Raw genomic sequence first — 115,343 nt, forward strand, 5'->3', positions numbered from 1 at the left:
TCGGGCCGAATTGGAAGGGGTGAGCGCCGAGCGAGCGCCGCAGATCGTGGCGGGTGCTCTAGTGGCGGAAGCGAGCATGCGAGCGCTGTCAATCGAAACGGTGGAGATTTGCCCGTGGGCGCTGCGGGAGGGCTTGATCCTGCGCAGACTCGACAGTGAAGCCGACGGTGTCACCCTGTTCGGATCCCCAGCGGCGGACATGGCCGCGGCGCGGTCAAAGGGAGGGCACCGATGAGTGGATCCAAGCCTGACCCCCGCGACGTCGAGACGCGACCCATCTCGGTTGCCGAACTACTCGCCAAGAACGGCACCATCGGTTCCCCGCCGGTCACCGGGCGACGCCGGCGCCGGCGCGGCAATGCCGACGCCGTCACCGTCGCTGAACTGACCGGGGAGATCCCGATCATCCGCGACGAAGCTCCTCCCGAACCCGACGTCCCGGCCCCGCCGTCGGTAAGTGCCGACAGTGAGCCAAGTGGTGCGCTGCCTATCGGCCCGGCGCCCGGCTTCATCGAGGAGGACCGGCCTGCGACCGGGCCGCGTCCCGTGCAGCGGGTCGAGCCCGCCAAGCGGCCGGTACCCGAGCCGCGCTGGCCCAAGTCTCCACCGCCGGCACCACGTGACAGCGGGCCCGAGCAAAGTGCCTACCCCCGTCCGATGCGTCGGTCCGAGCCGCCCGTCGCAGAGAACGGTCAGCCGGCCGAAACGCGGTCGACGGGCTCGGGTGCCGAACGGATGCGTCCGGATCCGGTTGATATCTATACCGATATCGCCGTCGACGTCATGGAGGCCGACGTTCGCGACGTCGACCTGCCGACCGGGGATTCCGCATTCGTGCGGTCATTCCTGACCAAGGGTCGATCCGCCGGACGTGCGGGCGGGTCAGCCCTGGTTGCCGACGCTGGCGCCGATGCGGAGATTGCCGGCGCCGACAGTGCTGAGGCGGCCGCCGACGCCGAGCCGGCCGACCAGTACGTCGGCCACCCAGGTGTGGTGGGCGGCTTGCTGGTGGTGCTGCAGTCGATCCTGGCGGTGGCGTTCGGTGGCGGCTTGTTCATCGTTTTCGACCAGCTGTGGCGGTGGAACAGCATCGTGGCCCTGGTACTCACGGTCCTGGTCACACTCGGTCTGGTGGCTGCTGTGCAGGCAGTCCGTAAGACCGTCGACATCGTCAGTACGTTGATCGCAGTCGCGGTCGGTTTGCTGGTTACCTTGGGGCCGCTGGCGTTGCACGCCAATTAGCCGTTCACTATTACTTCGTGCGCCCTGCCATCAAGGTCGGATTGTCGACTGCTTCGGTCTACCCGCTGCGGGCCGAGGCTGCTTTCGAGTACGCGGCCCGGCTCGGCTACGACGGCGTCGAACTGATGGTGTGGGGGGAGTCGGTCAGCCAGGACGTCGGTGCTGTCCGGCGGTTGTCGCGCAAGTACCGGGTGCCGGTGCTGTCGGTACACGCACCGTGTCTGTTGATCTCGCAGCGGGTGTGGGGCTCCAACCCGATCTCCAAGCTGGAGCGCAGCGTCCGGACCGCGGAGCAGCTGGAGGCCCAGACCGTGGTGGTGCATCCGCCGTTTCGCTGGCAACGGCGCTACGCCGAGGGTTTCAGCGATCAAGTCGCCGAATTGGAGGCCGCCAGCGATGTGGCGGTAGCGGTGGAGAACATGTTCCCGTTCCGCGCCGACCGGTTCTTCGGCGCCGATCAGTCCCGCGAGCGGATGCGTCGCCGCGGAGGCGGTCCGGGAGCGGGAATTTCGGCGTTCGCACCGTCCCACGACCCACTCGACGGCAACCATGCGCACTACACCTTGGACCTGTCGCACACCGCGACCGCCGGTACCGACGGCTTGGAGATGGCTCGCCGGATGGGCTCGGGGCTGACACACCTGCACTTGTGTGACGGCACCGGGCTGCCGGCCGATGAGCATCTGGTGCCTGGCCGCGGTGACCAGCCCACCGCCGAGGTGTGCCAGTTGCTGGCTTCCAGCGACTTCACCGGTCATGTGGTGCTGGAAGTGACCACCTCGCAGGCGCGTTCGCCCCATGAGCGCGAGGCACTGCTGACCGAATCGCTGCAGTTCGCCCGGACGCATCTGCTGCGCTGACCGCCCGATCGCTGAGACGCAAGGAGCCCACGCGTGACCTCATCCACGCTGTTCACCGACGCCATGGCCCTGGCACGTATCGACGGTGACGATGACGTCGCGTCGTTTGCCGGTGAACTCAACGAGCATTGGACCATCGGCCCGAAGGTGCACGGTGGGGCCATGCTGGCGTTGTGCGCCAACGCCGCCCGCTTGGCGTGTGGCGCCCCTTCGGATGCGCTACAGCCGGTCGCGGTGTCCGCCAGCTACCTGTGGGCACCCGACCCCGGCCCGATGCAGCTGGTCACCAGGATCCGCAAGCGTGGCCGCCGGGTCAGCCTGGTCGACGTCGAACTCAACCAGGGCGAGCGCACCGCGGTGCGCGCCGTCATTACCCTCAGTGAGCCAGAACACCACGCGCCGCCACTGCTGTCGTTCAACCCGGTGGTGCCGCTGATGACGCCGGAGCCTCCGCCCGGCTTGGAGCCGATCGGTCCGGGCCACCCGATGGAACACATCGTGCACCTGGCCCACGGCTGCGACATCCGGCCGGCGCTGACCACGCTCGGCCCGCGCTCGGATGGCGGTCCGCCGGTGATCGAGATGTGGGTTCGGCCCAAAGGCGCTGCACCCGACGTGCTGTTTGCGCTGCTGTGTGGCGATGTGTCGGCGCCGGTGACTTTCGCCGTCAACCGCAACGGCTGGGCGCCCACCGTGCAGCTCACCGCCTATCTGAGGGCCATCCCGGCCGACGGCTGGCTGCGGGTGATCTGCAGCTGCGTGCAGATCGGCCAGGACTGGTTCGACGAGGACCACACCGTGGTCGACTGCGAGGGCCGAATCGTGGTGCAGTCCCGCCAGCTGGCGATGGTGCCGGTGCAGTAGCGGGCGACCCGCTGCGCCCGGCTGGCGCCGCGCTTGCGATCGCCCGGTGCAGTAGCGGGCGACCCGCCTGCGCACCGGGCTTCGCCGCACTGGCGCGGTGGGTCTGAAATGCTGTCGCCATGACCAGAATCGCGATCATCGGTGGCGGCAACATGGGCGAAGCGTTGCTGGCGGGGCTGCTGGCTGCCGGCCACCCGGTCAAGGACCTGGTGGTCGCCGAGCGGTATGGCGAGCGGGCCCGGCAGCTGTCCGAGAAGTACTCGGTCCTGGTGACCTCGGTCGCCGACGCGATCGAGAACGCCTCCGTGGTGATCGTCGCGGTGAAGCCGCAGGATGTCGACGCTGTGGTCGAGGAGTTCGCCAAGAGCGTCACCGCCGCGTCCGAGGACAGTGCCGAGCAGGTGCTGGTCACGATCGTGGCTGGTCTCACCACCGGATACGTGGAATCCAAGCTCCCCGCCGGCGCTGCGGTGGTGCGCGTGATGCCCAACACCCCGGTCAAGGTCGGCGCCGGCGCCAGCGCACTGGCAAAGGGCCGCTTTCCCAGCAACGAACAGGTCAGCGAGGTCGCTGCGCTGTTCGAGTGCGTCGGGACGGTGGCGATCGTTCCGGAAGAACAGATGGACGCGGTCACCGCGGTATCGGGATCGGGGCCGGCTTACTTCTTCTTGGTGGTCGAGGCGCTGGTGGACGCCGGGGTTGCGGCCGGCTTGAGCCGGCAGGCGGCCACCGACTTGGCGGTGCAGACGATGGCCGGCTCGGCGCAGATGCTGCTGGAGGGGCGCGCTGAGGGCGAGGGGGCGCCGAATGGGGGCATCGACACCGCCCCGACCCACCTGAGAGCAATGGTGACTTCGCCTGGGGGGACCACTGCGGCCGCGCTGCGTGAATTGGAGGCCGGTGGCCTGCGGACCTCGATCGATCGGGCGGTGCAGGCCGCAAAAACACGCTCTGAGCAGCTAAAAATTACATCAGAGTAGTTCACTTATTTTTCACATATTGGCTCTCACTAGTCGCAGGAACCCCATCTGTCCCGCTATTCTCCTCTATGTCTGTGCGTGTGGGCGCAGCGGAGGGGAAGCCGCTGAGACTGCACGTGCCTGATTGAAATGGGTAACGATGACGTCTGCGAACGGGCCTTCGGCGCGTGACACGACACAATTTCTCACCGTGGCCGAGGTGGCTGCTTTGATGCGGGTCAGCAAGATGACGGTGTACCGCCTGGTGCACAACGGCGAGCTACCCGCGGTACGAGTGGGACGGTCTTTCCGGGTGCACGCCAAGGCGGTGCACGACCTGCTGGAGACCTCCTTCTTCGACGCGGGCTAAAGAGCCGGTCGACAGGTAAGCGCCCCCCGGGCGTCGCCGTACGGCGACGCCCGGGGTCGGCTGTCTGGTGACCGGTCAGGTGCGGTTTTCCGGTCCGTGCCTGCCTACGGGTAAAGTAACCGGGTCGATCAAGTTCAGCAGCGCCCACTCGTCGGCGCGGGCAGAAGCAGATAGCGGAGTTCATGGGTTCAGTCATCAAGAAGCGGCGCAAGCGCATGTCGAAGAAGAAGCACCGCAAGCTGCTTCGCCGTACCCGCGTGCAGCGCAGAAAACTCGGTAAGTAACTCCACCCAGGCCCGTCCAGGTCCCCGCGCCGCGGCCGATCGCCGGTACTGCTTTTCCGGCGCGGCCGTTAGGCTGACGGGGTGGACGAGGCCGGACCCCCGAGCGACGGCACGCGCAGTGACGCCCGGCATTACCCCAAGGTTGTGTTGGTCACCGGTGCGTGCCGGTTTCTGGGTGGATTTCTCACCGCAAGGCTCACGCAGAACCCGTTGATCAACCGGGTGATTGCCGTGGACGCGGTCATGCCGAGCAAGGACATGCTGCGCCGGATGGGGCGCGCCGAGTTTGTCCGCGCCGACATCCGTAACCCCTTTATCGCCAAGGTGATTCGAAACAGCGAAGTTGACACCGTCGTGCACGCGGCGGCGGCGTCGTACGTGCCAAGGTCCGGCGGTGGAGCGGCGCTCAAAGAGTTCAACGTGATGGGCGCGATGCAGTTGTTCGCCGCCTGCCAGAAGGCGCCTTCGGTGCGGCGGGTGGTGCTCAAGTCGACCTCGGAGGTCTACGGGTCGTGCTCGCGTGACCCGGTGTTGTTCTCCGAGGACAGCACCAGTCGCCGTCCTCCGACGCAGGGGTTCCCCCGCGACAGCATTGACATCGAGGGCTATGCCCGCGGGTTGGGTCGTCGCCGGCCCGACATCGCGGTCACCATCCTGCGGATGGCCAACATGATCGGCCCGGCGATGGACACCGCGCTGTCGCGCTACCTCGCCGGCCCGCTGGTCCCGATGGTGGTGGGCCGAGACGCGCGGCTGCAGCTGCTGCACGAGCAGGACGCGCTGGGTGCCCTGGAACGGGCCACCATGGCCGGCAAGGCCGGCACCTTCAACATCGGTGCCGACGGGATCATCATGATGTCGCAGGCGATCCGCAGGTCAGGCCGCATTCCGGTGCCGCTGCCGGGCGTTGGGCTGTGGGTCATGGATTCGCTGCGCCGGGCCAACAACTACACCGAGATCAACCGGGAACAGCTAAATTATCTGAGCTTTGGTCGGGTGATGGACACGGCTAGAATGCGAACCGAACTCGGGTACAACGCCAAGTGGACCACCGCCGAGGCTTTCGACGACTACGTGCGGGGCCGGGGGCTGAACCCGATCGTCGATCCCAAGTGGGTCCGTTCGGTGGAGCGGAGAACAGTGAGCGCAGCGCAGCGCCTGGGGGATATCAGCTTCAATAGGGTGCGGGGAGGTTAGCGCTATGGCTGATGATTCGAGGGCAAAAGTCATTCCGCTGCACAAACACTCGAGTTCTTTGCGTAGGCATCCGTCGACGCTGGCCGGTCCGACCGAACAGGCCTCGGCCAAGCAGGCGGCCGCCGTCGTGCGTGAACTCGGCGAGCGTCGCGGCACCGTGGGGGCCATCGGTGCCGCCGCTCCCACCCCGAGCGAATTCACCCGCCGGGTGAGCGCGGTCGCCGCGTTCCTGCGGGAGCGGATCACCGGGGACTACCAGGTCGACGAATTCGGCTTCGACCCGCACTTCAACGAGGCTGTGGTGCTGCCGTTGCTGCGGGTGTTCTTCAACGACTGGTTCCGAGTCGAGGTCAGCGGCATCGAGAACCTGCCGATCGATGGGCCCGCGCTGGTCGTGGCCAACCATGCCGGGGTGTTGCCGATGGACGCGCTGATGCTCTCGGTGGCGGTGCGCGACCATCACCCCGAACAGCGGAACCTGCGGATGCTCGCCGCCGACCTGGTATTCGACCTGCCGATGATCGGTCCGACCGCCCGCAAGGCCGGCCACACCATGGCGTGCACCTCCGACGCCAACCGGTTGCTGGAGGCCGGTGAGCTGACCGCAGTATTCCCGGAGGGCTACAAGGGCCTGGGTAAGCGGTTCAAGGACCGCTACAAGCTGCAGCGGTTCGGTCGCGGCGGCTTCGTCTCGGCGGCACTGCGCACCAAGGCGCCGATCGTACCGTGCTCCATCGTCGGCTCCGAGGAGATCTACCCGATGATCGCCGACGTCAAGCTGTTGGCCCGGTTGCTCGGCGTGCCCTATTTCCCGATCACGCCGCTGTTTCCGCTGGCCGGTCCCGCCGGCCTGGTGCCGATGCCGTCGAAGTGGCATATCGCCTTCGGCGAACCGATTGCGACCACCGACTACGAGGCCGGCGCCGCTGACGACCCGATGGTCACCTTCGAGCTCACCGATCAGGTGCGCGAGACCATTCAGCAGACGCTGTACCGGCTGCTCGCCGGCCGCCGCAACATGTTCTTCGGCTGAGCTGCCCCGCTCTTCTCCGCGAGTGGGCGTGTTTGCACACGACATGTCGCGCGGGCGTCCAACTGCGCACGCTCGCCGGAATGGCGGGCCTACTTCTTGCCCAGTGCCCGATCGCGCATCGCCTCGAGGGCGGCGATGGTCTTGGCCTCGGTGTCGGCGTCCTGGTTGACCGACTCGCCGAGCATGGTGACCACGCTGGTCACCACCGGCTCGCCCTTCTCGTCGGTGACCTCGCTCCGGACCTCACTGACCACCGTGCCGTGCGACTCGATCACCGAGTCCAGGTAGGTGTCGAAGTACAGCTTGTCACCGGCCACGATCGGCCGGTGGAAGGTGAACTTCTGGTCGCGGTGCAGCACCCGGGCGATGTTGATCGGGAGGTCGAACTTCTCGAAGATCTCCAGCTGCACCTGTCGGCCGGCGACCGCCAGAAACGTCAGCGATGCCACCAGCCCCGGATGCCCGGCTTCGGCGGCAGCGGCCTCGTCGAAATGGGCCGGGTGGTCGTCCTTGACGGAGCGGGCGAACTCCCGGATCTTCTCCCGGCCGACCTCGAAGTAGTCCGGGAACCGGTAGTGGGCTCCGATCATCCGCTGCGACTCGGTGTGTACTGACATGCCGGTTTACCCCTCCGCTCGCCGTGGTGCTCGGCGGCGGAAGCCTATCAGCGAGCAGGTCAGCCGCGCTCGTTCCGGTGCGCCACGGCGCTTGATGCGGTCGACGACGGCCCCCAGTGCCAGCGCCGACGGCACGCCGATCCGCGCCGCGCGCCGTGCGGTACGGAAGTCGCGGATCTCCCAGCCCCGCTTACGGGCAGTCTCCCGCAACGCGGCGTCGGGGTTGATCGCCACCGCGGTGCCGACCAGCGAGAGCATCGGCACGTCGTTGAAGCTGTCGGAGTAGGCCGTGCAACGCCGCAGGTTCAGCCCCTCACGGATCGCCAGTGACCGCACCGCGTGGGCCTTGCCGGGCCCGTGCAGGATCTCGCCGACCAGCCGGCCGGTGAACACCCCGTCGACCGACTCCGCGACGGTGCCCAGCGCGCCGGTCAACCCGAGCCGACGAGCGATGGTCTCGGCCAGCTCATAGGGGGTCGCGGTGACCAACCACACCTGCTGGCCGGCGTCGAGGTGCATCTGGGCCAACTCGCGGGTGCCGGGCCAGATCTTGTCGGAGATGATCTCGTCGTAGATCTCCTCGCCCAGATCGACCAACTCGGAGACCGGCCGGCCTTCGATGAACGCCAGCGCTTTGCGCCGGCCGGCCGCGACGTCGTCGCTGTTCTCCTTGCCGGTCAGCTGAAATTTGGCCTGGGCGTAGACGAACCCGATGACATCGCGATAGGTGAAGTAGTTTCGGGCGGCCAGCCCACGGCCGAAGTGCACCATCGAGGAGCCCTGGACCAGGGTGTTGTCGACGTCGAAGAACGCGGCGGCGGTCAGGTCGACGGGCGCGGGAGTGTCGGCGTCGCCCCTATCGTCACCCATATCGGCGAGTGCCCGCTCGGCGCTGGCGTCGTCGGACAGCGATGTCACATCGGCTGCCGATGCCCGGTCGGACGGGCCCGGTGATGCCATCACCCGACTCCTTCCACGTCTGGGCGGTAGGGCCGGTGCTCCGGCCGCCATCAACCCTATCCGGCTGCCGGGCCGATGACCCCCAGGTGATCGCGTAGATCACCTTTGAGGTCGAACATCGAGTAGTCGCGGAAACTGAACCGCCAGACGTCGTCGACCCGCTCGAACGTGTCGTGATAGCGGCCGGCGGCGATCACCTGCAGCGCCACCGCATCGGTCTGCTGCAGCACCGTGTAATAGGACCGGCAGGAAGCGGTCCCGGCGACCTCGTCGATGTCGAGGATCGGGTTGGTGATCACGTGCTTGGTGCGCGGCGTGCCGTCGGCGTGGATGGTGACGAGCCCGCGCCACAGCTGCAGGATGCCGGCGTTGTCCAGGATGACCGTGCCCTCGGGGTCGACCTTGATTCGGGCGTGGGTAAACAGCGCCGCGGCGCCGTCCAGGTCGCCGGAGTCCATCAACTCCGCATAGCGGTACAGCATGTTCGTGATCGACACGGCGCTGGAATTCATGGCTTGCTCTGTCCGCCCGGGGGGTGAAGGGAATGCCGGCTCGTGGCCGGTCACACCGTAATTCAATTCGCAGTGCGACGTCGCGACAATCCAGCGAACCCGGCGGCCTCGGCCCGGGCCGGCGATACCCCTGCAACACTGGAGGCATGACCCGCCACCAGGTACAGCTGCTCACTCGGGAGGGCTGCCCGGTCTGTGTGCAGGTGCACGACCAGCTGACCGCGCTGGCGGCCGAACTCGCGTTCGATCTGCACACGGTCGACGTCGACGCCGCTGCCGCAGCCGGTGACACCGGCCCGCGCGCCGAGTTCGGCGACCGGTTGCCGGTGGTGCTCCTGGACGGACGAGAGCACAGCTACTGGGAGGTTGACGAGCCCCGGCTACGTGCTGATTTGGCCGAATTTGGTAGGCCAGCGCTTTAGCCTTTACCGTGGAGAGAAGTTCTGTTCACAGGTGAGCAAGGAGCGGGCCAGGTGATGTTGCCGTGAGTGTCCTGCTCTTCGGGGTCTCGCACCGCAGCGCCCCCGTATCAGTGCTCGAGCAGCTCAGCACCGCTGAATCCGATCAGGTCAAGATCGTCGAGCAGGTGCTGCAATCGCCGCTGGTCACCGAGGCGATGATCCTGTCGACCTGCAACCGGGTTGAGATCTATGCCGTCGTCGAGGCCTTCCACGCCGGGTTGTCGGCGATCGGGCAGGTGCTCTCCGAACATTCCGGCATGTCGATGGCCGACCTGACCAAATACGCCTACGTCCGCTACAGCGAGGCCGCCGTCGAGCACTTGTTCTCGGTGGCCAGCGGCCTGGACTCCGCGGTCGTGGGCGAACAGCAGGTGCTGGGCCAGGTGCGTCGCTCCTACGCCTCCGCGGAGGCCAACGGCAGTGTCGGCCGGGTGCTGCACGAACTGGCGCAGCGCGCGTTGTCGGTGGGCAAGCGGGTGCACTCCGAAACCGGAATCGACGCCGCCGGCGCGTCGGTGGTCTCGGTCGCCCTGGGCATCGCCGCCCAGCAGTTGGGTGACGACGCACTGCAGGGCCGGACCGCAGTGGTGATCGGCGCCGGGTCGATGGGCGCGCTGTCCGCGGCCCACCTGGTGCGCGCCGGCGTCGAACACATCCACGTGATCAACCGTTCGCTGCCGCGTGCTCAACGATTGACCCGCAAGATCCGCGAGAGCGGTGTCACGGCCGACGCCGTCGCCCTGGACCGGATGGCTGGCGCCCTGGCCAGCGCTGACATCGTGATGTCCTCCACCGGAGCGGTCAGCCCGGTGGTGTCGCTGGCCGACGTGCACCACGCGCTGGCCGGGGGCAACCGAGATGAGGCGACCCAACCACTGGTGATCTGCGACCTGGGCATGCCGCGCGACGTCGACGCCGCGGTCGCCGGATTGCCCGGGGTGCGGGTCATCGACATGGACCGAATCCAGCGCGAGCCGTCGGCGCAGGTCGCCACCTCCGACACCGAGGCCGCCCGCAGCATCGTCGCCCGCGAGGTCGCCACCTACCTGGCCGGGCAGCGGATGGCCGAGGTCACCCCGACCGTGACCGCGCTGCGCCAGCGTGCCGCCGACGTGGTCACCGCCGAGTTGATGCGGCTGGATCACCGGCTACCGGACCTGGAGGCCGACCAGCGCGAGGAGGTGGCGCGCACCGTGCGCCGCGTCGTCGACAAGCTGCTGCACGCCCCCACCGTGCGGGTCAAACAGCTGGCCAGCTCGCCGGGCGGCGACAGCTACGCCGAAGCGCTGCGCGAGCTGTTCGAGCTTGACCCGACCGCCGTGGACGCGGTCGCGACCGCCGGTGAACTACCAGTAGTGCCGGGAGGACTTGATGTCGGCGCCGAAACCGGGTCGGCCGGGTAGACGTTTTGGGTGAAGTAATCCGCATCGGTACCCGGGGCAGCTTGTTGGCCACCACCCAGGCCGGGACCATTCGCGATGCCTTGGTGGCTGCCGGACACCCCGCTGAGCTGGTCGTGATCAGCACCGCCGGGGATGTCACGTCCGGGCCGATCGCCGACATCGGCGTGGGGGTGTTCACTGCTGCGCTGCGCGAGGCCATCCTCGACGGCCGAGTCGATGCCGCCGTGCACTCGCACAAGGACCTGCCGACCGCTGCCGACTCCCGGTTCACCCTCGCGGCGAATCCGCCCCGTGAGGACGCGCGGGACGCGCTGGTGGCGCGTGACGGATTGGTCCTGGGTGAGTTGCCGGCGGGCGCCATAGTGGGCACGTCGTCGCCGCGACGGGCGGCACAGCTTAGAGCACTGGGTCTCGGTTTGGAAATTCGCCCCCTACGAGGCAACCTAGATAGCAGGTTGAACAGGGTAAGCAGCGGCGAACTCGACGCCATCGTGGTAGCCCGGGCGGGTCTGGCCCGGCTGGGACGCCTCGACGCGGTCACCGAGACGTTGGAACCGGTACAGATGTTGCCGGCTCCGGCCCAAGGGGCACTGGCGGTGGAGTGCCGAGCCGGTGATACGGCATTGGCGGCGCTGCTGGCGGAGTTGGACGACGCCGACACCCGCCTGGCGGTTACCGCCGAGCGGACCCTGCTCGCCGAACTGGAGGCGGGTTGTTCCGCACCGGTGGGCGCGATCGCCGAAGTGGTCGAGTCCATCGATGAGGACGGCCGGGTCTTCGAGGAGCTGTCGCTGCGCGCCTGCGTAGCGGCGCTGGACGGGTCCGACGTGATCCGCGCGTCCGGCATCGGCAGTCCGGACCGAGCCCGGGAACTGGGCGTGTCGGTCGCAACGGAACTGTTCGAGTTGGGTGCGCGCGAGCTGATGGCGGACGCACGGTGAAAACGTGCGTCGGAAGTGAGTGAGAAGTGACGGGGAGTACGGAATGGCTCGCCAAGTGAGCGTGCGAGGGCAGAAGCCCAAGCCGGGCCGCATTGTTTTCGTCGGCTCGGGTCCGGGTGACCCGGGCCTGCTGACGACGCGGGCGCGGACGGCTCTGACCAACGCCGCGCTGGTGTTTATCGACCCCGACGTGCCCGAGGCGGTGCTGGCGCTGGTCGGCATGGACCTGCCTCCGATCGCCGGTCCCGTGCCTCCGGCTCCCAAGGCGGACAAGGCCAGTGACGATGTGGCCGACGGCACCGCCGCCGACGATGATGCTGCCGACGAGGCCGCCGCGACTGTTCCGGGCGGACCCGATATCCGTCCGGCGCTCGGCGAGCCGGCCGAGGTGGCCAAGATCCTGGCGGCTGAGGCGCGCTCGGGCACCGACGTGGTGCGACTGGTTGCCGGTGACCCGCTGTCGATCGACGCGGTCATCACCGAGGTAAGTGCGGTGGCTCGCACCAACATTGCGTTCGAGATCGTGCCGGGCCTGCCCGCCACGAGCGCGGTGCCCACCTACGCCGGCCTGCCGCTCGGCTCGTCGCACACGGTGGCCGATGTCCGTGACCCTCAGGTGGATTGGGGCGCTCTGGCTGCCGCTCCGGGTCCGCTGATCTTGCAGGCCACCACCTCGCACTTGCCGGAGGCGGCCCGCACCCTGATCGAGTACGGCCTGTCGGACAGCACGCCGTGCGTGGTCACGACTTCGGGCACCACCTGCGCGCAGCGCTCGATCGAGTCCAGCCTGGGCGGTTTGACGGAGGCTTCGGCGCTGGCCAGCATCGACCCGGTCATCCTGCCCAATGGCCAGGAGACCTCGGCAGGGCCGTTGGTGGTGACCATCGGCAAGACGGTGAGCAACCGGGCCAAGCTGAACTGGTGGGAGAGCCGCGCACTGTACGGCTGGACGGTTCTGGTGCCGCGCACCAAGGATCAGGCCGGGGAGATGAGCGACCGGCTGATCGGGCACGGCGCCTCACCGATCGAGGTTCCGACCATCGCCGTCGAGCCGCCGCGGAGCCCGGCCCAGATGGAAAGGGCCGTCAAGGGTTTGGTGGACGGCCGCTACCAGTGGGTGGTGTTCACCTCGACCAATGCGGTGCGCGCCGTGTGGGAGAAGTTCGCCGAGTTCGGTCTCGATGCTCGGGCGTTCTCCGGGGTGAAGATCGCCTGCGTGGGCGAGGCCACCGCAGAACGCGTCCGGGCGTTCGGGATCAGCCCCGAACTGGTGCCGTCCGGCGAGCAGTCCTCCCTGGGTCTGCTGGACGAGTTCCCGCCCTACGACGATGTTTTCGACCCGGTGAACCGAGTGCTGCTGCCGCGTGCGGACATCGCCACCGAGACGCTGGCCGAAGGGCTGCGGGAGCGGGGTTGGGAGATCGAGGATGTCACCGCCTACCGCACCGTGCGGGCCGCTCCGCCGCCGGCGACCATCCGCGAGATGATCAAGACCGGCGGGTTCGACGCGGTGTGTTTCACCTCGAGCTCGACGGTGCGCAACCTGGTCGGCATCGCCGGCAAGCCGCACGCTCGGACCCTGGTGGCCTGCATCGGTCCCAAGACCGCCGAGACGGCAGCCGAATTCGGGCTGCGGGTGGACGTTCAGCCGGAGACCGCAGCGGTGGGTCCGCTGGTGGATGCGCTGGCCGAGCACGCTGCGCGACTGCGGGCCGAGGGTGCGTTGCCGCCGCCGCGTAAGAAGAGCCGCAGGCGCTAGCGGTGACTTCTCTCGCGTTGACTCTGCGTCCACGGCGGAAAAGTGCGAGTAACGTCCGCCCTCGCCGCAGAGTCAACGCATGAGAGAGCGTCCCCGTCGGCTGCGCGCCACGGCGGCGTTACGCCGACTGGTGGCGCAGACCTCGCTGGAGCCACGGCATCTGGTGCTGCCGATGTTCGTCGCCGACGGCATAGCGGAACCGCGGCCCATCTCTTCGATGCCCGGCGTGTATCAGCACACCCGCGATTCGCTGCGCGCCGCGGCCGCCGGTGCGCGGGCGGCCCTAGCCGGCGGCGATGAGGCACTCGATGCAGCCGACGGGCCGAACTCGGCAACTGATCGGCTGGGACAGGCCAAGACGGCGTTGAGCGCCACCGACGACACCGTGCTGCAGGCGCTGGGCGATCAGCTCGGTGAGGCGCTGAACGTGGTGGGCGACGTGGCCCGCGAACTCGGCAGCTATCTCGATGATCTGCCCACCGGCGCCGATGCACTCGATGCCAAGCTGGCCCGCCAGGCCGAGCTGCGCAGCCTGACCCGGAAGTACGCCGCCGACATCGACGGGGTGCTGGCCTGGGCCGCGCAGTCCCGGGACCGCCTGACCCAACTCGACGTCTCCGAAGAAGCACTCACCGAGTTGGCCCGCCGGGTCGACACGCTGGGTGAGCAAGTGGCCAAGGCCGCCACCGACCTCAGTGCCGCGCGCACCAAGGCGGCCGGCGGACTGGCCAAGGCGGTCAGCGCCGAATTGTCCGGGCTGGCCATGGCCGATGCCGAATTCAGCATCGGGGTCAGCACCAGCCCGGCCGCCGCCGAAGACCCAGCCGCGTTGCGACTGCCGTCGGGCCAGACCGTGCACGCCGGCGCCGACGGTATCGACGACGTCGAGTTCGGGCTGGCCCCGCACCGCGGCATGACGGCGCTGCCGCTGGCCAAGAGCGCCTCGGGCGGGGAACTGTCCCGGGTGATGCTGGCGCTGGAGGTGGTGTTGGCCACCTCTTCACGGCAGTCGGCCGGCACCACGATGGTGTTCGACGAGGTCGACGCCGGGGTGGGTGGCCGGGCCGCGGTGCAGATCGGGCGACGGCTGGCCCGCTTGGCCCGCACCCACCAGGTCATCGTGGTGACGCACCTGCCGCAGGTCGCGGCCTATGCCGACGTACACCTGATGGTCGAGCCCACCGGGCGACAGGGTGCCAGCGGGGTACGGCGGCTGGAAGACGACGACCGGGTCGGCGAGCTGGCCCGGATGCTGGCCGGGCTGGGCGAGACCGACACCGCCCGGGCGCACGCGCGAGAGCTGCTGGACGCCGCACAAGAGGATCGCGGCGCCTGACCCTGCGTGTGACTGATGTGACGTGATGGAACTTCTGGGGCTGGTGTTACGGCGCGCCTCCCGGGATTCTTGCGAGTTCCCGGACAGAATCGCGCCCATGAAGATGTCTGCGCTGCTGTCTCGTAACACCGCCCGGCCTGGCCTTGTCGGTACGGCTCGGGTTGACCACGACATCGACCGACTGCTGCGCAGGGTGGGTCCCGGCGACATCGTGGTCCTCGACATTCTCGACCTGGACCGGATCACCGCCGACGCACTGGTCGAAGCCCAGATCGCCGGCGTCGTCAACGCCTCGGCATCGATCTCCGGGCGCTATCCCAACCTGGGACCGGAGGTGCTCGTCGCCAACGGTGTGACGCTGATCGACGAGGCCGGACCCACGGTGTTCAAGAAGATCCGGGACGGCGCCAAGGTTCGCCTCTACAACGGCGCGGTCTATTCCGGCGACCGCCGGCTGGCCCGCGGCGTCGAACGCAGCGACGTCGAGATCGCCGACATGATGATCGAAGCCAAGAGCGGGCTGGTGGCCCACTTGGAGTCTTTCGCCGGCAACACCATCGAGTTCATCCGCAGCGAGAGCCCGCTGCTGATCGACGGGATCGGGATCCCCGAGATCGACGTCGACCTGCGTCGCCGCCACGTGGTGCTGGTCGGTGACGAGGCCAGCGCCGCCGACGACCTGAAGTGCCTCAAGCCGTTCATCAAGGAGTACCAGCCGGTGCTGATCGGCATCGGCGCCGGCGCCGATGTGCTGCGCAAGGGCGGCTACCGCCCGCAGCTGATCGTCGGTGACCCCGACCAGATGAGCGCCGAGGTACTGCGGTGCGGTTCGCAGGTCGTGTTGCCCGCCGACGCCGACGGCCACGCGCCCGGTCTGGAGCGCATCCAGGACCTGGGCGTCGGTGCCATGACCTTCCCGGCCGCGGGCTCCGCGATGGACCTGGCGCTGTTGCTGGCCGATCACCACGGCGCGGCGCTGCTGGTGACGGCCGGGCACACCTCCAACATCGAGACGTTCTTCGACCGGACTCGTCAGCTGACCAACCCCTCGATGTTCATGACCCGGCTCAAGGTCGGCGAGAAGCTGGTGGACGCCCGTGCGGTCGCCACGCTCTACCGCAACCGGATTTCGGCCGGCGCGATCGCGCTGCTGGTGCTGACCATGCTGATGGCGGTCATCGTCGCGCTGTGGGTGTCGCGGACCGACGCCGTGGTGCTCGAGTGGCTCGGCAACTACTGGCACCACCTGTCGCAGTGGCTGCGGCACTGGGTGACCTAAGCGGGATCGACTAAGGAGAATCGGGGTCAGCACCGCCATGATCACCCCTCGCTACCACGCGATGTCGCTGACGGCAGTGCTGCTGGCACTGGTGTTCGGCGTCGTGCTGGGCTCTGGACTGTTGTCGGGCCGGTTGATGGCCGGCATGCAGTCCGACAAGCAGGATCTGCGAGAGCAGATCGACGCGCTGCACGAACAGCACAACGCGCTGAGTGAACGGCTGCGCAACGCAAACGATTTCGACGCCCAGATGGCGCCCCGGATGGTGCACGACGCGCTGAACGGGAAATCCACGGTGATCTTCCGGACCCCCGATGCCGCCGACGGCGACGTCGAGGCGGTCTCGCGGATCATCGGGCAGGCCGGCGGAACCGTCACCGGAACGGTGACACTGACGGCCCAGTTCGTCGACGGCAACGCCGAAGAGAAGCTGCGGGCCGTGCTGGAGTCCGGGATCGTGCCGGCCGGCGCTCAACTGAGCACCAGCCTCGTCGACCAGGACGCCCAGGCCGGTGATCTGCTCGGGATCGCGCTGCTGGTCAACTCGCGCCATCCCGACCCCCCGACTCCGCCCAGCCCCCCTGTCGATGACGCCGCGCGGGACACCGTGTTGGCCGCGCTGCGCGACACCGGCTTCGTCACCTACCACCAAGAGCGCCTCCCGGCCGCCAACGCCGCCATCGTGATCACCGGCGGGGCGCTGCCCGAAGATGCCGGCACCAGCGGGCTGAGCGTGGCGCGGTTCGCCGCGGCCCTGGCCCCGCACGGCTCGGCGACGGTCCTGGCCGGCCGGGACGGGTCGGCGTCGGGAACCGCGGCGGTGGCCATGGCACGCACCGATTCGGCGGTAGCCGGCACCATCAGCACCGTCGACGACGTGGACATCGAGTCCGGCCGGATCACCACCGTCATGGCGGTGAGCAGCCTGATCGGCGGCGGCCAGCCGGGCCAGTACGGCATCGGCCACGGCGCCGCCTCGGTCACCCTGGCGCAATAGCGAGACCTAGCACAGGCCGTGTCCGGGCGCCGGTGGGCGTGTCTGGAGCCGAGATGCCGCGTCGATGTTAGGGTGAGATTCCGTGGGTCGGCAGGCCCTGAAGTTCCTGCGCCGTCGTCACGGAGGTTGGTGTTGCCACCACTGCGAAAGCATCCGCAAACCGAGCCGAAGCATCTCTTCGTCACGGGTGGAGTTGCGTCCTCGCTAGGTAAGGGTTTGACCGCAAGTAGCCTGGGCCAGTTGCTGATAGCCCGGGGACTGCAGGTCACGATGCAGAAGCTGGACCCCTATCTCAACGTCGACCCCGGAACGATGAATCCGTTCCAACACGGCGAGGTGTTCGTCACCGAGGACGGCGCCGAGACCGACCTCGACGTCGGCCACTACGAGCGATTCCTGGACCGCGACCTGTCCGGTTCGGCGAATGTGACCACCGGCCAGGTGTATTCGACGGTCATCGCCAAGGAACGCCGCGGCGAATACCTCGGCGACACCGTGCAGGTGATCCCGCACATCACCGACGAGATCAAGCGGCGCATCCTGGCCATGTCGGAACCGGACGCCGACGGCGTGCGCCCCGACGTGGTGATCACCGAGATCGGCGGCACCGTCGGCGACATCGAGTCGCAGCCGTTCCTGGAAGCCGCCCGGCAGGTCCGCCACGACGTGGGCCGCGACAACGTGTTCTTCCTGCACGTGTCGCTGGTGCCCTACCTGGCCCCGTCCGGGGAACTCAAGACCAAGCCCACCCAGCACTCGGTGGCGGCGCTGCGCAGCATCGGCATCACCCCCGACGCGCTGATCCTGCGCTGCGACCGCGACGTGCCCGAGGCGCTGAAGAACAAGATCGCGCTGATGTGCGACGTCGACGTCGACGGGGTGATCTCCACCCCGGACGCGCCCTCGATCTACGACATCCCCAAGGTGCTGCACCGCGAGGAGCTGGACGCCTACGTGGTGCGCCGCCTCAACCTGCCGTTCAAGGACGTCGACTGGACCGAGTGGGACGAGCTGCTGCGCCGCGTCCACGAACCCCACGAGACCGTGCGAATTGCTTTGGTGGGCAAGTACATCGACCTGTCGGATGCGTACCTGTCGGTGACCGAAGCGCTGCGGGCCGGTGGCTTCACCCATTTCGCGAAGGTCGAGATCCACTGGGTGGCCTCCGACGCGTGCGAGACGCCGGCCGGCGCCGCCGCCGCGCTGGGGGAGATGCACGGCGTGCTGATCCCCGGCGGGTTCGGGATCCGGGGCATTGAGGGCAAGATCGGCGCCATCGCCTATGCCCGCACCTACGCGCTGCCGGTGCTGGGTCTGTGCCTGGGTCTGCAGTGCATCGTGATCGACGCGGCCCGTGTCGCCGGGATCACCCAGGCCAGCTCGGCGGAGTTCGACCCGGACACCCCCGACCCCGTCATCGCGACCATGGCCGATCAGCAAGACGCGGTCGCCGGCACGGCCGACCTCGGCGGCACCATGCGGCTGGGTGCCTACCCCGCCGTGCTGGAAGCGGATTCGATTGTGGCCGAGGCCTATCAGGCCACCGAGGTTTCCGAACGGCACCGGCATCGTTTCGAGGTCAACAACGCCTACCGGGACCGGATCGCCGAGAGTGGGCTGCGATTCTCCGGCACCTCCCCGGACGGGAAGCTGGTGGAGTTCGTCGAGTACCCCCGCGACGTGCACCCGTTCCTGGTGGGCACCCAAGCGCACCCGGAGCTCAAGAGCAGGCCCACTCGGGCGCATCCGCTGTTCGCCGCGTTCATCGGTGCGGCGATGGACTACAAGGCCGCCGAGCGGCTGCCGGTGGAGATCCCCGAGCACGCCCACGAACCCCACGCTGCCGAGCACGATGACGCTCAGAACGGAGCCGAGGGGCACGGCGGCAGCGCCCAGCCGCTGACCGACCCACAGCAAGAAGCGCTGCCGGAACACGTCACCCGTGGCTGACCACGTCTTCGAGACCATGTCGTCGCAGCTGCTGCACAGCGGCAAGATCTTTGCGCTGCGCCGTGACGAGGTCTTGATGCCGGGTGGCGCGATCGCCACCCGGGACGTGGTGGAGCACTTCGGGGCGGTGGCGGTGGTCGCCCTGGATGCCGAGGGCCGGATCCCGCTGATCTACCAGTACCGCCACGCGCTGGGACGGCGACTGTGGGAGCTGCCCGCCGGACTGCTCGACGTCGGTGGCGAACCGGCGCCCCAGACCGCCGGCCGCGAGCTGGTCGAGGAGGCGGGCCTGACCGCGACCACCTGGCAGGTGCTGGTGGACCTGGACTCCACGCCGGGCTTTTCCGACGAGTCGGTGCGGGTGTATCTGGCCACCGGCCTGACCGAGGTGGGCCGCCCGGAGGCACACGACGAAGAGGCCGATTTGACGCTCGAGTGGTATCCACTGGCCGAGGCGGCCCGGATGGTGTTCTCCGGCGAGATCGTCAATGCCATTGCGGTGGCGGGGATCCTGGCCGCTTTTCTTCATAGCGAAGCGCACAGCCAGGGCTTTGCCGAGCTGCGTACCCTGGACGCCGAGTGGGTCGATCGACCGACGGCGTTTGCCGCAAGGCAGAACCGGCCATGACCGCGGCGACCCAGCCGGTGTGCCCGCTCAATGGGCAGTTGCAGGGGTATCTGGACCACCTGACCATCGAGCGCGGGGTCGCGGCCAACACACTCAGTTCCTACCGGCGCGACCTGCGCCGCTACCGCGAGCACCTGCTGGCCCGCGGGATCGAGGACCTGGCCGGTGTCGCCGAAGGTGATGTCACCGAGTTTCTGGTGACGCTGCGTCGCGGCGACCCCGACAACGGCGTGCCCGCACTGTCGGCGGTCTCGGCGGGGCGTGCGCTGATCGCGGTGCGCGGCCTGCACCGGTTCGCCGCCGCGGAGGGACTGGTGGCGGCCGACGTAGCGCGCTCGGTTAAACCGCCGACACCGGGGCGGCGCCTGCCCAAGAGCCTGACCGTCGACGAGGTGGCGGCGCTGCTGATCGGTGCCGGCGGCGACAGCGCCTCCGACGGGCCGTTGACGCTCCGCAACCGCGCCCTGCTGGAAATGTTGTACTCCACCGGATCTCGTATCTCCGAGGCCGTCGGCCTGGATCTCGACGACATCGACGTGGCAGACCGGTCGGTGCTGTTGCACGGCAAGGGCGGCAAGCAGCGATTGGTGCCGATCGGTCGGCCGGCGGTCGCGGCGCTGGACGCCTACCTGGTGCGGGGCCGCCCGGATCTGGCCGGCCGTGGCCGCGGCACCGCCGCGGTGTTCCTCAATGCGCGGGGCGGGCGGCTGTCGCGCCAGAGCGCCTGGCAGGTGCTGCAGGATGCCGCCGAGCGGGCCGGGATCACCGCCAAAGTGTCACCGCACACGCTGCGGCACTCGTTCGCGACTCATCTGCTCGACGGCGGCGCCGACGTGCGGGTGGTGCAAGAGCTACTCGGCCACGCCTCGGTGACCACCACGCAGATCTACACGTTGGTGACGGTCAATGCGCTGCGCGAGGTGTGGGCCGGCGCCCACCCCCGCGCCCGCTAGGGGGCGTCCCTTTCCGTCGCGCAGGCACTAGCCGCCCAGGTAGGTCGACTCCAGCACCAGATCGTGCAGCAGGCTCTGATACTCCACATGGGTGCGGTGCTCGACGGTGTCCCAGCGCGAGCCCTGCTGGGCCTGCATGTACTCGCGGTAGCGCGGCGCTCCCGGGACCTTGACGTTGTCGGCCACCACCACCGCACCGGGATGCAACCAACCCCGGTCGAGGATGGCCTGCAAGTCGGGCAGGTAGGCGTCCTTGTCGTGGTCAATGAACAGAAAATCCAGCCCGCCGGCGGCGAAGCCGTGCTTGGCGGTCAAGGTGTCCAGCGTGCGCCCGCCGTCGCCGATGGTGCCCACCACGCACGTCACCCGGTCGGCCACCCCGGCGTGCGCCCAGATCCGCCGGGCATTGGCGGCGTTGGCCTCGGCCAGCTCGATCGAGTAGATCCGCGCCGAGGGCGCGGCGCGCGCAATCCGCAGGGCGCTGTAGCCGCAGTAGGTGCCCAGCTCCAGTGCCAGCGCCGGATTGACCCGCTGTACGGCGGCGTCCAGCAGCAGGCCCTTCTCGTCGCCGATATTGATCAGCAAAGACTTCTCGTAGGCGAACTCGTCGATCCGGGCGAGCACGTCGTTGATGTCGCCGGCCCGGGCGTTGGCCAGCACGAAGTCGACCGCCGCGGCCTCGCGGCCGTCGCCGATCTGCCCGGTCGTGACGATGTTGCGCGCACCGGTCGCCATCCGCAGGAACGACCACCGCAGGAAGGGGAGACGTCGTTTGAGGCTCATGGATGCGATCCTATGGCCGCCGGGGCCGCAATCACTGGTCATGTGGCTAATACAAGAGCCGGTCACCTATTAGACTTCTGCGGATGTCCGCCACCACAGCTCCGGTTCGGCCATGAGCGACGACGACACCCCCGGCGTCGGTCTGACCGGGCGTCCGCCGCGGAATATCCCCGAGCCGCAGCCCCGTTCGACGCACGGGCCGGCCAAGGTCATTGCGATGTGCAACCAGAAGGGCGGCGTCGGCAAAACGACCTCCACCATCAACCTCGGTGCCGCGCTGGCCGAATACGGCCGCCGGGTGCTGCTGGTAGACCTCGACCCGCAGGGCGCGCTGTCGGCGGGACTCGGCGTGCCGCACTACGACCTGGCGCATACCGTGCACAACCTGCTGGTCGAACCGCGCGTCGGCATCGACGACGTGGTGGTGCAAACCTCGGTGGAGAACCTGGACCTGGTGCCCTCCAACATCGACCTGTCCGCGGCCGAGATCCAGCTGGTCAACGAGGTGGGGCGGGAGCATTCCCTGGCGCGCGCGCTCACCCCGGTGCTGGACCGCTACGACTACCTGTTGATCGACTGCCAGCCGTCGCTGGGGCTGCTCACCGTCAACGGTCTGGCCTGCGCCGACGGCGTGGTGATCCCCACCGAATGCGAGTACTTCTCGCTGCGCGGCCTGGCGCTGTTGACCGATACCGTCGACAAGGTCCGCGACCGGCTCAACCCGAAGCTGGAGATCAGCGGCATCCTGCTGACCCGTTACGACCCGCGCACGGTCAACTCCCGCGAGGTGATGGCGCGGGTGGTGGAGCGCTTCGGCGACCTGGTGTTCGACACGGTCATCACCCGTACCGTGCGCTTCCCCGAGACCACCGTGGCGGGCGAGCCGATCACCACCTGGGCCCCGAAGTCCGGGGGCGCGCAGGCCTATCGTGCGTTGGCCCGCGAAGTCATTGACCGATTCGGCGCGTGAACGCCGACACCGAGACGCCCGACGCCCCCGCCGACGCACACGGCTTCCAGGTCCGGCTGACCAACTTCGAGGGTCCGTTCGACCTGCTGCTGCAACTGATCTTCGCGCATCGGCTCGACGTCACCGAGGTGGCTCTGCACCAGGTCACCGATGACTTCATCGCCTACACCCGCGACGTCGGCGCGCAGCTGGAGCTCGAAGAGACCACCGCGTTTCTGGTGATCGCCGCGACGCTGCTCGACCTCAAGGCGGCCCGGCTGCTGCCGTCCGGCCAGGTCGACGACGAAGAAGACCTGGCGTTGCTCGAGGTCCGCGACCTGCTGTTCGCGCGGCTGCTGCAGTACCGGGCGTTCAAACACGTCGCGCAGATGTTCGCCGAGCTGGAAGCGGCCGCGCTGCGCAGCTACCCGCGCGCGGTGTCGCTGGAAGACGGCTACGCCAACCTGCTTCCCGAAGTGATGCTCGGTGTCGACGCCGACTCGTTCGCCCAGATCGCGGCGGCCGCGTTCACTCCGCGCCCGGCCCCGGTGGTGGGTCTGGAACACCTGCACCAGGTGATGGTGTCGGTGCCAGAGCAGGCCGGTGTGGTGTTGCGGCTGTTGGAGGCTCGCGGCACCGGGCAGTGGGCGTCGTTCTCCGAACTGGTCGCCGACTGCTCGATGCCGATCGAGATCGTCGGCCGCTTCCTGGCGCTGCTCGAACTGTATCGGGCCCGGGCGGTAGCATTTGAGCAGTCAGAACCACTTGGTGTGCTCCAGGTGTCGTGGACGGGCGAACGCCCAACCGCGGGAGAGCTAGTAGACCTGGTGAAAGCAGAATCGGCCGAGTAGTGCGAGACGAATTGATGACTGACCACATGCCCGACTCCGAAGTGGCGGAGGATTTCGAGGCACCCGAGGCCGCCGACGCTGTGGAAGACCACGAGGCTACGGGGGAGTCCGCTGGCCCATCGGGCTCCAACCTGGGGATTGACGTTGCCCTGGCGCCCGAACTCGAGGACGGCGAACTGGGATCGGTGCTGGAGGCCCTGCTGCTGGTGGTGGACACCCCGGTGGCCGTGGAGGCACTGGCGGCCGCCACCGATCAACCGGTCTACCGGATCACGGCCAAGCTGCGGACGATGGCCGAGGAGTTCACCGAACGCGACAGCGGCATCGACTTGCGCGAGGCCGGTGGCGGCTGGCGGCTGTACACCCGCGCCCGGTTCGCGCCGTATGTGGAGCGGCTGCTGCTCGACGGTGCCCGGTCCAAACTGACCCGTGCCGCGCTGGAGACGCTGGCCGTGGTCGCCTACCGCCAGCCCGTGACGCGGGCCCGGGTCAGCGCGGTGCGCGGCGTCAACGTCGATGCGGTGATCCGAACCCTGGTGGCGCGCGGCCTGATCACCGAGGCGGGGGCTGACCCCGACACCGGGGCGGTGACGTTCGCCACCACCGAGCTGTTCCTGGAGCGGCTCGGTCTGTCGTCGCTGACCGACCTGCCCGACATCGCCCCACTGCTGCCCGACGTCGACGTGATCGACGAAATGAGTGAAAGCCTAGATAGTGAACCGCGTTTCATGAAACTCGGCGGTGCGCCGGCGACCGACCAGCCGCTGACCTTTGATGTGGATCACCTCTGATGGCGTGGCCGGACGAAGAACAAGACGGAGTGCGCCTGCAGAAGGTGCTGTCGCAGGCCGGGGTCGCCTCGCGGCGGGTCGCCGAGCGGATGATTCGCGACGGCCGAGTCGAGGTGGACGGCCGGGTGGTGACCGAACTGGGCACCCGAGTCGACCCTGGCGCCTCGGTGATCCGAGTCGACGGAGCCCGGGTGACCGTCGATGACACCCGGGTCTACCTGGCGCTGAACAAGCCGCGCGGAGTGCATTCGACCATGTCGGACGACCGCGGACGGCCGTGCATCGGCGACTACGTCGAACATCGAGTTCGCGGTGACGCCAAGCTGTTTCACGTTGGGCGCCTCGATGCCGACACCGAGGGCCTGATGCTGCTGACCAACGACGGCGAACTCGCCCACCGGCTGATGCACCCGTCGTATCAGGTACCCAAGACCTATATCGCCACCGTGGTGGGCGCCATCCCGCGCGGACTGGGCAAGAAGCTTCGCGACGGTGTCGAACTCGACGACGGCCCGGCCAAAGTCGACGACTTCGCGGTGGTCGACACCGTGCCCGGCAAGTCCCTGGTGCGGGTCACGCTGCACGAAGGCCGCAAGCGGATCGTGCGCCGAATGCTCGCTGCGGTCGGATTTCCGGTCCAGGAGTTGGTGCGCACCGATATCGGGGCCGTTGCATTGGGGGAGCAGCGTCCCGGCAGCATCCGGGCGTTGAGCGGCAAGGAAATCGGCGAACTCTACAAGGCAGTCGGTCTGTGAACGGCGGTAGCGCGGCCGTCGTCGCCATTGATGGGCCGGCTGGAACCGGAAAGTCCACAGTCGCCCGGGGCACGCTACCTGGACACCGGCGCGATGTACCGGGTCGTCACACTGGCGGTGCTGCGATCCGGCGTCGCCCTCGACGATATCGACGGCATCGGTGCGGTCGCGCAGGGCGTCGAGGTCTCGGTGGACTCCCAGCCTGAGGGAGACCGCGCTTTCCTTGGTGACGAAGACGTTTCGCGAGAGATCCGCGGCGACGAGGTGACCCGCGCGGTGTCGGCGGTGGCCGCGGTTCCCGCCGTGCGCACCCGGTTGGTCGCCGTGCAGAAGCAGTTGGCCACCCAAGGTGGTGGCGTGGTGGTGGAAGGCCGCGACATCGGCACCGTGGTGCTGCCCGACGCCGACGTGAAGATCTTCCTGACCGCCTCGGCCGAGACGCGCGCCCGGCGGCGCAATGACCAGAACATCGCGGCGGGGCTGCGCGACGACTACGCCGGTGTGCTGGCGGACGTGCTTCGCCGCGACGAGTTGGATTCCACGAGGGCGGTGTCGCCGCTGCGGCCCGCCGACGATGCGGTGATCGTGGACACCGGAGACATGACCCAGGCGCAGGTGATCGACCATCTGCGGGACCTGGTTGAGCAGCATTGCGGGGCGATCCGATGAGTGACGGAACCTGGGTCGACGAAAGCGACTGGGAGATCGGCGAAGACGGCGGTTTCGACGATCTCGTCGAGGACTCCGGACCGCCGCCGGTGGTGGCCGTGGTGGGTCGACCCAACGTCGGCAAGTCGACGCTGGTCAACCGGATCCTGGGCCGTCGCGAAGCGGTGGTGCAGGACCTGCCGGGCGTGACCCGTGACCGGGTGTCCTACGACGCGCTGTGGACCGGCCGGCGCTTCGTGGTGCAGGACACTGGCGGCTGGGAGCCCGACGCCAAGGGTCTGCAACAGCTGGTGGCTGAGCAGGCCGCGGTCGCGATGCGTACCGCCGACGCGGTGATCCTGGTGGTGGACGCGGTGGTCGGCGCCACCGCCGGCGACGAGGCCGCCGCACGGATTCTGCGCCGCTCCGGCAAGCCGGTGTTCTTGGCCGCCAACAAGGTTGACAGTGAGCGGGCCGAGGCCGACGCGGCGGCACTGTGGTCGCTGGGACTGGGCGAGCCGTTCACCGTCAGTGCGCTGCATGGCCGCGGAGTGGCCGACCTGCTAGATGAGGTGGTCGCCAAGCTGCCGGAGGTCGCCGAAACCGCCGGCGGCGGAGGCGGCCCGCGCCGGGTGGCCTTGGTCGGAAAACCTAACGTGGGCAAGAGCTCGCTACTGAACCGGTTGGCCGGCGACGAGCGTTCGGTGGTGCACGACGTGGCCGGCACGACGGTCGACCCGGTCGACTCGTTGATCGAGATGGACGGCAAGATCTGGCGTTTCGTCGACACCGCCGGGCTGCGCCGCAAGGTGGGGCAGGCCAGCGGACATGAGTTCTACGCCTCGGTACGCACCCATGGGGCTATCGACGCCGCCGAAGTGGTGATCGTGCTGGTCGATTCGTCGCTACCGCTGACCGAGCAGGACCAGCGGGTGATCTCGATGGTGGTCGAGGCCGGTCGGGCGGTGGTGCTGGCCTACAACAAGTGGGACCTGGTCGATGAGGACCGGCGTTACCTGTTGGACAAGGAGATCGATCGGGACATGGCCCGGCTGGCGTGGGCGCCGCGGGTAAACATCTCGGCGAAAACCGGTCGCGCCGTGCAGAAGTTGGTCCCGGCACTGGAGACCTCGCTGGCGTCCTGGGACAAGCGGATCTCCACCGGGCAGCTCAACAACTGGCTCAAAGAGGTGGTCGCCGCGACCCCGCCGCCGGCGCGCGGCGGTCGTGCGCCGCGCATCCTGTTCGCTACCCAGGCGACGTCGCGTCCGCCGACGTTTGTGTTGTTCTCGTCGGGATTCTTAGAGGCCGGTTACCGCCGGTTCCTGGAGCGGCGGTTGCGCGAAACGTTCGGATTCGAGGGCAGCCCGATCCGGATCAATGTGCGAGTGCGAGAAAAGCGCGGCCCCAAGCGTTCTCGCTGAGGGCTATCCAGCCTTGGTCAGCTGAAAATCCCACTGCCCGACCACTCCACCGGCCGGCCCTCGACCGCACGGTTCCAGGGTGGCGGTGGTCCATTGGCCGGCCAGGGTCACCGCATCGAAGCTGACCGTCTTGGACACCGGTAGCGGGGTGTGATCCACCGGGCAGTCCATGCTGCCCCGCCCGCTGTACTCCCAGCGGCCACCGTTGAGATGAAATTCCGCGTTCTGCAGCCAGCGTTCCGCGTCGACGGCGGTACAGGTCGCACCGCACGGGGTGAACGTCCACGTCGCCGCCCGTTGCGACGGACCGTGCTGGGCGGTGAAGGCGTACGGGCCGGACGGCACCTCCGGGGCGGCTTGGGCCGCCGGCGGCGTCCCGAGGGCGAACAGCAGCCCGCAGACGGCACTGGCAGTCCGCTTTCCCGTAATGCCGATCATCGCGTTCACCTCTCCGCTGGGCTGCCTTAGCCCTGCGCACGATCAGCGTAGGGTGCTGCAAATGGCAGTTTCGCAGATGGTGTTGATCCTCCTGGCCGGGGTGGGCGCCGGGGCAATCAACGCCCTGGTCGGCTCCGGCACACTGATCACCTTCCCGACCCTGGTGACGCTGGGCTTTGCGCCGCTGACCGCGACGATCTCCAACGCGATTGGCCTGGTGGCCGGTGGTATCTCCAGCACCTGGGCCTACCGTCGCGAACTGCGCGGTCAGTGGGACCGGCTGCGCTGGCAAATACCGGGATCGCTGCTCGGCGCCGTGCTCGGGGCCTACCTGCTGCTGCACCTGCCCGAGAGCGTGTTCAACCGAATCGTGCCGGCACTATTGGTCGGTGCCTTGGCGCTGGTGGTGATCGGGCCCAAGATCCAGGCGGTGGCGCAGCGTCGCGCGGCGGCCGAGGGTCGCTCGACCGACCAGCTCAGCGGTGGCCGACTGGCGGCATTGGTTGTCGGTACTTTCGTCGTCGGTGTGTACGGCGGTTATTTTGCTGCGGCCCAAGGAATTCTGCTGGTCGGTGTGATGGGGGTGCTGCTGCCCGAGTCGATGCAGCGGATGAACGCCGCGAAGAACCTGCTGGTGCTGATCGTCAACGTGGTCGCCGCCGGGGCCTACATCATGACTGCGTTCGACCGGATCAGTTGGCCGGCAGCCGGATTGATCGCCATCGGTTCACTGATCGGGGGATACTTGGGCGGTCACTACGGGCGCCGGCTATCCCCGAACGCGCTGCGTGCGGTGATCCTCGTGGTCGGACTGATCGGGCTGTACCGGCTGCTGACGGTCTAGCCGGCTCAGGCGGGGTTCTGCCTGCGCCACCGCTCCCAGCGGCCACGCGGCGCCCGGGCCGCGGCCATCACCTCATTCATCGACGCGGCGTGCGGGTGTTCCGGTTCCGCGGGCACCCTCGGAGTCACCACCGCGGGCTCGGTGCCTTCCCACCAGACCGGTTGCAGCAGTGCGGAAACCACCGGAATAGCGTGCCCGACGCTCTTGCGTCCCCACTGGCAGGCCCGGTCGATGGTGGCCGCCGAGGGCGCCAGGTTCACCGGTGACAGCGTGGGGGAGAACCGGACCAGATGGTCGGCATAGGGCGCGTTGCGCACCATCTGTAACTGGATCGCCTGGGTGATGGGCACCAGCCACAGGTGCTTGGGGTCCCACTGCGGGTGGAAGCAGTCGAAGGCGAGATAGCAGGCGTTGCGGCTGCCCAACCGGCCGGCGCGGACGCGTTTCCAGGCCAGCTCCAGGGGCACATTGCTGGCCGCGCCACCGTCGACCAGGGCGCCCACGTCGTTGTCGGCCAGCAGCGCGTCGAACAGCGGCTCCATGGCCGGGTCTTTGGGCTCGTGGTGCAGCACCCCGGGGATCGCCGAGGAGAACGACGCTGCGTCCACGACGTTGACGTCGCGGTCGGGGTTGTCGCCGCCGATCACGATCGGGGTCACCACCCGCGGGTCGATGAAGGCCGCCGTCTGCCACATCCGGGTCGCTATCTGCGGGCCCAGGCCGATGGACAGGTAGGGGAGGGACCGCAACTGCAGGCCGGCCAGGCGCTGGTTGCGGTAGCGCCCCGGCAGCGCCGCAAACGGCTGGCGGCGCACTCCGGCCACCACCGCGTCGAACGGAATCGCCAGATCCGACATCTTCATCGGGGCGCCGTCTTCGCGGCGGAACATCGCGTCGGCGAACAGATCGAAGTTCAAGGCGAACACACCGGTCAGGCCGTGGCGGCGGCGTAACCGCTCGGGCCCCAGGATGGCGCGGAACGACACCGTCTTGGCCCACTGGATGTACTCGTCGATGGGCACCGGCAGGGTACGGCTAACCACCGAACCCAGGATGGAACCGAACGAGGACCCGATCAGGTAGTCGGGTACTGCCCCGGACTCCAGCAGGGCCTCCATGCCGCCGATGTAGACGAAGCCGGCGCCGCCCCCGCCGCCGAGGACGGTGACCAGTTTCTTGTGGCCCACCTCGGCGTCGAGCTCGGCCAGGGAGAAGTCGTTGCCGTGGCGTTCGGCCAGCAGGCGGCGTTGTTCGTCCTGCTCGGCGGCCAGCACGCCCAGGGCGTCGCGGGCGGCGATCAACGCCATCACCGGGTCGCGCTCCGCCGGCCCGGGCGGCGCCCGCGGTCGCGGCGACGTCTCGGTGGGCGCGGAGCTGGCCGGGTGGCGGGCGAAATTGAGCAGATACCGCAGCCGGCGCAGTTGCTCGGCGCTCAGCACGTCGGGCCGGCGCAGCGTGTGGCGGATGAGGCGGTTTTCCATCTTCTGCAGCAGCAAGATGGTGTCGCCGGTGTCGACGACGTCGATCACTTCGTCGGTGACGGTGGGGTCGGCGCTGCTCTCGGGGCTGTCTATTGGGTCCGTGGGGTCGGGCATGGCCGACCACTGCTGCGAGGGGGGAAGCTGCATAAGTGGTGGTTCCTGAGGGGTAGTCGCGCTGCCGAGGGGGGCAGTCCCGCGTGGCGAGCCTACGCGGTCCAGATGACGTCACGCGGATTCGGGACACCCGCGCGCGTGCGGTAGCATTTCGACCTGCTGCCGGAGATGTTCGGCGGTGGCGGGCTGTGGCGCAGTTTGGTAGCGCACTTGACTGGGGGTCAAGTGGTCGCAGGTTCAAATCCTGTCAGCCCGACTTTGGAAAATAGGCTTTGAGCTGCGGTAATGCGAATTCGCAACCCGATCCGCCGCGTGACGTGTCGACCACACGGGTGCCGGCGGTGCGCTCTACAGACTCATTCACGGGAATTTTGGCCAGTTCGACTGCACGTCATGCACGCTATGCGCCGCCATGCACGTTACGTGGCTCAACGGCGGGCGCTGTCTTTGTCCTGTAGTTGACCGCTGGTCAAGTGGGGTAGCCGTGATTCACCGGATCATCTTGCGCGGGTCGGGGAAACCCATCTTGAGGTAGCCGGGTGCTCGCTTCTTCAGCGATGAGGCGATGACGGGAGTTAGCTCGTCGTGATAGTCGTGCACGGTTGCGGTCGTCTTTGACGGGTAGGGGCGGGTGACGCGACCGATGTATTGCACGAGGCGGTTCTTGAAGGTGATCGGTGCGGCCAGGAACAGGGTGTCGAGCGCCGGGCAGTCGAAGCCTTCCCCGATGAACGAGCTGGTGCCGACGATCAGGAGTGGATCCGACTCGGGCGTGTGATTGGCGAGTTGGTCGGTGATCTGGCGGCGTTCACGAGCCTTCATACTGCCGCTGAGAACAGTGACAGCCCTTCCCGCGGCGCGTAGTTGGTCGGTGATGGCATTGAGATGCTCGACCCAGGTGGTGAGTACCAAGACGTTGGCACCAGTTTCGGCCGCAGCCAGCACGTCGCCGACGATCTGTGCAAGTCGAGCCTGGTCGGCAACGAGCGCGCGGTAGATCTCGGCCATTCCACCGGGTGCTGCGGGGTCGGCGTCGCCGCGGTAGTGGAATTGGGTTGGGTGCAGGTGCAGAACCGGGTGGGGCGTCAGTAAATCGGAACCGTCGACCGGGAATTGTCCGGCGCTGGGCGCCTCGATGGCCACATGGTGGGATCCGAGTTGGTGATAGATCAGGTCTTCGAGCCCGTCACGGCGTTCCGGCGTGGCGGTCAGGCCGAGCCAGTACCGCGCGGAGATGCGGCTCAGGACGCCGAAGAATGCGCCGGCGGCGACGTGGTGGCATTCGTCCACGATGACGAATCCGTAGTTGGCGGTGGCGTCTTCGACGTTGTCGCGGCGAGCGAGTGTTGGCAGTAGGGCAATGTCGAGGATGCCGGTGGTTTTCGACCGCCCGCCGCCGATTTGACCGCACTTGAAACCGAGGTGCCTACTGATGCGGTCGCGCCACTGGTCGGCGAGGGCCTTGCGATCGACCAGGACGAGGGCGGAGGTGGACCGCGATTCGATTGCCGCGCAAGCGATGACCGTCTTACCGGTACCCGGTGGCGCGACGAGAACACCGGTATCCTGTTCGAGGAGCTGGTGCAATGCGGCGGTCTGGGAGGTTCGCAGCGGCGTATCGCAGGTGAACTCATGGTGTTCGCCGGTGATTCGCTTGTCGTCGACATGCAACGTGCTGTCGGCCGATTCGACGAGTTCGGTCAGCAGGGGATGTAGACCACGGGGCAGGACGAGGTCTCCGTCGGCGGTTTCGTCGTAGCTGTAGAGGAATCGTGGTGTGTCCCAGGTGCTGCGGCGGGCGCGTTGGCGCGCATCGAATTCTGGATTGCGTATCGATGCGGCGTGTTTGACGGCCGAGATCATCGCCGGGCCCAGATCGTTGGCGGTCAGGGTGAGTCGTGAGCTGAACTCTGCCCGCACGATTGCCGCCGGTCGTGGGACGATGCGCGACGACGTCGGTAGTTGCAGACGTCGGACATGGTGGCCGATCTGTGGGGTGGGAAGTTGGCGTGCCAACGCGGTCACGTCTTTGGTGGACAATCGGCCGATGCTGGACAGGTAGGCCCACTGATCCTCGTAGGGTTCCAGGGTGGCCGGATCGAGGAAGACGGTGGTGCCGTGTTGACGGCGCTTGCCGTTCATCGGGGCGGCGATCAGATTGCCCAACCCACGCCCGGTATGAATGTCTTGGGATGGGAACAACCGGTCATAGCTGCTCAGATGCATGCTGCCGCGCAGGCGGAATGCCTCACCCAGCAGACTTGTCGCGATGCTGCGGGCGACCGCTGCCGAGATTGCATGAGCGAAGAAGATCCACACATGAGCGCCGCGCCCGGATTGCGATACCTCGAGCGCGGCCGGAATCTCGTAGGACCGTGCTGCTTTCATGTAGGCGAGCGCGTCGAGCATCGCGGCTTCCTTGTCGAAGTCCGCCGCGACCCACCAGCAGGTGTCATCATCGCTGAGCGGATACAGGCCGATATGTGCATCGCCCCGCAGGTGCGCGTCGACGACCTCCGGCGTCAGCGGGAGGTACGACGCGTCGGCACGGTTCATACCCTTGCGCCAATAGCCCTTTATCGCCGGCATCCAACCTGAACGGCCATCTCGCCGATTCTCCCAGCGCAGTGCGTAAACATCGGTGCGGCAACGGAAGAGATCGAAGAAGAATCGCACCTTATCGGTAGAGCTGGAGCCCATCGTCACCGGTGAGGTCGGCGCTCCCGTCAGCGTCGCCTGGTCGCTGGCGGCTGCGCGTGCCTGTTCCTCACTCAGCTGGAGAAGGCGACGCAAACGCACATTGTCGGCACGCAGCATGTCCAACTCGCCGGGGAAACTCTCGATACCGCTAACGGTCACTCCTCCTTGAATAGCGGCTACATGACGCCGCGGATGAGTTCGACGGCCTCGAACATGGCGTAGCGTGTCACGAGGTGGTCGAGGATCTCGTCGACACTGGACGAAGGCCGAATGAATCTGGAAGCCATGGCAATCACCGCTCGATAAGCGACGTCGGGGGACACCGCGACGGTGTCGCCGGCGAACTGCGCAGGTGAGATCACCGTGAGTAGCTTGGGGATCTTCGATGGGGGAAAGTCCTTCACATTGCTGGTGACGATCACCTCCGCTCCGCCAACCAGAGCAGCGGCAACAACGTGTTCGTCATCGATATCGGGCAGCCCAAACGTGCCTTCGAGGTTTTCCCAGTTCACCACGATGGCGTCATCGAAAGCTGTGCTCATGCGATCGACTAGGTGTTGCGCTCGCTGTGCCGCCGGAGCTGGGTCGTGACCGCGGCCGATGAGCTTCTGCGCTTCGTGGTAACGCAATTCATCGAGGATCGCCGTTGACCACAGCGGTCGGTACAACCCCTCGACTGCGAGCGACAGCAGGAAATCCCGCTGCGGGCTTGGCCACAGCACTGAGGTGTCCAACAGCGCAGCGAACATTCTTCGATGTTGTCAGCGGGTGGTAGCGTCGGCTCGCCGCCGCCCGGCGACGACTCGGCGCGCCTCACGCAGCTGCTGGCGAATTACTTCCGGGTCGTCGTCTGCGTCGATGTCGACCGCAGTGGCCGCCAGCGCCTCATACTGGCGATTGCGACGTTGCTCGCGGTAGGTGAGAACGTCGTCGAGCAACAGCCGATGGCGATTGCCGATCCGCTCAGCCGGCAACGTACCGTCGGTGATCAAGCGGACTACCGTCGGGCGGCTGACTCCCAACAGGTCTGCGGCTTGTTGGGTGGTCAGCTTCATCGTCTGTGGCGCGATGGTGACGGCCTTGCCGGCATGGAGTGCGGCCACCACTTTTTTCAGCGCTTGATGCACTGTCGGCGGTAGGTCGATCCGGTCGTGCTCGTTGACCCCGACGAGCGCATAACGAGGCGAGGCCGTTGACCCGCGCACCCGCTCATGCGCGGCGAGGAACCCAACGACGAGGGCCATCTCGTCACGCCCTTCTGGTACAAACGTCGCCGCCTCCACCACCTCTGCGCTCACGCTGGGCTCCTATCTAAACGAAACGAAATAATTTTCGGAATGTTCGAATAGTACGCCGTCTCCGTCGGAACCGCACGGGATCGCAGGACAATAGCCGCTGAAATTTGAGTGGCGGAGAGCACGACAACCCGGCCCCTGGGGAGCGGGACCACCCCTGGGACCAGTTGCCGCCGGCGGCTTGCGTGCCGCGGCTCGGGAATCGGGTCGAATCGCGGTGGTGAAGTGGCTGCGGACTCAATCCGCCCGCCGTTACCGTCTGTGCCATGACGCTTCCTCCGCGTGTGAGTGCCATCGTCTTTGACTGCGATGGTCTGCTGCTCGATACCGAGAGTTGCTGGTCGCGGGCGGAGGCGGCTCTGTTTGCCGACTACGGGTTCGGGTTCGGTCCCGCCGAGAAGGACGTCTTGATCGGGCGGACTCTGGAGGCGGCGTGCGACAACATGGCTGACTACTTCGGGATTCCTGGGGCGGGTCCTCGGCTGTTGGCCGATCTGGTTCCCCGCGTCGAAGCCGAGCTTTCGGTGCGGGTTGAACCGATGCCGGGAGCCCGGCAGCTGCTCGAAAGTGTCTATGGCAGGGTGCCGATCGCCGTTGCGACCAACAGCCCGCGGGCCATGCTTACCACTGCGCTGAAATCGTCAGGGTTCGCAGACTTCTTTGAGGTATCGGTCGCTGCCGACGAGGTCGAGCACCCTAAACCGCATCCCGAGCTGTACCTGGCGGCGTTCGAACGCCTCGACGCGCAGCCTCATACGGGTGTGGCTTTCGAGGACTCTTCGACCGGGGTCGCCGCGGCCCGCGCAGCGCGCGCATTCCTAGTGACGGTCCCGTCGCAACTCGGCAAGCAGCTCGACGGCGACTACATCGCCAACACTCTCGACGACAGCGCGCTCATCGAATGGGCGCGCACCGTCCGGACGATTTAGCGGCGGTTGTGTCGTGCCGGAAACGCGCCTCGATACAGCTCGGATTCGGGCAGCTCGCCGGGTCATCGCCCCGCTGTTCCTTGACACTCCGCTATACCGTTGCGATGCGCTGGCCGCCAGTCTCGGGTGCACGGTGAGCATCAAGCTCGAAACGGCGAACCCGGTCGGTAGCTTCAAAGCACGCGGCACTGAGGTGGTAGCGAGCATGCTCGTCAACGCCGGCTCGGACGCGGTGGTGTGTGCCAGTGCGGGCAACCTTGGTCAAGCCCTCGCTTGGTCCGGACGCACCCGGGGGCTTGACGTCACGGTCGTCGCCTCTCGCTTCGCGCCGGCGATCAAGATTGAGCGTATCCGCGCATTGGATGTCAGGTTGGAGCTGGTGGACGGCGACATTGAGCTCGCTCGCGAACGGGCAGCCGCCATCGCCCGATATGACGGAATCCGGCTGGTCGAGGACAGCTTGGACATTGAGACTTGCGAGGGCGCTGCGACTATCGGCCTGGAACTGGTTGATACCGCCCCGTCTTTCGACGCTGTCCTGATTGCTCTCGGCGGCGGGGCGCTGGCCACCGGCGTGGGCCACATCGTGAAGGCTTTCGCGCCCGAGGTCGAGGTGATCTGCATTCAGCCGGCTGGTGCACCGGCGATGACACGTTCGTGGCAACAACGCCGCGTCGTGACCACCGACTCGACGGAGACGATCGCCGATGCCGTTGCCGGTCGCTTTCCGATCCCGGATGTTCTGGCGGATCTGCTTCTGGTCGCTGATGACGCGGTCCTGGTCCGCGAGGCTTCGATCATCGCCGGTATGCGGATGCTCCTCGATCACGCTGGTCTGGTCGTTGAGCCGGCGGCCGCGCTCGGCATTGCCGCGATCATCGAGGACCCTGACCGCTTCGCTGGCCGACACGTGGTCACCATCGTGTGTGGCAGCAACGTCGATATGGATGCCTACCGCCGTTGGGTTCGCGGAAGCCATCCTGGGTGACGAGCGGCGGCGGCGACAGGGACCGCGGCTGCGTCCACCGCGGTGGCCATGCGGCCTTTGATGGCCCGTCGTCCTCGGCCCACCCGAGAACGCCGATCCAATAGCGTTGCAGTCATGTTGGACACCGTGATGTTGGACTCGACCGACCTCGATGCGCTCGACCGTGCGACGCAGTCCTTCTCGCACGTTCTCGTGTCACTTGATACCGACGCCTGTGACCGGCCCACCGCCTGCGGCGACTGGACGATCAAAGACGTTGCCAATCATGTCTGCGGTGGAGCGCTGCGATACGCCCATTACCTGCGAGGCGGCATGCCCGAAGAGATCGTCTGGACCCGTACGGCCGACAACATCGGCGGCGATCCACGCGCCGCCCACGACCGGTTGTCCGCGGAGCTGCGAACACTGTTCGCCCAACCTGGCGCCGGTTTGATCCGCGCACATCACCCGATGCAGACAGTCAGCGGTGGTGCGCTGTTGCGGATGCGGGTCGCGGAACTTGCAGTGCACGGCTGGGACATCACAAGCACCCTCGATCCCACCTCGATGATCGACAACGATCTTGCTATCTACATCCTCGATCGGGGAGCTTCGATCCTTCAGGCTCAACGCGACCGCGGATACTTCGCGGAGGTCGAGCCAGCGAACCCGGACGCTGCCGCCCCGGCTCGGCTGCTGGCGCTCACGGGAAGATCCCAGCCCTGAGACGGCGTGAATGCCTTCTTCCGGTCATGAACACCCTCGTGGCTGCGGCGCCGAGCAACTGAATGCGCAGAACTACTCGATGGGGCGGGGCGCGAACCTACTGTCCCGCAATGAGAACGCGCCCCTCATCCTCGCAGCTCGCGACGAAGTCCGGCGGGGAATCCACTCGGGCGACCCGGCCGCTCTTGAGCACGTTGCGCAGCAGTGATTCGCAGTATTGGTGCAGGTCGTCAGTGGCTGTCAGCTGTACGTGGCGGCGCAGAACCTGGTCATCGATGGCTTCTTTGCCCTGCTCGCAGGAGGAGCATTCGGGATCGGCCGTCGCGACCGGCGCCAGAACAAGGGCGGCGGTCGCACCTGCCAACTTCCATCCGAGTGTGCAGCTCACGAAGTCGAACATACTCAGTCGGACTTACCGGAACCCGATGGCAACGGAGGCAACGGCAGTGTCGACGGAATACCGGGAACACCGGGGCCGATGGCGCATCCGTCCCGAACCCAATCGGCTGACCTCGCGCAGCCGGCACCCCACATCGTCATGGATTCGGGCCTACACACCCCAACTCGCTCATTGACCCGCGCCCCAGTGCCCCCTAGACTTCCAATACTGATAACGCATGTTGTCAGAAGTGGTCAACGATGACTGGGAGTGCGCGCTCGTGACTCAAGACATGTCGGAAACCTGCCCCGCGGCCAGCGAGGAGCCGATCGCTGCGGGATGTCCCGTGAGCAACGGTGGCTACGACGCACCCCCGATTCCGCTCGGCCCCGACTCGCTGACCTGGAAGTACTTCGGCCAATGGACCGGTCTGTTCCAGGGGACCTGGGCCGGCTCGATGCAGAACATGCACCCGCAACTCGGTGCCGCCGTCAAGGACCACTCGATCTTCTTCATCGAGCGCATCCCGCGGCTGATGCGGTCGATCTACCCGATCGGCGGGGTGGTATTCGACGGCTACCGTGCACCGCAGACCGGCGCCGAGGTCCGCGACTACCACATCGGCATCAAGGGCGTCGACGAGCAGGGGCGCCGCTACAGCGCGCTGAACCCCGACGTCTTCTACTGGGCGCACGCCACCTTCTTCAAGTCGACCCTGCTGGCCGCCGAGAAATTCGGTGGCGGACTGACCGAAGCCGACAAGCGGCAGCTGTTCGACGAGCACGTCCAGTGGTACCGGATGTACGGCATGAGCATGCGCCCGGTGCCCGAGTCCTGGGAAGCGTTCGAAGAGTACTGGGATCACATGTGCCGCAACGTCCTGGAGAACAACTGGGCGGCCCGTACGGTCATGGATTTGTCAACCATGCCCAAACACCCGTCACTGGAATGGATTCCGGACTGGCTGTGGGCGCAGAACCTCAAGGTCATGCAACGCTTCCTGACGTTCATGACCGTGGCCCTCTATGACCCGCCGGTGCGCGAACTCATGGGCTACACCTGGTCGGCGCGCCAGGAGCGGGTGCACGGGTATCTCTGCAAGGCCATCACCTTCGTGTCCAAGCACGGCCCCAAGCGTGCCTTGATGCATCCACGCAAGCGGTCGGCAATGGATCGCGCCTCGGGCCGCCTTCCCGTGGATGCACCCCTGGTGCAGACCCCGGCGCGTAACCTGCCGCCGGTCGAGTACCGCAACGACCCGCACTTCTACTGCCCAAAGGTTGACTGACCCGCTAACGGCTCAGGCGAACCGCCCCGGGTTCGCCGTGACGGCCCGGTGCAGCGTCGGCCGGTTGGCCCGGTAGGCCTGCACGACCGGCGCGAGCTCGTGTGGGCTGGCCCCGTGCATGATCACCGAGTGCACGCCCAGGTCGAACTGGCGGGCGATGGTGCTGGCGCAGTCGCGGGCCGATCCTGACGCCACCGAGTCCAACCATGCGTCGGGAATCAGCTCGGCGATCCGCTGCAACGTCTCGAACGAGGCGCTGGCGTCGATCGGCCCGGCGGTGGCCGCGTCGGTGAACAGTTCGGACTGCCGGATTCGATCCCAGGCGACGGGATCCCAGCCGTTGGCGGAGACCAGCACGTCGGGATAGGCCTGCAAATAGGTCGCCAGTCGGCCGACCCCACGACGCAGCTGATCATCCGGCGACAACGAATCGCACACCGTGGCCAGACAGGCCCAGATGCGGACGCTGTCGGGATCACGGCCCGCACGTTCTGCCCCGCGGCGCACCGCCGCGACCGATGCCGCGGTCGCCTCGTCGGAAAAGAAGGTATGCAGCACAACGAAATCGGCGATCTCACCGGCGAGTTCCATCGTCTTGGGACCGACGGCGACCAAACCGATCGGTGGCCCCTCACCCAAGCCGTTCGCGTGGCGCAGCATCGGCCACTTCCCGGCCGGGCCGTCGTGATTGAGGATCATCTCGCCGGCCCACAGCCGGCGCAGGATGCCGAAAAAGTCGCGCAGCCGAGCCGCGGTCACCGTCGGCAGACCGATGGCCTGCCAATATCCAGCCATGCCGCGGCCGAATGCCATCGCGAAACGGCCCTCGGTCAGCGCGTGCATGGTCGATCCCACGGTCGCGGTCACGGTGGGGTGGCGGGTGTGGTGGTTGGTCGACGGGGCGATGCCCAAACTGGGGCTGCAGCCCGCCACGGCGCCGCTGAGCACCGCCGGGTCTTTCACGGTGAAGCGTTCCCCGATGTGGCACGAACCCAAGCCGAGCGCATCGGCCTCCCGGGCTTCGGGCAGCACCACGCGGGCGTCCGCGGGATGTCGGGTGACGGCGTAGTAGCCGAGTTCGTTCAGTTGGATGTCGGTGTTGGCTGCGCTCGACGGGTCGGTGACCTGCGGTGCAGTGCGATTCATCGCGTGCCTTTCAATGGCCAATTACACTACGGTGCGTAGCGTTATATAAGCAGACCGGTTGACCATCCACAAGGGCCGGAACCGATTACCGAAAGCGGCGCGTCTCAGCTGTTCGGCGAGCAGACCGAGTAGCTCAGCGCGGCGCGAACTGCCTACCAGGTGGCATTCCGCGGTGCCGTCAGCGCTCAATCGTCAGGGCTCGCGCACGGTCAGCACAACCTTCCCAACCGTCTCGGAAGAGTCGAGCAGCTTGTGTGCCTCGGCGGCATCGGTGATCGGGACTTCGGCGGCGACCACCGGGGCCACCGCACCGTCCGCGATCATCGGCCACAGCTGCCGGCGCAGCTCGGTGATGATCTCGGCCTTCGAACCGGGGCCCTGTTCGGGCCGGCGACGCAGATTGGTCACGTGCACCGATCCCCGCTTGAACAGCAGCGCACCGAGATTCAATTCAGCTGTGGCGCCGCCCTGTAGCCCGATGATCGTCAGGTGGCCGTTCTCGGCAAGCGCTTCCACGTTCTTGGCCAAGTAGCTGCCGCCCATGATGTCGAGGATGACGTTGGCCCCGGAGTATTCGGCGTTCACGACCGCGGGGAAATCCTGCTCGCGATAATTGATCAAGGTCTGTGCGCCGAGTTCGCGGCAGCGCTCCAACTTCAATGCCGTTCCGGCGGTCACGGCCACATTGGCGCCTACAGCGCGGCCCACCTGTATTGCGTGGGTGCCGATTCCGCTGCCACCACCGTGAATCAGCAGCGTCTGGCCACGCTGCAATTCTCCGGTCATCACCACGTTCGACCACACAGTCGCGGCGGCTTCCGGGAGGGCAGCAGCCGCTGCGACGCTGACCCCCTGCGGCACGGGCAGAATCTGGGTGGCGGCCACGTTGATGCGTTCGGCGTATCCGCCACCGGCCAGGAGCGCGCACACGGCGTCGCCGGGTTCCCAGCCCGAGACTCCGGCCCCGACTTCAGCGATCACACCGGAAACCTCGAGGCCGGGGACCTCGCTGACGCCCGGAGGTGGCGGGTAGAAGCCCATGCGCTGCATCACGTCAGCCCGGTTCACTCCCGCGGCCACCACGTCGATGGCAACTTCCCCGGAACTCGGCCGAGGTAGGTCATCTACCCGGGCCCACGCCATCACTTCCGGACCACCAAAACCGTTGAGCGTTATGGCATACATCCAGAACTCCCTTCCCCCTGTGGTCTGAAGCAACTCCGTCTGCGTGATCCGCGCAATACGCCACCTCGATGCTAGGGGCCACGAGTCGCACAAAGTGGCCGGTTCGCTGGCACAGTCGACTGTCCAGGGGAATCCTGGGGAGATGACCAAGCGCATCCTCAACGTCGTCTCCAACGTCGCCCACTACGACGACCCGGCCGAGCGGACCGGGCTGTGGCTCTCGGAGCTGACGCACGCCTATCACGTCTTCGCCGAAGCGGGCTACCGACAGACGATCGTCAGTCCCAACGGCGGGCAATCGCCGTTGGAGCCGCGGTCGCTGAAGTTCCCCAACTTCGACAAGAGCGCCAAGGCGTGGAAGGCCGACAAGACGAAGATGGCGCTGCTGGCCGGCACCGCCGCACCCGAAGAGATCAACGCTGCGGACTACGACGCGATCTACTTCACCGGCGGCCACGCCGTCATGTACGACTTCCCCAACAGCGAAGGACTGCAACGCATCACCCGCGAAATCTTCGAGAACGGGGGAGTGGTGTCCTCGGTCTGCCACGGCTACTGCGGCCTGCTCAACACCACGCTCTCCGATGGTTCGCTGCTGGTCGCCGGCCGCAAGCTCACCGGGTTCGCCTGGTCGGAAGAGGTCCTGGCGCGCGTCAACAAGCTGGTGCCCTACAACGCAGAAGCGGAGATGAAGAAGCGCGGCGCCCGCTACGAAAAGGGCCTGATTCCGTTCGCCTCGCACGTCGTCGTCGACGGCCGGCTGGTCACCGGCCAGAACCCGGGATCGGCCAAGGCTACCGCCAAGAAGATCGTCTCCGTGCTGGGCAGATGACGCCCTCGCCGGTTCCCGCCGGCGCTCGCCAGTAAGGTTCCAGCGTGGTGGCAGCCAGCAATACCGTCGTGCTGACCGAAGAATTCCGTGCAGCCTTGCGGCTGCTGTCGGCCGGCCGGAACCTCTTCCTGACCGGCAAGGCCGGCACGGGCAAGTCGACGCTGATCCGCCACTTCATGGCCACTACCGATCGCAACGTTGTGGTGGTCGCACCGACCGGGATCGCCGCGCTCAACGTCGACGGCCACACCATCCACCGGCTGTTCGGATTCCGGCCCACTACAACACTGTCCGATGTCGCCGGCGGCGACTATCGGCCGGGGCGCTTCACCAAGACACTGGCCAAACTGCAGACGCTGATCATCGACGAGGCGTCGATGGTGCGTGCCGACGTGTTCGACATGATCGCGGGAGCGCTGCAGCGGTTCGGTCCCGAGCCGGGAACTCCGTTTGGCGGTGTCCAGGTGGTGTTGGTGGGCGATCTCTACCAGCTGCCTCCCGTGGTCACCGAGGGCGAGCAACACTACTTCGCGACGACCTATGACACCCCGTACTTCTTTTCGGCGAACACCTTCAGTCGCGCGGAGTTTCCGAGCGTCTCGCTGACGACGGTGTTCCGCCAGCTCGGCGATGACCGGATGACCGCGATCCTCAACGAGATTCGGGAAGGCGTGCTGCTCGGCCATGCCCAGCAGCATTTGGACGCCCGGGTGGACGCCGACTTCGTGCCGCCGGACGGCGAATTCTGGCTGACGTTGGCGCCCACCAACAGGCTGGTGACGGCCCGTAACCGCCAGCAGCTGGAGCGGTTGCCCGGCGAGGAGATGGTGCACCGGGCCACCGAATCCGGCGACCTGTCGCTATTCGATAAGCCGCTGGATGACGAGTTGCGCTTCAAGGTCGGCGCCCAGGTGATGATGCTCAACAACGATCAGGCCGAGCGCTGGGTGAACGGCTCGATCGGCCGTGTGGTGGGAGTGGGCTACGACCGCTACGGTGCCGTGGTCGAAATCGAGTTCCCCACCGGCGACATCGCCGAAGTCGCCCCGTTCACCTGGGAGGCCACCCGCCCGGTGGTCGAGGGCGGAACCTTGCGCCGCGACGTCGTCGGCACCTTCACCCAGTTGCCGTTCAAGCTGGCTTGGGCGATCACGATCCACAAGAGCCAAGGCCAGACCCTGGAGCGGCTGGTGGTGGATCTGTCCGGCGGCATGTTCTCCACCGGCCAGCTCTATGTGGCGTTGAGCCGGTGTACCTCGTTGTCCGGGCTCGTACTGAAACGCCCTGTGCTGCCTAAAGATCTGAAGGTGGATCGCCGGATTGCCCGGTTCCTGCGCGCCTCGGTCAACAGCGACCGGGCGCGACGCTACTGCGCGATCGGCCTGCTTACGGTCGGCGACGAGGGGCGGATGTCGCGACCGCGCCCGGTGGAATTGGCGGTGGCGTTCGACGACGGCACCGCCGTATCGACGCTGATCAACCCGCAGCGAGATCTGGCCGACGCACGCCAGGCGTATCGGATCGGGGTGGCCGACGTGCTGCTGGCGCCCACGCTGCGCGAGGCCTGGGCGGTGATCGCGCCGATGCTGGCCGGCTGCACGCCAGTGGGGGTCAAAGTCGATGAGACGCTGGGGCTGATCGACTTCGAACTCAAGCGACTGGGTCAGGTGACTGCGATGCCGCTGGGCATCGACCTGCGCGGGCCAAGCGTTACCGGCGACACGGCGCTGCAGCGTGCCCGGTCCGCGCTTGAGCGCCTCGATGGCGTCGACGTGGATTCCGGCTCATCGCCGTTCGACGAACCCGACGAGACCGACGCCCTCTCGGGAATCCTGCTCAGCCGCGATCCTGACGTCACAACACCGACGGCACAACACCTTCCGGCGCTGTCCGCGATGCTGCGGATCAGCCGAGCGCTCGGTTCGATCATTCTGGGCAGGGATGCCGTCGATCAGGTGCTGCTGGCGGGGGAGAGCGATTGGGAGCAGGCGGCGCGCCAGACCGCCGCCGATCAGCTCGTGCTCGCGGCCACCCGTACCCGGCTCCCCGATGAGGTGTCGGTGCGCCTGCGCGACGCATTGAGCGCGCTGGGCGCCGGCAACCTGGCGGATGGACTGGCGCAGACGCCCTCGACGGCCGACAACATCGACGCGGTCCTGGTTCCCGGCGCCCGCATCTGCTTCACCGGAACCGCGGTCGACGGCCACGGCCGTGTGGTGGATCGCGACGAGATGGAGCGGCTGGCCGCCTCGGCCGGGCTGGCGCCGGTGCGCACGGTGACCAAGACGCGGTGCGAGGTGTTGGTTATCGCCGAAGCGGGCACGCAGTCCGGCAAGGCCCGCAAAGCCCAGGACTACGGCAAGCCGGTATTCACCGTGGATGAGTTCCTGGGCTGGCTTGCGCGTCGGTGAGCCGCCGACGTTAGTCCAAGTCTGCCAAGGCTTTCCGCGCGGCCTCGAGCTCGGCTTCGAGCGCCGCCACCCGCGCGGCGTGCTGAGAGCGCGCCTCGTCCATCAGTGCCTCGATCGGCGCGAACAGCTCCTCATGCAGTTCCTTGGCGGCCCGCGATACCGCGGCCGCTGCGACTGCGAGGTTGCGCACCAGATAGTTGCTGCCCTGCTTGATCTCGGCGTGCCATTCGCCGTCGGCGGTACCGGTCACGGTCAGGGTCAACTCGAGCGTTTTGGCCTTCTTGCCGGCCGACTTCTTGGCGGGCTCCTTGACCTCGGGGGCCTCGGGGGCCGCTGGAGCCTCCGGGGCGGCAGCGTCGATCCCGAGGCTGTCACCGGTGATGGCCGGGGCGTCGGGGGCGAACGTGGGTGCAGTCATAATCGTGGCGACCTCCTTGCTCATTCGTCGCCCGCGGCGGCGGGCAAGCTCACCGCCTATTAGAACACACGTTCGACCAGCCGGTCGAGGTCGCCGCTCAATCCCTCGGCGCCGGGGTCATCGAGGAGATGTAGTAGGTCTCCTGCCCGGTGGGGTAACCGCCGCCATCGGTGGCGATGTGGACGTGGTCGTAATGGTTGGCGGTCTCGTTGCCGTAATCCGAGGTCCAATTGCCGCCGCCGACGCCCGGGTAGATCTTCTGCCGCCAGATCACGTGGTTGACACCCCACCGCTGGGCGTTGGCCAGCGCATAGCCGGCGATCTGGTCGCCGAGCAGGATCCCGGCCTCACTGTGGTAGTCCGGGATCATCACGTCGATGGCCAACCCGTCGGGATGCCACTTCAACGGGTCCTGGCGATACCCGTAGATGGTCTTGATCTCTTGAAACAGCACGCCGATGGTGCGGGCCGCCCAAATGGTTTTGACCTGCAGCCCGTTCTCCGGCGCCACCCCGGCAGGCAGCGGGAAGGTGAACTGCTGGCCTTCGGTGGGCATTGGCACGCTCGCCGCCAAAGCCGCGGCCTCCGCGGGGTTGGCCACGCGCATCCCTCCGGTGGGCGGAGTATGTGGCGGAGCCGACGGCGCCGCTGCGGCGGTCTCGGTGGGCTTGGGCACCGGATCATGGCTGCTCTGGGCGTAGATGAGAGCGGCCGAGACCGCCAGCGACGTCAGAATGGCCAGGCTGCGACCGCAGAACCTGGCAATCTTTCGTCCGTCCACCCAGAGCACTTTAGTTACTTGAGCTTGGATAGCGCTGGACCGGTGGTTTCCCGTGGCTACCGAGTCGGATAGTCCGCCGTCCAGCGAGACCGCCGGACGGCCTCGGCTATCGTCTCGTCGGAGGCCGCCGGAGCGACGCCGTCCCGCACCGCCTGGATCGCTACCGCGGTTGCGATACGGGTGGTGACCTTCGGCAGATCCTCGAACGCGGGCAGCAGCGGCTGGTCGGCGTCGAGCAGGGCGGGGGATTCATCGCCGAGGGTGGTGGCGGCCGCCCGCATCATCGCGTCGGTGACACGGGACGCGCGCGCGGCGGTGACGGCTAGCCCGATCGCCGGGAAGATATAGACGTTGTTGCACTGCGCGATCCGGCGGGTGCGCTCGCCGTGTCGTAGCGGGGCGAAGGGCGAGCCGGTGGCGATCAGCGCACGCCCATCGGTCCATTCGTCGAGCTCCGCCGGGTGCGCCTCGGCGCGGCTGGTGGGGTTGGACAGCGGAAAAATAATCGGACGGTCCGTCTTGGCCGCCAGCTGTCGAACGATGTCTTCGGTGAAGGCACCGGCCACCGTCGACAGTCCCAGCAGGATGCCCACATCGACATGGTGCACCACATCGGCCAGGCCCCGACCGTCCCAGCCGGCCACCCGCGCTGCGGACTGAGCGAAGCGGCGCTGGCTACCGGAGAGGTCCGTGCGGTCATCGGTCAGCAACCCGTTGATGTCGATTGCCCAGATCCGTTCGGCGGCCTCGGTTTCGGAGAGTCCTTCGGCGATCATCTGCTGGCGGATCATCTCCAGCACACCGATACCGGCCGAACCGGCGCCGAGCATCACCACCTGCTGCTGCGACAGCGGGCGTCCGGCGGCGCGGACAGCGCCATGCAGCGCACCAAGGGTGACCGCTGCCGTGCCCTGAATGTCGTCGTTGAACGTCAGCAGTCGATTCCGGTACCGCATCAACAGCGGCAGCGCATGCGCGGTGGCGAAGTCCTCCCACTGCAGCAGTACATCGGGCAGTTCCTCATGCACGACGGTCACGAAGTCGTCGACAAAGGCGTAGTAGTCCTCGTCGCTGATCCGGCGATGGCGCCAGCCGAGGTACTGCGGATCGTGCAGCAGGTCGACATTGTCGGTGCCGACGTCAAGGACGATCGGCAGGGTGCGGGCGGGATCGATCCCGCCGATCAGGGTGTAGAGCGAGAGCTTGCCGATCGGAATGCCCATGCCGCCGATGCCCTGGTCGCCCAGGCCCAGGATGCGCTGTCCGTCGGTGACGACGATGACGTCGACCTGTTGCTCCCGTCGGTTGCGCAGAACTTCCCGCAGCCGATCGCGATCCGGATAGGAGACGAACAGCCCGCGCGGGCGCCGGTAGATCTCGCTGAACCGCCGGCACGCCTCACCGACCGTCGGCGTGTAGACGATCGGCAGCATCTCCTCGATATGTTCGCTCAGCAGCCGGTAGAACAACGTCTCGTTGCGGTCCTGCAGCGCCCGCAAGTAGATGTGCTTGTCCAGGTCGTCATGGCGCGTGGAGAACTCGGCATAGGTGTGGTCGACTTGTTCGGCAATGGTTTTCACCGCAACCGGCAGCAGCCCCAGCAGGCCGAGCTCGCGGCGCTCCTCGTGGCTGAAGGCGGTGCCCTTGGTGGTCAGCGGATCGAACAGCAGATCCTGGCCCCGGCGTTGCTGCCCCCGATCAGTCACCGTGTCGCCTTCCTGAGCTCGACCGCTGCATACTCCGACGCGGTGCTGGCACTACGAGCCGGGGCACAACTCCTGGCGCGCCGCGTCGGCGATCAGGCCGAACTGCGGCCACGCCGAGTAATGCGGCTGCTGGACCTCGACGGTCCGGCCCACATGCAGGTTCTCGCAGATCATGTGCCCGAGTGCGCGCACGCTGGACTCCGCGATCGGCTCGTCATTCGCGTAGCGGGCGGTGTAGCCGTGGGTATTGAGGTATTTCATGAAGCCGGTTTCGTCGGCGTGCGCCGGCGCGGCCCCGACCAGAACTCCCATCGCAACACCCGTGACGGCCAACGGTGCGGTGAACCGCGCTGCCCAACTCATACCGGCGATGCTACGACGCGTGCGAGAGAGGCGCGGCTTGGCGGTGCGGCCAGACCCGGCAAGTCCCCCCGAGCGGCGTGGTATTCCTGCTAGCGTCAGCGGCGACAGAAAGGCGCTGGACGTGAAACTAACCGCACTCGCAGCGGCTCTGGCCGCAGGTGCGCTGGCCGGGCTGATCGGTGCTGCGTCATCCGCTCAGGCCGATCCGCTCAATCCTCGTGATCCGGACTACTGCGGCAACAGTCCCGACATCCTGCTGTGCACGCAGCAGCAGTCGACGTACCCCAAACCGGCGGAGATGGCCTACCTCAACGCCATCCGCGGCAAGTTCCCGCCCGGCACTGAGGCCCGCCGGCTGGCCGCCGGACGGACCGCGTGCCTGGAGTTCCCGAAGCATCCGACCAGCCTCATCGTCGAGCAGGTTTCGGTCTATCTGCAGATCGCCAAGCCTACCGCCGACGAGGTGGTGGAGTCGGCCCGCACCAATATCTGCCCGACGGCCAAGACCCAGGGCTGAACCCGTTCAGCGGCGGTACAAGCGCACGCCGTCGCGGATCGCGGCCTGCGCCGCCACATCACATTCGTTGTAGCTCAGACACCACTGCCGGGCGGCGTCGGCCGCCGCGCCGTTGCCCCGGGCGGTTTCGATAGCGCCCTGGGAGGCCAGGCCCCCGGGGTCGTCCACCTCCCAGCGGAAGCCGAAGAAACCGGCAACCTGTTTGATCGACGACGAGGTACGGGCGAAAAACGTCGCGTCGAACCACTTCCGCAGGTCATAGGTGAGACCGTCGAGCGCCCTCGCCACCTCGGCGAATCTGCGGGTGCTGCTGATCTCGGGGTGGTGCCAATGGAAGACCTGAAGGGACTTGCCCTGCCGGGCTGCGTGGCTGCGTAATTGCTGCATCCGGGAGGCGAACTCGGCGGCCAGTTCGGCTTCGGCGGCCTGGTCGAGCGGATCGAACGAGACGACGGGTTGGTAGCGGGCCGTGGTGTCGTCTTGGCCGTCTCGAACGCGCAGACCCCACTGATAGATCCGGCCCTGGTCATCCCACTCGATGTCGAAGTCGACCTCGATGTCGGCGGCGGGCACGGTCGGTGGCTCGGTTTCGTGTGCCTCGAAATCAATTCCGGTGCAACTCATCCGGGCTCGTCGGACCACGTTGGCCAGCCGATCCTGCGGCATTTTGGTGCCGACGGACTGGACGCGGAACGCCTCGATGTGGGTGTCCACATCGACGGCCGCCAACTGCGCGACGCTCAACGCTGTGCCATCGCCGCAGTGTTGATACAGATACTGCCACTCCCGGATCGTGAGGTGGCCGGTCTCGATCGCGAAGGACGCATCGTCGTCGCCGGACACCGTGGCGCAGTGGTCGAACCATGCGCACGTCGTGCACTCGCTGATGCGATAGGGCCGCACCAGTTCTTGTCCGGCTGCCGCGGCCCGCGCGACGTCGACACGGAAGGCGAACTCATGGTCGTAGCGCTGCAGGGCCGAGCGAGGTCGGCGGTGCGTCGGATCGCTGGCCGAATACGTGACGATGTTCTCGGCATCCAGGTCATACCAGGTGATACCGAGGCTGTCGCCGCCGAGAAGAGCAGACAAGTCCGAGCTGCCGATGATGCCACCGCGGTTCACCCCGCAGTGAAAACCCAACTCCTGCAACATCCGGGTGTAATGCGCCAGCTGCATGACATCGTCACGCCAGCTCGCGCCGTGATCACTGTAGCCCGGCTGAGTCAGCCGCCGATCGGGTTGCGACAGCGTGGAGATCTCCACCTCCGCGCGTTTCGCGGAAGCCACCGTGCGGTGGTTCTTGATGTCGACCGGCAGGTAGCCGTCCCGGTGTCTGACCAACACGTCGGGAAGGCCCCTGCGACCGTTGACATCCGGTAGGCATCCGCCGGCGATCACCTCGACACCGGCAGTCATTGCGGCCACGGTGCGTCGCTGGCGTTCAGTCCGGCTGAGATCGGAGTCGAGCAGTAGTAGCCGCTCGGAGTCTTCGTAGCGGGACCGGAGTTCGACGAAAACGTGTTCCTCGAATTCGATTCCGGCAGTGCGCAGCGCCTCCAAATCCGGGCGCGGCGGCACCGGCTCGGAAATGCCGGGGGTGAACTCGTTGTGGGTGACGCGGGCACACCGTTTTGCCGGGTAACCGCCGAGCGTGACCGGTGCCATCGCGTCCGTCCCTGTCTGGTGGCCTTACTCGGCTGACCGCCGTGCGGTAGCGGCGATTTCACCGATCAGCGCTGCCACCACTCCGAATGCGAAGTACAGCGGCACCAGCCACGGCGCCACCCCGAACAACCCGTCCGAGCCGGGGACGTAGCGGAACTGACCGGCCGCCGCGATCCCGATCTCGACCACCGGGCCGACGGCCGCGATCAGCACACCGCAGATAATCGCCGGACGATCTCCCAAGGCGCAGAAGGTGAGCGCAGCGAACGCGCAGATCAACGTCGTGAGGGGAACCGCCGGCGAGGCATGCAACATCGCGGTGACGACGTAGCTGCCCAGGACCGCGGCCAGACCAGCCACCCCCTGACGCACCGTGACTGTGGTCCGTGGCGACGGGAGATGCAGCCGCAACTCGGCCAGGAAGACGGTCGCGGACCCGACCAGGATCGGGAAATAGAGGGGACTGCTCCAGATGAATGGCACGGCCTGCGCGGGGGGCAGGTATTCGGTGGTCCCGGTGACCACGTGCGAGTGGTCACCGAGCAGACCGGCCGCTCCACCGAGGACAAACAGCAACAGCGCGATCGAGGGGCGCAATTTCACCACCGCAGTATCGTCCATTCCGATGAGCGACGAGGACCGCACCCGCTGGGACGCGAAATACGCAGGCCGCTGTGTGCCGGCACCGGACACGGCCGGGCCCGCCGCGGTGTTTGCGCCCTTCGCGGACGCGTTTCCGGTCGCCGGCCACGCGCTCGACATCGCCTGCGGCCAGGGGACAGCGGCGGTCTGGCTGGCCCAACGGGGCCTGCAGGTGGCCGGATTGGACATCTCGCCGGTCGCCGTCGAGCAGGCGCGGGCGTTCGCCCTGCGCAGCGGCGCCATCGACCGGTGTCGATTCGACGCCGTCGACCTCGATGACGGCCTGCCGGGCGGGCCGCCGGCCGACGTCATCTACTGCGCTCGGTTCCGCGACCGTCGGCTCGATGCGCCGATGGTGCAGCGCCTGGCCCCGGGCGGACTGCTGGCGGTCACCGCGTTGAGTCAGGTCGGCAGCACCGCAGGTCGATTCCGGGCTGCGCCCGGGGAGCTGCGCACGGCGTTCGCCGACCTGGAAGTGATCGCCGAGGGTGAAGCGGACGGATTGGCGTGGCTGCTGGCGCGCCGCCGGGACTAGGCCGGCGCCTCGCGGTCGCTGGGTGCCGGGCCGGGCTCGGCCGGGGCCTCGTCGAACGGGAGGGCATCCATCGGCGGCGCCTCGCCGGGCGGCAGATCCATCGGGGGCTCAAGCGGGGCCTCGATGGGCGGTACCTCGAACGGCGGAGCGTCCAGGGGCGCGGGGGCCAACTCGACGGCCATGGGCTCGGCCATCGGCTCTGCGGCGGGCTCGGGGCCCGGCTCCACCATGGCGGCAAACATCACCGGGGCTTCCGGTGCCGGTGCCTCCTCCATGGGCAAGTACATGTGATGGGTGAACTGCGGCTGGTAGGCGCCGCCGCCGCCGATCCGCACGCCGCCGGGCTCACCGCTGGCCACCGGTGTGCCGTCGGGCAGGGTCACCGCGGTGTGGTGGCTGTTCCAACCCACCACCACAGCGTTGGGGGCGGTGCCGTACCGGAAGCCGCGGGCCAGTAGCGCCGACTCCTCGTTGGCGGTGTGGAACCGGCCGCTGAAGGCCGGCCGACCAGCGGCGACGTTGGACACCCACGAGGCTAGACCCGAGCAATCCGTACCTGCGGGGGTGTTCCCACCGACGATGTACGGAGTGCCCGAAACCTGCTGGATGAGCGCCATCAGTGCTTCTAGACCAAACATGACCAGGCACATTAACCATGGATAACTGCACTTACCAAAATCTGTGGTGCCCATCACGTTTCGCATTCATATTGTCAAACATAACGCCGCAACGGAAAACGCCAGGTAGACCAGTAAAAATGCGCGCGGAGAGCCGGTCTATTTCCGTAGGTGCTGGTAGATGGCCCGTATGTGTTTGTTCAGCGTGACCTCAAAGGTCACAAATTCGCATTATTGAGATGAAATTGCCTGATCACTGGGTGCATTGCCGGTATCGATTACCGCCGATATCGGCGAGAATCGCGCCGCGCATCGCTGGCGTTCTCCGGCGGGAAAAGTGATGCTGCTTACAGTGAACGCTTCGCATTTTTGATCAGATTCGACCCGATGATCAGCCGCTGAATCTCACTGGTGCCCTCGTAGAGCCGCAGAAGTCGGACATCGCGGTAGATGCGCTCCACCGGCACGCCACGGATGTATCCACTGCCGCCGTGGATCTGCACCGCCAGGTCGGCGACCTTGCCGGCCATCTCGGTGCAGAAGACCTTCGCCACCGACGGCGCGATTCGCCGATCTTCGTTACTAACCCACTTGCGGGCGGCATCGCGGACCAGCGCCTGGCCGGCCATTACCCCGGTCTGCTGATCGGCGAGCATCGCCTGCACCAGCTGGAAGTCGCCGATGATGTTGCCGCCCTGGGTGGCGGTGGCGGCGTAGTTCACCGATTCATCGAGGGCGCGCTGCGCGGCGCCCACTGCCAGCGCCGCAATGTGGATGCGGCCGCGGGCCAGGGACGTCATCGCCGCCCGGTAACCGATGTCCTCATTACCGCCGACCAGGGCGGCGGCGGGCAGTCGCACGCCGGAGAAGGTGACATCGGCCGTCCAGGCGCCTTCCTGGCCCATTTTGGCGTCCTTGGCGCCGACTTCGACCCCGGCGGCATCGGCCGGTACCAGGAACACCGCGATGCCGGCGCCGCGCTCGTCGGCGGGCCGGGTGCGGGCGAACACCACAAACAGATCGGCCAGCGGGGCATTGGTGATGAACCGCTTCTGGCCGTCGAGCACCCAGGCCGCGTCCGGTCCTGAGCCGTCGCGGACGGCCTTGGTGCGCAGGCCCGCGGGATTGGAGCCCGCTCCGGGCTCGGTGAGGGCGAAGGACGCGACCGCACCGGAGGCGATGGGCTCGAGCCAGCGCTCCTTCTGTTCTTCGGTGCCGAACCCCACCAGGACCTGGCCGGCGATGCCGTTGTTGGTGCCGAACATCGATCGGACCGACGGGCAGGTGTAGCCCAGTTCCATGGCCAGTTCGACGTCCTGGGCCAGATTCAGGCCCAGACCGCCCCATTCCTGGGGAATCGCGTAGCCGAACAGGCCCAGGTCCTTCGCGGCTTGCCGCAGGTCGTCTGGCACCTGATCGGTGTCGAGGATCTCCTGCTCGCGCGGGAGGACCATTGTCCGGACGAACCGGCGGGTCTGGGACAGGATGTCGGCGAAGACGTCGTCTTCAACGGACGAGACGGATGCGGTCGTCATGACAAGGCCCCTTTCGGCACTGGCCGACAAATCATATATGAAATATGATGTCCCGGACCACGGGTGGGCGCGACATCACGACATGTAGAGGACGGTTTCGGCGTGGCATTACTTGATGGGCAGACGGCGGTGATCACCGGCGGAGCGCAGGGGCTGGGCTTCGCGATCGCGCAACGCTTCGTCGCCGAGGGCGCCCGCGTGGTGCTGGGCGATCTGAACCTGGAGGCGACCGAGGCCGCGGCCGAGCGGCTTGGCGCCGATGTCGCGGTCCCGGTACGCACCGACGTCACGGCCGCCGCCGACGTCGATGCGCTGGTGGCCGTCGCCGTCGAGCGGTTCGGCGGCCTGGACATCATGGTGAACAACGCCGGTATCACCCGCGACGCCACCATGCGCAAGATGACCGAGGACGATTTCGACCAGGTGATCGCGGTACACCTGAAGGGCACCTGGAACGGGCTGCGGGCTGCCGCGGCGATCATGCGCGAACGCAAGCGCGGCGCGATCGTGAACATGTCCTCTATATCCGGCAAGGTCGGCATGGTCGGGCAGACCAACTATTCGGCCGCCAAGGCCGGCATCGTCGGCATGACCAAGGCCGCCAGCAAGGAGCTGGCCTACCTCGGTGTCCGCGTCAACGCGATCCAGCCGGGGCTGATCCGCTCGGCGATGACCGAGGCCATGCCGCAGCGGATCTGGGATTCGAAGGTCGCCGAGGTGCCGATGGGCCGGGCCGGTGAACCCGACGAGGTCGCGACGGTCGCGCTGTTCCTGGCGTCCGACTTGTCCTCTTATATGACGGGCACCGTGCTCGAGGTGACCGGCGGCCGGCACCTATGACGCTGCGCGAGGCGGTGATCTGCGAACCGGTTCGTACCCCCATCGGCCGCTACGGCGGGATGTTCACGTCACTGACCGCCGTCGAGCTCGGCGTCGCCGCCCTGACCGGACTGCTGGAGCGCCCCGGCCTGCCCGCCGATGCCATCGACGACGTGGTGCTGGGGCACTGTTATCCCAGCAGTGAGGCGCCGGCGATCGGGCGGGTGGTCGCCTTGGATTCCGGCCTGCCGGTGACGGTTCCGGGCATGCAGGTCGACCGGCGGTGCGGATCGGGATTGCAGGCGGTGATCCAGGCCTGCCTGCAGGTCGGCAGTGGCGCGCATGAGGTGGTGATCGCCGGCGGCGCGGAGAGCATGAGCAACGTGGCGTTCTACTCCACCGACATGCGCTGGGGCGGGGCCCGCGACGGAGTGCGGGTGCACGACGGTCTGGCGCGGGGCCGGACCACCGCGGGTGGCCGGCACCACCCGGTGCCCGGCGGCATGTTGGAGACGGCGGAGAACCTGCGCCGCAAGTACCAGATCTCCCGCGCCGCGCAGGACGAACTGGCGGTCACCTCGCATCAGCGCGCGGTGGCGGCCCAGCGCAGCGGTGCGCTCGCCGACGAAATCATCGGTGTCACGGTGCGCTCCCGCACCGGCGAGCAGCGGTTCGACACCGACGAGCATCCCCGGGCCGACACCTCGGTGGAGTCGCTAGCCAAGCTCAAACCGGTTCTGGGTAAAAGCGATCCAGACGCCACCGTCACCGCCGGCAACTCCAGCGGTCAGAACGACGCGGCTTCGATGTGCGTGGTGACGACCCGGGACAAGGCCGAGCAACTGGGCCTGACCCCGCTGGTGCGGCTGGTCTCCTGGGGGCTCGCCGGGGTGAAGCCCGCTGTCATGGGCATCGGCCCGGTACCGGCGACCGATGTCGCCTTGGCCAAGGCCGGCCTCACGCTCGCCGACATCGACCTGATCGAGCTCAATGAGGCGTTTGCCGCTCAAGCGCTGGCGGTCATGGCGGAGTGGCGATTCGGTGTCGCCGACCGCGACCGCACCAACGTGCACGGTTCCGGGATCTCGCTGGGGCATCCGGTCGGCGCGACCGGCGGCCGGATGCTGGCGACACTGGCACGCGAGCTGCACCGCCGCCAGGAGCGCTACGGACTGGAAACCATGTGCATCGGAGGCGGCCAGGGCTTGGCCGCCGTGTTCGAGAGGGTGGCGTAATGACCAAGCTGTGCCAAACGTTGGGGCTGACCGAGAGCCAGACCGAGATCATCGCGGCGGTACGGGCATTCGTCGACAAAGAGGTCATTCCGCACGCCGCCGAATTTGAGCGGGCCGACGCCTATCCGCAACAGATCGTCGACGGCATGGCGCAGTTGGGCCTGTTCGGCCTGATGATTCCGGAGGCCTACGGCGGGCTGGGCGAGTCTCTGCTGACCTACGCGCTGTGCGTCGAGGAGCTCGCCCGCGGCTGGATGAGCATCTCCGGGGTGATCAACACCCACTTCATCGTCGCCTACCTGCTGCGCCAGCACGGCACCGACGAGCAGAAGCAGCGCTACCTGCCCGCGATGGCGACCGGCGATGTGCGCGGGGCATTTTCGATGTCCGAACCCGAGCTCGGCTCCGACGTCGCCGCCATTCGTACCCGGGCCACCCCCACCGGCGACGGTGACTACCTGATCAACGGCCAGAAGATGTGGCTGACCAACGGCGCCACGTCAAACTTGGTGGCGGTGCTGGTCCACACCGACGAGGGGGCCGACACCCCGCACCGCAACATGACCGCGTTCCTGGTCCAAAAGCCGACCGGATTCGGTGAAGTCGTCCCGGGGCTGACCATCCCCGGCAAGCTCGACAAGCTCGGATACAAAGGCATCGACACCACCGAGATGATCTTCGACGACTTTCGGGCCAGCGCCGCCGACGTTCTGGGCGGCACCACCGGCCGCGGCTTCTACCAGATGATGGACGGCATCGAGGTCGGCCGGGTCAACGTCGCGGCACGCGCTTGCGGGGTGGGCATCCGCGCCTTCGAGCTCGCGGCCCGATACGCCCAGCAGCGCAACACCTTCGGCAAGCCGATCGCCGAGCATCAGGCCGTCGCATTCGGGCTCGCCGAGATGGCGACCAAGGTAGAGGCCGCGCACCTGATGGTCGTCAACGCGGCTCGACTGAAGGATTCCGGCGAGCGCAACGACCTCGCTGCGGGCATGGCGAAATACCTGGCCAGCGAATACTGCAACGAGGTCACCCAGCAGAGCTTCCGGATCCACGGTGGCTACGGCTACTCCAAGGAATACGAGATCGAGCGCCTGATGCGCGACGCGCCGTTCCTGCTGATCGGTGAGGGAACCAGCGAGATCCAGAAGCAGATCATCAGCAAGCGGCTGCTGGCCGACTACCGCATCTGAAACCATGTCTATCCCCGACTTCAGCACCCGGCCGCAGCTGTCGGAAGCCGTCGCGCGCTTCGTGCGCCAGCGGATCTTCGACGGCGGCTACGCCGCGGGGGAGTACGTCCGATTGGACCAGCTGGCAACGGAATTGGGCATCAGTGTCACCCCGGTGCGGGAGGCGTTGGTCGAGCTGCGCGCTGAAGGCCTGCTCGATCAGCAGCCGCACCGCGGGTTCGTCGTGTTGCCCGTGACCAGGCGAGATCTGGCCGATGTCGCCGACGTCCAGGCGTTCGTGGGCGGTGAGCTGGCGGCGCGAGCCGCCGCCGGCATCACCGCGGAGCAGTTGAGCGAGCTGACGCAGATCCAGTCCCGGCTCGAGCAGGCCTACGCCGGAGACGACGAAGAGCGGACCGTGCGGCTCAACCACGATTTCCACCGGGCCATCAATGTGGCTGCCGCCTCACCCAAGCTGGCCCAAATGATGTCGCAGATAACCCGGTACGCGCCCGAGGCGGTTTTCCCGGCCATCGCCGGGTGGCCGGAGCGGTCCATGGCCGACCACCGGCGGGTGCTGGCCGCGCTGGCAGCACACGATCAGGCGCTGGCCCGCGCCGCGATGGCCGAGCACTTGGCAGCCGGAGTGATGCCGCTGATCGAGCATCTGACCGACCGCGGTGTGGTGGAGTGCGAAGACGACTGCGTGGCGCGGACAGATCAGCGCCCGTCGGCGGCGGGGACGTGAGACCGTATCAACCTATGCAGAACCACACTTACCTGACCTACGAAGAGTTCGGGCGCAAGTTCTTCGAGGTCGCGGTCACCGAAGAACGAGTGGCAGCTGCGTTCGCCGTCATCGCCGGCGACGAGTTCGAGATGCCCGCGATGCGGCAGGGACCGGGCGGCATCGCCAAGGTCAGCGCGAAGGTGCGGGTCCAAGAACCCCGGGTGGCACGCGGTCTGGGTGACCTGCTGACGTTCGCGATCCACATTCCGCTGGAGATCGACCTGCTCATCGATCTGCGTCTGGACAAGCAACGGTTCACCGTGGCCGGCGACATCGCGCTGCACGCCACCGCGCGAGCCGCCGAACCGTTGCTGCTGATCATCGACGTGCCCAAACCACGGTCCTCCGACATCACCGTCGAGGTGTCCTCGACGTCCATCCGCGGCGAGCTGCTGCGGATCTTCGCCGGTGTCGACGGAGAGATCCGCCGATTCATCGCCAGTTACGTGGCAGCCGAGATCGACAGCCCACAATCCCAGCGGGCGCAGATCATCGACGTGGCCGAGCAGCTGGACTCGGCCTGGACCGGTATCTGACCGCTCGCCGCGGCAATCCCTACGGGTACGGGATTGCCGGGATGGCCGGAATCGCCGGGATGGCGGGAATCGCCGGGATTGCCGGAATTGCCGGGATGGCCGGGACGGCAGGCGCAGACGGGGCCCGTGGGGCTGCCGGAGCGGCCGGAGCCTGCTTCGCAGGGGGTTCAACGACTGGGGCAGCGCTGGTGAGCGGCGCATCCGGCAGTGCACTCGGGCCGGGTTCGGACCCGCCGGCGCCGCCGTCGGCGGGTGGGGTCGGCGCCATCGGCGCTGCGGGCGCCTCGGTGACTTCGCCGTAGGTGTCCTCGTCGGAATCGCTGTCGCAGCCGCCGCAGGCGGTCGCCACCGCACCCACCGCCAGTCCGACCGCCACCACCGACAGGACTGACTTTCTGATACCGCGATTGCGCATGGATTCTCCCCGTTGTTCCGTAGCCTCATCTCACCCTACGACGCCTGGATGGATTCGGCGGACCGACCGTCAACAACATCAGTCCGGGCCGCCGGGGGCTGTAACTTCCGCAGATGCGGCACGGCCTGACAGGTGTTCCTGTCAGGCCGTGCGAGCCGGCATTCCCTGGGTTCGACTCAGATCGTCTGATGGCGGCCGAAGAACTTGTGGTCTTCGCTGTAGCCGCCGTGGCCGCTGCCGATCTCCTTGTAGCTCTCCACGAACTCGATGCCCTTGATCCACTTCACCAGCTTGTAGCCGTGCTGTAGTTCGTTGCGCAGCCGCAGCGGCCGGCCGTGCATATAGGGCAGCGGCTGGTCGTTCATGTTGTAGGCCAGCATCGACATGTGGTGCCACATCTGGTCGACCGGGTGTGCGTTGTAGAAGATGCCGCCGGTGGCGCCCAGGCCCATGGAGTAGAAGATCGCCCACTTGGCCTGGGGCAGCGGCTTGACGACCTCCATGATCGTCGACATCGACACCCCACCCCACTTGGCCACGCCGGACCAAGCCTGCACACACATGTGCTGAGTGATCTGGTCGTGATACGGCAGAGCCTTGAGGTCCTCCAGCGAAAACTCCATCGGGTTCTCCACCAGCCCGTAGACCTTGAGCCGCCAGTCCTTGAAGTCGTTCGCTTCGTATTCCTTGTACTCGACGGTCTCCGGAAGCCGGCCGTTACGCCAGTGGAACGGCGAGATGTCGGCCTCGGTGAAGGTCCCGGGCTCGGGGTCGAGCTTCTCGAGGGCACGCTGGAAGGGCCCGATCAGGGCGTAGCCGATCTTCTGGACGACCCGCGGATAGCGCAGGGTGAGCGGCGTCGCCGCGATCCACCCGACGGTGCAGACCACCAACGCCACCGAGAAGACGCCGAACCCGACCCAGCTGTTGTCGTCGCGGGCAGCGAACATGTGGTTGAGGTTCACCCGTGCTTCGGTGGCGAACACCATCGTGACGTGCACCAGGATGAACATCAGGAAGTAGACCAGCACCACGAAGTGCAGGGACCGGGCGATCTGCAGGTTGAGCCGCATGTGCTTACTGATCAACCCGAGGCGCTGCGACAGTGCCGGGGACATCCCCAGGGCGGTGATCAGTGCGGCCGGAGCGGCGATGAACACCGTGACGAAGTAGGAGAGCATCTGCAGTGAGTTGTAGTTGGTCCAGGTGTGGTCGGTCGGCCAGTCCAGCGAGGCGTACTGGATGGCGACCGACGCGGCATTCGGCACGACGTCAAAGCTGGTGGGCACAATGCGGTGCCACTGACCGGTGGTGAACAGCAGCACGTAGAACACCGCGCCGTTGAGCAGCCACAGCACGCCCAGCCCCATGTGCCACCATCGGGCCAGCCCGATCGAGTGCCGGAAGCCGGGCAGCCCGAACTGTGCGGGCAGAGCAACAGTGTCGGCGTTGGCCGTCCAGTAGGGGTCGTCCGGCACCGGCGGCCCCACCCGCAGCCATTCGTCCTTGCCGGGAGTGGAGTTACGGCTGAAGTACAGCCGCGGGTGATCGCAGAGAATCTGGATCCCGGCTCGGATGATGAAGATCATCATGAACAGGTTGAAGAAGTGCGTCCACCCGGCCCAGGCGGGGATGCCGCCGGCGAACTCCGACGACGCGGCGCTACCTGGATATCGTGTGATGAAGTCCCCAACAGCGGGGATGTCGCGAATGCCCTTACCGATCGCGATCGTCGCCACCAGTCCGACGAAGCCGATCGGGATCAGCCACAGCAGGTTGAACCACTTATCCCGGCCGATACGCAGATGCGGGGCGACCGCGCGACGGGTCAGGTCGAAACCGCCGCCGTAGGTCTCGACGTCGACGGTCTCGTTGTGGTTCTTGTGAATTTCTGTCCGGTAGCCCTGTTCCAGCTCCAACTCGACGTCGACGACGTCAGCGGAGTAGTCAACTGGCCGAGTGGTCTCTTTTGTTGCTGGTGAGCTCGCGGGACCCCGCGGGTCGAGCGGCCCTTGCGTACCCTGTCCATCAATCGTGGTCACTTTTCGACGGTAACGCGGAACAGCTCGTGGCGCGATACTCTGGCATTAGATACGCAGGCTTCTGACAGGAAACTCAGGTAACGCAGTTGCGGATTTCGGTGACCACCGGCGCGCGCCGTGCCGTCGCCGGCACCGGGCTGGCTCATTGACCGGCGCGATCTTGTGATCGTGGCGATTATTTTCGGTGGGCAAACCACCGTTTTGTGCTGAGCAAGACGCAAGGGGACTCATGCGGATCACGCGCTTTACAGACCGTTCATCTAGCACGGTCATAATTCGAGGAAGAACCGGCGAAGTGCGTTTCGCCATCGCCATCAGATTGCAATCTGCACCGCGGGCAGTCGTAGCGCGACACAGCTAGCATGCGCAGTGTAGAAACTTGTGACCAGGCAGGGGTAGATGACGACCTATTGGGGACCGGCACCGCGCCGTAATCCGACAGTGCGACGGGCTGGGGCGCGCCGTGGCTGACGAACAGCGGGGACCCGGTTACGGCCTTGGGCTGTCGACGCGCACCCAGATGACCGGGTACCAATTCCTGGCGCGACGAACCGCGATGGCGTTGACCCGCTGGCAGGTTCGGATGGAGGTAGAGCCGGGCCGGCGCCAGTCGCTGGCCGTGGTGGCTTCCGTGTCGGCTGGGGCGGTCGTCTGCCTCGGTGCGCTGCTGTGGTCGTTTTTGAGTCCCTCGGGCCAGCTGAACGAATCGCCGATCATTGCCGACCGTGATTCTGGCGCCCTGTATGTGCGGGTCGGCGACACTATATATCCGGCGCTGAATTTGGCTTCGGCTCGACTGATCGCCGGTCGGGCCGACAACCCGCACAAGGTGCGTTCGACTCAAATAGCAGAGCAGCCGCACGGCCCCTTGGTTGGAATTCCCGGCGCGCCGTCGGACATCCTGCCGACGACGCCCTCGACATCGTCGTGGCTGATCTGCGACACCGTCGCCAATGTTCAGGGCGTCGGTGCGCCGTCGCCGGTGACCGTGACGGTGATCGACGGCGCCCCGGAGCTCAACTCCCGCCGCCGGGTGCTGGACGGGCCCGACGCGGTGGTGCTGCGCTACGGCAACGACTCCTGGGTGGTTCGCCAGGGCCGCCGCTCGCGCATCGACGCCGCCGACCGAGCGGTGCTGCTGCCGCTGGGACTGACTCCTGAGCAGGTCGACCACGCCCGCCCGATGAGCCAGGCGCTGTTCGACGCGTTGCCGGTGGGTCCAGAACTGGCGGTGCCTTTTGTGCCTGACGCCGGTCATCCGCCGGCCTTCCCGAATGCCCCCGGCCCGGTGGGAATGGTGTTCACCACACCGCAGTTGGCTGGGCCGCAACAATATTCGGTTGTGCTGATGAACGGCGTGCAGACGGTGTCGCCGGTGGTGGCCCGCATTCTGCAGAACGCCGGGGCCACCGGAGGCGGTGCGCCCGCAGTGGTGACTCCACAGGATCTGGCGAAGATGCCGGTGGTCACCGGACTGGACCTGTCGGCTTACCCCGAGGGACCGCTGCAGGTCGTCGACATCAAGGAGAACCCCGCCACGTGCTGGTGGTGGGAGCGTTCCACCGGCGACAGCCGGGCCCGGGTACAGGTGGTGTCCGGCCCGACGATTCCGGTGTCGCAGAAGCAGATGAAGCGGGTGGTATCCCTGGTGAAGACCAACGACATCAACGTGCCGGAGGCCGACCGGGTCTACTTCGGTTCGGGTTACGGCAACTTCGTCGCGGTGACCGGCAATGACCCGGACGCCTCCACCCGGGAATCGTTGTGGTGGATATCGGCCTCGGGCGTGCGATTCGGGATCCCCGGCGATGACGAGCGCAAGGCGCTGGGCCTGTTCGGAGAACCGGCGCTCGCGCCGTCGGTGGCGTTGCGCCTGCTGGCGCACGGCCCGACCCTGTCCCGCCAGGATGCGCTGGTACGTCACGACACCCTGCCAACCGATATGAGCCCAGCAGAATTGGCGGTGCCCAAGTGAAACGTGGATACGCCCGGCCGACGCCGGAACGCGCGCCGGTGGTCAAGCCCGAGAACATCGTCTTGCCGACGCCGCTGAGCGTGCCGCCGCCGGAAGGCAAGCCGTGGTGGCTGGTGGTGGTCGGCGTGCTCGTGGTCGGCCTGCTCGTCGGCATGGTCGCGATGACCGTGGCCAGCGGTTCCCGGATGTTCCTGGGCGCCGGCTCGATCTTCCCGATCTTTATGATCGGCGGCGTCGCGATGATGATGTTCGGCGGCCGTTTCGGTGGTGGCGCCCAGCAACTGAGTCGGCCCAAGCTCGACGCGATGCGCGCCCAGTTCATGCTCATGCTGGACCGGCTGCGCGAGTCCGCAGCGGAGTCCGCGGACAGCATGGACGCGAACTACCGGTGGTACCACCCGGCGCCGTCCACCCTGGCCGCGGCGGTGGGATCGTCGCGCATGTGGGAGCGCCAGCCCAACGGCAAGGACCTCAACTTCGGCCTGGCCCGCGTCGGGGTGGGGATGACCCGGCCCGAGGTGACTTGGGGTGAGCCGCAGAACATGCCGACCGACATCGAGCTCGAACCGGTGACCGGTAAGGCACTGCAGGAGTTCGGGCGCTACCAGAGCGTGGTCTACAACCTGCCGAAGATGATCTCGCTGCTGGTCGAGCCGTGGTACTCGCTGGTCGGCGACCGCGAGCAAGTGCTCGGACTGATGCGCGCGATCATCTGCCAGCTGGCCTTCTCCCACGGGCCCGACCACCTGCGCATGGTCGTGGTGACTTCGGATGTGGCGCAGTGGGATTGGGTGAAGTGGATGCCGCACTTCGGCGACCCGCGCCGCCAGGACGCCGCGGGCAACGCCCGGATGGTCTACCGCTCGGTACAGGACTTCGCCACCGAACACGCCGAACTGTTCTCCGGGCGCGGATCGTTCATGCCGCGCCACGCCAGCTCGTCGGCAGAGACCCCGACCCCGCACCACCTGATCATCGTCGACGGCCTGGACCCGCAGTGGGAGTACGTCAACACCACCGAGGGCATCGACGGGGTGACGTTCTTCGATCTGACCGGCGCACCGGAGTGGCGTGGCGTTTCGCAGCGGGTGCTGCGTCTCGACGACAAGGGCATCATCAACGCGCTGCCGCGTGACCGCGACACCTGGATGGTGATCGACGACAACGAGTGGTTCTTCGCCCTCGCCGACCAGATCAGCCCGACCGACGCCGAACAGTTCGCGCAGCGGATAGCGCACTGGCGGCTCGCGGCGGCCTACGAGGAGATCGGCCAGAAGGTGACGCACCACATCGGTGCGCGCGACATCATGGCCTACTACGGCATCGAAGACGCCGGCCGAATCGACTTCAAGGAGCTGTGGGCGAACCGGCGCGATACGGGCAGCCGAGGCCGGCTGCGGATTCCGTTCGGAAACCGCTCCGACAACGGCGAACTGCTCTTCCTGGACATGAAGTCCCTCGACGAGGGCGGTGACGGGCCGCACGGCGTCATGTCCGGCACCACCGGTTCCGGTAAGTCCACCCTGGTGCGCACGGTGATCGAGTCGCTGCTGCTGGCTCACCCGCCGGACGAGCTGCAGTTCGTGCTGGCCGACCTCAAGGGTGGATCGGCGGTCAAGCCGTTCGCCGGCGTGCCGCACGTGTCGCGGATCATCACCGACCTGGAAGACGACCAGGCCCTCATGGAGCGCTTCCTGGAGGCCATGTGGGGTGAGATCGCCCGGCGAAAGACCATGTGCGACAACGCCGGTGTGGACGGTGCCAAAGAATACAACGAGATCCGGTCTCGGATGCGGGCTCGCGGAGACGACAGTCTGCCGCCGCTGCCGATGCTGGTCGTCGTGATCGACGAGTTCTACGAGTGGTTCCGCATCATGCCCACCGCGGTGGAAGTGCTGGACTCGATCGGCCGCCAGGGCCGCGCCTACTGGGTGCACCTGATGATGGCCTCGCAGACCATCGAGAGCCGCGCCGAGAAGCTGATGGAGAACATGGGCTACCGGCTGGTGCTCAAGGCCCAGACCGCCGGGGCCGCGCAGGCCGCCGGCGTGCCCAACGCAGTGAACCTGCCGGGCAAGGCCGGCCTCGGCTACTTCCGTAAGAGCGGCGAAGAGGTTATCCGTTTCCAGGCCGAGTTCCTGTGGCGCGACTACCACCGGGGCGGATTGCTCGACGACGAGCAGATGCCCTTGACGCATGCCGTCGACTACATCCGGCCGCAGCTGTTCACCACCGAGTTCACTCCACTCGAGGTCAGCGTCAGCACGCCGGAGATCGAGGCGCCCGAGGAGATTGCGGCGATCGACTCCAAGCCGGCGACAGTCTCGGGTGAGGCCGCCGAGGAAGAGGATTTCATTCGGACGCCCAAGGTCGGCACGGTGATCATCGATCAGCTGCGCCAGATCGATTTCGAGCCTTACCGGCTGTGGCAGCCACCGCTGGACGTGTCGGTGAGCGTCGAGGACCTGGTGAACCGGCACCTGGGTCACCCGTGGCAGCAGGACTACGGCACCCGGCGCGACTTGGTGTTCCCGATCGGGGTCATCGACCGGCCGTATAAGCACGACCAGCCGCCGTGGACGGTGGACACCGCCGGCCCGGGCGCCAATGTGCTGATCCTGGGCGCCGGTGGTTCGGGCAAGACGACCGCACTGCAGACGTTGATCTGCTCCGCGGCGTTGACGCACACCCCCGAACAGGTTCAGTTCTACTGCCTGGCCTACAGCGGCACCTCGCTGACCACGGTTGCCGGACTGCCGCACGTGGGCAGTGTCTGTGGCCCGACCGACCCCGACGGGGTGCGCCGCACGGTGGCCGAACTGCTCGCGTTGGTGCGAACCCGCAAGCGCAGCTTCCTGGAGAACGACGTTGCATCGATGGACGTCTTCCGCCGGCGGAAGTTCGAGGGTGCCCCGGGACGCGTGCCCAACGACGGTTTCGGCGACGTCTATCTGGTGGTTGACAACTACCGAGCGCTCTCGGAGGAGAACGAGGTGCTCGTCGAGCAGGTCAACCAGATCATCAACCAGGGGCCCTCGTTCGGTGTGCACGTGATTGTGACTGCCGATCGCGAATCGGAGCTCCGCCCGCCGGTGCGAAGCGGTTTCGGATCCCGGGTCGAGCTGCGTCTGGCCGCGGTCGAGGACGCCAAGCTGGTGCGCTCCCGGTTCGCCAAGGATGTCCCGGTGAAGCCGGGGCGGGGCATGGTCGCGGTCAACTACGTACGCCTCGACAGCGACCCCCAGTCCGGCCTGCACACCCTGATTGCCCGGCCCGCGATGGCCGACACCGGCAAGAAGGTGTTCGAGTCCGACAGCGTCGCAGCCGCGGTCAGCCAGGTGGCGGTCGGCCGGGTCCGCCCGGTGCGGCGTCTGCCGGCGCGGTTCGGGTTGGAAGAGGTGCGCGCGGTCGCGGCCAACGACCGGCGCGAAGGGGTGGGAGCGGGCGGTATCGCCTGGGCGATCTCCGAACTCGACCTGCAGCCGGTCTATCTGAACTTCGCCGAGAACGGCCACCTGATGGTGACTGGGCGTCGCGAATGCGGCCGCACCACCACGCTGGCCACCATCATGAGCGAGATCGAGCGGCTCTACGCGCCGGGGTCCAGCAGCGCGCCGGCTCCCAGCCCGGACGGGCGGCCGTCGGCACAGGTGTGGCTGATCGACCCGCGTCGGCAGCTGCTGACCACGCTGGGGTCGGACTACGTGGAGAAGTTCGCCTACAACCTGGACGGCGCCGTCGCGCTGGTCAACGAGTTGGCTGTCACGCTGGCCAACCGTGAACCTCCGCCGGGGCTGTCAGCCGAAGAGCTGCTGTCGCGGACCTGGTGGAGTGGACCGGAGATCTTCTTGATCATCGACGACATCCAGCAGTTCCCGCCCGGCTTCGACTCGCCGTTCCAGAAGGCGGCGCCCTGGGTTACCCGGTCGGCCGACGTTGGCCTGCACGTGATCGCCACCCGCACCTTCGGCGGTTGGTCGTCCGCCGGTGCCGACCCGCTGCTGCGGGCCCTGCACCAGGCCAACGCGCCACTGTTGGTGATGGACGCCGACCCCGACGAGGGCTTCATCCGCGGCAAGATGAAGGGCGGCCCGCTGCCCCGTGGTCGTGGCCTGCTGATGGCCGAGGACACCGGCGTGTTCGTTCAGGTCGCCGCCACCGAGCTGCGGCGGGCGCCGGTGCAAGAGCGCGCGGCCACCCCGGCCGGCTGACCCGACTGTCCGGCAACCACTGTGACGCGAGCAACAGCGTCACAGTGGTTGCTGGCGCTGTCATAGCCCGGTGCGAGGCGGTGAATTAAGTGCGGCAGGATTTAAACCACGGCCTCGTGCCCGCCGGTATCGGAGTCGGGGGCGACTGCCCACCGCGCGGGAAATAACAGCTCTGTGTTTTTCCAGTTTGGAGGCATTTCATGGGCTGAACAGCCTGGTCGCGGCTACCGGATTGTTACCCCAGGTGAATACTTGTTATCGGCAGGTGAACAGTCGGCGTTCTGGCTACCCCCGGGCGCTTTGAGCGCTTACGATCGTCAGCGGAGAGATTGCTGACCGCGATCCAGAGGAGGGACTCGAATGTCGTTTGTGAATGCGCAGCCCGAAGCGCTGTCAGCGGCCGCTGCGAACCTGAGCGGTATCGGTTCGGCGTTGAACGCGCAGAACGCCGCCGCTGCCGCTCCGACCACCGGCGTGGTCCCGGCCGCTGCCGACGAGGTCTCGGCACTGACCGCGGCGCAGTTCGCTGCGCACGCGACGATGTACCAGCAGGTCAGCGCGCAGGCCGCAGCGATCCACGAAATGTTCGTCGCCACGCTCAACAGCAGTGCGACCTCCTACGCCGCCACCGAGGCGGCCAACGCCGCGTCCGCCGGCTGATCGGGAGCCAACCGCATTACCGGCTACGGGCTGATGGAAGGGGAACCATTCATTCGTTCAAAGCCGGTCGTCGGTTCCCGACTTAACCGGCGGCAATAACCCGTCAACGACAAAAATCAAACAGAAACAACGAACTTCAGACAAGGAGACAGAGCAGTGGCAACACGTTTTATGACTGATCCGGACGCGATGCGTTCGATGGCGGGCCGTTTTGATGTGCATGCGCAGACGGTGGAGGACGAGGCTCGTCGGATGTGGGCGTCGTCGACGAACATTTCCGGTGCGGGTTGGGGTGGTCTGGCGGAGCGGACGTCGATGGACACCATGGGTCAGATGCAGACCGCGTTTCGCAACATTGTGAACATGTTGCATGGGGTGCGGGATGGTCTGATTCGTGACGCGAACCACTACGAGCAGCAGGAAGCTGCTTCTCAGCAGATCCTGTCGAGCTAGGAGGAGAACCGCAGATGTCGATTAATTACCAGTTCGGTGATGTGGATGCGCACGGTGCGTTGATTCGTGCCCAGGCTGCGTCGTTGGAGTCTGAGCACCAGGCGATCGTGCACGATGTGTTGGCTGCCGGGGATTTCTGGGGTGGCGCGGGTTCGGTGGCGTGCCAGGAGTTTGTGGCGCAGTTGGGTCGCAACTTCGCGGTGATCTACGAGCAGGCCAACAGTCACGGTCAGAAGGTGCAGTCGGCCGGCAACAACATGGCCAACACCGACGCCTCCGTCGGCTCCAGCTGGGCCTGAGCGCCCCGCAGTTTCGCAGCGCGCGGCAGCACACCCGATCCATGGGTGTGCTGTCGCGTGCTGCAATTGGCGGGTGGTGCCGAGCGGTCGCGCCCTCCCGCGTGGTCCAATAGCCAAGTACATCGCTAGCCAAGCACAGCGACCAACCCGGTAGAGGAGGGTAGTGATGGACCCGAGCACCCGCACCGACATCACCGTCAACGTCGAGGGTTTCTGGATGTTGCAGGCACTGCTGGACATCCGCCATGTTGCTCCCGAGTTGCGGTGTCGTCCTTATGTTTCCACCGACTCAAGCGACTGGTTGTCGGAACACCCCGGCATGGCGGTGATGCGCGAACAGGGCATCGTCGTCGACGACGAAGTCAATGAGACCGTTGCGGCACGAATGCGGGTGCTTGCCGCGCCTGACCTCGAGGTGATCGCGCTGCTGTCGCTGGGAAAGCTGCGTTACGGCGTCATCGACGCCGACGACCAGGAGCCCGGCACCCGCGACATCCCCGACAACGAGTTCCGGGTGCTGCTGGCGCGGCGCGGTGAGCACTGGGTGTCGGCGGTACGCGTCGGCACCGATATCACCGTCGACGACGTCTCGGTGACCGATGCCGCCTCGATCGCCGCGCTGGTGATCGACGGTATGGAATCCATCCACCACGCCGACCCGGCCCAGATCACCGCGGTCAACGTGCCGATGGAGGAGATGCTGGAGGCCACTCAGAGCTGGCAGGACTCGGGTTTCAACATTTTCACCGGGGGAGACCTGCGCCGGATGGGAATCAGCGCCGCCACCGTCGCGGCGCTGGGACAGGCGCTTTCGGAGCCGGCGGCCGAAGCCGCGGTATATGCGCGGCAGTACCGCGACGACGCAAAGGGGCCCAGCGCCTCGGTGCTGTCGCTCAAAGACGGGTCGGGCGGTCGGATCGCGCTGTATCAGCAGGCGCGTACCGCAGGCTCGGGCGAAGCATGGCTGGCGATCTGCCCGGCCACCCCGCAGCTGGTTCAGGTGGGCGTCAAGACCGTCCTGGACACCCTGCCCTACGGCGCCTGGAAAACGCATCGGAGGGTCTAGCGATCTGCTCGGGTAGGTCTGGGCACCGAATGCCAAGTGTCGCACCGGAAAACTGCGGGTAAATCGCGATCGTGCGAATTGCATGAAGTGCCTTTAGAATTGGACTGAATTTCAAAATGACAAATTGCGAGGCGGCACCTATGGGGTCAGTATTCGTCGGTCAGGTGATGCAATCATGACCGCGGCGATCGAGTCGGGACAGGCGGGCGGCGAGCTTGCGTCGTCGGGACCCCGGGCCGTGGTGGTCGGGGTGATGGCGGGCGACGGTGTCCAGATCGGGACGCTGCTCGACGCCGACGCCCCGGTATCGGTGATGCTGGATCCGCTGCTGAAGGTGATCAACGGTCGGCTTCAGGAGCTCGAAGAACCGAACCTGCAAGCCGAGGGCCGTGGCCGCTGGGTGTTGTGCCTAGTTGACGGCACGGCGCTGCGGCCGAACCAGTCGCTGACCGAACAGAACGTCTACGACGGCGATCGGCTGTGGCTGCGCTTCATCGAAGACCGGGAGCGGCGCTCGCCGGTCATCGAGCACATCTCCACCGCGGTGTCGGTCAACCTGGCGAAGCGATTCGCTCCGGTCGACGCGGCGACGGCGGTGCGGGTCGGGGTGTCGACCCTGTCGCTGGGTGTGCTGCTGGCCACCGGGCTGCTCGCGGCCTGGCGCGTCCAGCATGACAGCTGGCTGACGGCCGGCTTCGCCGCGGGCCTTGCCTTCCTGGTGCTGATCACCGCCGCACTGATCCTGATGCAGGCGCGCAACGCCTCCGACCGGCAAGTCGGTGACATTCTGCTGGCCACCGGCCTGGTTCCGCTGGTGGTGGCGGCCGCAGCGGCGGTACCCGGTGAAGTGGGCGCCGCGCATGCCGCGCTGGGCTTCGGTGTCGCCGGTATCGCTGCATTGGCCGTCATCCGGCTCACCGGACGGCAGTTGGCCGCGTACTCCGCTGTCGCGGCCATCAGTGGGGCGGTGATGTTCGCCGGCGTGCTGCGGATGCTGTTCCTGACCGGCGCGGTGACCCTGATGACGTGTGTGTACCTGGTCTGTGTGCTGGCCTACCAGTGGGCTCCGTCGCTGTCGCGATGGCTGGCCGGCCTGCGGCTGCCGGTCTTCCCGTCGGCCACCAGCCGCTGGGTTTTCGAGGCCCGCCCCGACCTGCCCACCACGGTGGTGAGCACTCCCGGTGCCCCGCCGTCGCTGGAGGGGCCGGAGTCGGTCCGCGAAGTGGTGCTGCGCGCGGAACGGGCGCGGTCATTCCTGACCGGCCTGCTGTCGGGGCTGGGCGTGCTGATTGCGGTGTGCATGACCGGACTGTGCGACCCCCACTCGGACCGGTCGTGGCTGCCGGTGCTGCTGGCGGCTCTGACAGCCGGGTTCCTGGTGCTGCGGGGCCGTTCCTTCCGGGACCGCTTGCAGGCGGTCACGGTGACGCTGACCGGGCTGGTGATCGTCGCGGCCGTGGTGGTGCGCTTCGCGGTGGTGCTGTGGACGCCCACCGCACTGGTTGTTGGCGTGGCCGTGCTGGTGCTGGTCCCGATGTTCGGGTTGCTGTCTGCGGTGATCGTGCCCAACACCATCTACAGTCCGTTGTTCCGCAAGTTCGTCGAGTGGATCGAATACCTGTGCCTGATGCCGTTGTTCCCGCTGGCACTCTGGTTGATGAATACCTATGAAGCGATCCGGTACCGGTAGGGGCGTGCGTCGGCTGCAGCGCACCGCGGCCGCCGGCGCCGCGATGATCATGATGACCAGCGGCTCGCTGGCCGGAATGCCGGCTGCCGGCGCGATCGAGCCGCCCGGGATCGACCCGGCGGCACTGCCGCCGGACGGCACGCCCGGACCGCCGCAGACCATGCGGCAGACCTCCTATTGCACTGAGGTCGGGGTGCTGCCGAACACCGACTTCCGTGTGCAGCCGGCCTACATGGACATGCTCAACCTGCAGGAGGCCTGGAAGTTCGGTCGCGGGGGAGGCGTCACCGTCGCCGTCATCGACACCGGCGTGACCCCGCACCCCCGGCTGCCGAACCTGATCGGCGGCGGTGACTACGTCATGGCCGGCGGCGACGGGCTGTCGGACTGTGATGCGCACGGGACCCTGGTGGCCTCGCTGATCGCCGCGATGCCGGACAACGGGGTGGCCCCGTTGCCACCACCACGCCAGACCCGGCGACCGCCGTCGGTTCCCACCAACGAGCCGCCGCCACCGACCCCGTCGCCGGCGACGACAATCCTGGTGATGCCGCCGCCGCCAGCGCCGCCGCCACCGCCCGTCGAGGGTGAGGAACCGGCCCCGGGTCAGGGCCCGGCGCCCGCGCCCGCGCCCGCGCCTGCTCCGGCTCCGGCGCCTGGACCGGCTCCCGGACCGGCCCCGGGGCCCGGCGCGGCAGCCTCGTCGGCGCACGCCCCCCATGACGCCGGCGCAGGTGCAGTGCGATCGGCCGGTTTCTCCGGGCAGGCCCGGACCGCACCGGTCGACTTCCGGGCCCCGAGCGCGCCGCCGCCCGGCGGGGCGCCGGATGCCTTCAGTGGGATCGCGTCCGACGTGCAGCTGATCGCGATCCGGCAGTACAGCGCGGCCTTCGGGCCCAAGGAACCGTTCGCGGACGGACGCGACCCGCAGCTGCGAGAAAAGACCGACGGAATCCGCACCATGGCGCGGGCGATCGTGCACGCCGCGAATATGGGTGCGCAGGTCATCAACATCTCCCAGGCCATCTGCATGAACGTGCGCACGCTCATCGACCAGGCCGATCTGGGTGCGGCGGTGCGCTACGCCGCGGTGGAGAAGAACGCGGTGATCGTCGCCGCCGCCGGCGACGCGAGCTGGCGGGACTGCAAGCAGAACCCCGTCTACAACGCGATGCGCCCCGATGACCCCCGCGACTGGAACGGCGTCAACACCGTGGTGACGCCGGCCTGGTACGACGAGTACGTGCTGACCGTCGGCGCGGTCGATTCGGCGGGTGCACCGATGGCCAAGTCGAGTGTGGCCGGCCCGTGGGTGTCGATCGCCGCGCCCGGTACCGACATCGAGGGGCTCTCGCCGCGCGATGACGGTCTGATGAACGCCGTCGACGGCCCGGAGAACTCGCTGCTGGTCCCGTCCGGCACCAGCTTCTCCACCGCGATCGTCTCGGGTGTGGTGGCCCTGGTGCGGGCCAAGTACCCGGAGCTGTCGGCGCACCAGGTGATCAACCGGCTGATCCGCACGGCCCGGCCGCCGGCCCGCGGGGTCGACAATGTGGTCGGGTACGGGGTCGTCGACCCGGTCGCGGCACTGACCTGGGACGTTCCTGACGTTCCGGCCCAACCGCCGGAGCGGCTGTCGGCACCGCTACAGGTGCCGCCGATGCCGCCCGAACGCGACATGACGCCGGCCTGGGTCGCCGGAGCCGGGCTGTTGGCGGCGCTCGCGGCGGCCGGCGTGGCACTGGGAGTGGCAGCACTGCGACGATCGTCAAGGAACCGATGAAGGCACAGCACGCACTAGGTTTGAACCTGTCTTGGATACGGGTCACCCTCGTCTTTCTGATCGATGTGGGGATCCTGGTCCTCGCCGGCCGCTGGCCCGGCGACCCGAAGGTCGCTGACTACGCCTGGTGGTCGGGCGTCGCTGTGGCGGTGCTGGTCGCACTTCTCGCGCTGCTCACCTACCGGCGGGTGCCGGTCAGCACGATGTGGGCGGCTTGGGTGGCCGATCAGTTCACCGACCCTGAAGAGGCCTTGCACCGCGGCCGTGGCACCGCAATCGATCACCACCGGCGCTTCGGCCGGGAGTAACACGAAGGCCGGCTGGTGACGGTCATCGCGGTGGGCGGGCGGGCCACGTCGGCTACCGGCCGGCACGGCCGCGCCGCAGAGGCGACCCTGCCGGTGGAGCGTCTGGCCGCGGGGCTGCGCCAGTTCGACGTGCGGCTGGACAGCATCGATGTCGTCTCGGTCGGAACCCGCAAGGATCCCCGTGCTGCCGACGACCCCGACGTCGAAGAGAACCCGTCGATGCCCGACCGCCGGCACACCTGGGTGGTGCTGCGCATGGACCCGCAACACAACGTCAACGCGGTCGCGACGCGCGACTCGCTGGCCGCAACCCTGGCTGCCGCCACCGAGCGGTTGGCCGAGGAGATCGATGGGCGTCAGCTCAGCGCCCAGGTGCTGCACGCCGACGAGTTCGACGCCGTCGACGAGGCGGTGCTGGCGGGGCTGGAGGCCACCCAGCTGCGGCACCGGTTGTTCCGTGATCGGCCGGCCGGCCAGGTAACCAGCTACTGGGTGTCGCCCAATGACATCAACCCGGAGAACCTCGAACATCTGTGGTTCCCGGAGAGTGAAGCAACGGTGGTCACGGTGCGGATGTCCCGTGGTGGCGGCCGAACCACCGAGGTCTCGGTGCTAGCGCGGTATCACACTGCCGACAAACCCAGCGGAAACGTGCGGTCGGCGCTGAACCGCTTCGTGGGCCGGCGTCAGCTGGAAGCTGTCTGCGCCAGCCTGCCGGCGCCCAGCGCCCACCGGCGGATGTCGGTGCCGGGACGTGGCCTGCACGACGGTGAGCAGCTGCCGCTGTCGGTCGACGTGATCGAGGAGTACACACCGGCGGCGCCGGTGGCTGGGGCACGCGGGTGACCGGTCCGGCGACGACGGACGCCCGCAACGCCATGGTCGCGGGCATGCTGGCCTCTGGGATCTCGGTCAACGGGCTGCAGCCCAGCCATAATCCGCAGGTCGCGCTGCAGATGTTCACCACGGCCAGTTCGATCGACCCGAGCATGTGCGATGCCTGGCTGGCTCGAGTGCTGGCCGGTGACTCCGGTCTCGACGTGCTGGCGAACGCCTGGTCGACGGTGCGCACGTTCGGCTGGGAGACCCGCCGACTTGGGTTGTCCGACTTGGAATTCCGTCCCGAGGTTTCCGATGGGATGTTCCTGCGGTTGCTGATCACCAGTGTGGAATCGCTGGCCGCCGCCTACGCCGCCGCGCTGGCCGGAGCCAAACGCTACGAAGAGGCTGCGAAGCTGCTTGACGGCATCGAGCCGCGGAACCCCTTCGAGACCGAACTGGTTAGCTACGTCCGCGGTCTGTTGTACTTCCGGACCGGACGTTGGCCCGACGTGCTCAAACAGTTCCCCGCGTCGGCTCCCTGGCGCCAGCCGGAGCTCAAGGCGGCAGCGTCGGCGATGGCCACCACCGCGCTGGCCTCGCTGGGGGTGTTCGAGGAAGCGACGCGGCGTGCTCAGGAGGCCATCGAGGGCGACCGCGTGCCCGGCGCCGCCAACGTCGCGCTCTATACCCAAGGCATGTGCCTGCGGCATCTCGGCCGTGAGGATGAGGCCGCTGAGCTGCTACGCCGGGTTTATTCACGGGACTCGAAATTCACACCCGCCCGTGAGGCACTGGACAATCCCGACTTTCGACTGGTGCTGACCGACCCGGAGACTATCGAGGCCCGCACCGATCCGTGGGACCCGGACAGCGCACCCACGCGTGAACAGGCCGAAGCCCATCGGCATGCCGAGGAAGCCGCGCGCTACCTGGCTGAGGGCGACGCGGAGCTGGCCGCCATGCTCGGCATGGAGCAGGCCAAGCGGGAGATCAAGCTGATCAAGGCGACCACCAAGGTGAATCTGGCGCGCGCCAAGATGGGGCTGCCGGTTCCGGTGACATCGCGGCACACGCTGTTGCTGGGTCCGCCCGGCACCGGCAAGACATCGGTGGCGCGTGCGTTCACCAAGCAACTGTGCGGCCTGACGGTGCTGCGCAAGCCGCTGGTGGTGGAGACCAACCGTTCCAAGCTGCTGGGCCGCTACATGGCCGATGCGGAGAAGAACACCGAAGAGCTGCTGGAAGGTGCCCTCGGTGGTGCGGTGTTCTTCGATGAGATGCACACCCTGCATGAGCGCGGCTACAGCCAGGGCGACGCCTACGGCAACGCGATCATCAACACCCTGCTGCTGTACATGGAGAACCACCGTGACGAGCTGGTGGTGTTCGGCGCCGGTTATGCCAACGCCATGGAGAAGATGCTTGAGGTGAACCAGGGCCTGCGGCGCCGGTTCTCGACGGTGATCGAGTTCTACAGCTACACCCCGCCGGAGTTGCTCGAACTGACCAAGATGATGGGGGCGGAGAACGAGGACGTGGTGAGTGACGAGGCGGTCGAGGGACTGCTACCGCACTACACCCGGTTCTACGCCGATGAGAATTACTCCGACGACGGTGACCTGATCCGCGGTATTGACGTGTTGGGTAACGCCGGATTCGTTCGCAACGTCGTGGAAAAGGCCCGCGACCACCGCAGTTTCCGTCTCGATGATTCTGAACTTGACGCGGTGCTGTCCGGGGATGTCACCGATTTCAGCGAGGAATGGCTGCACAAGTTCAAGGAACTAACCCGCGAAGACCTAGCCGAAGGGCTCAGTGCGGCGGTCGCCGAGAAGAAACCGTCCTGACTTAACAGCCGGCAGACAGTCGATTCACAGCATTGCGACCGCCTGTCTGGGTTGACGCTTACTGGTACCGATGCCACCATTGCGCAGGTAAGGGGGCCGGTGCTTTTGCCCGGCCCAGTTGGTCTTTGTCGGTGTCAGGAGGTGAGGACGAGATTGTGTCCCAGCGATAATGCCCGCTCGGAATCGGCGACTGTTTGGTCCCGATCCCGCTCCGGCACCGTTTCTGTTACTTGAACCATGTTGCGTTGAGCACGCTCCGATACGACGTTGTGACGGGGTCACTGTTCGATGTAGCCGGTGAGCGTCGGTCTTCCTGACCGGCATTCTTGGAGGAGAGCCCCATGACTTTTGTGAACACCCAACCGGAGGCGCTGACGGCGGCTGCGGGCAACCTGGCCGCCATCGGTTCAGCGCTCAGTGCTCAAAACGCCGCGGCGGCAACGCCGACCACGGGTGTGGTTCCAGCCGCTGCTGATGAGGTTTCGGCGCTGACTGCTGCGCAGTTCGCCGCGCACGCCAGCATGTACCAGGCCATCAGCGCCCAGGCGGAGGCTATCCACCAAGCGTTCGTGGCCACCTTGAACACCAGCGCGAACACCTATGCAGCGACTGAGGCGGCTAACGCCGCGTCGGCCGGATAGCTCCACATACCGTTAAGTTCCAACAACTTTCGCAGAATCGAGGAGAGCAGCATGGCAACACGTTTTATGACTGATCCGGACGCGATGCGTTCGATGGCGGGCCGTTTTGATGTGCATGCGCAGACGGTGGAGGACGAGGCTCGTCGGATGTGGGCGTCGTCGACGAACATTTCCGGTGCGGGTTGGGGTGGTCTGGCGGAGCGGACNCGCCGCGGCCTTTCCCGGGGCCGGCCCGGAAGCCGTCGTTGCGGTCGCCGCGGAGAGCGAGAGTGGGCTGCTCAACGACCTGGCACTGGGCAGTCTGGCCGGACGCGCCGCGGGTGTCACCGGGGGAGCAGCCGGACGGGGGGTCGGCGGGGCGACCGGGCTGGCGGCGGCCAGCAAACCCAAGAAGCCGAGCAAGGCCACGATCATCGTGATTCCCCCGTCGGCAGAGACCTGAGCCGTGCCCGGCATGGACTTCGCAGCGATGCCACCGGAGACCAACTCGCTGCGGATGTATACCGGTCCCGGAACAGGACCAATGCTGGCCGCCGCCGCGGCGTGGCGGGGGCTGGCCGGGGAGCTCGGTGCGGCCGCCTCGGCGTACCAGGCGGCGATCGCCGACCTGGTCGAGCAGGGCTGGTTCGGCCCGGCTTCGGCGGCGATGGCCGCCGCGGCAAAGCCGTACGCGGACTGGCTTGCCAGCACCGCAGGACTGGCCGAACACACCGCGAGCCGACTGATGCTGTCGGTCAACGATTTCGAGCAGGCGTTCGCGGCAACGGTGCCGCCCCCTGCCGTCGCCGCGAATCGCAGCCAGTTAGCGGCCCTACAGGCCGGGAATGTGTTCGGGCAGAACACCGCGGCGATCGCCGAGACCGAAGCCGAGTACGGCCGGATGTGGTTGCAGGACGCGACGGCGATGTACGGCTACGCGGCGCGCTCCGCGGCCGCAACGGCGGTGCAGCCGTTCACGGCGCCCCCGCCGGTGGCCGACCCCGCCGGGCCGCTCGGGCAGGGCGCGACGGCGACCCAAGCCCAAGCTGGCGGCGCGCACAACCAGCTGTCCCAGCTACTCAGCGCGGTACCCCGGGATTTGCAGGGACTCTCCGGCGGCGGGGGCGCCAATGCGTCGCCGGCGGCCGCGGCGGCGCCGGCCACCGACCCGGTATCACAGGGCGCTTCCTACCTTGAGGCGCTGTCCCGAACGATCTTGCCTGCCAACGATGCCAACATCACGACGCTCTACGGAATGGCCCAGTACGCGCGGAATCTCAACACCGACCTCGATATCTCGCAGGCTACCGGCGGCAGGGAGGGATTCGGCTCCGGCGCAAGGACACTGAGTGCCGCAGAACTGCCCGCTCCAGCCGGAGGCATCCGGCCGGTGGTCGCCGCGAGCACCGGAAACGCCGATGTGGTGGGCAAACTCGCGGTCCCGCAGACCTGGACCGAGGCGGTGCCCGAGGTCACGATGACCGCCGCCGCGGCACCGGCCACACCGGCGGCGGCCGCGCCCGCGGGCCATGGCGTCGGGATGGCCGCAGCCGGTGTGGCCGCTACCGGGCGTGCTGGTCGCAAGTCACGGCGTGGCCATCGCCCGGATCGTCACACCGAGCGGATCGCCGGGGAACTCACCGGTTCGGAAGAGGTTCGGCACTGGCACGCCGAGTCCGGCGGGCTCAAGAATCTGCTGGGCCAGGTCTCCGGAACCCCGGGCGTCCACGAGGTGTACTTCGACTCCGACGAGCCGGACCCGCCCGGGCCCGGGCCACAGCACGGCCGGGGGTGACTGGGATGGATTTCGCCGCGCTGGCGCCGGAGGTGATCTCCGGACGCATGTACGCCGGGCCGGGCTCGGGGTCGATGATGTCCGCTGCGGCAGCGTGGGCGCGTCTGGCCGCCGAAACCGGCTCGGCCGCCAGGGGTTACCAGTCAGCGCTGACGCATCTGACCGACGAGGGGTGGCTGGGACCGGCGTCGCAAGCAATGGCCGCCGCCGCGACGCCGTACGTGGCCTGGCTCGACGCTACCGCGGCGTTGGCCGAGCAGACCGCCACCCGGGCCACCGCGGCCGCGGCGGCTTTCGACGAAGCCTTGGCGGCCGTGGTGCCACCGCCGGTGATCGCAGCGAACCGCGCCACGCTGGCGGGGCTGGTCGCGACGAACCTGGTCGGCCAGAACAGCGCGGCGATCGCGGCGCTGGAAGCCGAGTACGCACAACAATGGGTCCAGGATGCGGCGGCAATGTATGGCTACGCGGCCCGATCGGCGGCCGCGACCGCCCTGACACCGTTCACCGAACCGCCGGCCACCAGCAACCCAGCAGGTTCGGGTGGGCAGGCGGCCGCCGTCGCCGAGGCGAGCGGCGGCAGCGTGCACACCCAGCTGTCGCAGTTGATCACCGCAATTCCGCAGGCGTTGAACGGGTTTGGTCCGGCGGCCGGCGTTGCGGCGGCGTCGGCGCAACCCGCGCAGACTACGGCGCTGTCGTTCACGCAGGTCGTCTCGTACGCCGAGCTGGTGGCGAAAAGCATCGTGCCGTTCAACGATGCCCTGATTTCGATCCTCTACGGCATGGGCCAGTACGCCCGCAATCTCGCCACCGACCTGGACATCGCCGCGGCCACCGGCGGGCAGGCAGGGTTCGGTTCTGGGGCATTGATCGCCTTCGAACCGCCCGTAGCGGCCGGCTCTGGGCCGCCGTCGGCGGGACTGGGCAACGCCGCCACCGTCGGCAGACTCAGCGTTCCGCCGAACTGGGTGACGACGGCACCGGTGGCCAAGGTAGCCGCCGCGGTGTTGCCGAGCGCCGGGCTGGCGGCTGCACCGGCGGCCGGGATCCCCGCCGGCGTGTTCAGCGACCTGGCGTTGGCCGGTCTGGCTGGGCGAGCTCTGACCGGCGCCGCTCCGCAGAGCCGCCCCGCCGCGGCGATGAACGGCAACGCGCAGAGCAGGCTGGAACGCCTGGTCACGGAGCTGGCCGGCACCACCGACGTGCAGCACTGGCACGTCGACCCGAGCCGCCTCGACGATCTGCTCGAGGAACTCGCCGAACAACCCGGCGTGCACGCCGTACACGTCAACCCGGACGGGCAGAACAGCCCCGGACCCGACCGGCAGCCGGGCTGACGCCGGGTCCGATTAGCGGTCGGGACAGGTCATTTGGCCGGCCGCACCGGCCGTAGCGGAATGCCTGCATGCGACGCACCGCGGCCGATTGACCCTGTCACCCCACTGGTGCACTATGGTTAAGCAAGCACCTCGTTAGGTGAGGCGTCTGCACGGATATAGGCCACTGACCCCGAACGTCGAAAGACGCCCCGGGTCAGGACAGCTCTTCCCGGATTAAGGGTTGAGCCCAAGTGGCTTCCGGGTTTGCACATTTGCGCAGGCCAGGACACGCCGTGCAGTGCCGAAGCTCTGACGAGAGGGGTGCGTATCCCGGTCGTTGCCGGGTTACTTCACCTCGTCGTGCATACGTGCAGGCACCCGCGCGTGCCCAGGCCGAGAGGAGGTGAGAGCGACATTGAGTCCGAGTGATAGTTCCTATCCGAGATCGATGTTCGTCTCCTTCGATCTCGGTACTGCTTTCACCATCTGATTCGCACCGGCGCTGAACTCGTCGACTGGCGTACCTTTCCGCATTGGAGGGCGCCAGTTTTCGGCATGCCCTGAAATCGATTGGTAGCTCGGCTTTTTCGTCGGGCGGGTGATCGGCTCGGCATGAGCGGCTCCGGCATGTCGCCACGACCGCTGTCCCGATCTCCTGCCGTCCGGAATACGGCTGCAACGCATATCGGGCACCGGACCTTGCCTGCACATCCCACAAAGACCCGCCATTCGTGGCCGAAAAACCACCAAAAAGGAGCAATGCCATGGACTTTGGAGCATTTTCACCGGAAATCAACTCAGCACGTATCTACACCGGCCCCGGTTCGGGGCCGATGATGGCTGCCGCGGCGGCCTGGGACAAGATGGCCGCCGAACTCAGCTCGGCCGAGGCCGCCTACCAGGGCGTCATCAACGGACTCGTCAGCGAAGGCTGGATGGGGCCGGCCTCCAACGCGATGGCCGCCGCGGCCACCCCCTACGCGGTGTGGATGGGCACCACCGCCGCCCAGGTAGAGCAGGCCGCCATGCAGGCCAAGGCGGCGGCGGCGGCGTTCGACGCGGCCTACGCGATGACGGTTCCACCGCCGCTGATCGTCGCCAACCGGTCCCAACTCGCAGCGCTCGTGGCGACCAACTTCCTCGGTCAGAACGCTGCGGCGATTGCGGCCACCGAGGCGCAGTACGGCCAGATGTGGGCCCAGGACGCCGCCGCGATGTACGGCTACGCGGCGTCGTCGGCGGTGGCCACCAAGGTCACGCCGTTCACCGCACCGCATGAGGTCGTCGACCCGTCGGCTCAGAGTGCGCAGCAGGCGGCGACCGCTCAGGCTAACGGCACGGCGGCGTCGTCCAACGCGCAATCCGCGCTGTCCCAAGCGCTTACGAACACACCGACCACGCTGCAAAGTCTTGCGTCGCCGATGCAGGGCGCGGCCGAAGGAAGCCCCGTCACGCCGGGCACCATCCTCACCAACCTGGCCGGTGAGTTCGGTCTGCAACCCGGCGATCTGGCGAACGGAGCCACCAACCTGATGAGCAGCTCGTTCAGCCCGATGGGCGCGGCTGCGATTTCCAGCTTCGCTGCCGACATGGCGGTGGTGCGTGGTGCTGCTATCGCCGCCGGTGACCCGCTGGGCTTGGGCGCGGTCGACCCGTTCACGCCGATGCTCGGTGGGCTGGGCGTTGGATTGGGCGGCGGAATGCACGGCCTGGGCGCCGGGTTGGGTGGTCTGGGCACTGCCTCGGCAAGCATGGGCCACGCCGCGTCGGTCGGGGCAATGTCGGTGCCGCAGTCGTGGGCCGCCGCCGTTCCGGCTACCGCAGCGCCGGGCAGCTCGGTCGCGGCCACCGGGTGGACGGTCGCCGCGCACGCTCCGGAGGCCGGTGCCGCCGGGATGCCCGGGGTGCCGCTGGCGGGCGCCGGGCAGGGCCGCAACTACGGCTTCGCTGCCCCGCGGTACGGCTTCAAACCCACGGTGATGGCTCGGCCGGTAGTCGCCGGCTAGGCATGTGTCATCGTTGAAGTCATGCAGACGCTGAGCGTCGCCGAGTTCACGTTGCGACTGGCTGTCGGGCTGGGCTGCGGTGCACTGATCGGGCTGGAAAGGCAGTGGCGTGCGCGAATGGCCGGGCTGCGCACCAACGCGCTCGTCGCCGCCGGTGCGACGCTGTTCGTGCTGTACGCCGTCGGCGTGGAACCCGGCTCGACCCGGGTCGCGTCGTACGTGGTGTCGGGGGTGGGTTTCCTCGGCGGTGGGGTGATCCTGCGCGAGGGATTCAACGTACGCGGCTTGAATACCGCGGCCACCCTGTGGTGCTCGGCGGCCGTGGGCGTGCTGGCGGCAGCGGGGCACCTATCGTTCGCACTGATCGGGACCGGCGCGATCGTCGGCACCCATCTGCTGCTGCGGCCGCTGGGTCGGCTCATCGACCGTGACCAGCACGTGGAGGAGGACGAACCGCAGTCGCCGTATGAGGTGCAGGTGATCTGCCGGCCGAAGTCCGAGAAATACCTGCGTGCCCAGATCGTGCAACACACCGCCAGTAACGACCTGATTCTGCGGGGGATTCACACCGTTCGCGCCGGCGAAGACAGCATCGCACTCACCGCGTCCATGCTGTCGGACGGCCGGGCGCCGGAGCGGCTTGAGCGACTGGTCGGCGAGCTGTCCCTGCAGCCGGGCGTCTACGCGGTGCAGTGGCACGCCGAGGATCAGTCGTCGTTGTCATCGGACTGATGGCGGGTGCATCTAGGCTGATGTTCCGGAGGTAACGACGGTGGATGCGCTCGCGGGTGTGTGGTCGGCGTTGCCCGGGCCGATGCGTGACCCGGTTATATTCGCCGTGCCTTTTTTCCTGCTGCTGCTGAGCCTGGAATGGTTCGCCGCGCGCAAACTCGAACAGTTCGAAGCAGAACGCGTACCACCCTCGGGCGCCTATCGCCGCGCGGACGCCTGGGCGAGCATCTCGATGGGCCTGGTGTCCATGGCCACCACCGCCGGGTGGAAATTCATCGCGCTGCTCGGTTACGCGGCGATCTATACGTATGTGGCGCCATGGCAGCTGTCGCCCGCGCGCTGGTACACCTGGGTAATCGCCCTCGTCGGCGTGGACCTGCTCTACTACACCTACCACCGCATCGCGCATCGGATCCGATTGATCTGGGCGACCCATCAGGCGCATCACTCCAGTCGCTACTTCAACTTTGCCACCGCGCTGCGCCAGAAGTGGAACAACAGTGGCGAGATCTTGATATGGATTCCGTTGCCGCTGTTGGGTATTCCGCCGTGGATGGTGTTCGCCAGCTTTTCGGTGAGCCTGGTCTACCAGTTCTGGGTACACACCGAACGGATCGGCAAGCTGCCGCGGGCAGTCGAGTTCGTCTTCAACACTCCGTCGCATCACCGGGTGCACCACGGCATGGACCCGGAGTACCTGGACAAGAACTACGGCGGAATTCTCATCATCTGGGATCGGATGTTTGGCAGCTTCGCCCCCGAGCGGTTCCGGCCGCACTACGGGCTGACCAAGCCGGTCGACACCTTCAACATCGTGACCCTGCAATTCCACGAGTACACCTCGATCATCGCCGATGTGCGCGGCGCGACCCGGTGGCGTGACCGGATGGGGTACATCTTCGGGCCGCCCGGCTGGCAGCCCGTCGCCCCGGAAACGGTCGTCGCTCGGCTACCGAGATTGCCCTGACGTAATGAGGGCGCACCGGCGGGTGTTCGCCTAGGCTGACTAACGTCGCATCCGAGCGACAACGCCCCGGCGAGTTAGGTCGCGGCGTGCCGATGAGAAGGGGACAACGTGGCACAGAGCTTGGGAGACACGCTCACCGCAGGAAAGAAGCTCGTCAAGGGCGAGTCGCTGACCTCCAACAACGGGGCGTACACCCTGACGTTGCAGGAGGACGGCAACCTGGTGTTGGCGGCGCGGGGCAAAGCCGTCTGGGCGTCGGGCACCAACGGCAACGACGTGGTGCGTGCCGAGGTGCAGACGGACGGAAACTTCGTGCTGTACACCGCCGACAAGCCGATTTGGCACACCGACACCAAGGGCAAGAAGGACGCCAAGCTGGTTCTGCAGGACGACCGCAACCTGGTGCTCTACGCGGCCGACGGCGCGGCCTGGTCCACCAAGACCGAGACCGACGCTCCGCCGCCCGAGGAGCCCAAGGCTGAAGAGGCTCCGGCTCCCGTGGAGGAGGCGCCCGCGGCACGCACCTACACCGTGGTCGCCGGCGACACCCTGTTCGCCATCGCCGAGCGGTTCTACGGTGACGGCAACAAGTACCCGCAGATCGCGGAGGCCAGCGGTATCGCCAACCCTGACCTGATCCACCCCGGTCAGGAGCTGACGATCCCCTGATCGCCGCGCAACGCCAACGCGGCGGCCCGGATCCCCTGTGGCCGGGCCGCCGCGCTGTGCGACCGTGGCTTGGTCCGGCTGGACCGAAACCGGCCCACAACGATAGGAGTCGACGGTTGCGCAGGCTCGTTGCGCGGGTGCTGGCGGTGCTGCTGGGCATCGGTGCGACAGTTGCTGGCCCGACGGTCTTTCCGGCCCGAGCCGATCGGGTGCTGGTGTTCCCGGGGATGGAGATTCGCCAGGACACCCACGTCTGCACTCTCGGCTACGTCGACCCGGTGATGCGAGTGGCCTTCACCGCCGGCCATTGCCGGGGGAGCGGTACCGTCACCGACCGGGGCGGGACGGTCATCGGCAGGTTGGCGACCTATCGCGACAACACTCCCAATGGTTCGACGGTCAACACCGATCAGGTGATCGACGACTACGAGGCGATTGAGCTGGCCGACGATGTCGACGTCAACGACGTCCTGCCGGGTGGCCGGCAGCTGCAGGCAGGCCCGGACAGCGCGCTGAACCCCGGCGAACCCGTCTGTCACTTCGGCATTGTCACCGGTGAAACCTGCGGCACCGTCGAGCGCGTCAACAACGGCTGGTTCACCATGTCTCGCAGTGTTCGCAGCCAGCAGGGCGACTCCGGCGGTCCGGTGTATGTGGTGCGCGACGCCGGCCCGGCCCGGATTGTCGGGCTGTTCAACAGTGTCTGGGGCGAATTCCCCGCCGCGGTGTCGTGGCCGGCGATCTCCCAGCACGTCCGCGAAGACGTCGGCGTGCCGATCCCGCTGTCGTGACCCCGCCGCCCCGCCCGCCCATCCAGATCGCCTGGGTCACAGGCGATCTCGACGCCACAGAATCGACGCTGACGGCGTTGCTCGGGGTGCGGAAATGGGTCCGTATGCCGGGCGTGCACTTCGCCCCGGAAACCTGCAGCTACTTGGGTGAGCCGGCCGATTTCGTCGCGGACATCGCGCTGAGCTATGTCGGTGATATGCAGTTGGAGCTGATCGCGCCGGTGCGCGGGCGCAGCCTCTACGCCGAATTCCTCCGTGCCCACGGACCGGGCCTGCACCATGTCTGCATCGAGGCCGAGGACCCCGAAAACTTCGAGGTTATGCTGAACGACGCCGCCGAGCAGGGCGCCCCGGTGGTTGCCCGGGGCGTGATGCCCGGCGGCATGCAATTCGCGTACGTCTCAGCGCCGGAGGCCGGCATCCCTTACCTGGAGATCGCCCACATCCCAGCCGAGATCCGAGCCGTTTTCGACTACATCAAACAGGAGCAGCGGTGAGCACCCAGATCCCGGAAACCACCAGTGCCGAAACGGTTTCAGAGTGGTCCGACGAGTTCGACGTCGTGGTGGACTCCGCCGACGAGATGTACAAGTATCTCGTCGCGGTGTCACGCGAACCCGAGCACGACAAGATCCGAGCCTACTGCGACGGCAGCGTCGAGCACTTCAACTGGCTGGAAGAGCTGGGAATCGCGTTCGAGCGCAGCTACTACCCGGAGAAGGCGGTGATTCAGCCCAACACCGAGGGGTTGATGTTCACCGGCAACGAGAAGGTGTGGCCGTTTCTCAACGAGGCCGTTCCGGCGCCGCGCGGGCACAAGGTTCCGGTGCCCGGTGACACCCAGGGCGCCAAGATGGCGATCGACCTGCTGCTCAAGCGCGCCGACAGCCTCGGGGTGACGATCCGCTACGAAACCGGTGCCACCGGCCTGATCACCGACGGTGCCGGCGGCGTCACTGGGGTTAACTGGAAGCGGTTCACCGAATCCGGTGCGATCAAAGCGAAGTCGGTGGTGATTGCCGCCGGTGGCTTCGTGATGAACCCGGAGATGGTCGCCCAGTACACGCCGAAGCTGGCGGAGAAGCCATTCGTGCTGGGCAACACCTACGACGACGGACTGGGCATCCGGATGGGGATGTCGGCGGGCGGCGCCACCAAGCACATGGACCAGATATTCATCACCGCGCCGGTCTACCCGCCCTCGATCCTGCTCACCGGGATCATCGTCAACAAAGAGGGCAAGCGCTTTGTCGCCGAGGACTCCTACCACTCACGCACGTCGGGGTTCGTGATGGACCAGCCCGACAGCGCGGCGTTCCTGATCGTCGACGAGGCCCACATGCGCAAGCCGCAGGTGCCCTTGGTGCCGCTGATCGACGGATGGGAGACGGTTCCGGAAATGGAAGCCGCACTGGGCATTCCGGAAGGAAACCTGGTGGCGACCCTGGACCGTTACAACACTCACGCGGCGCAGGGGGAGGACCCGGACTTTCACAAGCAACCGCCGTTCCTGGCTCCGCAGGACACCGGACCGTGGGGCGCGTTCGACCTGTCCCTGGGCAAGGCGATATACGCCGGTTTCACCATCGGCGGGCTGGCGACGTCGGTGGACGGCGAAGTGTTGCGCAGCGATGGCCAGCCGATACCGGGCCTCTACGCCGCCGGGGCCTGTGCGGCCAACATCGCTCAGGACGGCAAGGGCTACGCCAGCGGGACCCAATTGGGTGAGGGCTCGTTCTTCGGCCGCCGGGCCGGGGCGCACGCGGCAACTCGCTAGCGCGCTCGCGGTGCAAAACTAGACCGCAGAGAGGTCCCAGCGGCCCTGGCCGAGCAGCTCCAGCACGTGCTTGTGGTGCTGGCGAACCGTGTGCCGGTGGCTCACACTGACCAGGATGGTGTCGGGCAACTCGGCACGCAGCAACCGATAGAGCGTCAACTCCAGCCCTTCGTCGAGCGCTGACGTCGACTCGTCGAGGAACGCGGCCTTGGGGCGGGTCAACAGGAGTCGGGCGAAAGCCACCCGCTGCTGCTCGCCGGGCGAGAGCACCTTGGCCCAGTCCTCCACGTCGTCGAGCCGGTCGAGAAGATTCGGCAGTGACACCTTGACCAACGCCTCGGTGATCTCGGCGTCGGTGACCTCGCCGACCGCCAGGGGATAGGACACCACCGCGCGCAGATCACCCAGCGGGATGTAGGGCAGCTGCGAGATGAACATTGTGGCGTTGACCGCATCGGGGCGCCGCAGGGTTCCCGACGCGTAGGGCCACAACTGGGCCAGGCTGCGCAGCAGCGTCGTCTTGCCGCTACCCGACGGGCCGGCGATCATCAGCGCGTCACCGATGCCCAGGTGCACGTCGAGCGCCTCGATCAGCGGGACGCCCTCGGGGTTGCGCACCTCGACGCCCTCGAGGGCCACCGTGCCGTCCGGGCTGGGCTTGACCAGCAGCTCGGGAAGGTCTCGGGCCTCGCGGTTGGCCTCCACCAGCCCGTGCAGACGAATGATCGAGGCCCGGTAGCCGGCGAAGTTGTCGTAGGCGTTGCGGAAGAACGACAGGGAGTCCGAGATGTTGCCGAACGCCGACGCGGTCTGCGCCACCCCACCGAACATGATCTGGCCGGAGAACAGCCGCGGCGCCTGAATCACCCAGGGCAGCGGCACGATCGCCTGGCTTACCGACAGGTTCCAGCCGGAGAACCCGATGGTCCGGTTCACGAAGTTCAAATAGTTGGCGATGATCGCACGGAACCGCGTCCGCAGCTGGACCCGCTCGGCCAGCTCGCCCCGGTAGAACGCCACCGACTCGGCGGCGTCGCGCACGCGCACCAGCGCATATCGGAAGGCGGCGTTGGTGAGCTCATTACGGAAGCTCAACCGGATCAGGGGACGGCCGATCCAGAACGCGACGACGGTCGCAATGGCCACGTAGACCAGAACGATCAAGAACATCGCCCGCGGAATGTCGAACCCGAACACCGTCAGCGTCCCCGACAGGTTCCACAGGATGGCGGTGAACGACACCACCGTGACCATGGACTGCACGGCGCCGAACAACAGAGTGCTGCCGGTGCCGTTGGCCGGTGCGTTGACGTTCGCCCCGTTGCCGGCGGTGAAGATGTCGATGTCCTGCTGAATACGCTGGTCCGGGTTGTCGATCGCGCCTTCGATGGCTTCGCCGACGGCGGGATCGAGCGGTGTCTTGACGAAGTGGGCCCGGTAGTAAGCCCGCCCGTCCAACCAGTCCCCGGTCAGTCGCTCGGTGAGCCAGATGCGCCAGTTCACCATGAAGTGCTGGGTCAGGTAGATGTCGAGCATCACCCGTGCCACATGAAGCACCGCCATCACGCTGAAGATGCCGATCGACATCCAGAATCCGTGCACGCCCGACGCTTTGATGGCCTCGTCGCCCCCGGCGGCGCCCTGGAAGGCGGTCTGCAGCGACGAATACATGTCGTTGCCCTGGAAGCTGAACAGCACGTTGAGCCGGACTGCGGTGATCACCGACAGCAGCAGCACGCCCAGCATCACCCAGACGCGGACGCTGTCCCGCCCGGTGAAGTAGGCGCCGCTGATCTCCCAGAACTGGCGTCCCCACCGGGTGCTGAGCCGCAGTAGGGCCGCCACGGCCAGCACACTGACGGCGCTGATGGTCCAGGCCAGCGCGATCCACACCAAGGAATCGGGCAGCGCATGCGCCCAGTCGATGGATGGATTGAACAGCTTCGAGTCCACTGCCGATGTCTCCTTGCCGTTCGTCTCGCCGCAATCGCGTCGCGGCCGGTATCCGAATCGAGAAATCCCGTGCGAAACCTACCGCAGCAGTGCGGTGTCGTGCCGGATGAGCATCGCCCGGCACCCCGCCGACGCGATGGTGCCCCCGGCTTGCAAGCGCTGGCCACCGCGTACCGTTGTGCTGTGGCTAACACCTCCAAGACTGTCTCCGGAACGCGAACCAAGTCGGGTCGGCTCAGCGGCAAATTCTGGAAACTGCTGGGCGCCAGCACCGAGAAGAACCAGAGTCGTTCGACGGCCGAGGTCACGGCGGCCGGTGAATACGCCAAGAAGGCGGCCGGGCTCGACGACGAGCAGCTGCGCAAAGCCGCGCAACTGCTCAAACTCAAGGAGCTGGCCGACGCCTCGGACATCCCACAGTTCTTGGCGATCGCCCGCGAGGCCGCCGAACGCAGCATCGGGCAGCGTCCCTTCGATGTTCAGCTGCAGGGCGCGCTGCGGATGCTGGCCGGGGACGTGGTCGAGATGGCCACCGGCGAGGGCAAGACGCTCTCCGGTGCGATCGCCGCCGCCGGATACGCCATCGGTGGCCGGCACGTGCACGTGGTCACCATTAACGACTACCTGGCCCGTCGTGACGCCGAGTGGATGGGCCCGCTGCTGGAGGCTCTCGGGGTCACCGTCGGGTGGATCACCGAAGACTCCACGGCCGCGGAGCGCCGCGCGGCCTACAAGTGCGATGTCACCTATGCGTCGATCAACGAGATCGGCTTCGACGTGCTGCGCGACCAGCTGGTCACCGATGTCGACGATCTGGTCTCGCCCAACCCCGATGTGGCGCTGATCGACGAGGCCGACTCGGTGTTGGTCGACGAGGCGCTGGTGCCATTGGTGCTGGCCGGCACCACCCACCGGGAGACGCCCCGGATGGAGATCGTCGAGCTGGTCGGACGACTCAAGCCCGGAGTGGACTACGACTCCGACGAGGACCGGCGCAACATCCACCTCACCGAGGTGGGGGCGAACAAAGTCGAGAAAGCGCTCGGCGGTATCGACCTGTACTCCGAGGAGCACGTGGTCTCCACGCTGACCGAGGTCAACGTGGCCCTGCACGCCCACGTGCTGCTGCAACGTGACGTGCACTACATCGTCCGCGACGGCAAGGTGCAGCTGATCAACGCCTCGCGTGGCCGGATCGCCGCCTTGCAGCGCTGGCCGGACGGCCTGCAGGCCGCGGTGGAGGCCAAGGAGGGCATCGAGACGACCGAGACCGGCGAGGTGCTCGACACCATCACGGTGCAGGCGCTGGTCAACCGGTATCCGACCGTGTGCGGCATGACCGGTACGGCGTTGGCGGCCGGTGAGCAGTTGCGCCAGTTCTATCAGCTGGGGGTCTCGCCGATCCCGCCGAACATGCCCAACATCCGCGAAGACGAGGCGGACCGGGTCTACATCACCGCCGCGGCCAAGAACGACGCCATCGTCGCCCACATCGTCGAGGTGCACGCCACCGGACAGCCGGTGCTGGTCGGCACTCACGACGTCGCCGAGTCCGAGGAACTGCACGAGCGGCTGCGCAAACGCGGTGTCCCGGCGGTGGTCCTCAACGCCAAGAACGACGCCGAAGAGGCCACGGTGATCGCCGAGGCCGGCAAGCTTGGGGTGGTCACCGTCTCCACCCAGATGGCCGGCCGCGGCACCGACATCCGCCTGGGCGGATCCGAAGAGGCCGACCACGACGCGATCGTCGAACTGGGCGGGCTGCACGTGATCGGCACCGGCCGCCAGCACACCCAGCGCCTCGACAACCAGTTGCGGGGCCGGGCCGGCCGCCAGGGCGACCCCGGATCCTCGGTGTTCTTCTCCAGCTGGGAGGACGACGTCGCCGCGACCAACCTGGAAGCCAACAAGCTTCCTACCGAGAGCGATGACGACGGCCGGATTCTGAGTCCCAAGGCCTCCGGTCTGCTCGACCACGCGCAGCGCATCGCCGAGGGCAAGCTGCTCGACATCCATGCCAACACCTGGCGGTACAACCAGCTGATCGCCCAGCAGCGCACCATCATCGTGGAACGGCGTAACACGCTGCTGTCCACCCCGGCGGCTCGCGAGGAGCTGGCCGAGCTCACCCCGAAGCGCTACGCCGAGTTGAAGGGCCAGCTGGGGCAAAACGGGGAAGACGGTGAAGCCAAGCTGGAGAAGATCTGCCGGCTGATCATGCTCTACCACCTGGACCGCGGCTGGGCAGACCACCTGGCCTACCTGGCCGACATCCGGGAGAGCATCCACCTGCGTGCCCTGGGCCGGCAGAACCCGCTCGACGAGTTCCACCGGTTGGCCCTGGACGCGTTCGCCTCACTGGCCGCCGACGCCATCGAGGCGTCCCAGCAGACGCTGGAGACCTCGGATTCGATCGAGTCCGAGCCGGGTATCGACCTGTCGAAGCTGGCCCGGCCCACCTCGACGTGGACCTACATGGTCCGGGACAACCCGCTCAGCGACGACAGCATGGACGCGCTGAGTCTGCCCGGGATCTTCCGCTAGGGGGTCGGTATGCCTGCCGGGTCTGGCTCCGATCAAATCCAAGACCGGGTGCTCACGGCGCCCAACGTCATCAGCCTGGCCCGTCTCGGGCTGATCGGCGTTTTTCTGTACCTGCTGCTGGTTGCGCGGGCGGACGGGCCGGCGGTGGCGACGTTGATGCTCAGCGGCGCCTCGGACTGGGCCGACGGCAAACTGGCTCGGCTGCTCAATCAGTCCTCGGCGTTGGGTGCCCTGCTCGATCCGGCGATCGACCGGCTCTACATGATCGCCGTTCCGGTCGCTTTCGGGGTGCGTGGACTGGTGCCCTGGGCGGTCATCGGAACGCTGCTGGCCCGGGACCTGCTGCTGGCCGCTACGCTGCCGGCGCTGCGGAGCCGGGGGCTGACCGCGCTGCCGGTGACCTACATCGGCAAGGCGGGCACCTTCGCGCTGATGTCAGCGTTTCCGCTGATCCTGCTGGGACAGTGGGATCAGCTGTGGAGCCACGTGGTGCTCTCGGTCGGATGGGGTTTTTTGATCTGGGGTCTGGGTATGTACCTGTGGGCGTTCGTGCTGTACCTGATCCACGTCAGACTGGTGGTCCGCACCATGCCGAAGGTTGCCGGTGGCTGAACCGTTCTTCGCGCTCAGCGGATACGACTCCCAGGGGGCGGGCGCCCACGAGGCCGGCCGGCCACAAAAATTCGCGGTGCCGTCGCTGCTGCGCTCCCTGTTGTCCGAACATCTCGACCCCGGCTACGCTGCGGCGGCCGCCAGGCGCGCACACCGTACCGAGCCCCCCGCGGCCACCGCCCGGATCGGGGGATGGGCATGGGAGGCGGTGGCGGCGTTGCTGGTGGCGACGGTGTTCGCCGTGGCGGTGGCGCAGGCCCGGTCGGTGGCGCCCGGGGTGCGCAATGCCCAACAGGTGCTCGCCGCGAATGTGCGATCGGAAGAAGCCGTCACCGGCAGGTTGGCCGACAAACGCGACGCGTACTCCAACCGCGTCGACGAAGTGCGCCGGCACCGGCTGGCCGACGACGCCCAGGGGCAACGGGTGCTGGCCGGCCTGGACAAGCTCAGCCTGGAGGGTGCCAGCACGCGGGTGAGCGGCCCGGGGGTGATCGTCACCGTGACCGACCCCGGAGTCGGGCGAAATCTCTCCGATGCGTCCAAACAACGGGTGTCGGGCAGTCAGCAGATCATCTTGGACCGCGACCTCCAGCTGGTCGTCAACTCGCTATGGGCCAGCGGGGCCGAAGCGATCGCCGTCGGCGACGTCCGCATCGGCCCCAACGTCACGATCCGGCAGGCCGGCGGAGCCATCCTGGTCGACAACAAACCGATCAGCAGCCCCTACTCGCTGCAGGCCATCGGACCGCCCCGCGAACTGCGCGACGCCTTCGACCGCAGCCCGGGGCTGTACCGGCTGCGGCTGTTGGAGGCCTCCTACGGGGTGGTGGTGCGGGTCGACGGCCGCAGTGCGGCCGACCTCACGCTGCCGGCCGGATCGGTGCGAGATGTCCGGTTTGCCAAACAGATAGGGGCATCGTGACGCAAGCTTGCCGCACGGGTCCGGTTCGGGAGGCTGGAGTGATGTCGCAATGATCGGGATCGCCGCGCTGATCGCCGGCATCGTGTTGGGGTTGGTCTTTCACCCCAGCGTGCCGGAGGTGGTTCAGCCCTATCTGCCGATCGCCGTGGTGGCGGCGCTGGACGCCGTGTTCGGCGGCCTGCGTGCCTACCTGGAGCGGATCTTCGACGCGAAGGTGTTCGTCGTGTCGTTCGTGTTCAATGTTCTGGTCGCCGCACTGCTGGTCTACCTCGGTGACCAGTTGGGGGTCGGCACTCAGCTGTCGACCGCGATCATCGTGGTACTGGGCATCCGCATCTTCGGCAACGCGGCGGCGCTGCGGCGACGGCTGTTCGGGGCCTGACGCGCATGAGCGGCACCGACCCGGCTCCGCACGGCCGCCACGAGCTGACGCAGCCGCCCCCGCAGAACGGCGTGCCCCCACCGCGGGGCCGTTCCGGTCCGCTGTTCAGCGTGCTGGGGCTGCTGCTGTGCCTGCTGCTGGGCGTGGCGATTGTCACTCAGGTCCGCCAGAACGACTCCCATGACGCGCTGGAGACGGCCCGTCCCGCCGACCTGCTGGTGCTGCTGGACTCGCTGCGTCAACGCGAGGCCACCCTGGGCACCGAGGTTGCCGAACTGCAGCAGACGCTCAATGCCCTACAGGAATCCGGCAGCAGCGACCAGGCCGCAATTGAGAACGCCCAGGCGCGGCTGGCCGCCCTGGCGATCATGATCGGCACCGTCGGCGCGGTCGGACCCGGTGTCGTGGTTACCGTCGAGGATCCGGCCCGCGGTGTCGCACCCGAGACGATGCTCGACGTGATCAACGAGTTGCGAGCGGCCGGCGCCGAGGCGATGGAAGTCCGTGACGGCACCAAGGCGGTGCGCATCGGGGTGGATTCGTGGGTCGCGGGCACGCCCGGTGCACTGGAGTTCGACGGCACCGCTCTGACGCCGCCGTATTCGGTTCTGGCGATTGGGGATCCCCCCACCCTGGCGGCCGCGATGAACATTCCCGGCGGGGCGGTCGACAGCGTCAAACGGCTTGGCGGCGCCATGGGGGTGCAGCAGGCCGACCGCGTGGAGGTGACCGTGTTGCGACAACCGAAACCCCGCCAATACGCTCAGCCAGTCAAGTGAGCCCGACAGCGCAAGGAGCACGATCACCGTGAGCTCGGAAAGCCTAGTTCCATCCGACCTGTACTACACCGCTGAGCACGAGTGGGTTCGCCGGACCGGTCCGGACACCGTCCGGGTGGGTATCACCGACTTTGCGCAGGCCGCCCTGGGTGACGTGGTCTTCGTGCAGCTGCCCGCGGCGGGCACCGGTGTCGCCGCGGGGGAGGCCTTCGGCGAGGTGGAGTCGACCAAGTCGGTTTCGGACCTCTACGCGCCGATCACCGCGTCGGTGAGTGCGGTCAACGCCGAACTGGACGCGAACCCGCAATTGGTGAACTCTGACCCCTACGGTGCCGGCTGGCTGCTGGAACTTCAGGTGGCGAACGCGGATTCGGCGGCTTTGGACCAGAGTTTGTCCGCTCTGCTGACCGCCGATGCCTACCGGGCGACGTTGTCGGAATGACGATTGCTAGCCTGCCTGCCGGGACGCGCCGGGTATCCGGCGACACGATCCCGCGGTGCGGGGGACATGACGGACCGCTGCGCGGTACGGTCGACTCAACGATTCAGGGTTGAGCGCAACACATGTCCGGCGGGCGCGACCAGATAGCACAACAGCGGCCAGTGAGGAGTAGCGGGTGACGGAGAAGGACCCGGCAACGGGGCAAGACCAGGCAGGCGATGAGGTCACGGTGGAAACCACATCGGTTTTCCGCGCCGACTTCCTGAACGAACTCGACGCTCCCGCGCAGGCGGGCGGCGAGAGCTTGACCTCGGGTGTGGAGGGACTGCCCGTGGGTTCGGCGCTGCTGGTCGTCAAGCGCGGTCCCAACGCCGGATCGCGGTTCCTGCTCGACCAACCGGTCACCGCGGCCGGTCGGCACCCCGACAGCGACATCTTCCTCGATGACGTCACGGTGAGTCGTCGTCACGCCGAGTTCCGGCTGGAGGGCAACGAGTTTCAGGTCGTCGACGTCGGCAGTCTCAACGGGACCTACGTCAACCGGGAGCCGGTCGATTCGGCGGTTCTGGTCAACGGCGACGAAGTGCAGGTCGGCAAGTTCCGTCTGGTGTTTCTGACGGGCCCGAAGACGGGTGAGAACGAGGCCGGGCCGGGCAGCTAATGACCGCGCCTGACAGCCCTGAACTGGCCGGGATGTCAATCGGAGCGGTGCTGGATCTGCTTCGGCCCGATTTTCCCGACGTCACGGTCTCCAAGATTCGCTTCCTGGAGACCGAGGGGCTGGTCACGCCGCAACGGGCGGCCTCGGGGTACCGCCGATTCAGCGCCTACGACTGCGCACGGCTGCGTTATGTGCTGACCGCGCAACGCGACCAGTACCTGCCGTTGAAGGTGATCAAGGCGCGGCTGGACGCCGAACCGGATGGCGCGCTGCCGTCACCGGAGTCGCCGTATCCCGCGCCACGGCTGGTGTCGGCCGGCGGCGAAACCGCCCATAACGGGACGGCGCTGCCTGCGCCACCTCGACAGGTGCGGCTGAGCCGGGAGGATCTGCTGGCACGTTCGGGCGGCGACGACGCGCTGCTGACGGCATTGGTCAGATCGGGCGTGATCACCGCCGGGCCGGGTGGGCTGTTCGACGAGCACGCGGTGGTGATCGTCCAGTGCGCGCGCGGGCTGGCGGACTACGGCGTGGAGCCGCGGCACCTGCGCGCGTTCCGCTCGGCCGCCGACCGGCAATCCGACCTGATCTCCCAGATCGCGGGCCCGCTGGTCAAGGGCGGCAAGGCGGGCGCGCGCGACCGTGCCGACGACTTGGCGCGTGAGGTCGCGGCGCTGGCGATCGCTCTGCACACCGCACTGCTCAAGTCGTCGGTACACGACGTACTGCACGGCTGAGGACTAGACTTCGCCTCGGCGGCTCGTTGCGGGGCATGCGGTTGTCCGACCGGGAGTTTCGCAGCGAGTCATACTGGGACACATAAGGACTGTGCGATACAGGCGAACGCGGAGGGGCTGACTGGAGATGGGTGAAGTACGCGTGGTCGGCATCCGCGTCGAGCAGCCGCAGAACCAGCCGGTGCTGCTCCTGCGCGAGGCCGATGGTGACCGATACCTCCCGATCTGGATCGGGCAGGCCGAAGCCGCCGCCATCGCCCTGGAGCAGCAGGGCGTGGAGCCGGCCCGGCCCCTGACCCACGACTTGATCCGTGACTTGATCGGCGCGCTCGGACATTCGCTCAAGGAAGTCCGAATCGTCGATCTGCAGGAGGGCACGTTCTACGCCGACCTGATCTTCGACCGCGACATCACGGTGTCGGCGCGTCCGTCGGACTCGGTGGCCATCGCGTTGCGGGTGGGTGTGCCGATCTACGTCGAGGAAGCAGTGCTGGCCGAAGCGGGGCTGCTGATCCCCGACGAGGGTGACGACGAGAGCGCCGGCGCGGTGCGTGAAGACGAGGTGGAGAAGTTCAAGGAATTCCTCGATAGCGTGTCGCCTGACGATTTCAAAGCAACCTGACCCGGCGCGGCGGACTCAGCCTCGTCACAGATCCGTTTCATCTCTCTGCGGTCAGCGCGACACGCCCATACGAAAGCATTGCAGGCAAAACGCGGCCCCCATACTTGAACCACGGCGAGAACAACTGCACGGCAGCTCGTCGGACGGCGTATGCTCACGACCAACTCGGGCAAGAGCAAACGCGGCCACTGGCCAGTCAGTGGCAACGAGCGCGATCGGCGAGAGGAAGCAGCGTGGGCGACCAACCGGGGCAGGATCAGCTGGACTTCACGGGTCAGTCCGACAAGGGCGACCGCGAAGTCCCCGCGGCCCCTACCAGCGCCGGCCAACCCGTACAGGGCGGTTTGTTTCCGGACGACTCCGTTCCCGACGAACTCGTCGGTTACCGCGGCCCCAGCGCCTGCCAGATCGCCGGCATCACCTATCGCCAGCTCGACTACTGGGCTCGTACCTCGCTGGTGGTGCCCTCCATCCGGGGCGCGGCCGGCTCCGGCAGCCAGCGGCTGTACTCGTTCAAAGACATCCTGGTGCTCAAGATCGTGAAGCGGCTCCTCGACACCGGCATCTCGCTGCACAACATCCGGATTGCGGTCGACCACCTTCGTGAGCGCGGTGTCCAGGATCTGGCCAACATCACGCTGTTCTCCGACGGGACCACCGTGTACGAATGCACCTCGGCCGAAGAGGTCGTCGACCTGCTGCAGGGCGGCCAGGGGGTGTTCGGTATCGCGGTGTCGGGCGCGATGCGCGAGTTGACCGGCGTGATCTCCGACTTCCCCGGGGAGCGCGCCGACGGCGGCGAGTCGATCGCCGCACCGGAAGACGAACTGGCCAGCCGCCGCAAGTTCCGCGATCGCAAAACCGGCTAGGTTCGCAACCTGCGACGTTTAGTGGGTCGAAATCCGTTGGAGTGCAAGCTTTTATCCGACAGCACGTTCGGCCATCGGCGTGAGGACTTCTCGAGCGAAGCGTCGCAGCGCCGCATCATCGCGGAAATCCGGCTCGGCGGATGGCAGTGAGATATACGTCAAGAACAACCGGGCGAACACGTCGGCCACCCAGCGCACCGGCTGACCAGGACTGCCCGGCGCGTCGCCGTGAATGTAGTTGGCAATAACCGCTGATCCCATCGCGACCAGGCCCGGGCATCGGCGGCCGGTACCGGCGCGAACTGCGCGGCTCGGCTGAGCATCGGATGTTCGCGGGCGAACGTGATGGTCGCGACCAAGGCCTCGGCGGCACCGTGGCTGGGTTTGGCGGGTAGTATTGGGTCCGCATCAGCCCCGCGCGGGAGAGTTCCGCGGCAGCCAGCCGCGGACGCCGAAGGAGCAATACCTCTCCGTCAACCTCTCAGGCACCCGGACCGCGCCGGCATTGATGCCTCTGGAAAGCGGTGGCGCCCGTTCGGGTTACACCCGCCCATGGGGAAAGGCGCCGCAGGAATCTGGGCGCTGAATCTCTCAGGCGCCCGGGCCGGGCAGACGACAGAGGGGGAGGACACGAATTCGTCTAGCGCCCAGGAGTTCCCGTGTCCGAGTACACCGAATCCCGCTTTGTTGACCGGCACATCGGCCCGGATACTGCCGCGATCAGCGCGATGCTCGCCACCATCGGTGTCGGGTCGCTGGAGGATCTCGCAGCCAAAGCTGTTCCCGCCGGCATCCTCGACGCGCTGAGTGCCGACGGCATCGCGCCCGGACTGGATGTCCTTCCGGCCCCGGCTACCGAGGCCCAGGCCCTGACCGAACTACGTGAATTGGCCGATGCCAGCACGGTCGCGGTGTCGATGATCGGCCAGGGCTACTACGACACGCTCACCCCGCCGGTGTTGCTGCGCAACATCATGCAGAATCCGGCGTGGTACACCGCCTACACGCCGTACCAGCCGGAAATCAGCCAGGGCCGGCTGGAGGCCCTGCTGAACTTCCAGACCATGATCGCCGATCTGACCGGCCTGGAGATCGCCAACGCCTCGATGCTCGACGAGGGCACCGCCGCCGCCGAGGCGATGACGTTGATGCACCGCGCAACGCGCGGCAGCTCGCACCGACTGCTGGTCGACACCGACTTGTTCACCCAGACCGCGGCGGTGCTGGCGACCCGGGCCGAACCGCTGCGCATCGAGATCGTCACCGCCGACCTGCGTGACGGCCTGCCCGAGGGCGACTTCTTCGGGGTGATCGTGCAGTTGCCGGGCGCCTCGGGCCGGATCACCGATTGGTCCGGGCTGATCGAGGCCGCCCACGAGCGAGGCGCGCTGGTCGCGGTCGGCGCGGATCTGCTGGCCTGCACGCTGCTCACCCCGCCCGGCGAGATCGGTGCGGACGTGGCGTTCGGCAGCGCCCAGCGGTTCGGGGTGCCGATGGGCTTCGGCGGCCCGCACGCCGGCTACCTGGCGGTGCACTCGGGACACGCCCGCCAGCTGCCCGGCCGGCTGGTCGGAGTGTCCCTGGACGCCGATGGCTCGCCGGCCTTCCGGCTGGCGCTGCAAACCCGCGAACAGCACATCCGCCGGGACAAGGCCACGTCGAACATCTGTACCGCGCAGGTGCTGCTGGCGGTGATGGCCGCGATGTATGCCAGCTACCACGGCGCCGACGGCCTGACCGCCATCGCCCGGCGAGTGCACGCCCAGGCCGAGAAGATCGGCGCGGCACTCGGGGACGCGCTGGTGCACGACCAATACTTCGACACCGTGCTGGCCCGGGTGCCGGGCCGCGCCGACGAGATCGTCGCGGCAGCCAAGGCCGGCGGGATCAACCTGTGGCGGGTCGACGCCGACCACGTCTCGGTGGCCTGCGACGAAACCACCACCGACGCTCAGGTGGCCGCGGTACTGGACGCCTTCGGACTGGCCGCGGCCGAGCCCGCCGGCGCGCCCATCGCGACCCGGACGTCGGAATTCCTGACGCACCCGGCGTTCACCCGCTATCGGACCGAAACCGCGATGATGCGTTACCTGCGCTCGCTGTCGGACAAGGACATCGCCTTGGACCGCAGCATGATTCCGCTCGGATCCTGCACGATGAAGCTCAACGCCGCCGCCGAGATGGAGTCGATCACCTGGCCGGAATTCGCGCGCCAGCACCCGTTCGCCCCGGCCGGCGACGCCGCGGGCTTGCGAACGCTGATCGGGCAGCTTCAGACCTGGCTGGCGGGGATCACCGGATACGACGCGGTGTCGCTGCAACCCAATGCCGGCTCGCAGGGCGAGTACGCGGGCCTGCTGGCGATCCACGCCTATCACGCCAGCCGCGGCGAGTCGCACCGCGACATCTGCCTGATCCCCTCCAGCGCGCACGGCACCAACGCCGCGTCGGCCGCGCTGGCCGGAATGCGGGTGGTGGTGGTGGCCTGCCGTGACAACGGCGACGTCGACCTCGACGACCTGCGCGCCAAGGTGGACCAACACGCGACGGCGCTGTCGACGTTGATGATCACCTACCCCTCCACGCACGGCGTCTATGAGCACGACATCGCCGAGATCTGCGCCGCCGTGCACGATGCCGGCGGCCAGGTCTACGTCGACGGCGCCAACCTCAATGCGCTGGTCGGGCTGGCCCGGCCCGGAAGGTTCGGCGGCGACGTCAGCCACCTGAACCTGCACAAGACCTTCTGCATCCCGCACGGGGGCGGCGGCCCCGGTGTCGGACCGGTGGCGGTGCGCGCGCATCTGGCCGAGTTTCTGCCCGGGCATCCGCTGGCCGCCGAGTTGCCCAGCGGGCACCCGGTGTCGGCGGCTCCGTACGGGTCCGCGTCGATCCTGCCGATCACCTGGGCCTACATCCGGATGATGGGTGCCGACGGCCTGCGTGCTGCGTCGCTGACGGCGATCGCGTCGGCCAACTACATCGCCCGACGGCTGGACGAGCACTATCCGGTGCTCTACACCGGTGAGAACGGCATGGTCGCCCACGAGTGCATCCTGGACCTGCGAGAGATCACCAAGAGCACCGGGGTCACCGTCGACGATGTCGCAAAACGGTTGGCCGACTACGGTTTCCACGCCCCGACCATGAGCTTCCCGGTGGCCGGAACCCTGATGGTGGAACCCACCGAGAGTGAGAGCCTCGCCGAGGTCGATGCGTTCTGCGAGGCCATGATCGCCATTCGCGGCGAGATCGATCGGGTCGGAACCGGCGAATGGACCGTTGAGGACAACCCGCTGCGGGGGGCCCCGCACACCGCGGAGTGCCTGATGGTCGACAAGTGGGAGCACCCCTACACCCGCGAACAGGCCGCCTACCCGCTGGGCCGCGGATTCCGGCCGAAGGTGTGGCCCCCGGTGCGCCGGATCGACGGCGCCTTCGGCGACCGCAACCTGGTCTGCTCATGCCCGCCGGTGGAGGCCTTCAGCTGAGTCGCCGGCATTCGGGAACCCCTACCTCGCCGACCTGCTGGAGGGCGTCGTCCACTACTAGGCGAGACTGCCTCAGCTCAGCAGCGAGTTCAGCGCACCGGCTAGTTCGGGTGAGTTGGCTCCGCGCAGATTCTGGTACGTGCCACCAGAAAGTTGTGCCACCGACTGCCAGGTCGCTTGGTCGGAGTCCGCGCCGAAGTCGATGACGTTGACGGCGATCGGTCGCTGCGGGTCGTTGTTGGCCCGGATGAAATCCTGGAGCCCAGCACCGTCCAAGGTCCGGTCGGTGTGCGGACCCGCGGTGATGATCAGCACCGAATTGGCTTGCCCGGGCCGGTAGTTGGCCAAGGCCTGGTTGTACACCATGCGCAGCGTCGTGAACGACACCGCACCCCCCGGTGTCGAGCTCAGGTCATTGAGCTCGCTGACCAAGGTCTCCGCACGAGTCCCGCCGTTGAGCGGTTCGTCCAGCGGGCCCCCGGTGACCACGTTGCGGCCCTCGGTGCCGTCGAAGGTCCACAGGCCCACAGACGACGACGGGGACAGGGCTTTGATTCGTTGATCGAGGGCAGCGATTACATGGGCCAGCCTGCTCTTGCCGCCTTCGTCGGTGGTCATCGACTGGTCGAGCATCACCGTGACCGCTGCGCTGCCCGGCAAGGTGGTCAGGGCGCCCGCCAGGGCGGCGCGCGTCGCAACGTCGCCGACCGAGAGGGTGTCCGACACCGCCGGGAAGCTGGCCACCTCGCTGCTGGGCGGCTTGACGCCCTCCACGCGGAATCCGGCTTTGGCCAGCTCTGCGAGCTGGTCGGGCTTGCGGGCGAAACGGGCGAATTCGCTGGCGGCACTGACCTGTTCCTGCGACAACCAGGATCCGGCGAGCAACACGGTGGGGTAGTCGGCGACCGGCACCGGCCCCGGCGGTCGCCACGATCCCAGTTCCGTTGCCGGATCCGACAGCGACTGGCCACGGGTGAACAGTTGCTGCTCGGTGGTCACCACCGCGTGCACCGGTGCAGCCGCCAGATCGCCTTGGCGCAGCAGCACATTCATAGCCTCAGCGAGCGAAGCATCGGCAAGCTTGGGTTCTCCGCCCGCAAGCCGATGCACCCCACCAACCCCATCGATGATGGGAGCGCCCTTGGGAGTGACGCCGGCAGCCACTGCCTCGCCAGCCAGGAAAGCGGCATCGCCGTTGCCGCCGATCGGCAGTGCCAGCCGCAGCGGCCCCCAGCCGGCCAGCCCGAGATGACCCAGCCCGTCGGGGTCGGCCTGCAGGTCCGGCAAACTTGCCCAGCTCTGCTTCTGCAGCGCGCTTTTGAGCTCGGGACGGATCGCCAACAACACCGGCGAGGTGACCAAGGAACGACTGTCGCTGACCGTCTCCGCCCCCGCCGAGGCCTGCAGTCGGGCGGTGGAGACCGAACTGCCCGGAATCCACAGCGCCGGGCGTTGCCCGAGTTGCGCGGGCCAGTCGCCGATGAAACCGCTGACGACGGCATCGGAATCGACCGGCTTGACCTGCACCGACACACAGCGATCGCCGATCGGCTTAGCGGTCTTGTTGAACCGGTCGGCGAAACCCTGCACGTGGTCGGCGATCGACGGGTCCGCCACGACGGCAACCGTCAGATCACCTGCCGCGCAGTTGCCCGCGGCCACGGCCGAACGATGCGACAACGAGTTGCCGAAGAAGCGCCACAGGATCACCGCGCCCACGACGACGATCACTGTGACCAGTGCGGCGATCACGCCGACGCTGACACCGCGCGGCCCCGAGTCGTTGCGATGCCGGCGCCACCGCTCGAGATCGCGGTGGCCGCCGCGCGGCTCGTCTGGATCGGGCGCCGTGCCCGGGGAAGACTCGCCGGTGAAGCCGCCTATGGCACCGAAAGGCCCGGTGCGGTAGCGCGATTCCTCATCGGGCTCACTGCCGCGACGCATGTATTGCGCTGGGTCGGCGTCGTCGAATCCGGCGTCGTCATATCCCGTGTCGTCGTATCTCGACTCGTCGTAGAACGCGTCGTGATAGTCGTCGACGTAGTCGTCATCGTCCGGGTCGCCGAAGCTGAACAGACCGGGGCTGCCGGAAAAGTGGTCGTCGGGCTCGTCACCGCTCAGCGGCTCGTTCTCGGAATCGTCCGGGCCGGGGAAACTGTGCCTACCCACGGTGGGTGCGTCCTTTCCGCCTGGTCAGTTGTCCGGCCACGGTGATGTCCATCGGATCTGCGTTGGGTCAGATACCGGCCTGGGCTTTGAACTCCCGCCGCCGCCGGTGCAGGATCGGCTCGGTGTAGCCGTTGGGCTGGGTGGTCCCGGACAGGATCAGCTCGCGCGCGGCCGCGAACGCGATGCTCGATTCGAAGTCGGGGGCCATCGGCAGGTAACTCGCGTCACCGGCGTTCTGGCGGTCCACCGCCGGAGCCATCCGCTCCAGGCTGGACTGCACGTCGTCGGCGGTGATCACCCCGTGCCGCAACCAGTTCGCTAGCAGCTGCGACGAAATCCGAAGCGTGGCACGGTCTTCCATCAGTGCCACGTCGTGGATGTCAGGAACTTTCGAGCAGCCCACACCCTGGTCGATCCACCGCACCACATAGCCCAGGATCGACTGGCAGTTGTTGTCGACCTCTTCGCGGATCTCATCGGGCGCCCAGGCCAGGCCTTCCGACAGCGGGATGGTCAACAGCTGATCGATTGTGGCGCGCCGCTTTCCGGCCAGCTCCTTCTGCACCTCGAACACGTCCACCTGGTGGTAGTGCATCGCATGCAGGGTGGCGGCGGTCGGGGAGGGCACCCACGCGGTGCTCGCACCCGAGCGCGGGTGGCCGATCTTCTGGGTGACCATGTCGGCCATCAGGTCGGTCATCGCCCACATGCCCTTGCCGATCTGGGCGTGACCGGGCAAGCCGGTGGCCAAGCCCGCGTCGACGTTGTTGTCCTCGTAGGCCAGAATCCACGGCTGGGATTTCATGCTGGCCTTGCGCACCATGGGTCCGGCTTCCATCGAGGTGTGGATCTCGTCGCCGGTGCGGTCCAGGAAGCCGGTGTTGATGAACACCACCCGGTCGGCCGCGGCCTTGATGCACGCCCGCAGGTTGACCGTGGTGCGCCGCTCCTCGTCCATGATGCCGACCTTGAGGGTGGCCTGCGGCAGACCCAGGACGTCTTCGACCCGGCTGAACAATTCGGCGGTGAAGGCGACCTCATCCGGGCCGTGCATCTTGGGCTTGACGATGTAGATCGACCCGGTGCGACTGTTGACCTGCGGCCCGTTGTCGTCGGAGGCGGTCAGGCCGTGCATGCCGATCAGCCCGGTGAACAGCGCGTCCTGAATGCCCTCGGGCACTTCGGCGCCGGAGCTGAACACGATCGCGTCGTTGGTCATCAGGTGACCCACGTTGCGAACGAACATCAGGCTGCGGCCCGGCAGGGTCAGGGTGCCCCCACCCGGCGTGGTGAACTCACGGTCGTTGGCCAGGGTGCGGGTGAACGTCTTGCCGCCCTTGCTGACCTGCTCGGACAGATCGCCGCGGTTCAGACCCAGCCAGTTGCGGTAGCCCAGGACCTTGTCGTCGGCGTCGACTGCGGCCACCGAGTCCTCGAAATCCATGATCGTGGTGACCGCGGACTCGAGCACCACGTCCTTGATACCGGCGGCGTCGGTGGACCCGATCGGCGAGTTCGGGTCGATCAGGATCTCGACGTGCAGGCCGTGGTGGGACAGCAGCACCGATGACGGGGACTCGAGGCCGCCGGTGTAGCCGACGAACTGATCGGGATCGGCCAGGCCGACCGCGAAGCCGTCGCCGAGGGTTGCCAGCAGCTGGCCGTCATCGATCTTCAGGCCGGTGATATCGGCCCACCCGCCGGACGCCAGCGGGGTCGCGTCATCGAGGAACTTGCGGGCGTAGGCGATCACCTTGTCGCCGCGCACTGCGTTGTATCCGGCGGTGTAGCCGGTCGGCACCTTTTCGGCGCCGTCGTCCTCGCTGATCACGTCGGTTCCGTAGAGGGCGTCGTAGAGCGAGCCCCAGCGGGCGTTGGCGGCGTTGAGCGCGAACCGGGCGTTGAGCACCGGGACGACCAGCTGCGGGCCGGCCTGCACCGCGATCTCGTCGTCCACACCGGCCGTGGTGACCGTGAAGTCCTCAGGTTCGGGCAGCAGGTAGCCGATCTCGGTGAGGAAGGCCCGGTACGCCTCGGTGTCCAGCGGCTCGATGACCCGATGCCGGTGCCACTTGTCGATCTGCGCCTGCAGCTCATCGCGGCGCGCCAGCAGCTCCTGGTTCTTGGGCGTCAGATCGGTGACGACTTTGTCCACGCCGGCCCAGAAGCTGTCGGGGTCGACACCGGTGCCCGGCAGGGCCTCGTCGGTGATGAAGTCATACAGCACGCGTGCGACCTGCAAGTCGCCCACCGACACCCGGTCCGTCATGATTTCCTCCCTCATAGCCGATCTACCACCTTACCGGCAGGTAGCGAGGCTATTCGCATCCGCCGAATTCTGTCAGCAGGTCGCATCGGTCCAGCAGCGCGGCCCGTAGCGGTGCGGCGCGCTGTGCGATCTCGCTTTGGCAGCGGACGTATTCGGCACGGCCGGTCGCGTTTTCGATGGTGATCGGTACATAACCGTAGTCACTCAGGTCATAGGGGCTGGCGCGCATATCGATCTCGCGCGCCGCGGCAGCCAGCTCCAGGCAATCCAGCAGTAGTTCGGAGTCGATCAGCGGCCCCAGCTTGTAGCACCACTTGTAGAGGTCCATGTTGGCGTGCAGGCAGCCCGGCTGCTCCCAAGCGGTTTGGGTGGCCCGGCTCGGCGCCCCTGAGTTGCGGGGCGCCGCTGCAGGGGTGAAGAACCGGAACGCGTCGAAGTGGGTGCAGCGCAGTGGAATCGACTCGACCACCGCGTCGGTCTCGGCCGCGCTGAGTCGCAGCGGAACGTGACCGTGCCGCACGGTGTCGCCGCGGTACACCATCGCCCACTCGTGCATGCCGAAGCAGTTCAGCTGGGCCGCCCGCCCGCCGGTGGCACGCAACAGCCGTGCGATGAACGTCACGGTGTCGACTCGCTCACGCAGGTATTCCTCGGCCACGCCGACCTGGTCGCCGTGCACCGCGTAGCCGCGCCGGCTGCTGTAGTCGCGCAACGCCGCCTGCCCGGCGAGTGCCACACCGAAGCCGGGATTCCAGCTGCGCAACTGTGCCGGCCGCAGGCTGTAATAACTGAACAGGAATTTGGGCACCGGGTCGCCGGCAGCGATCAGGCGCAGGCGCGGGGCCAAGAAATCCTCAACGCGCTGCCGGTACGCCTGCGCCCGGGCCGGCCACACCGTGCCCCCCAGAACCCGTTCGGCCAGGTTAAACACGGTGCGTCCCGTCGCGGACGGTGCCGACCACGTCCTGAACCAGATCTTCGAGGGTCACCATCGCCACCGTCGTACCGTCTTCGGCGACTGCCAGCGCCAGATGGCTGTTATGGCGGCGCATCCGTGATAAGGCGTCGGCCAACGGCAGGGAAGCGGGGATGCGCGGCAGCGGTCGGATCGCGGCGATGTCGACAATGGCGTCCACCGCGGTCCCTGGTCCGGCCGAGGCTTCGCCGTGCAACAGCACATCTTTGATGTGCAGATAGCCGACGAACTCGCCCTGGTCGACGACCGGGAATCGGGAGTAACCGGTCTGGGAAAAGGCCTTTTCGATAGCCGCGACGGTCGGACCGTGCCCGGTAGCTGCCACCGGCACGGCGCGGATATCGCCGATCGGCAGCGCGACATCGGCGACCACCCGGGTGCGGATCTGCAGGGCACGGGTCAATCGGGTGTATTCCTCGAGGTCGAGCAGACCTGCCGAGACCGACTCGGCGATCATCTCGCTCAACTCGACGGTGGACACCGTGATCTCCAATTCGTCCTTGGGCTCCACCCGCAGGGCCCGCATGATGACGTGCGCGCACCAGTTGTAGAACACGATGAACGGCCGCGCGGCGGCCATGTAGAGCAGGTAGGGCGGGATTAGCAGCATCGCCGCGGTCTCCGGGCCGGCCAGGGTGATGTTCTTCGGGACCATCTCGCCGAACAGCACATGCAAGGTGACCACGACCGCCAGGGCGACGACGAACGACACCGTGTGCAGCAGCGGATCCGGGATGCCCGCCAGGGCGAACGGGTGTTCGAGCAGATCGGCCACGGCCGGTTCACCGATACGCCCGAGCAGGATCGAACACACCGTGACGCCCAGCTGGAAGCCGGCCAGCATCAGGGGGAGCTGTTCACCCGCGCGGATGACGGTGACCGCGCTGCGCCTGCCCTGTTCGGCCAGCGCCTCCAGCCGGTCCCGGCGCGCCGAGATCAGCGAGAACTCCGCGCCGACGAAGAACCCGTTCCCGATGATCAGTGCGACGGTGAGCGCCACGTTCAACAGGTCACCCATTGACTGTCCCCACCTGGGTGAGCTCCAGCAGGTCGATACGCCGGCCGTCCATCCGGACCACCCGGGCCAACCAACGTGGCGGGCGCGCGGAGAGCTCGTCGGGATCGAATGCGGTCAGCTCGACGGTCTCGTCGGCCTCCGGAATGTGGCCGAGTTCCTGCAGTACCAGTCCGCCGATGGTCTCGTAGGAGCCCTCCGGTGCGCGGTAGCCGGTGGCGGCGGCCACCTCGTCGATGCGCAGCAGGCCCGATACCTGCCAACCACCGCCGGAGGCGACGACGTCGGGGGTGGCGTCGTCGTGTTCGTCGCGGACATCACCCACGATCTCCTCGATAAGGTCCTCGACGGTGACCATGCCGGCGGTGCCGCCGTACTCGTCGACGACCATGGCCACCTGCTGACCGTTGGCCCGGATCTGTTCCATCACCGCATCGCCGTCGAGGGTCGAGGGCACCACCGCGACCGGTTGGGCCACCGTCGTGACCCGGGTGGACGCCCGGTCGGCGACGGCCACCGCGAACACCTGTTTGACGTGCACGATGCCGACGGTGGCGTCCAGGTCGCCGTCGACCACCGGAAACTTGGAGAAACCGGTGTCGATGGCGGCCGCGGCCAGATCGGCGACGGTGTCGCCGGCCTGCAGGCTCACGATCTTGGATCGTGGTGTCATCAGCTCGGCGGCGGTCAGGGCGCCAAATCGCAGGGAGCCCTCCACCAACGCGGCGGTCGTGGGGTCGAGGGCACCGCTGCGGGCGGAATTGCGCACCAGTGACGCCAGCTCGCGCGCCGAGCGGGCCGAGGCCAGCCGATCGGCGGGCTCGATGCCGAACCGCCGCAGGATCCGGTTCGCCGTGCCGTTGGTCACCTTGATCGCGATCGCGAACAGCCGGGAGAACAGCAGCTGCGGGCCGGCCACGGCGCGCGCGATCGGCAGCGGGCGCGCCACGGCCAGGTTCTTGGGCACCAACTCGCCAAAGACCATGGACAACGACGTGGCGATCACCAGCGCGAGGAACAGCGCAACACCGCCGCTCGTCCGCTCGGACAGGCCCACCGCCGCCAGCGGGATGCGCAGCCAGCGGGCCAGCACCGGTTCGGCCAGATACCCCGTGGCCAGCGTGGTGATCGAGATGCCCAGCTGGGCGCCGGACAGCTGAAAGGACAACGTGCGATGGGCGTCTTGGATGTAGGCGTCGCGACGGCCACCGCGGTGGGCGTTGGCCTCCACGACACTGCGTTCCAGGGTGGTCAGGGAGAACTCGGCGGCCACGAACACCGCGGTGCCCAGGGTCAGGATCGCGAACGCCAGCAGGCTGGCCAGGGTGACGGCGATGGTCATGATGAAGTCGCCACCATCGGTCTCACCAGCCGAACGGTAACGGATGGCCCTCGGCGAATCCCGCAGCCGACTGCACTCCCAGCACCACCCGGTCATGGAGCTCGGCCAGGTCGGCCGCTCCGACATAGGTGCAGGTGCTGCGGAGGCCGGAGGTGATGTGGTCCAACAGATCCTCGACGCCGCCGCGTTCGGGGTCCAAGGCCATCCGCGACCTCGAGATGCCTTCTTCGAAGAGTGCTTTGCGGGCGCGATCGAACGCACCGTCAGCGGCGGTGCGCGCGGCCACCGCGCGTTTGGACGCCATTCCGTAGCTTTCTTTGTACGGCCTGTCGTCGCGGTCGAACATCAGGTCGCCCGGAGACTCGTAGGTCCCGGCGAACCAGGAGCCGATCATCACGTTCGACGCTCCCGCGGCCAGGGCCAGCGCGACGTCGCGGGGATGGCGTACCCCGCCGTCGGCCCACACGTGTGCGCCGAGTTCGCGTGCCGCGGCCGCACATTCGAGGACGGCGGAGAACTGGGGGCGACCCACGCCGGTCATCATCCGGGTGGTGCACATGGCGCCGGGGCCGACGCCGACTTTGACGATGTCGGCTCCCGCGGCGATCAGGTCGCGGGTGCCCTCGGCCGACACCACATTGCCGGCGACCAGGGGCACGCCCGGCTTCAGCGCCGCGACCGCCCGGATGGCCGCCAGGGCCTTTTCCTGGTGACCGTGGGCGGTGTCGATAACCAGCACGTCCACCCCGGCCGATAGCAGGGCCGCGGCCCGGGACGTGACGTCGCCGGTGATGCCGACCGCGGCGGCGATCCGCAAGCGCCCGGCTCCGTCGGTGGCGGGGGTGTAGATCCCGGCCCGGATCGCGCCGGTGCGGGTCAACACGCCGGCCAGGGTGCCGTCGGGATTGGTCAGCACCGCGACGTCGACCGGCGCGTGCTCCAGCAGGTCGAACACACCGCGCGCATCGGTACCGACCGGCGCGCTGATCAGCTCGGCTACCGCGACATCGCGGACCCGGGTGAAGCGATCCACGCCCTCGCAGCACGCCTTGGTGACCAAGCCGGTAGGTCGGCCGTCGACCACCACCACCGCGACGCCGTGTGCGCGCTTGGTGATCAAGGCCATCGCGTCGGACACCGAGTCTTCGGGGGAGAGCACGACCGGGGTGTCGGCGATCAGGTCGCGACTTTTCACGAAGGCCACGGTGTGGCTCGCGGCGTCGATCGGCAGATCCTGGGGCAGCACCACGATCCCGCCGCGCCGAGCCACCGTCTCGGCCATCCGCCGGCCGGCGACCGCGGTCATGTTGGCCACCACCACCGGAATGGTGGTGCCCGACCCGTCGCGGGTGGACAGGTCGACGTCCAGACGTGAGTCGACGGCCGAGCGGTTGGGGACGATGAAGACGTCGTTGTAGGTCAGGTCGTGGGTGGGGTCGTATCCGCTGACGAATCTCATCGGGCGGCCACCACCGGTCTATCGGGTTCCGAAGAGCCCATCTATTCGCCTCCACACGTCGTGAGCCGGGGCCCGGCACCCGCCGGGCGACACCGTTTCGGCCCGGTCAGTCACGGTACCGCCCACGCGACGGCGGATACCACCTGACGGAGCTTCCGGCGTGTACCGAAAGAAAAATTGATCATCCTCACAGCAGGGTCCGACGCGACAGGCTCGGCACTGGCCGATCTGCTGCGCTGATCTGAGACGCAGCGCACAATGACCGCGATGACGAATACGGCGTGGCGCAGCAGTGTGAACGAGTGGCATGACGGTGGTGGGTGGGTGTCTACCGCCGCGGGCCGGGTGTTTGTGCGGTCAGGCGCGGGGGATGGGCCGACGGTCCTTCTGCTGCACGGCTTTCCGTCCTGTTCCTATGATTTCCGGTCGGTCGTGGCCCGACTTGCCGGTCGGTCCTGGCTGACGATGGATTTCCTCGGGTTCGGATTGTCGGACAAGCCGCGCCCGCATCGCTACAGCCTGTTCGAACAGGCCGACCTGGTGGAGCGGGTGGTGGCATCGAGGACATCGGGTCCGGTGGTGTTGGCCGCCCACGACATGGGCACCTCGGTGGCCACCGAACTGTTGGCCCGCGACCTCGAGGACGTCCTGCCCTTCGACTTGCAGCGCGCGGTGCTGACCAACGGCAGCGTGATTTTGGAGCGGGCCAGTCTGCGGCCGATCCAGAAGGTGCTGCGTGGCCCATTCGGTGGTCTCGCCGCCCGGCTGACCAACCGGCGCAGCTTCGTTCGCGGCTTCGGTCGGCTGTTCAGCCCGGCACACCCGCTGACCGCCGATGAGGCCGCCGCGCAGTGGGCCCTGCTGACCCACAACGGCGGGAACCGGATCGCGCACCTGCTCTCGGCCTACCTCGACGAACGGGTGCGGCATGCCCGGCGCTGGCACGGCGCGGTGCGCGACTGGCCCAAGCCGTTGGGCTTCGTGTGGGGCCTGGGCGATCCGGTCGCCACTACCAACGTGCTGGACGGCCTGCGTGAGCTGCGCCCGGCCGCCGACGTCGTCGAGCTGCCCGGGCTGGGCCACTACCCGCAGATCGAGGACCCGCAGGCCTTCACCGACGGCGTGCTGCGCCTACTGGTTTAGGGCGCTAGACCTGCACTTCGCTGCGGTCGGCGCTCCACAGCGTGTGGAACTTGCCTGGCGAATCGATCCGGCCGTAGCTGTGCGCGCCGAAGTAGTCGCGCTGGGCCTGAGTCAGGGCGGCCGGCAGCCGCTCGGTCCGCAGGCCGTCGTAGTAGGCCAGGGCCGAGGAGAAACCGGGGGCCGGGATACCCAAGCTGATCGCCGTAGTCACCACCCGCCGCCAGGAGTCGATGGCGGCCTCGACCGCGCTGCGGAAATACGGCGCGGCCAGCAGGCTCACCAGGTCGGCGTCGGCGTCGAAGGCCTCTTTGATGCGGTTGAGGAACTTCGCGCGAATGATGCAGCCGCCCCGCCAGATTGTCGCTAGGTCGCCCGGGGTGACATTCCAGCCGTATTCGGCGCTGCCGGCCTGAATCTGGTTGAAGCCCTGCGCATAAGCGACGATCTTGGAGGCATACAGCGCCTGGCGGACGTCCTCGGTGAACCGGGCCGCATCCGCCGGGCGTGCGCCGAGGCTTCCGGCGGCCAGGCCGACCGCGGCGCGACGCTGCGGGACCGAACCCGACAGCGCCCGGGCGAACACGGCTTCGGCGATGCCGGTGACCGGAACGCCCAGGTCCAGAGCGGACTTCACCGTCCAGCGTCCGGTGCCCTTCTGCTCGGCTTCGTCGACGATGATGTCGACCAGCGGCTGGCCGGTCTTGGCGTCGACCTGCCGCAGGACCTCGGCGGTGATCTCGACCAGGTAGCTGTCCAGCTCCCCGGCGTTCCACTCGGTGAACACCTCGGCGATCTGCGGTGCGGACAGGCCCAGCCCGTCACGCAGCAGCTGGTAGGCCTCACCGATCAACTGCATGTCGGAGTATTCGATGCCGTTGTGCACCATCTTCACGAAGTGCCCCGCGCCGTCCGGCCCGATGTGCGTGCAGCACGGCACTCCGTCGACGTGGGCGGAGATCTCCTCAAGCAGCGGGCCCAGCGACTCGTAGGACTTCTTGGGACCGCCCGGCATGATCGAGGGCCCGTTCAGTGCGCCTTCCTCGCCGCCGGAGATCCCGGCCCCGACGAAGTGCAATCCGCGGGCGGCCATCGCCTTCTCTCGGCGAATGGTGTCGGTGTACAGCGCGTTGCCGCCGTCGATGATGATGTCGCCGGGCTCCATCGCGTCGGCGAGCTCGTTGATGACGGCGTCGGTCGGGTCGCCGGCCTTGACCATGATCAGCACTCGGCGCGGCTTCTCCAGGGCGGCAAGGAATTCCGGAATCGTCTCGCTACGCACAAAGCTCCCTTCGGAACCGTAGGCGTCGAGCAGCGCGTCCGTTTTGGCGACCGACCGGTTGTGCAGCGCCACGGTGTAGCCGTGGCTGGCGAAGTTGCGCGCGATGTTGGATCCCATGACTGCCAGTCCGGTCACGCCGATCTGGGCGGTGCCAACAACTTCCGACGCGCTCATGTATTCGCCTCTCAGTGGTAGGTGATTCGAAACCCGGCACGCCGGGCGGCGCGGGTTACCCCGCGATCAGTCGGTGGAGCTCGGTCAGCCACGGTACCGCCAGCGCCACCGTCGGCACCGTCAGCACCCCGGCCGCGGCCGAATAGGCGGCAGCGGCCAGTGCTGGACTGTTGCCCTGACCAGACAACCGTTGCACGCGCAGCACCGTGTTGGTGCCGCCGGCCGCCAGCGCACCGGCGGGGACTTTGGTGGAGGCACAGGTCACCAGGGCGCGGGCCAGGGGAGGGGCACCGGCCACTCGAACGGCCGCGTCGTCGGCGAGCAGTTCGATCAACAGCCGTACCGCGTCCAGGGCGCTGGCACTACGTACGAACCAGGGGAACGCGGTGTGCACGGCCGTGAACGCCTCCAGCACCAGGTCGTGCCGGGCGCGCAGGTGGGCCCGCTCATGGCACAGCAATGCGGCCAACTCGGTGTCACCGAGGGCGTCCAGCGCGCCGGAGCTGACCACCACCCGGCTCCGCACCCCGGGCAGGCAGTAGGCGAGTGGCTGCATCACCTGCAGAATGCGCAGCCCACTGGTGCGCAGTGCGGGCGGGCGGTCGGTGACACTGACCAGGTCGACGAGCATGCGATGGTGGGCCCGGCGCTGCCGGGTGCGGACCGCTACCCGCAACACCGTCCAGGACAGGCGCATCCCGACCATCAGGGTCAATGCGAAGACCGCGACGTAGAAGGTCCACAGCGGCCAACCCAAGCGGTCCAGGGAGCCGAGGATGGTCGAGGTGGGCCGGCCGTCCGGGCCGGGCATCAGCAGGCGACTCGCGGTGGCCAGGCCCGCGCTGAACGCGGACAGCACCGCGGCGATCGCGATGGCCTGCCAGAGCACCAGCGCGGCCCGCGGAGCGCGGAGCGGCCAGTCAGCGCGCGCCAGCAGGGCGGGTACCGGCCCTACGAGCAACAGCGCGACGATGGAAAAGGCCAGCGCGGACACGCTGTAAGTCTCCCTCAGGACGCCGGTCGGCCGCTACCTGGGAGGCGAATGCGATGTTTGGCCTCCAGCTCGTCCAGCGCCCGCCGCAACGCGTCGGCCTCGTCGACGCCGACGCGTTCGACAAAGTGCACGAGCGCAGCACGGCGGTCCCCGGAGTCGGCGGCCTGATCGAGTGCCTCCACCATCAGTCCGGCGACCAATTCGTCGCGGCCCCGGACCGGTGTGTAGCGGTGTGCTCGGTCATCGCGAATCTGCGACACCAGGTTCTTCTTGGCCAGTCGCTGCAGGACCGTCATCACCGTGGTGTAGGCCAGGTCGCGCTGCGCTGAGAGCGCTTCGTGGACCTCGCGCACCGTCTGAGACTCCGGCGATGACCACAGGTGGTCCATCACCGCACGTTCCAAGTCCCCTAAATGGGTCTGCTTCGCCATGTTTGTTATCAACTCCCCGGGCAACGGAGCAAGCCTACCCTTAATTACTACCGCGCGTCGTATCAGAAGCTGAGGTTCTGCTGCGACCCAGGTGTGACCGGGCCGGGAATGCCCGTGTGGGCATCGTGTAAAACCATCAACATGGCTGCCACCGGGTTTCCGTCCGCGTTCTCCGCGCCCTTCGACTCCGAGATCGGCTTGGTCTACACCGACGTCGGTCCCGACGGTGCGCACGCCCAACTGGAGCTGCAGCCCAAGCTGTGCCAGCCGGCGGGCATCGTGCACGGCGGCGTGTATTGCTCGATCATCGAAAGCGTGGCCAGCGTGTCGGCGCACACCTGGCTCAACCGCGACGGTGGGGACGCGGTCGGCACCGTCGTCGGGGTCAACAACAACACCGACTTTCTACGGGCGGTCTCGTCCGGAACCGTCTACGCCGCGTCCACCCCGATTCATCGCGGTCGGCGCCAGCAGTTGTGGTTGGTGACGATCACCGATGCCGACGCGCGGGTGCTCGCCCGCGGCCAGGTTCGGTTGCAGAACCTCTCGGACTAGCTTTCGCCAGGCAGCTAGCTGACCGCGCGCTCCGCGCCGCGCTGCGCCTCGGCGGCCAGCACTTCGAGCTGTTCCAGTCGGGTCCTGGCGAAGGCCTGCTGTTCGGTGATGGTGAGCTGGCCGCGCCGGGTGCTCAAGAAGGTCACGTTCCATGACAGCAGCGTGCTGATCTTGTTCTTGAACCCGACCAGGTAGATCAGGTGCAGCCCCAGCCAGGCCAGCCAGGCGAGGAAGCCGCTGAACTCCAGCGGCCCGATCTTGGTGACCGCGGAGAACCGGGACACGGTGGCCATCGAGCCCTTGTCCAGGTACTGGAAGGGTTCCCGGTCGGCCGGGTCGGCGCCGCCAAGCTCGGCCTTGATGGTGCTCGCGGCGTGCTTGGCGCCCTGGATGGCGCCCTGCGCCATACCGGGCACACCGTCGACGGCCGCCATATCGCCGACGACGAAGACGTTCGGGTGGCCCGGCACGGACAGGTCCGGCAACACCTTGACCCGCCCGGCGCGGTCGAGCTCCACCTCGGACTGCTCGGCGAGATCACGACCCAGCGGGCTGGCCGAGACACCGGCGGACCACACCTTGCACTGGGATTCGATCCGCCGGATCGTGCCGTCGGCGTCCTTGACGGTCAAGCCGTTGCGATCGACGTCGGTGACCATGGCACCGAGCTGGATCTCCACGCCCATCTTCTGCAGCCGCTCGGCTGCCTTGGCGCCCAGCTTCTCGCCCATCGGCGGCAGCACGGCCGGAGCGGCATCGAGCAGGATCACCCGCGCTTTGGTCGAGTCGATGTTGCGGAACGCGTCCTTGAGGGTGTAGTTGGCCAATTCGGCGATCTGCCCGGCCATTTCGACACCGGTGGGACCTGCGCCGACCACGGTGAAGGTCAGCAGCTTCTCCCGCCGGGCTTCGTCTCGGGACCGCTCGGCCTGTTCGAAGGCGCTCAGGATGCGACCCCGCAACTCCAGCGCGTCGTCGATGGTCTTCATGCCGGGCGCGAACTCGGCGAACTGGTCGTTGCCGAAGTAGGACTGCCCGGCGCCGGCCGCGATGATCAGGCTGTCGAATGGGGTGTCGTAGGTGTGGCCGAGCACTTCGGAGGTGACGAACTTGCCGGCCAGGTCGATGCGGGTGACATCACCCAGCAGCACCTGGGCGTTGCGCTGCTTGCGCAGCACGACGCGAGTGGACGGCGCGATCTCACCCTCGGACAGAATGCCGGTCGCAACCTGGTACAGCAGCGGCTGAAACAGGTGGTGGGTGGTGCGGGCGATCAACTTGACGTCGACGTCGGCTCGCTTGAGCTTCTTTGCCGCGGTCAACCCACCGAATCCCGAGCCGATGATGACGACCTGGTGGCGTCGGCTCTGCTGCGCAGTGACTTCAGGCTGGGCGCTCATGGGAATCCGGTTGCTCCTCGACGGTGACTGCGTTCCCTCAATACGCTAGTCGACCCAAAAGGTGGTCACCGCATCCAGTGGTTGTGGGATTAGCCACTCCCGTCACAGTCAGCCGAAGCAGGCCAGCGCTCCGTGGCCGACGTGCAGCGTCTGGCCGGTGATGTGCCGGGAAGCCGGCGAGGTCAAAAACACGGCGAGGCGGGCGATTTCAGCGGCCCCGGTGGGCGCCACGCGGGTCAGGCCGTCGTAGCCCGGCCGGGCGCCTTCGCCCGCGGCCACTACATTGACGGTGATCCCGCGGGTACCGAACGTGGTGGCCTGGCCGGCGGTCCAATTCGACAATGCGGCCTTGACGGCGGCGTCGGCACTGCCGTCGCGGGGGTTCTCCGGCAGCACCGAGATGATCGAGCCGCCCGATCGCAGGTTGTCGCCGATGGTCCCAACGGTCAGCACCGCCGAGAGCACGGTGGCGTCCAGGGCGCTGCGCCAGGCATCGGCCTGGTCGGCCAGCGAATAGCCGCGGGGATCGCCGCCGTGCCAGCGTGGTGCCGGGACGTTGACGATGGTGTCGAGGTGGTGCGGAAACAGTCCACGGGCGGCCAGCATGCTTGCCGGGTCGGTGTTGTCGCAGACCACCGCATTGGCGTCGAGTTCTTTGGCGGCGACCTCGAGCTCGGGGCCCCGCAAACCGGCGAGCGTCACTTTGTGGCCAGCCTCGCTGAAACCCTCGGCAATGGTGCGACCCAATTCGGTGTCACCACCGGTGACCAGCACATCCATGCGGTAGATCCTCCTCGTGTTCCGAGCTATGTTACTGGACGGTAGCCGGTTTGCGGGGATGGGGCGGAACTCGGCACAGACACGATCCGGCCACGGTCCGGGGTGCGCCCATTAGGCTGCCAGCCATGGGGCGTACCCGGATGGTCTTCGGCGCGGTAGCGGTCATGCTGACGACGGGATTGGCCGGCTGTAGCTCCGGGCCGGCAACCCCGACGATCACG

107 protein-coding genes, 1 tRNA gene, 3 pseudogenes and 2 riboswitches (2 of these 113 cut by a window edge) are annotated in these 115,343 nt (G+C 67.4%); of the genes and pseudogenes, 76 read left to right on the forward strand and 35 right to left on the reverse strand.

What is annotated here, in order from left to right; genetic code table 11:
- The 9 genes from BN4346_RS28260 to BN4346_RS28300 form a co-directional block, all read left to right on the forward strand.
- Window positions 1–235, forward strand: partial view of a Ppx/GppA phosphatase family protein gene (locus BN4346_RS28260; protein WP_067969054.1) — the 3' end only. The gene continues 761 nt to the left of window position 1, outside the view; 235 of the gene's 996 nt are visible here — the last part of the coding sequence; its start codon lies off the left edge, out of view; it ends in the stop codon at window positions 233–235.
- Window positions 232–1,242 carry a hypothetical protein gene (locus BN4346_RS28265; protein WP_067969057.1) on the forward strand — a complete coding sequence of 337 codons (1,011 nt, stop codon included), beginning with the start codon at window positions 232–234 and terminating at the stop codon, window positions 1,240–1,242. Before BN4346_RS28260 ends, BN4346_RS28265 begins: the two co-directional genes overlap by 4 nt.
- A 17-nt stretch (window positions 1,243–1,259) precedes the next feature.
- Window positions 1,260–2,102 (forward strand): sugar phosphate isomerase/epimerase family protein, encoded by an 843-nt coding sequence (locus BN4346_RS28270; protein ID WP_067969060.1) that lies wholly within the window; start codon window positions 1,260–1,262, stop codon window positions 2,100–2,102.
- Window positions 2,103–2,135: 33 nt separating this feature from the next.
- Entirely contained in the window at window positions 2,136–2,966 is an 831-nt protein-coding gene (locus tag BN4346_RS28275) for a thioesterase family protein (RefSeq protein ID WP_067969061.1), read from the forward strand.
- Window positions 2,967–3,085: 119 nt separating this feature from the next.
- Entirely contained in the window at window positions 3,086–3,946 is an 861-nt protein-coding gene (proC, locus tag BN4346_RS28280) for a pyrroline-5-carboxylate reductase (RefSeq protein WP_067969065.1), read from the forward strand.
- Window positions 3,947–4,085: 139 nt separating this feature from the next.
- The gene (locus BN4346_RS28285) at window positions 4,086–4,295 is read left to right on the forward strand and encodes a helix-turn-helix domain-containing protein (protein WP_024442553.1); all 210 of its coding nucleotides are present in this window, start codon (window positions 4,086–4,088) and stop codon (window positions 4,293–4,295) included.
- A gap of 182 nt (window positions 4,296–4,477) precedes the next feature.
- Complete coding sequence (locus tag BN4346_RS28290) at window positions 4,478–4,579, forward strand: 30S ribosomal protein bS22 (protein WP_003402602.1); 102 nt, start codon at window positions 4,478–4,480, stop codon at window positions 4,577–4,579.
- Between the two features lie 81 nt (window positions 4,580–4,660).
- The gene (locus tag BN4346_RS28295) at window positions 4,661–5,776 is read left to right on the forward strand and encodes an SDR family oxidoreductase (protein ID WP_067969067.1); all 1,116 of its coding nucleotides are present in this window, start codon (window positions 4,661–4,663) and stop codon (window positions 5,774–5,776) included.
- Between the two features lie 4 nt (window positions 5,777–5,780).
- Entirely contained in the window at window positions 5,781–6,809 is a 1,029-nt protein-coding gene (locus BN4346_RS28300) for a lysophospholipid acyltransferase family protein (protein ID WP_067969069.1), read from the forward strand.
- 89 nt (window positions 6,810–6,898) lie between these two features.
- On the opposite strand, the gene BN4346_RS28305 is transcribed toward BN4346_RS28300, so the two are convergent.
- The 3 genes from BN4346_RS28305 to BN4346_RS28315 are packed head-to-tail and all read right to left on the reverse strand — an operon-like array spanning window position 6,899 to window position 8,898.
- A complete protein-coding gene (locus BN4346_RS28305) occupies window positions 6,899–7,426 on the reverse strand; it encodes an FAS1-like dehydratase domain-containing protein (protein ID WP_067969070.1) in 528 nt (175 codons plus the stop codon).
- 6 nt (window positions 7,427–7,432) lie between these two features.
- Entirely contained in the window at window positions 7,433–8,386 is a 954-nt protein-coding gene (locus tag BN4346_RS28310; protein ID WP_078058471.1) for an HAD family hydrolase, read from the reverse strand.
- 56 nt (window positions 8,387–8,442) lie between these two features.
- Entirely contained in the window at window positions 8,443–8,898 is a 456-nt protein-coding gene (locus tag BN4346_RS28315; RefSeq protein WP_067969073.1) for a nuclear transport factor 2 family protein, read from the reverse strand.
- A gap of 146 nt (window positions 8,899–9,044) precedes the next feature.
- Between BN4346_RS28315 and BN4346_RS28320 the strand changes: the two genes are divergently transcribed.
- The 10 genes and pseudogenes from BN4346_RS28320 to xerD all read left to right on the forward strand — a co-directional run bounded on the left by BN4346_RS28320 (window position 9,045) and on the right by xerD (window position 20,605).
- Window positions 9,045–9,320, forward strand: a complete 276-nt coding sequence (locus BN4346_RS28320; RefSeq protein WP_067969077.1) for a glutaredoxin family protein — start codon at window positions 9,045–9,047, stop codon at window positions 9,318–9,320.
- Between the two features lie 62 nt (window positions 9,321–9,382).
- On the forward strand, window positions 9,383–10,762 hold the full coding sequence (locus BN4346_RS28325; RefSeq protein WP_067969079.1) for a glutamyl-tRNA reductase: 1,380 nt from the start codon (window positions 9,383–9,385) through the stop codon (window positions 10,760–10,762).
- 5 nt (window positions 10,763–10,767) lie between these two features.
- Entirely contained in the window at window positions 10,768–11,703 is a 936-nt protein-coding gene (gene hemC, locus BN4346_RS28330; RefSeq protein ID WP_067969082.1) for a hydroxymethylbilane synthase, read from the forward strand.
- A 43-nt stretch (window positions 11,704–11,746) separates the two neighbouring features.
- On the forward strand, window positions 11,747–13,462 hold the full coding sequence (locus tag BN4346_RS28335; RefSeq protein ID WP_067969085.1) for a bifunctional uroporphyrinogen-III C-methyltransferase/uroporphyrinogen-III synthase: 1,716 nt from the start codon (window positions 11,747–11,749) through the stop codon (window positions 13,460–13,462).
- An 88-nt stretch (window positions 13,463–13,550) separates the two neighbouring features.
- Window positions 13,551–14,798 (forward strand): annotated as a pseudogene (locus BN4346_RS28340) (DNA repair protein RecN); the annotation flags it as partial.
- 97 nt (window positions 14,799–14,895) lie between these two features.
- A complete protein-coding gene (gene steA, locus BN4346_RS28345) occupies window positions 14,896–16,077 on the forward strand; it encodes a putative cytokinetic ring protein SteA (protein ID WP_067969916.1) in 1,182 nt (393 codons plus the stop codon).
- Between the two features lie 37 nt (window positions 16,078–16,114).
- Entirely contained in the window at window positions 16,115–17,074 is a 960-nt protein-coding gene (locus BN4346_RS28350; protein WP_067969088.1) for a copper transporter, read from the forward strand.
- A gap of 141 nt (window positions 17,075–17,215) precedes the next feature.
- On the forward strand, window positions 17,216–19,024 hold the full coding sequence (locus tag BN4346_RS28355) for a CTP synthase (RefSeq protein WP_078058495.1): 1,809 nt from the start codon (window positions 17,216–17,218) through the stop codon (window positions 19,022–19,024).
- On the forward strand, window positions 19,017–19,652 hold the full coding sequence (locus BN4346_RS28360; RefSeq protein ID WP_067969096.1) for an NUDIX domain-containing protein: 636 nt from the start codon (window positions 19,017–19,019) through the stop codon (window positions 19,650–19,652). The genes BN4346_RS28355 and BN4346_RS28360 overlap by 8 nt, the downstream gene beginning before the upstream one ends.
- Entirely contained in the window at window positions 19,649–20,605 is a 957-nt protein-coding gene (xerD, locus tag BN4346_RS28365; protein ID WP_067969101.1) for a site-specific tyrosine recombinase XerD, read from the forward strand. Before BN4346_RS28360 ends, xerD begins: the two co-directional genes overlap by 4 nt.
- Window positions 20,606–20,632: 27 nt before the next feature.
- Here xerD and BN4346_RS28370 read toward each other — a convergent pair whose 3' ends face one another.
- On the reverse strand, window positions 20,633–21,388 hold the full coding sequence (locus tag BN4346_RS28370; RefSeq protein ID WP_067969103.1) for an O-methyltransferase: 756 nt from the start codon (window positions 21,386–21,388) through the stop codon (window positions 20,633–20,635).
- 112 nt (window positions 21,389–21,500) lie between these two features.
- On the opposite strand from BN4346_RS28370, the gene BN4346_RS28375 reads away from it, so the two are divergent.
- The 6 genes and pseudogenes from BN4346_RS28375 to der all read left to right on the forward strand — a co-directional run bounded on the left by BN4346_RS28375 (window position 21,501) and on the right by der (window position 26,806).
- Window positions 21,501–22,358 carry a ParA family protein gene (locus BN4346_RS28375; protein WP_067969106.1) on the forward strand — a complete coding sequence of 286 codons (858 nt, stop codon included), beginning with the start codon at window positions 21,501–21,503 and terminating at the stop codon, window positions 22,356–22,358.
- Window positions 22,355–23,188 (forward strand): segregation/condensation protein A, encoded by an 834-nt coding sequence (locus BN4346_RS28380; RefSeq protein ID WP_067969109.1) that lies wholly within the window; start codon window positions 22,355–22,357, stop codon window positions 23,186–23,188. The genes BN4346_RS28375 and BN4346_RS28380 overlap by 4 nt, the downstream gene beginning before the upstream one ends.
- 14 nt (window positions 23,189–23,202) lie before the next feature.
- Complete coding sequence (gene scpB / locus BN4346_RS28385; RefSeq protein ID WP_078058496.1) at window positions 23,203–23,979, forward strand: SMC-Scp complex subunit ScpB; 777 nt, start codon at window positions 23,203–23,205, stop codon at window positions 23,977–23,979.
- Entirely contained in the window at window positions 23,979–24,734 is a 756-nt protein-coding gene (locus BN4346_RS28390) for a pseudouridine synthase (protein WP_067969112.1), read from the forward strand. Before scpB ends, BN4346_RS28390 begins: the two co-directional genes overlap by 1 nt.
- A pseudogene (gene cmk / locus BN4346_RS28395) lies at window positions 24,731–25,403 on the forward strand ((d)CMP kinase). Before BN4346_RS28390 ends, cmk begins: the two are co-directional and overlap by 4 nt.
- Window positions 25,400–26,806, forward strand: a complete 1,407-nt coding sequence (gene der, locus BN4346_RS28400; protein ID WP_067969922.1) for a ribosome biogenesis GTPase Der — start codon at window positions 25,400–25,402, stop codon at window positions 26,804–26,806. The pseudogene cmk and the gene der overlap by 4 nt, the downstream one beginning before the upstream one ends.
- A 3-nt stretch (window positions 26,807–26,809) precedes the next feature.
- Here der and BN4346_RS28405 read toward each other — a convergent pair whose 3' ends face one another.
- Entirely contained in the window at window positions 26,810–27,244 is a 435-nt protein-coding gene (locus BN4346_RS28405) for a hypothetical protein (RefSeq protein ID WP_154677550.1), read from the reverse strand.
- 61 nt (window positions 27,245–27,305) lie between these two features.
- On the opposite strand from BN4346_RS28405, the gene BN4346_RS28410 reads away from it, so the two are divergent.
- On the forward strand, window positions 27,306–28,088 hold the full coding sequence (locus tag BN4346_RS28410) for a sulfite exporter TauE/SafE family protein (RefSeq protein WP_067969118.1): 783 nt from the start codon (window positions 27,306–27,308) through the stop codon (window positions 28,086–28,088).
- Between the two features lie 5 nt (window positions 28,089–28,093).
- Here the strand turns inward: BN4346_RS28410 and BN4346_RS28415 are convergent, their stop codons facing one another.
- Window positions 28,094–29,683: a patatin-like phospholipase family protein gene (locus BN4346_RS28415; protein ID WP_235653545.1), complete on the reverse strand. Its 1,590-nt coding sequence runs from the start codon at window positions 29,681–29,683 to the stop codon at window positions 28,094–28,096.
- 182 nt (window positions 29,684–29,865) lie between these two features.
- Here BN4346_RS28415 and BN4346_RS28420 point away from each other — a divergent pair.
- Window positions 29,866–29,939: transfer RNA gene (locus BN4346_RS28420), tRNA-Pro, on the forward strand.
- 233 nt (window positions 29,940–30,172) lie between these two features.
- On the opposite strand, the gene BN4346_RS28425 is transcribed toward BN4346_RS28420, so the two are convergent.
- Genes BN4346_RS28425 through BN4346_RS28435 form a run of 3 tightly spaced genes read right to left on the reverse strand, consistent with a single transcriptional unit; the run spans window position 30,173 to window position 33,681 of the window.
- On the reverse strand, window positions 30,173–32,542 hold the full coding sequence (locus BN4346_RS28425; protein WP_235653546.1) for a DEAD/DEAH box helicase: 2,370 nt from the start codon (window positions 32,540–32,542) through the stop codon (window positions 30,173–30,175).
- Between the two features lie 17 nt (window positions 32,543–32,559).
- Complete coding sequence (locus BN4346_RS28430; protein ID WP_067969128.1) at window positions 32,560–33,132, reverse strand: PIN domain-containing protein; 573 nt, start codon at window positions 33,130–33,132, stop codon at window positions 32,560–32,562.
- A 12-nt stretch (window positions 33,133–33,144) separates the two neighbouring features.
- A complete protein-coding gene (locus BN4346_RS28435; protein WP_067969130.1) occupies window positions 33,145–33,681 on the reverse strand; it encodes a helix-turn-helix domain-containing protein in 537 nt (178 codons plus the stop codon).
- Window positions 33,682–33,944: 263 nt separating this feature from the next.
- Here BN4346_RS28435 and BN4346_RS28440 point away from each other — a divergent pair, with 263 nt between their 5' ends.
- The 3 genes from BN4346_RS28440 (at window position 33,945) to BN4346_RS28450 (ending at window position 36,300) form a co-directional block, all read left to right on the forward strand.
- On the forward strand, window positions 33,945–34,607 hold the full coding sequence (locus tag BN4346_RS28440) for an HAD family hydrolase (protein WP_067969133.1): 663 nt from the start codon (window positions 33,945–33,947) through the stop codon (window positions 34,605–34,607).
- 13 nt (window positions 34,608–34,620) lie between these two features.
- Window positions 34,621–35,595: a threonine ammonia-lyase gene (locus BN4346_RS28445; protein WP_067969135.1), complete on the forward strand. Its 975-nt coding sequence runs from the start codon at window positions 34,621–34,623 to the stop codon at window positions 35,593–35,595.
- A 114-nt stretch (window positions 35,596–35,709) separates the two neighbouring features.
- Window positions 35,710–36,300 (forward strand): TIGR03086 family metal-binding protein, encoded by a 591-nt coding sequence (locus tag BN4346_RS28450; protein ID WP_067969138.1) that lies wholly within the window; start codon window positions 35,710–35,712, stop codon window positions 36,298–36,300.
- 97 nt (window positions 36,301–36,397) lie between these two features.
- Here the strand turns inward: BN4346_RS28450 and BN4346_RS28455 are convergent, their stop codons facing one another.
- Window positions 36,398–36,688 (reverse strand): hypothetical protein, encoded by a 291-nt coding sequence (locus tag BN4346_RS28455; RefSeq protein ID WP_235653548.1) that lies wholly within the window; start codon window positions 36,686–36,688, stop codon window positions 36,398–36,400.
- 283 nt (window positions 36,689–36,971) lie between these two features.
- On the opposite strand from BN4346_RS28455, the gene BN4346_RS28460 reads away from it, so the two are divergent.
- Complete coding sequence (locus BN4346_RS28460; protein ID WP_078058497.1) at window positions 36,972–37,967, forward strand: oxygenase MpaB family protein; 996 nt, start codon at window positions 36,972–36,974, stop codon at window positions 37,965–37,967.
- 12 nt (window positions 37,968–37,979) lie between these two features.
- Here BN4346_RS28460 and BN4346_RS28465 read toward each other — a convergent pair whose 3' ends face one another.
- Window positions 37,980–39,113, reverse strand: a complete 1,134-nt coding sequence (locus BN4346_RS28465; protein WP_067969144.1) for a TIGR03857 family LLM class F420-dependent oxidoreductase — start codon at window positions 39,111–39,113, stop codon at window positions 37,980–37,982.
- Between the two features lie 192 nt (window positions 39,114–39,305).
- Window positions 39,306–40,298, reverse strand: coding sequence for an NAD(P)H-quinone oxidoreductase (locus tag BN4346_RS28470; RefSeq protein ID WP_067969148.1), 993 nt, complete (start codon window positions 40,296–40,298; stop codon window positions 39,306–39,308).
- Between the two features lie 142 nt (window positions 40,299–40,440).
- Here BN4346_RS28470 and BN4346_RS28475 point away from each other — a divergent pair, with 142 nt between their 5' ends.
- Both BN4346_RS28475 and BN4346_RS28480 read left to right on the forward strand, forming a co-directional pair.
- A complete protein-coding gene (locus BN4346_RS28475; protein WP_067969152.1) occupies window positions 40,441–41,130 on the forward strand; it encodes a type 1 glutamine amidotransferase domain-containing protein in 690 nt (229 codons plus the stop codon).
- 44 nt (window positions 41,131–41,174) lie between these two features.
- Window positions 41,175–43,541, forward strand: coding sequence for a DEAD/DEAH box helicase (locus BN4346_RS28480; protein ID WP_067969155.1), 2,367 nt, complete (start codon window positions 41,175–41,177; stop codon window positions 43,539–43,541).
- Between the two features lie 10 nt (window positions 43,542–43,551).
- On the opposite strand, the gene BN4346_RS28485 is transcribed toward BN4346_RS28480, so the two are convergent.
- The 4 genes from BN4346_RS28485 to BN4346_RS28500 form a co-directional block, all read right to left on the reverse strand.
- Window positions 43,552–43,959 (reverse strand): DUF6319 family protein, encoded by a 408-nt coding sequence (locus BN4346_RS28485; RefSeq protein ID WP_220096679.1) that lies wholly within the window; start codon window positions 43,957–43,959, stop codon window positions 43,552–43,554.
- Between the two features lie 97 nt (window positions 43,960–44,056).
- Window positions 44,057–44,770, reverse strand: coding sequence for a glycoside hydrolase (locus tag BN4346_RS28490; protein ID WP_407695124.1), 714 nt, complete (start codon window positions 44,768–44,770; stop codon window positions 44,057–44,059).
- Between the two features lie 26 nt (window positions 44,771–44,796).
- Window positions 44,797–46,446, reverse strand: coding sequence for an NAD-dependent malic enzyme (locus tag BN4346_RS28495; protein ID WP_078058474.1), 1,650 nt, complete (start codon window positions 46,444–46,446; stop codon window positions 44,797–44,799).
- 51 nt (window positions 46,447–46,497) lie between these two features.
- The gene (locus BN4346_RS28500; RefSeq protein WP_067969161.1) at window positions 46,498–46,809 is read right to left on the reverse strand and encodes a DUF732 domain-containing protein; all 312 of its coding nucleotides are present in this window, start codon (window positions 46,807–46,809) and stop codon (window positions 46,498–46,500) included.
- Between the two features lie 121 nt (window positions 46,810–46,930).
- On the opposite strand from BN4346_RS28500, the gene BN4346_RS28505 reads away from it, so the two are divergent.
- Window positions 46,931–47,326: a hypothetical protein gene (locus BN4346_RS28505; protein ID WP_067969163.1), complete on the forward strand. Its 396-nt coding sequence runs from the start codon at window positions 46,931–46,933 to the stop codon at window positions 47,324–47,326.
- 6 nt (window positions 47,327–47,332) lie between these two features.
- On the opposite strand, the gene BN4346_RS28510 is transcribed toward BN4346_RS28505, so the two are convergent.
- Together BN4346_RS28510 and BN4346_RS28515 are read right to left on the reverse strand one after the other, a co-directional pair.
- On the reverse strand, window positions 47,333–48,991 hold the full coding sequence (locus BN4346_RS28510) for a ribonuclease H-like domain-containing protein (RefSeq protein WP_067969165.1): 1,659 nt from the start codon (window positions 48,989–48,991) through the stop codon (window positions 47,333–47,335).
- Window positions 48,992–49,015: 24 nt separating this feature from the next.
- Window positions 49,016–49,594, reverse strand: a complete 579-nt coding sequence (locus BN4346_RS28515; RefSeq protein WP_235653550.1) for a diacylglycerol-binding protein — start codon at window positions 49,592–49,594, stop codon at window positions 49,016–49,018.
- A gap of 22 nt (window positions 49,595–49,616) precedes the next feature.
- Between BN4346_RS28515 and BN4346_RS28520 the strand changes: the two genes are divergently transcribed.
- Complete coding sequence (locus BN4346_RS28520; protein WP_067969171.1) at window positions 49,617–50,168, forward strand: class I SAM-dependent methyltransferase; 552 nt, start codon at window positions 49,617–49,619, stop codon at window positions 50,166–50,168.
- Here the strand turns inward: BN4346_RS28520 and BN4346_RS28525 are convergent.
- Together BN4346_RS28525 and BN4346_RS28530 are read right to left on the reverse strand one after the other, a co-directional pair.
- On the reverse strand, window positions 50,165–50,806 hold the full coding sequence (locus BN4346_RS28525; RefSeq protein WP_235653551.1) for a C40 family peptidase: 642 nt from the start codon (window positions 50,804–50,806) through the stop codon (window positions 50,165–50,167). The genes BN4346_RS28520 and BN4346_RS28525 overlap by 4 nt on opposite strands.
- Before the next feature lie 326 nt (window positions 50,807–51,132).
- Window positions 51,133–52,320: an acyl-CoA dehydrogenase family protein gene (locus tag BN4346_RS28530; protein ID WP_067969174.1), complete on the reverse strand. Its 1,188-nt coding sequence runs from the start codon at window positions 52,318–52,320 to the stop codon at window positions 51,133–51,135.
- 102 nt (window positions 52,321–52,422) lie between these two features.
- On the opposite strand from BN4346_RS28530, the gene fabG reads away from it, so the two are divergent.
- The 5 genes from fabG to BN4346_RS28555 are packed head-to-tail and all read left to right on the forward strand — an operon-like array spanning window position 52,423 to window position 56,872.
- Window positions 52,423–53,160: a 3-oxoacyl-ACP reductase FabG gene (gene fabG, locus BN4346_RS28535; RefSeq protein WP_096867468.1), complete on the forward strand. Its 738-nt coding sequence runs from the start codon at window positions 52,423–52,425 to the stop codon at window positions 53,158–53,160.
- Complete coding sequence (locus BN4346_RS28540; protein ID WP_067969181.1) at window positions 53,157–54,374, forward strand: acetyl-CoA C-acetyltransferase; 1,218 nt, start codon at window positions 53,157–53,159, stop codon at window positions 54,372–54,374. The genes fabG and BN4346_RS28540 overlap by 4 nt, the downstream gene beginning before the upstream one ends.
- Complete coding sequence (locus BN4346_RS28545) at window positions 54,374–55,567, forward strand: acyl-CoA dehydrogenase family protein (RefSeq protein WP_067969183.1); 1,194 nt, start codon at window positions 54,374–54,376, stop codon at window positions 55,565–55,567. Before BN4346_RS28540 ends, BN4346_RS28545 begins: the two co-directional genes overlap by 1 nt.
- Before the next feature lie 4 nt (window positions 55,568–55,571).
- Window positions 55,572–56,294 carry a GntR family transcriptional regulator gene (locus tag BN4346_RS28550; RefSeq protein WP_067969186.1) on the forward strand — a complete coding sequence of 241 codons (723 nt, stop codon included), beginning with the start codon at window positions 55,572–55,574 and terminating at the stop codon, window positions 56,292–56,294.
- A 14-nt stretch (window positions 56,295–56,308) separates the two neighbouring features.
- A complete protein-coding gene (locus BN4346_RS28555) occupies window positions 56,309–56,872 on the forward strand; it encodes a hypothetical protein (protein ID WP_067969189.1) in 564 nt (187 codons plus the stop codon).
- A gap of 19 nt (window positions 56,873–56,891) precedes the next feature.
- On the opposite strand, the gene BN4346_RS28560 is transcribed toward BN4346_RS28555, so the two are convergent.
- Together BN4346_RS28560 and BN4346_RS28565 are read right to left on the reverse strand one after the other, a co-directional pair.
- A complete protein-coding gene (locus BN4346_RS28560) occupies window positions 56,892–57,287 on the reverse strand; it encodes a hypothetical protein (protein ID WP_067969191.1) in 396 nt (131 codons plus the stop codon).
- Between the two features lie 176 nt (window positions 57,288–57,463).
- The gene (locus BN4346_RS28565) at window positions 57,464–59,206 is read right to left on the reverse strand and encodes a molybdopterin-dependent oxidoreductase (RefSeq protein ID WP_067969194.1); all 1,743 of its coding nucleotides are present in this window, start codon (window positions 59,204–59,206) and stop codon (window positions 57,464–57,466) included.
- A gap of 586 nt (window positions 59,207–59,792) precedes the next feature.
- Here BN4346_RS28565 and eccB point away from each other — a divergent pair.
- The 22 genes and pseudogenes from eccB (at window position 59,793) to BN4346_RS28675 (ending at window position 85,122) form a co-directional block, all read left to right on the forward strand.
- Window positions 59,793–61,304: a type VII secretion protein EccB gene (gene eccB, locus BN4346_RS28570; protein ID WP_067969197.1), complete on the forward strand. Its 1,512-nt coding sequence runs from the start codon at window positions 59,793–59,795 to the stop codon at window positions 61,302–61,304.
- Window positions 61,301–65,515 (forward strand): type VII secretion protein EccCa, encoded by a 4,215-nt coding sequence (gene eccCa / locus BN4346_RS28575; RefSeq protein WP_067969200.1) that lies wholly within the window; start codon window positions 61,301–61,303, stop codon window positions 65,513–65,515. The genes eccB and eccCa overlap by 4 nt, the downstream gene beginning before the upstream one ends.
- A 360-nt stretch (window positions 65,516–65,875) precedes the next feature.
- Window positions 65,876–66,175, forward strand: coding sequence for a PE family protein (locus BN4346_RS28580; RefSeq protein ID WP_067969202.1), 300 nt, complete (start codon window positions 65,876–65,878; stop codon window positions 66,173–66,175).
- Window positions 66,176–66,331: 156 nt separating this feature from the next.
- On the forward strand, window positions 66,332–66,628 hold the full coding sequence (locus tag BN4346_RS28585) for a WXG100 family type VII secretion target (RefSeq protein ID WP_047317297.1): 297 nt from the start codon (window positions 66,332–66,334) through the stop codon (window positions 66,626–66,628).
- A 14-nt stretch (window positions 66,629–66,642) separates the two neighbouring features.
- Window positions 66,643–66,927 carry a WXG100 family type VII secretion target gene (locus tag BN4346_RS28590; RefSeq protein WP_067969205.1) on the forward strand — a complete coding sequence of 95 codons (285 nt, stop codon included), beginning with the start codon at window positions 66,643–66,645 and terminating at the stop codon, window positions 66,925–66,927.
- A 166-nt stretch (window positions 66,928–67,093) separates the two neighbouring features.
- Entirely contained in the window at window positions 67,094–67,993 is a 900-nt protein-coding gene (locus BN4346_RS28595; RefSeq protein WP_067969207.1) for an ESX secretion-associated protein EspG, read from the forward strand.
- A gap of 175 nt (window positions 67,994–68,168) precedes the next feature.
- Window positions 68,169–69,683 (forward strand): type VII secretion integral membrane protein EccD, encoded by a 1,515-nt coding sequence (gene eccD / locus BN4346_RS28600; protein ID WP_067969212.1) that lies wholly within the window; start codon window positions 68,169–68,171, stop codon window positions 69,681–69,683.
- Entirely contained in the window at window positions 69,661–71,466 is a 1,806-nt protein-coding gene (locus BN4346_RS28605) for a S8 family serine peptidase (protein ID WP_067969216.1), read from the forward strand. The genes eccD and BN4346_RS28605 overlap by 23 nt, the downstream gene beginning before the upstream one ends.
- On the forward strand, window positions 71,463–71,774 hold the full coding sequence (locus tag BN4346_RS49840; RefSeq protein WP_407695057.1) for a hypothetical protein: 312 nt from the start codon (window positions 71,463–71,465) through the stop codon (window positions 71,772–71,774). The genes BN4346_RS28605 and BN4346_RS49840 overlap by 4 nt, the downstream gene beginning before the upstream one ends.
- Before the next feature lie 15 nt (window positions 71,775–71,789).
- Window positions 71,790–72,620, forward strand: a complete 831-nt coding sequence (gene eccE, locus BN4346_RS28610) for a type VII secretion protein EccE (protein WP_407695058.1) — start codon at window positions 71,790–71,792, stop codon at window positions 72,618–72,620.
- 32 nt (window positions 72,621–72,652) lie between these two features.
- Window positions 72,653–74,443: a type VII secretion AAA-ATPase EccA gene (gene eccA, locus BN4346_RS28615; RefSeq protein WP_096867632.1), complete on the forward strand. Its 1,791-nt coding sequence runs from the start codon at window positions 72,653–72,655 to the stop codon at window positions 74,441–74,443.
- Between the two features lie 341 nt (window positions 74,444–74,784).
- Window positions 74,785–75,084: a PE family protein gene (locus tag BN4346_RS28620; RefSeq protein ID WP_046286641.1), complete on the forward strand. Its 300-nt coding sequence runs from the start codon at window positions 74,785–74,787 to the stop codon at window positions 75,082–75,084.
- A 51-nt stretch (window positions 75,085–75,135) separates the two neighbouring features.
- Window positions 75,136–75,285, forward strand: a pseudogene (locus BN4346_RS28625) (WXG100 family type VII secretion target); the annotation flags it as partial.
- Window positions 75,286–75,538: 253 nt separating this feature from the next.
- Entirely contained in the window at window positions 75,539–76,858 is a 1,320-nt protein-coding gene (locus BN4346_RS28635; protein WP_067969225.1) for a PPE family protein, read from the forward strand.
- 5 nt (window positions 76,859–76,863) lie between these two features.
- Window positions 76,864–78,198, forward strand: a complete 1,335-nt coding sequence (locus BN4346_RS28640) for a PPE family protein (RefSeq protein ID WP_067969228.1) — start codon at window positions 76,864–76,866, stop codon at window positions 78,196–78,198.
- Between the two features lie 124 nt (window positions 78,199–78,322).
- Window positions 78,323–78,508: riboswitch (M-box (ykoK) riboswitch) on the forward strand.
- Window positions 78,509–78,944: 436 nt separating this feature from the next.
- Window positions 78,945–80,186, forward strand: a complete 1,242-nt coding sequence (locus BN4346_RS28645) for a PPE family protein (protein WP_067969231.1) — start codon at window positions 78,945–78,947, stop codon at window positions 80,184–80,186.
- Window positions 80,187–80,207: 21 nt separating this feature from the next.
- Entirely contained in the window at window positions 80,208–80,918 is a 711-nt protein-coding gene (locus BN4346_RS28650) for an MgtC/SapB family protein (RefSeq protein ID WP_067969234.1), read from the forward strand.
- Window positions 80,919–80,958: 40 nt separating this feature from the next.
- Window positions 80,959–81,885, forward strand: coding sequence for a sterol desaturase family protein (locus BN4346_RS28655; RefSeq protein WP_067969237.1), 927 nt, complete (start codon window positions 80,959–80,961; stop codon window positions 81,883–81,885).
- Window positions 81,886–82,005: 120 nt separating this feature from the next.
- Window positions 82,006–82,554 (forward strand): LysM peptidoglycan-binding domain-containing protein, encoded by a 549-nt coding sequence (locus BN4346_RS28660; protein ID WP_096867634.1) that lies wholly within the window; start codon window positions 82,006–82,008, stop codon window positions 82,552–82,554.
- Between the two features lie 116 nt (window positions 82,555–82,670).
- Window positions 82,671–83,345 (forward strand): Rv1815 family serine proteinase, encoded by a 675-nt coding sequence (locus BN4346_RS28665; RefSeq protein ID WP_067969244.1) that lies wholly within the window; start codon window positions 82,671–82,673, stop codon window positions 83,343–83,345.
- On the forward strand, window positions 83,342–83,842 hold the full coding sequence (locus BN4346_RS28670; RefSeq protein ID WP_067969247.1) for a VOC family protein: 501 nt from the start codon (window positions 83,342–83,344) through the stop codon (window positions 83,840–83,842). The genes BN4346_RS28665 and BN4346_RS28670 overlap by 4 nt, the downstream gene beginning before the upstream one ends.
- On the forward strand, window positions 83,839–85,122 hold the full coding sequence (locus BN4346_RS28675) for an FAD-binding protein (protein WP_067969250.1): 1,284 nt from the start codon (window positions 83,839–83,841) through the stop codon (window positions 85,120–85,122). Before BN4346_RS28670 ends, BN4346_RS28675 begins: the two co-directional genes overlap by 4 nt.
- An 18-nt stretch (window positions 85,123–85,140) precedes the next feature.
- Here BN4346_RS28675 and BN4346_RS28680 read toward each other — a convergent pair whose 3' ends face one another.
- Window positions 85,141–87,075, reverse strand: coding sequence for an ABC transporter ATP-binding protein/permease (locus BN4346_RS28680; protein WP_067969253.1), 1,935 nt, complete (start codon window positions 87,073–87,075; stop codon window positions 85,141–85,143).
- A gap of 183 nt (window positions 87,076–87,258) precedes the next feature.
- On the opposite strand from BN4346_RS28680, the gene secA2 reads away from it, so the two are divergent.
- The 10 genes from secA2 to BN4346_RS28730 all read left to right on the forward strand — a co-directional run bounded on the left by secA2 (window position 87,259) and on the right by BN4346_RS28730 (window position 95,645).
- Entirely contained in the window at window positions 87,259–89,619 is a 2,361-nt protein-coding gene (gene secA2 / locus BN4346_RS28685) for an accessory Sec system translocase SecA2 (RefSeq protein ID WP_067969937.1), read from the forward strand.
- A gap of 9 nt (window positions 89,620–89,628) precedes the next feature.
- The gene (locus BN4346_RS28690) at window positions 89,629–90,231 is read left to right on the forward strand and encodes a CDP-alcohol phosphatidyltransferase family protein (RefSeq protein WP_067969257.1); all 603 of its coding nucleotides are present in this window, start codon (window positions 89,629–89,631) and stop codon (window positions 90,229–90,231) included.
- Window positions 90,224–91,153 carry a DUF881 domain-containing protein gene (locus BN4346_RS28695; protein ID WP_067969260.1) on the forward strand — a complete coding sequence of 310 codons (930 nt, stop codon included), beginning with the start codon at window positions 90,224–90,226 and terminating at the stop codon, window positions 91,151–91,153. The genes BN4346_RS28690 and BN4346_RS28695 overlap by 8 nt, the downstream gene beginning before the upstream one ends.
- A gap of 49 nt (window positions 91,154–91,202) precedes the next feature.
- Window positions 91,203–91,535: a small basic family protein gene (locus tag BN4346_RS28700; protein WP_046189077.1), complete on the forward strand. Its 333-nt coding sequence runs from the start codon at window positions 91,203–91,205 to the stop codon at window positions 91,533–91,535.
- 5 nt (window positions 91,536–91,540) lie between these two features.
- Window positions 91,541–92,314, forward strand: coding sequence for a DUF881 domain-containing protein (locus BN4346_RS28705; protein ID WP_067969263.1), 774 nt, complete (start codon window positions 91,541–91,543; stop codon window positions 92,312–92,314).
- Window positions 92,315–92,342: 28 nt separating this feature from the next.
- Entirely contained in the window at window positions 92,343–92,756 is a 414-nt protein-coding gene (gene gcvH / locus BN4346_RS28710) for a glycine cleavage system protein GcvH (RefSeq protein WP_067969266.1), read from the forward strand.
- 175 nt (window positions 92,757–92,931) lie between these two features.
- Window positions 92,932–93,417: a glycogen accumulation regulator GarA gene (garA, locus tag BN4346_RS28715; protein WP_067969269.1), complete on the forward strand. Its 486-nt coding sequence runs from the start codon at window positions 92,932–92,934 to the stop codon at window positions 93,415–93,417.
- Window positions 93,417–94,154, forward strand: a complete 738-nt coding sequence (gene ftsR / locus BN4346_RS28720) for a transcriptional regulator FtsR (protein ID WP_067969272.1) — start codon at window positions 93,417–93,419, stop codon at window positions 94,152–94,154. The genes garA and ftsR overlap by 1 nt, the downstream gene beginning before the upstream one ends.
- 127 nt (window positions 94,155–94,281) lie before the next feature.
- Window positions 94,282–94,776, forward strand: coding sequence for a bifunctional nuclease family protein (locus BN4346_RS28725; protein WP_067969275.1), 495 nt, complete (start codon window positions 94,282–94,284; stop codon window positions 94,774–94,776).
- A gap of 233 nt (window positions 94,777–95,009) precedes the next feature.
- On the forward strand, window positions 95,010–95,645 hold the full coding sequence (locus BN4346_RS28730) for a MerR family transcriptional regulator (protein ID WP_067969278.1): 636 nt from the start codon (window positions 95,010–95,012) through the stop codon (window positions 95,643–95,645).
- A gap of 51 nt (window positions 95,646–95,696) precedes the next feature.
- Here the strand turns inward: BN4346_RS28730 and BN4346_RS28735 are convergent, their stop codons facing one another.
- Window positions 95,697–95,906: a hypothetical protein gene (locus BN4346_RS28735; protein WP_067969282.1), complete on the reverse strand. Its 210-nt coding sequence runs from the start codon at window positions 95,904–95,906 to the stop codon at window positions 95,697–95,699.
- Window positions 95,907–96,054: 148 nt separating this feature from the next.
- A riboswitch (glycine riboswitch) is annotated at window positions 96,055–96,152 on the forward strand.
- 152 nt (window positions 96,153–96,304) lie between these two features.
- Between BN4346_RS28735 and gcvP the strand changes: the two genes are divergently transcribed.
- A complete protein-coding gene (gene gcvP, locus BN4346_RS28740; protein WP_067969285.1) occupies window positions 96,305–99,136 on the forward strand; it encodes an aminomethyl-transferring glycine dehydrogenase in 2,832 nt (943 codons plus the stop codon).
- Between the two features lie 72 nt (window positions 99,137–99,208).
- Here gcvP and BN4346_RS28745 read toward each other — a convergent pair whose 3' ends face one another.
- The 6 genes from BN4346_RS28745 to BN4346_RS28770 all read right to left on the reverse strand — a co-directional run bounded on the left by BN4346_RS28745 (window position 99,209) and on the right by BN4346_RS28770 (window position 108,366).
- Window positions 99,209–101,305 carry a substrate-binding domain-containing protein gene (locus tag BN4346_RS28745; protein ID WP_067969288.1) on the reverse strand — a complete coding sequence of 699 codons (2,097 nt, stop codon included), beginning with the start codon at window positions 101,303–101,305 and terminating at the stop codon, window positions 99,209–99,211.
- Between the two features lie 67 nt (window positions 101,306–101,372).
- A complete protein-coding gene (locus tag BN4346_RS28750; RefSeq protein ID WP_067969293.1) occupies window positions 101,373–103,574 on the reverse strand; it encodes a malate synthase G in 2,202 nt (733 codons plus the stop codon).
- Window positions 103,575–103,623: 49 nt separating this feature from the next.
- Complete coding sequence (locus BN4346_RS28755; protein WP_067969298.1) at window positions 103,624–104,505, reverse strand: 3-methyladenine DNA glycosylase; 882 nt, start codon at window positions 104,503–104,505, stop codon at window positions 103,624–103,626.
- Window positions 104,498–105,568 carry a hemolysin family protein gene (locus BN4346_RS28760; RefSeq protein ID WP_067969301.1) on the reverse strand — a complete coding sequence of 357 codons (1,071 nt, stop codon included), beginning with the start codon at window positions 105,566–105,568 and terminating at the stop codon, window positions 104,498–104,500. Before BN4346_RS28760 ends, BN4346_RS28755 begins: the two co-directional genes overlap by 8 nt.
- Window positions 105,561–106,907, reverse strand: a complete 1,347-nt coding sequence (locus tag BN4346_RS28765; protein ID WP_067969304.1) for a hemolysin family protein — start codon at window positions 106,905–106,907, stop codon at window positions 105,561–105,563. The genes BN4346_RS28760 and BN4346_RS28765 overlap by 8 nt, the downstream gene beginning before the upstream one ends.
- Before the next feature lie 22 nt (window positions 106,908–106,929).
- On the reverse strand, window positions 106,930–108,366 hold the full coding sequence (locus tag BN4346_RS28770) for a GuaB1 family IMP dehydrogenase-related protein (RefSeq protein WP_067969307.1): 1,437 nt from the start codon (window positions 108,364–108,366) through the stop codon (window positions 106,930–106,932).
- A 258-nt stretch (window positions 108,367–108,624) separates the two neighbouring features.
- On the opposite strand from BN4346_RS28770, the gene BN4346_RS28775 reads away from it, so the two are divergent.
- The gene (locus BN4346_RS28775; RefSeq protein ID WP_407695060.1) at window positions 108,625–109,509 is read left to right on the forward strand and encodes an alpha/beta fold hydrolase; all 885 of its coding nucleotides are present in this window, start codon (window positions 108,625–108,627) and stop codon (window positions 109,507–109,509) included.
- Window positions 109,510–109,513: 4 nt separating this feature from the next.
- Here BN4346_RS28775 and gndA read toward each other — a convergent pair whose 3' ends face one another.
- The 3 genes from gndA to BN4346_RS28790 are packed head-to-tail and all read right to left on the reverse strand — an operon-like array spanning window position 109,514 to window position 112,387.
- Window positions 109,514–110,962, reverse strand: a complete 1,449-nt coding sequence (gene gndA / locus BN4346_RS28780; RefSeq protein ID WP_067969311.1) for an NADP-dependent phosphogluconate dehydrogenase — start codon at window positions 110,960–110,962, stop codon at window positions 109,514–109,516.
- A gap of 55 nt (window positions 110,963–111,017) precedes the next feature.
- Complete coding sequence (locus BN4346_RS28785) at window positions 111,018–111,956, reverse strand: M56 family metallopeptidase (protein WP_067969315.1); 939 nt, start codon at window positions 111,954–111,956, stop codon at window positions 111,018–111,020.
- Window positions 111,957–111,970: 14 nt separating this feature from the next.
- On the reverse strand, window positions 111,971–112,387 hold the full coding sequence (locus BN4346_RS28790) for a BlaI/MecI/CopY family transcriptional regulator (RefSeq protein ID WP_024442783.1): 417 nt from the start codon (window positions 112,385–112,387) through the stop codon (window positions 111,971–111,973).
- A 141-nt stretch (window positions 112,388–112,528) separates the two neighbouring features.
- Here BN4346_RS28790 and BN4346_RS28795 point away from each other — a divergent pair, with 141 nt between their 5' ends.
- On the forward strand, window positions 112,529–112,942 hold the full coding sequence (locus BN4346_RS28795) for a PaaI family thioesterase (protein ID WP_067969319.1): 414 nt from the start codon (window positions 112,529–112,531) through the stop codon (window positions 112,940–112,942).
- Window positions 112,943–112,956: 14 nt separating this feature from the next.
- Here the strand turns inward: BN4346_RS28795 and BN4346_RS28800 are convergent, their stop codons facing one another.
- Complete coding sequence (locus tag BN4346_RS28800) at window positions 112,957–114,342, reverse strand: NAD(P)/FAD-dependent oxidoreductase (protein WP_067969322.1); 1,386 nt, start codon at window positions 114,340–114,342, stop codon at window positions 112,957–112,959.
- A gap of 108 nt (window positions 114,343–114,450) precedes the next feature.
- On the reverse strand, window positions 114,451–115,122 hold the full coding sequence (locus BN4346_RS28805) for an SDR family oxidoreductase (protein WP_067969325.1): 672 nt from the start codon (window positions 115,120–115,122) through the stop codon (window positions 114,451–114,453).
- 125 nt (window positions 115,123–115,247) lie between these two features.
- On the opposite strand from BN4346_RS28805, the gene modA reads away from it, so the two are divergent.
- Window positions 115,248–115,343, forward strand: partial view of a molybdate ABC transporter substrate-binding protein gene (gene modA / locus BN4346_RS28810; protein WP_067969328.1) — the 5' portion only. 660 nt of this gene lie beyond the right edge of the window; the window shows 96 of its 756 coding nt (coding positions 1–96); its start codon is at window positions 115,248–115,250; the stop codon falls past the right edge of the window.

It is taken from the genome of Mycolicibacter icosiumassiliensis, assembly GCF_900078685.2.
Lineage (GTDB): Bacteria > Actinomycetota > Actinomycetes > Mycobacteriales > Mycobacteriaceae > Mycobacterium > Mycobacterium icosiumassiliensis.

Coding starts and splice junctions, on each gene's coding strand:
- BN4346_RS28265 (WP_067969057.1), top strand. CDS start 232: ATGAGTGGATCCAAGCCTGACCCCCGCGACGTCGAGACGCGACCCATC.
- proC (WP_067969065.1), top strand. CDS start 3,086: ATGACCAGAATCGCGATCATCGGTGGCGGCAACATGGGCGAAGCGTTG.
- BN4346_RS28285 (WP_024442553.1), top strand. CDS start 4,086: ATGACGTCTGCGAACGGGCCTTCGGCGCGTGACACGACACAATTTCTC.
- BN4346_RS28290 (WP_003402602.1), top strand. CDS start 4,478: ATGGGTTCAGTCATCAAGAAGCGGCGCAAGCGCATGTCGAAGAAGAAG.
- BN4346_RS28300 (WP_067969069.1), top strand. CDS start 5,781: ATGGCTGATGATTCGAGGGCAAAAGTCATTCCGCTGCACAAACACTCG.
- BN4346_RS28305 (WP_067969070.1), bottom strand. CDS start 7,426: ATGTCAGTACACACCGAGTCGCAGCGGATGATCGGAGCCCACTACCGG.
- BN4346_RS28310 (WP_078058471.1), bottom strand. CDS start 8,386: ATGGCATCACCGGGCCCGTCCGACCGGGCATCGGCAGCCGATGTGACA.
- BN4346_RS28315 (WP_067969073.1), bottom strand. CDS start 8,898: ATGAATTCCAGCGCCGTGTCGATCACGAACATGCTGTACCGCTATGCG.
- BN4346_RS28320 (WP_067969077.1), top strand. CDS start 9,045: ATGACCCGCCACCAGGTACAGCTGCTCACTCGGGAGGGCTGCCCGGTC.
- BN4346_RS28335 (WP_067969085.1), top strand. CDS start 11,747: ATGGCTCGCCAAGTGAGCGTGCGAGGGCAGAAGCCCAAGCCGGGCCGC.
- steA (WP_067969916.1), top strand. CDS start 14,896: ATGAAGATGTCTGCGCTGCTGTCTCGTAACACCGCCCGGCCTGGCCTT.
- BN4346_RS28350 (WP_067969088.1), top strand. CDS start 16,115: ATGATCACCCCTCGCTACCACGCGATGTCGCTGACGGCAGTGCTGCTG.
- xerD (WP_067969101.1), top strand. CDS start 19,649: ATGACCGCGGCGACCCAGCCGGTGTGCCCGCTCAATGGGCAGTTGCAG.
- BN4346_RS28370 (WP_067969103.1), bottom strand. CDS start 21,388: ATGAGCCTCAAACGACGTCTCCCCTTCCTGCGGTGGTCGTTCCTGCGG.
- BN4346_RS28375 (WP_067969106.1), top strand. CDS start 21,501: ATGAGCGACGACGACACCCCCGGCGTCGGTCTGACCGGGCGTCCGCCG.
- scpB (WP_078058496.1), top strand. CDS start 23,203: ATGACTGACCACATGCCCGACTCCGAAGTGGCGGAGGATTTCGAGGCA.
- BN4346_RS28390 (WP_067969112.1), top strand. CDS start 23,979: ATGGCGTGGCCGGACGAAGAACAAGACGGAGTGCGCCTGCAGAAGGTG.
- der (WP_067969922.1), top strand. CDS start 25,400: ATGAGTGACGGAACCTGGGTCGACGAAAGCGACTGGGAGATCGGCGAA.
- BN4346_RS28405 (WP_154677550.1), bottom strand. CDS start 27,244: ATGATCGGCATTACGGGAAAGCGGACTGCCAGTGCCGTCTGCGGGCTG.
- BN4346_RS28410 (WP_067969118.1), top strand. CDS start 27,306: ATGGCAGTTTCGCAGATGGTGTTGATCCTCCTGGCCGGGGTGGGCGCC.
- BN4346_RS28415 (WP_235653545.1), bottom strand. CDS start 29,683: ATGCCCGACCCCACGGACCCAATAGACAGCCCCGAGAGCAGCGCCGAC.
- BN4346_RS28430 (WP_067969128.1), bottom strand. CDS start 33,132: ATGTTCGCTGCGCTGTTGGACACCTCAGTGCTGTGGCCAAGCCCGCAG.
- BN4346_RS28440 (WP_067969133.1), top strand. CDS start 33,945: ATGACGCTTCCTCCGCGTGTGAGTGCCATCGTCTTTGACTGCGATGGT.
- BN4346_RS28450 (WP_067969138.1), top strand. CDS start 35,710: ATGTTGGACACCGTGATGTTGGACTCGACCGACCTCGATGCGCTCGAC.
- BN4346_RS28460 (WP_078058497.1), top strand. CDS start 36,972: ATGTCGGAAACCTGCCCCGCGGCCAGCGAGGAGCCGATCGCTGCGGGA.
- BN4346_RS28465 (WP_067969144.1), bottom strand. CDS start 39,113: ATGAATCGCACTGCACCGCAGGTCACCGACCCGTCGAGCGCAGCCAAC.
- BN4346_RS28470 (WP_067969148.1), bottom strand. CDS start 40,298: ATGTATGCCATAACGCTCAACGGTTTTGGTGGTCCGGAAGTGATGGCG.
- BN4346_RS28475 (WP_067969152.1), top strand. CDS start 40,441: ATGACCAAGCGCATCCTCAACGTCGTCTCCAACGTCGCCCACTACGAC.
- BN4346_RS28485 (WP_220096679.1), bottom strand. CDS start 43,959: ATGACTGCACCCACGTTCGCCCCCGACGCCCCGGCCATCACCGGTGAC.
- BN4346_RS28500 (WP_067969161.1), bottom strand. CDS start 46,809: ATGAGTTGGGCAGCGCGGTTCACCGCACCGTTGGCCGTCACGGGTGTT.
- BN4346_RS28510 (WP_067969165.1), bottom strand. CDS start 48,991: ATGGCACCGGTCACGCTCGGCGGTTACCCGGCAAAACGGTGTGCCCGC.
- BN4346_RS28520 (WP_067969171.1), top strand. CDS start 49,617: ATGAGCGACGAGGACCGCACCCGCTGGGACGCGAAATACGCAGGCCGC.
- BN4346_RS28525 (WP_235653551.1), bottom strand. CDS start 50,806: ATGTTTGGTCTAGAAGCACTGATGGCGCTCATCCAGCAGGTTTCGGGC.
- BN4346_RS28530 (WP_067969174.1), bottom strand. CDS start 52,320: ATGACGACCGCATCCGTCTCGTCCGTTGAAGACGACGTCTTCGCCGAC.
- BN4346_RS28540 (WP_067969181.1), top strand. CDS start 53,157: ATGACGCTGCGCGAGGCGGTGATCTGCGAACCGGTTCGTACCCCCATC.
- BN4346_RS28545 (WP_067969183.1), top strand. CDS start 54,374: ATGACCAAGCTGTGCCAAACGTTGGGGCTGACCGAGAGCCAGACCGAG.
- BN4346_RS28550 (WP_067969186.1), top strand. CDS start 55,572: ATGTCTATCCCCGACTTCAGCACCCGGCCGCAGCTGTCGGAAGCCGTC.
- BN4346_RS28555 (WP_067969189.1), top strand. CDS start 56,309: ATGCAGAACCACACTTACCTGACCTACGAAGAGTTCGGGCGCAAGTTC.
- BN4346_RS28560 (WP_067969191.1), bottom strand. CDS start 57,287: ATGCGCAATCGCGGTATCAGAAAGTCAGTCCTGTCGGTGGTGGCGGTC.
- BN4346_RS28580 (WP_067969202.1), top strand. CDS start 65,876: ATGTCGTTTGTGAATGCGCAGCCCGAAGCGCTGTCAGCGGCCGCTGCG.
- BN4346_RS28590 (WP_067969205.1), top strand. CDS start 66,643: ATGTCGATTAATTACCAGTTCGGTGATGTGGATGCGCACGGTGCGTTG.
- BN4346_RS28595 (WP_067969207.1), top strand. CDS start 67,094: ATGGACCCGAGCACCCGCACCGACATCACCGTCAACGTCGAGGGTTTC.
- eccD (WP_067969212.1), top strand. CDS start 68,169: ATGACCGCGGCGATCGAGTCGGGACAGGCGGGCGGCGAGCTTGCGTCG.
- BN4346_RS28605 (WP_067969216.1), top strand. CDS start 69,661: ATGAAGCGATCCGGTACCGGTAGGGGCGTGCGTCGGCTGCAGCGCACC.
- BN4346_RS49840 (WP_407695057.1), top strand. CDS start 71,463: ATGAAGGCACAGCACGCACTAGGTTTGAACCTGTCTTGGATACGGGTC.
- eccA (WP_096867632.1), top strand. CDS start 72,653: ATGGTCGCGGGCATGCTGGCCTCTGGGATCTCGGTCAACGGGCTGCAG.
- BN4346_RS28620 (WP_046286641.1), top strand. CDS start 74,785: ATGACTTTTGTGAACACCCAACCGGAGGCGCTGACGGCGGCTGCGGGC.
- BN4346_RS28635 (WP_067969225.1), top strand. CDS start 75,539: ATGGACTTCGCAGCGATGCCACCGGAGACCAACTCGCTGCGGATGTAT.
- BN4346_RS28640 (WP_067969228.1), top strand. CDS start 76,864: ATGGATTTCGCCGCGCTGGCGCCGGAGGTGATCTCCGGACGCATGTAC.
- BN4346_RS28645 (WP_067969231.1), top strand. CDS start 78,945: ATGGACTTTGGAGCATTTTCACCGGAAATCAACTCAGCACGTATCTAC.
- BN4346_RS28650 (WP_067969234.1), top strand. CDS start 80,208: ATGCAGACGCTGAGCGTCGCCGAGTTCACGTTGCGACTGGCTGTCGGG.
- BN4346_RS28690 (WP_067969257.1), top strand. CDS start 89,629: ATGCCTGCCGGGTCTGGCTCCGATCAAATCCAAGACCGGGTGCTCACG.
- BN4346_RS28700 (WP_046189077.1), top strand. CDS start 91,203: ATGATCGGGATCGCCGCGCTGATCGCCGGCATCGTGTTGGGGTTGGTC.
- BN4346_RS28705 (WP_067969263.1), top strand. CDS start 91,541: ATGAGCGGCACCGACCCGGCTCCGCACGGCCGCCACGAGCTGACGCAG.
- ftsR (WP_067969272.1), top strand. CDS start 93,417: ATGACCGCGCCTGACAGCCCTGAACTGGCCGGGATGTCAATCGGAGCG.
- BN4346_RS28725 (WP_067969275.1), top strand. CDS start 94,282: ATGGGTGAAGTACGCGTGGTCGGCATCCGCGTCGAGCAGCCGCAGAAC.
- BN4346_RS28735 (WP_067969282.1), bottom strand. CDS start 95,906: ATGGGATCAGCGGTTATTGCCAACTACATTCACGGCGACGCGCCGGGC.
- BN4346_RS28750 (WP_067969293.1), bottom strand. CDS start 103,574: ATGACGGACCGGGTGTCGGTGGGCGACTTGCAGGTCGCACGCGTGCTG.
- BN4346_RS28760 (WP_067969301.1), bottom strand. CDS start 105,568: ATGGGTGACCTGTTGAACGTGGCGCTCACCGTCGCACTGATCATCGGG.
- BN4346_RS28765 (WP_067969304.1), bottom strand. CDS start 106,907: ATGACCATCGCCGTCACCCTGGCCAGCCTGCTGGCGTTCGCGATCCTG.
- BN4346_RS28770 (WP_067969307.1), bottom strand. CDS start 108,366: ATGAGATTCGTCAGCGGATACGACCCCACCCACGACCTGACCTACAAC.
- BN4346_RS28775 (WP_407695060.1), top strand. CDS start 108,625: ATGACCGCGATGACGAATACGGCGTGGCGCAGCAGTGTGAACGAGTGG.
- gndA (WP_067969311.1), bottom strand. CDS start 110,962: ATGAGCGCGTCGGAAGTTGTTGGCACCGCCCAGATCGGCGTGACCGGA.
- BN4346_RS28790 (WP_024442783.1), bottom strand. CDS start 112,387: ATGGCGAAGCAGACCCATTTAGGGGACTTGGAACGTGCGGTGATGGAC.
- BN4346_RS28795 (WP_067969319.1), top strand. CDS start 112,529: ATGGCTGCCACCGGGTTTCCGTCCGCGTTCTCCGCGCCCTTCGACTCC.
- BN4346_RS28800 (WP_067969322.1), bottom strand. CDS start 114,342: ATGAGCGCCCAGCCTGAAGTCACTGCGCAGCAGAGCCGACGCCACCAG.
- BN4346_RS28805 (WP_067969325.1), bottom strand. CDS start 115,122: ATGGATGTGCTGGTCACCGGTGGTGACACCGAATTGGGTCGCACCATT.